Here is a 115,343-nt window from a genome sequence, read left to right as displayed (position 1 = left end):
TGCAAGCCTATCTGTCGCCTTGCATTCGATTGTTTATGTATTGTAATGAGCATTGCAAATATGGTGATTTATTTTGGAATAGCAAAGAATAGAAATGAAAAAGAGCAAACGTTTCACAACGATTGCTCTTCAACAACTCTAAAACTATTTATTAATCTAAATCATCACCGGTAGTTTCTCTACCTTCTACTTCAACCTCCAGGTTGATATTATAAGTATCCCTTATCATCCTATAATCAAAACACAATGCGATATCAGGAGTGGATGTCTTGCGGTATGTCACACCACCGGTACCCGTTTGCTCTGCCTTCTGTACCTCAACTCCATTCTGAATATTCTTAAACCGAACAGAATTCTTTTTGCCCATATACTCTTTGGAGTTCTCGAGATAGTAATTCAATGATCCTTCAGGAAGAACCGAGTCACCCACCTGTTTACCGAACTTCTTATACAACATGAAGATTCTGTTGCGCCTCATGAGCAGCACAGCTTTAGGTTCCGGATATTGCTGCTCAATCTTAATCAGATTACTCTTGAACTTATTCACATACTCTATACGGTAATCACCTTCAATAAAGATTTCGCCATCCTGTTGTAGGAATGACACAACATTCCAGAAATTGGCCAGTTCATTGTTACTCTTACATTCCGCATTCTGCCGGATGATACCATCCAATGTCACCTTACGTATATCCTGATATGAAAACGGCAGGTCAAGTACTCCCTCGAGAGTTCTGAAGGCAGCAAGTGGTATTATCCAGTTCCGAAGAATACGGTCTTCCACCTTCTCCGCCCCAAGCCCCTCGATGATATCCGACAGACAAGAATGATAATTACTCACGAATTGCTGCTCCACCTTTGCCCTATGTCGCAAAATCTGCAGTGTGAGGTGAGACAAACCACGCTTACGGATATCAACAAGTTCACTGTATCGTTTTTTCTCCGCATCGGTAAACTCCGATTTGGAGAAGGTTAGGAATACTAGGCGGCTGAAAAGTGCGATATCAGCAGTTGCCATTTCCTGACCGGAAAGGATTACACCAGAATCAACAGCTGTTATCTCACGTTTCTTGTCACGGTCCATATTAATACGGCTGCGTCCTGCCCCATCCCACAAACCTTTCAGATATTCCCGTTTGTCAATATCAATGTTATTTTTAAACTCGTCGATATGAACCAGCGCATTGGAACACTGTGCTACCAGTTCGGCCAATGCCGGGATAGTAGCATTCTGAATGTTGGGCGGTGTATTGTCGATGATAAACAATGACATCAGACTATGCCCGAGCTCTGACTTACCGGATCCTTTCGGTCCAAACAGATTCAAGATTGGAAAACTCTTGGTATATCCTGTAATGACATCACGAAACAAGGTGGCCAGCAGAAAGCATATACCAACCTTGGCATTGTCACCGAACACTCCTACGAGCTTTGTGAAATATTCTTTCATCGATATCCCGGAATAATTAAGATGAACGAATCTGCGTTCGAACTGAAACAGCTTATCATCATCCCGATATATCATACTTGATGCCGGCAAGTAATAGTTACCTTTATCACCAAGCCGAACAATACCGTATTCATCTACCGGATGCCATTCTGTATCAAAGACACCATTGCCGAACGCATAAAACCCTTTGCGCTGCCATCCAAGTTGTGTAATCTCCATGGCTGTTTCGGTCTGTTCATACAGATACATTTTCAATCTGGTCATCTCTTTTTCTGAAGCCAACCAGATATAGTTACCGAGACCTTCCACCTTTTGCTTGAATTTGGATAATGAAACAAGGTCTTCCTGCTTCATCTCCACAATCTCCTCCTGACGATTCTGATTCCTGATGCGATAAAGTCTCTTTGGGTTCAAAGAGTCTTTGATATGAAACATCGGCTGCATGACGAAGTTGGACCACTGGAACTCTTTTCCATCGTTTGTGCTGTAATAACAGTTGTTCGACTCAAAGAAACCATACTTGGCCAACAAATCACGATTAATAGTTTGCGTTTTGTCTGCCTTTGATTCAGAGATTTTCTTTTTCTCACGGTTGAGAGCAGTTATCCACAGATTCTTGTGATTATAAATTTTCTTGAGCTGTTCAAGATACATCTGCTCCTTGACTTCATCGCCCACCATAGCTACCATCTGGGAGATTTTAGCCACAGCTGCACTCTTGTCTTCGGTGGTACCGTCGGCTTTAAACGCATAACCGGCATACCAGGTGATAAAGTCAACTTCTTCCAGATCCTTGAATCTGGAACGGTTGGTACAATATGAATCCGGATCATTCTTGGTATTGCCTTCTCCAAGCGGGATCTCCTTGACCGAAACAGAAAATCCGCACTCCATGGCCAGCACACCAGACTTAATTACTGCCGCTATGCCGGTACCATATTGCTCGCCCGGTTTGATTACGTCTGCATCCGGAAGAAAACATATCGATGTGGCATATCTCTTGAGTTGATAAAACTGCTTCTTTGTCCAAGCAGCGCCCAGTGAGGCAATTGTATTATTGATACCAAGGCTTTGAAGTCTCATCACATCCGGTGCTCCCTCCACACAATAAAACTTTTCTTCCTTGGTCGCTTGTTTAATAGCATTATCAATACCGAAAATACTATCCGATTTATCGTATATCTCACTTTGGCATGAATTCAGATATTTAGGTGTACCATCCACCTCACTCATATCCCGAGCCGTCCACCCTATAATATGACGAAACCTGTCGCGAATCGGAATCATAATACGGTCTCGATAGAAGTCATAGTAACCGCCCTCTTTCCGCTGGCGGATCAATCCACACTCCACCATAAGCTCTGCCGAATACCCTGCCTTGACAGCTGCATCGGCCAACGATGACCAGGAAGGAAGTGCATATCCTATCCCCTGTTCCTGAGGATACTGCTCTCCCCACCTTTGCTTAATTTTAGCACGTGCCGCCTCTGCTTCCGGTTTTTCAAGATTAGATATAAAGAATTCAGATGCAAAAGTATTTATTGCAAACATCGATTCACGTTTACGAAGAGCCATGATTTCATCAGGACTTTTCTTCTCATCCTTATCCTCTATATCAATACCATACTTATCGGCCAACCATTTGCAAGCTTCGGGAAAGCTCATATTGTTTATCTTCTGCACGAACCTGATTACATTACCGCCTTCCTTGCAAGCACCAAAGCAGTACCACAACCCCCGTGCCTGGTCCACCATGAATGATGGAGTATCTTCTGAATGGAATGGACAACAAGCCTTATATCTGACACCAGCCCGCTGCAGCTGAACAAAATGCCCGACTACATCGACAATGTCCGCACGGTCGAGAATCTTTTCTATGTCTGAATTAGATATCATGTTTTAGAGTGTTTAGAGTACCGGCAAATATCAGGTATTTGCCAAGTATTAAAAATGACACTTCAGTCTATGAAGCGTATATCGTGATCACGCAGTCTGGTATTGTTATTGATGTTATAACATCGGCCAAAGCCATCCCATCGGACACGTTTTTGTCTGGCAGTGTTAGTCACTATGCCATTCACTAGTGTACGTTTGGTAATTATAATATAACCGGTCACTTTACGAACCAGCATATCTGAAGTATAATATACATGTTCTATCTGTTTGGTCGGGAAAATTCTCTCCCAGGCCTGCATTGTACGTAGTTTCATTGTACTCATAATTACTTATATCCGAATAAATCCACAAACGAAATATCTTCACCTAACAGAACGAGTTGAAACGGATCTCTATAAAAGACTGTTATAAAAACATAGTTTCTATCGTCACAATCCTCAGTATCTGCTATATATAAATCATCTGAATTATACATATCGGATATTCTCCGCTGCAGTGCATCTAATATTTTACGTTTTATGGGAATCTGAGTTTCATTCATAAATTCAAATTGTTATACCAGGTTATAATCTGGCTTGTATTTTTTAAGCCTAACTTTATTTTAATGGCTTGTAAGGTATTGTGAACGGTATGAATCGAAATAAATAGTTTATCTGAAATTTCCTGTGGTGTAAGTCCTTCAGCCAGTGCTGCAGCTATCTGCATTTGTCTAACACCAAGAACTGAAGTTCGTTTCGGATTACATATTATGTTTTCATATTCACAATCTTTTGTGCCTCTCAGAGGACAATGTACTTGTTCAAGATTAAGATTACCATCTATAAAATCTGTCTTCTGTGTATCAAACTCTCCGCAATTACATCGTATGAACCTATTCACCATTTTATAAGTCTTATACCGCGGATTCTTACTCGATGAAGCATAACATTGCTCAAGCGCATGGTAGGCATCCGAATAACACTCCCGTATCGTATCAAGGATATCATCAATCATATCACGGCTGGACTCTGACAGACGTGATATCTGATTGCCATCATCCACCATCACATAACCTGACGGAGTATTATAAAACTCAACTGGATTTCTCATTTTTCTTCTTGATATACCTTTCTATCGCTTCGCGCTCAAGTTTCGTCCAGGAGTCTTTCTTCATCTTGGTAAAGAAAGACGGATAAGAGATATCACACAATTCGATAACATCACTTATAAAACGACTCTTCTCCTTATAAGGTAGATTTGAATAATAGTTAGATATTACCATTTTTGCTACTTTTTAGATGATTGTATTATTTACTATTGATATAATTATTAATTTTATAGTGCAAACCTAAAGATTTATTTGATTATATCAAAGATTTCTTTGACATAAAACACAATAATTCTTGTAATTTAGATTGAATTAAAACAAATAAATTATGTTTAAACCCCAAAGAATACTTGAATTAATAGAAAATAACAAGCTGACTAAGAAAGCATTTTGTGATAAGGTCGAAATTTCTGAACAAACCTTAGCAAATGTTTTAAGAGGATCAGATATAGGTTCTAAGAAATTAGAACGAATAGCCATATTATTCGGAGTATCAATGGATTATTTTTTCGAAAATGAAATATCCACACATCCCAATATAGGTCATAGTATAAATGGGAATGGGAATAATATATCAGGAGACATAAGATTAAACGAATGTCAAAGAGAAATTGAACACCTAAAAGAATTATTGTCTGAAAAGGAACGTACAATACAAATTCTCTTAAAGAAGAATTAAACAAAATATGTTCAAAGGACATATCATAGAACAATTAATTCAAGATAAAAAAGTCAAGAAAGCTGATGTTTATCGTTTTGCCAACATTCAAAAAGCAACTCTTGACAATATCATAAAAGGAACTAACATACCTAATTGCAATACTTTAGAAAAGATTGCAGACTTTTTCAACGTATCTATAGATATCTTCTTTGAAAGAAATAAAAATGATAATACAATGTATAATGGCAATGTTATCAAACAATTATTGTTAGATAAGAAAGTTCCAAACAAAGAACTTTTAAGATACATCGGTACCGAAGCCAATGCTTCACTTGCACAAATTGTCAATGGCAATCCCACAGTAAAGCGTCTGGAGAAAGTTGCAGATTTCTTTGGAGTTTCAATGGATACTTTCTTTGAAAGAGAAAAGCCCTTCAGGCAGATATGCACTTCTAAGAGTGACGATACGGCCTACTATCTTGAAAAAATAGAACTTCTTGAAAAAATCATCAAAGAAAAAGATGAACGTATCAAGTTGTTAGAAAGTGTAAATCAGCTACTCACGCAACGAACCTAAGGGACCGATTTGGGACTTTAGACCTAAAAAATGAATTTAACAAACAAGCGTAATAAGCAGATAATCAGAAATAAAATTATGAGTAAAGTTGTCTTTAGAGTTCGAGCCTCTCTTCCCGTGCAAAACGAAAAAGCTGTAACTCTGAGAGTTGCAGCTTTTTTATTTTATACCCGGGACAAAATCGGGACACTTTATTTCTACTACTAAGGAATATTGATCAGTTTATGCGTTTGCAGACTAAGTCTCCATTGAGGATGTTGCAAGATATACCCGACCACCTCTTCTGTATTCCTGCAAGAACAAGGCTGCAAGAAAAAATGAGTAGCAGGTAACTGCAGATACGAAGATACATCCTGTCCCAAATAAACCACTTTCACCTCATCCATACGCTTCACTTTCAAGACAGTACCCTGTTTGGGAGAACAAGTCACCCAGTCAATCTGTTCAGGAAGTACACATGTACCGTTTGTTTCAATACATATATATTTACCCGCTTTGTGCAAAGCCTCAATCAATGCATCATCCACCCAAAGTCCGGGTTCTCCACCAGTCAGAATCACCATACGGGAAGGATAACGAAGCACCTCTTCCACAATCTCCTCATCGGTCATGTCTTTTCCCTCTTCGTGCCGTGTATCACAAAAGTCGCATTTCAGGTTACAACCGGAAAAACGGACAAATACAGCAGGAGTACCCGCATGAAAACCTTCTCCCTGCAGGCTGTAAAAAATCTCGTTAATCTTTCTCATAGATAACAGTATTACCTTCCGACTCTTGAACTTCTACCTTGAAACAACAGGGTATCTGATTACAAATCCAACAGGCAATATTTTCGGCAGTCGGATTCGCAGGAATCACATCATTCAGATTACGGTGATCCAGCTTTCCCATCACCGTTTCCTTAATGTGGGTAAAATCTACCACCATTCCATCTTCATTCAACACTTCCGAACGGCAATACACCGTAACGATCCAATTGTGACCATGCAAGTTCTCGCACTTGCTTTGATACGAAAGTTTCAGACTGTGCGAAGCCGAAACCTCCATTCTTTTTACCACAGTAAACATATTATACTCTGAATTAATATTTAATAAATTTACATTTACACCTAATGTCACCTCGGTGTCCGGCAAAGGTAAAAATAATTTCAAAAAACAGGAAAAAACAAACAAATCCATTTATCGCTCCGGATATTTCAGACATTTTTCCGAAAATATCCCCCAAATATTTTTGAGTTTATTTCCAATCCACTATATTTGTATAGAGTTTTGGTATAAAATGACGGAAGAAGACAAAAAGCTATTAAGTACTTTCGAAGGGAAATTGAGGCATTTCATGTATTTATACAAAGAATTAAAGAAAGAAAATGCCACCCTTAAACAACTTCTTTCTGAAAAAGAAGAAGAAATAGCCTGTATGGCTGATAGCCAAAAAGAATTAGAAGCCAGATATACCAACCTGAAAATGGCCCGGATGATCAGTATTAATGACAATGAACTCAGAGATACCAAACAAAGATTATCCAAGCTGGTGCGTGAAGTCGACAAGTGTATCGCTTTGCTGAATGAATAAAAACCGGTAAACCGAATCATGATGGACGACAAAATGAAAATACATCTACTGATTGACAACGAACGATACCCGTTGAACATACGCCGGGAAGACGAGCAACTGTATCGTGACGCTGCCAAACAGATTGACTATAAACTAAACAAATATCGGAATGCTTTCAGAGACTTCGGTCCCACAAAGCATTGGGCTATGGTAGCTTTGGAACTGGCTTTTGAGAATATGTATCTGAAAGACAGAAATGATACACAGCCTTATATGGAAAAAATAAAAGAACTGGAAGAAGAAGTGGACCAATGTCTGAACTTAAAAGACACGCCACAGCCATAGCTAATAAGGTTTATAGTACGGAACGTATAAAAGAGATTATCCACGCACAACTGGAGACGACGGAAGAAAGATCCGAGTCGAAAGTCGTGCGTTTTTTGTTTATATTTTAATTTAAAATTATAATGTTATCATTAGCAATATTGACGGTAGTAGCCTTTCTGGTAGGAGGGGCACTTTCATACGGCTTTTTCAAGTACGGCTTGAAAACACGGTATGAGAAAATTATAAAAGAGGCTGAAACAGAGGCCGAAGTTATCAAGAAAAACAAATTGCTGGAAGTAAAGGAGAAATTCCTGAACAAGAAAGCAGATTTGGAAAAGGAAGTTGCTATCCGCAATCAGAAGATACAGCAGGCCGAAAACAAACTGAAACAGCGCGAAATGGTGCTGAATCAGAAAAACGAAGAGTTGCAGCGTAAACGCAATGAAAACGAAGCTATTAAGGAAAACCTCGATGCGCAACTCGTTATCATCGAAAAGAAAAAGGAAGAACTCGATCATCTGCAATCACAAGAACGTGAAAAACTGGAAGCATTGTCTGGCCTTTCTGCAGAAGAAGCAAAGGAACGCCTGATAGAATCACTCAAGGAAGAAGCCAAGACACAGGCTCAGTCTTACATCAACGATATCATGGACGATGCAAAGCTGACTGCCAACCGCGAAGCAAAACGTATTGTGATTCAGTCTATCCAGCGTGTAGCCACTGAAACAGCTATTGAAAACTCAGTAACTGTATTCCATATCGAATCAGACGAAATCAAAGGACGTATCATCGGTCGTGAAGGACGTAATATCCGCGCACTTGAAGCTGCTACAGGAGTGGAAATCGTAGTAGACGATACTCCGGAAGCAATTGTACTTTCTGCATTCGACCCTGTACGCCGAGAAATTGCCCGTCTGGCTTTGCACCAGTTAGTAACCGACGGACGTATTCATCCGGCTCGTATCGAAGAAGTAGTTGCCAAAGTCCGCAAACAGGTAGAAGATGAAATCATCGAAACCGGTAAACGTACTACCATCGACTTGGGTATCCACGGTTTGCATCCTGAACTGATTCGTATCATCGGTAAGATGAAATACCGTTCTTCATACGGACAGAATCTGTTGCAGCACGCTCGTGAAACAGCCAACCTTTGTGCAGTAATGGCATCTGAACTGGGCTTGAACCCGAAAAAGGCAAAACGTGCCGGATTGTTACACGATATCGGTAAAGTACCCGATGAAGAACCGGAATTGCCACACGCATTGCTGGGTATGAAACTGGCAGAAAAATACAAGGAAAAACCGGATATCTGCAACGCCATCGGTGCACACCACGACGAAGTGGAAATGACCAGCTTGCTTGCTCCTATCGTACAGGTTTGTGATGCCATCTCTGGCGCTCGTCCGGGAGCACGCCGGGAAATTGTAGAAGCTTACATCAAGCGTTTGAACGATCTGGAACAATTGGCAATGTCTTATCCGGGTGTAACCAAGACATACGCTATTCAGGCCGGTCGTGAATTGCGCGTAATTGTAGGCGCCGACAAGATTGACGACAAACAGACTGAAAGTCTGTCTACTGAAATCGCAAAGAAGATTCAAGACGAAATGACTTACCCGGGACAGGTAAAGATTACTGTTATCCGCGAAACACGTGCAGTAAGCTTTGCAAAATAGGTAGAGTACAGATATATTTCAAATCTGCAAGCCTCATCCATCAGGATGACTTGCAGATTTTTTTTGCACTTCATCTCCTGCCTCTCTTTCTGCTGACAAAATGTAAATTTCTCCCATCTTTATTTCTCCCCTATCTGCCTTCTGACAAAACGTCAAATCAACCTCTTCTATATTGCGTTATTTACATCTGTATGCAGACGTTGTTCCAAAATCACTTATTTTCTGCCATCAGAAAAATTCAGAAAGAAAGCTAAAGTACAAAACAAGAACCACAATAGCTTATATTATTTCGGAACACTCTACACAAAGTTTATTCCCCATTGAGTTACATTCCGATTTATCATAATAAAATTCACAGTAAAAACACCTGCAAAAAAGAAGAAAATCAAGAAAACAGAAAGAGAAAATACGTCATTAGTCGCATCAGCTTACGCGACGAGTCACGTAAACCAACGTGATTAGTCACGAAAGCCCACATTACAAGTCACATTTCCCCCTACAACAGGTTCTATTTTCCCTCTATATAAATTTAAAAAACCTGCCATACAGCAGGTTTTAAAGATATTTTTCAACTAAAAAACTCTGTTTTACAAAGCGTGAACAAGGATTTTGCTTCAAATACGCGTTAGCGGAAATCCATTTTTCCCTTGTTTAAGTCAGAAGAATGTAATTATTCCTTTCATTTTGAAAAGTCATCAATTTCTATTCAAAAGACGAAAAAACCTTCTCGGCACAAGCATATCCTTCTTCGTAAAGTGCTGTAAGTTTTTTGATATCCCGTTCAATACGATTGACCACCACAGGACGTTCCGGACGAATTACTACGATACGTCCTTCATCTTCCATACGCTCCACCATTTCCAACTGTTGATTATACGCCTTGCATCGGTTACTCAGCACCACACGCAAACGGGGATACCGCTTGTAGACAAAACGGGGAACACGGATGTCTTTCTCATCTTTCCGATAACCACGATTACGGGTAAGTACTACTACATTCCGCTCATATCCCTGTGATATGGCCCGCTCTACCGGAATAGAATCTACAATACCACCATCCAGCATCGGCCTTCCGTCGACATAAGTAATCGGACAGACATAGGGCAGACTACTGGAAGCCTTAGCTATAGCCAGCAAACGGATTTTATCTTTTTTCTCTTCCAGATAGCAGGCTCTACCCGTCACACAATTGGTGGTGACCATTTCAAAACGAGCCGGATTGTTCCGATAGGCCTCATAATCGTAGGGTAAAATTTCTTCCGGAAACAATTCGTACAACAATTTCTGATCAAGAATGCTATGCTGATACCACAGATGTTTCAACCCGATGTAATGATACTTGTCCAACAATTCTATATTACTGTACCGTGCTCTTCCACGCTGATGCGACATGTACGACAAACCGTTGCAGGCACCGGCAGACACCCCTACTCCATACGGAAACTCTATTCCCTTATCCATGAAATAGTCGAGTACGCCACAAGTAAACACACCTCGCATGCCTCCTCCTTCGAGTACTAAGCCCATATTCTGTACATCTATTGCCATATTGACCTCCGCTTTCAAAATAATAAGACTCCAATTGCAAAGATATGTTTTTTAAAATAAGGCATAGAACAATATTCAATTTAATTTGCTACTTTTGCAACAATTAAAACAAATATTGAACTTAATACTTAACAATATGTTCGATTCATCTGTGTATAAACAACGTCGTCAGGCTTTAAGAGAAAAGGTCGGTCATGGGCTTATCCTTATCTTGGGAAACAACGAAGCTCCGGCCAATTATCCTGACAATACTTATAAATTCCGCCAAGACAGTTCGTTTCTTTATTTCTTCGGCCATTCTCATCCGGGCTATGCGGGTGTAATGGACATTGAAGCTGGAGAAGACTACTTCTTCGGAAATGATGTAACGATGGACGATATCATCTGGATGGGACCTCAGCCCAGTGTGAAAGATCTGGCTGCGCAGGTTGGTGTAGAAAAGAGTTTCCCGTTCGACAAACTCAAGGAGTTTATCGGAAAGGCTATTTCACAGCGCCGCCCTATCCACTTCCTTCCTCCTTATCGCTACGACAACATGTTGCTGCTGGAAGATCTGACAGGTATACGCGCTTCAATGACTAAACAGCATGCTTCCGTAGAACTCATCAAAGCGGTGGTTGCACTGCGTTCTGTTAAAGAGGCTTGCGAAATAGCAGAAATCGACAAGGCCTGCAACATTGGCTATGAAATGCATACAGCTGCCATGCGTCTCTGTAAGCCGGGTGTTTCCGAACAATATATCGCAGGTATCCTGGACGGTATTGCTTCTTCGTATGGCAACATGGTTTCGTTTGCTACTATCCTTACACAAAACGGACAGACGCTTCACAACCACGACCACAGCCATCTGTTGGAAGCTGGCAGACTGATGCTGACAGATGCCGGTGCGGAAAGTGTAACCAACTACTGCTCTGACCATACACGTACCATCCCGGTAGGAGGAAAATTCACTTCCAGACAGCGTGACGTATACAGCATCGTGCTGGACTGCCACGACAAGGCTCTGGAACTGGCACATCCGGGAGTAACCTACAAATCGGTTCACCTCGAGGTATGTAAAGTGTTGGCACAAGGGCTGAAAGATCTGGGACTCATGAAAGGGGATGTAAACGAAGCGGTAGCAGCTGGAGCACATGCTTTGTTCATGCCGCACGGACTGGGACACATGATGGGTATCGACGTACACGATATGGAAGACTTGGGTCAGTGCTATGTGGGTTATGACGACGAGATACGTCCTTCAGACCAGTTCGGTCTGGCTTCTCTGCGTATGGGCCGCCGTCTGCAGGAAGGTTTTGTCATTACCGACGAACCCGGATGTTATTTCATCCCTGCCCTGATAGACAAATGGAAAGCTGACAACATGCACAAAGACTTCCTCAACTACGAGGCAATAGAGAAGTTCAAAGACTTTGGAGGCATCCGTCTGGAAGACGATATCCTGATTATACCGGGCGGTTCACGCTTTACAGGAGAAAAGCATATACCTATTACCATCAGCGAGGTAGAACAAATCATGAACGAATAATCAAAAATAATTCAATAACCATTTAATAACTTAGAAAACAATGAACAAACTTATTGCTCTTTTAGCTTTGGGTGTTTGCTTCAGCAATGTATCTGCAAAAAGCCCGAAAAAGAACAAAACAGAAGAAGGTTTCGTATTCACTACTGTAAAAGAAAATCCTATTACCTCTATCAAAGACCAGAATCAGTCTAGTACTTGCTGGTCATTCTCTTCACTGGGCTTCTTCGAAGCAGAATTGCTTCGTCTGGGCAAGGGAGAATTCGACTTGTCTGAAATGTTCGTGGTACACAAAACCATGGAAGACCGTGCTGTAAACTACGTACGTTATCATGGAGATGCTTCATTCTCTCCGGGCGGTAGTTTCGAAGACATCGTAACCTGCTACGAAAAATACGGTATGGTACCACAGGAAGCAATGCCGGGTATCATGTATGGCGACTCTCTGCCTGTACACAACGAGCTGGATGCAGTAGCAGCAGGATATGTAAACGCAATTGCTAAAGGTAATCTGAAAAAACTGACTTCTGTATGGAAAAACGGTTTGTCAGCTATCTACGATACATACTTGGGAGTATGCCCGAAGGAATTTACTTACAAAGGCAAGACTTATACTCCGAGAACTTTTGCTGATGAAGCATTGGGATTGAACATGGACGATTACATCTCTCTGACTTCATTTACTCATCATCCGTTCTACACTCAGTTCAACGTAGAAGTACAGGACAACTGGCGTAACGCTATGTCTTACAACCTTCCTATCGATGAACTGATGGCTGTAATGGACAATGCAATCAACAACGGTTACACATTTGCATGGGGATCGGATGTCAGCGAACAAGGATTTACACGCGATGGTATCGCAGTATGCCCGGATGCAGAAAAAGGAGCAGAACTGACCGGTTCGGATATGGCTCGTTGGTTAGGAATGAGCCAGCAGGACAAACGCAAGGAACTTACAGCTAAACCGTTGCCGGAAATCACAGTCACTCAGGAAATGCGTCAGGAAGGTTTCGACAACTGGGAAACTACAGACGACCACGGTATGGTTATCTATGGTATAGCAAAAGACCAGAACGGAAAAGAATACTTCATGGTAAAGAACTCATGGGGTGAAGAAGGCAAATACAAAGGTATCTGGTATGCTTCAAAAGCATTCGTAGCTTATAAAACAATCAATATCCTTGTACACAAGGATGCTATCCCTGCTGAAATCGCAAAAAAATTGGGCCTATAAGATTTGTTAAATAGACTGATTTTAAATAAATAAACGGTTGATTCTGCAATTATTTGACAGAATCAACCGTTTTTTCTTTCTTTTTTTCTAACTTTACAAGTTGAATAAGTGTACAGATTGCTTGTATGATACACAAAAGAAAAGATGATCGTGAGATTGCTCTTACTGCTCCTTTTTTATTGGCCAGTAAAAACGCGTAAAGAAAATAAGACTACGCCCTCTCTATCTTCAACTAACATGAAACAGGCAAAAAGGTATTGTCAACCGAACGCCCAATGAAGTAAACAGTCTGCATCACTAAGTAAGAGAAAAAGAAAAAACATATATAAATGAATTACAAATGGAACTATCAACCTCCTACACCGGAACAAAGGGAAGCGGCAAGGGCTTTGGCTAAAGAAATAGGAATCAGTCCTATATTGTGCCGCCTGCTGCAGGAAAGAGGAATAACCTCTGCTGCAGAGGCCAAGCGTTTCTTCCGCCCGCAGCTTAGCGAACTGCACGATCCTTTCCTGATGAAGGATATGGATATAGCTGTAGATCGTCTGAACAAAGCAATGGGACGCAAAGAACGTATCCTTGTGTATGGAGATTATGATGTAGATGGCACAACTGCCGTCGCATTAGTATATAAGTTTCTCCAGCAATTCTACTCGAATATCGACTACTACATTCCCGACCGATACAACGAAGGATATGGGGTTTCGAGAAAAGGAGTAGACTATGCTTACGAAACTGGTGTCACGCTGATTATCGTATTAGACTGCGGCATAAAAGCCGTAGAAGAGATTTCGTATGCCAAAGAAAAAGGTATCGATTTCATCATCTGCGACCATCATGTACCCGATGAAGTACTTCCTCCTGCCGTGGCTATTCTTAATCCGAAACGGGAAGATTCTACTTATCCGTACGACCATCTGTCTGGATGTGGCGTAGGATTCAAATTCATGCAGGCTTTCACAATCAACAACGGCATCGAATTTCACCAGCTGACTCCGCTGCTGGATTTGGTTGCAGTAAGTATTGCATCCGATATTGTACCGATTATGGGAGAGAACCGTATTCTGGCTTATCACGGATTACGCCAACTCAACTCCAATCCTAGCGTGGGACTGAAGTCTATCATTGATGTGTGCGGACTGTCTGAACGGGAAATCAACATGAGTGATATTGTGTTTAAAATCGGACCGCGAATCAATGCTTCCGGACGTATTCAAAACGGAAAAGAGGCTGTGGATCTTCTTATCGAAAAGGATTATCAGGCAGCAAAAGAAAAGAGTAACCTGATAAACCAATACAATGAAACCCGAAAAGACCTCGACAAGAATATGACCGAAGAGGCCAATAAGATTGTAGACAATCTGGAGCATCTAGACGAACGCCGCTCTATTGTAATCTATAATGAAGACTGGCACAAGGGAGTAATTGGTATTGTGGCTTCACGACTCACGGAAATATATTATCGGCCGGCTGTAGTACTCACGCGTACCGACAACCTGGCAACTGGTTCGGCACGCTCCGTATCGGGATTCGATGTGTACAAAGCCATTGAATATTGCCGCGACCTCTTGGAGAATTTTGGAGGACATACGTATGCAGCAGGACTTTCTATGAAAATAGAAAACGTAGAAGAGTTCTCACGCAGATTCGAGGAATATGTCACTCAAAATATTCTTCCGGAACAGACCAGTGCTACCATTCAGATTGATGCTCATCTCGACTTCAGGGATATTACACCTAAATTCTTCTTCGACTTGAAGAAGTTCAATCCTTTCGGGCCGGACAATCATAAACCGATATTCGCTACCCTCAATGTATACGATTATGGTACAAGCAAGGTAGTAGGAAGAGATCAGGAACATATCAAACTGGAACTGGTGGACAACAAATCGAACAATGTAATGAACGGTATTGCTTTCGGGCAAAGCTCGCAAGCCCGTTACATCAAAACCAAGCAGTCGTTCAACATCTGTTACACCATCGAAGAAAATACACATCGGAGAGGAGAAATCCAACTTCAGATAGAAGACATAAAACCAAGCAGAAACAAAGCCTTATAACAGGCTACGGAGAAAGACAAGACACAGATGGACTACAAAAGCATTTTGAAACAATACTGGGGATACGATGACTTCCGCGGAATACAGGAAGACATCATCACCAGTATCGGCCAACAGCGGGATACGCTGGGACTAATGCCGACCGGAGGAGGTAAGTCCATCACGTTTCAAGTGCCGGCTCTTGCTCAAGAAGGGCTTTGCCTGGTCATCACGCCACTTATCGCATTGATGAAAGACCAGGTACGCAACCTGCGCGACCGGGGTATCAAGGCTATAGCTGTCTACTCGGGTATGACAAGAGAAGAAATTGTAGTCGCGCTTGAAAACTGTATCTTTGGCAACTATAAGTTTCTCTATATCTCTCCGGAACGACTGGATACAGAAATATTCCAGCAAAAGCTCCGCAGCATGAAGGTAAGCATGATTACGGTAGACGAATCGCACTGTATTTCTCAATGGGGATACGATTTTCGCCCTGCTTACCTCAAAATATCCGAAATACGAAAGCTGTTGCCCGGTGTTCCGGTACTGGCTCTGACAGCAACTGCTACCCCTGAAGTCGTAAAAGACATTCAGGCACGTCTTGCCTTTAAGGAAGAAAATGTATTCCGCATGAGTTTCGAGCGGAAGAACCTGGTTTACATTGTACGGAACACGGAAAACAAAGCAGAAGAATTGCTCCACATTCTGAATCATGTACCGGGTTCGGCTATTGTATACACACGAAACAGAAAAAAGACAAAGGAAATCTGCCAGTTTCTCAACCAACAGGGAATTACTGCCACATTTTACCATGCCGGACTTCAGAACGACATCAAAGACCAGCGGCAAAAGAGTTGGCTGACAGGAGAACATCGCGTGATGGTAGCTACCAATGCCTTCGGTATGGGCATAGACAAGCCGGATGTCCGACTGGTAGTACATGCCGACTTCCCGGATTCTCCCGAGGCGTATTTTCAGGAAGCAGGACGTGCCGGACGAGACGGAAACAAAGCATATGCCGTATTGCTCTATGCACAAAGCGACAAAGCCATTCTTCGCAAACGCATCTCCGATACTTTTCCTGAAAAAGAATACATACGCAAAGTATACGAAGATATCAACTTCTATTACCAGATGGCTCTTGGTGACGGATTGGGATGTACCTATGCATTCAACATCGATGAATTCTGTCACAACTTCAAGCACTTCCCCATTCAGGTAGACAGTGCCTTGAAGATACTGACCCGTGCCGGATACCTGGAGTATACCGACGAACAGGACAATGCTTCCCGCATCATCTTTACACTCCGGAGAGACGACTTATACCGTTTGCAGGAATACAATGCCGACACAGAAAAGCTGATTCATACCATTCTCCGTTCGTATACAGGTATATTCAGCGATTATGCTTATATCAGCGAAGATACATTGGCATTGCGAACCGGTTTGTCAAGACAACAAATCTACGAGACATTGGTCCTGCTCACCAGACAGCATATTCTGCATTACATTCCGGGAAAGAAAACCCCTTACATTATCTATACCTGCGAACGCCGCGATACTTCGCGTATTCATCTCAGTAAAGAAGTATACGAAGACCGCAAAGAAAGTTTCGAACGGCGCATACAAGCTATGCTGGAATATGCAGATGCCAAGGAACAATGCAGAAGCCGTATGCTGCTCCGGTATTTCGGAGAAAAGAATGAACACAATTGCGGACAATGTGATGTATGCCTGAAGAAACATCAAAGCGGATTGAAGCAGGGAGAATTCGACGACATTACCGAAGCGATAAACGCCGAACTGAAAGCACATCCCTTGTCAGCTCATGAACTGATGGGAAAATTGACTTACGATAAAGAAAAGGTTTCTTGCGTACTCCGGTATCTGATGGCAGAAGAAATCATTCAGGAAAGCGACGGAAAGCTCATCCTCACCAAGTCATAATCTCCTTAATGTTTCCACTTCACAAACAGAGAAAAGAAAGGTTTGCTTTTCGACTGAAGAAAAACACCAGCAGAATGCAGAAGCACTGAAAACAAAATCAGTCCCAAGCCTACATAAAAACTGGCATTCAGTTCTTTAGCCTCGTGAAAAAGAAACATCGCTGCTATAATACTATAAATAGGCTCAAGATTGTAAGTCAGATTAAAAGTAAAGGCCGATATTTTCTTCAACACCTGAATCTGTAAAATGTAAAGCAATACGGTGCAGACCGAAGCAAACAGAAGCAAGTAAACCAAATCGGTCAGTGAAGGAAGTATCGACGCAACGGGAAAGAAAGACAGATAAAGCGGAAGCAGACAGGATAACCCTAAAAAGCCTCCTCCCATCTCATACATCAGCATAGTACTCGAAGTATATCCCACAGATACTTTCTTATTGCAGATAGTGAAAAGGGAAGCCAGTGCCGACGAAAGGATTCCCATACCTATTCCCAGACGGTAACGGGTATCAAAATGGAAAATAAGAATAATCCCCAACACTCCTATCAGACTGCATGCTATCTCTCCCAGCGATATACGATGACGGTTGATAAGCGGTTCGAACAAAGCTGTAAAAAAACTCATCAAAGACAAACAAACCACTCCGATGGATACATTCGAAGCCTTGATACTTCCATAGAAAAACAGCCAGTGAATGGCAAGCAACATTCCTACAGAACCTATTTTACACACATCACGGAAAGATACTCTCTTCAGCTTGCCCAACATCCACAGCAAAAGAAAAAACATCACGGTAGCAAACAGCATCCGATACCACACCAACAATCCTTCATTCAAGGATATTAAACGCCCAAAGATACCGGTAGCTCCTGCAATCAACACCGACACATGAAGTTTGATAAATGCCTCTTTCATTCTTTTAGTTTCTTTTTACGAGGGTGCAAAGATACAATTTATTTACACGCACCCCTTCAATATCCCGCTTCATATTCTATATTCCTTCCGGTTTTGAAGAGTATAATATTTTCCATATTTTTGTCGGTACAAAGTAGAAGACAAATGAAAAACATACTCCATAAAATACAGTCGTTATATCCTCTCTCAGATGCTACCATTGAAGAGCTGAAGGCTTATGTTACCCCATGCCGGTTTCCCAAAAGGTATCAGATGATTAAAGCCGATATGTTCTGCAAATATGCCTATTTCATAGAAAAAGGAATGACACGCTCTTTCTGGCTGGTAGACGGAGAAGAAATTACAACCTCCTTTGCCTGGGAAGGAAGCATTGTATTCAGTATGGACGAACTGTACTATCAGAAGAAAAGCGAGGAATATGTAGAAGCACTGGAAGAAGTGGAAGCCTATCGCATTTCATTGACCGACCTGCGTCATCTGTTCGAAACCAATCTTGAATTATGCAACTGGGGCAGAATCATCCATCAGAACGAATATCGCCGTCTGCACCGCAGCCACAAGGAACGGCTTACGCTGCCGGCTAAAGAGCGGTATGAAGAGTTCAAGAAACAGTTTCCCGAAGTGTGTCAGCGGGTGAACTTAGGATTCATCGCTTCTTACCTTGGCATTACGTTGCCCACACTCAGCCGACTCAGGAGTGGAGAATAACAACATGCAGCAAATCATACATCCAAAAGATGAAATCTACCTATAAAGACCAAAAGGTTACACATTATTTATATATTTGCAATTTGTAAAAACTAATTATCTACTATGGATCGCACAAATAAAATAGGCGAAAAGATTCAATCGCTACGAACAATAAAAGAAATCAGCAGAGAAGAACTTGCTGACCGTACCGGACTCTCAATCGAACAGATTGCACGTATAGAAGAAAATATCGATATCCCTTCTTTGGCTCCCCTCATCAAAATAGCCAGAGCATTGGGAGTACGGCTGGGAACCTTCCTGGACGACCAACCGGAAGAAGCCGGAGCAATTATCTGCCGCAAAGGTGACGCAGATGATACCATCAGTTTTTCGAATAATGCCACAGATTCCCGCCTGCATATGCGCTATCATTCTTTGTCGCGCAACAAGACAGACCGCCACATGGAGCCTTTCATCATCGACATAGAAGCCAATGAAACAGCTCAGTTCAGTCTGTCGGCACACGAAGGCGAAGAGTTTATCATGGTTTTACAAGGAATGGTCGAAATCAATTACGGAAAGTTTACCTATCTTCTGGAAGAAGGAGATACCATTTATTACGACTCGATTGTGCCGCATCATGTACATGCTTTCGAAGGACAGGAAGCAAAAATCCTGGCAGTAATTTATACTCCTATCTAAAAAACCGGCAATACCATGAAACAGTTATCGGAAAAGACACTGGGAGACTGGCTGGAGCATTGGGCAAGTCACACTCCCAACAAAGAATATATTGTATACTCCGACCGTAACCTGCGTTTTACCTGGAAAACATTCAATCAGCGGGTAGACAACATGGCCAAGGGATTGCTTGCCATCGGTATCACCCACGGTACACATGTAGGTATCTGGGCAGGAAATGTACCCGACTGGCTTACCTTTCTTTATGCATGCGCAAAAATCGGTGCTGTAGCTGTTACGGTCAATACCAACTACAAGCAGGCCGAACTGGAATATCTCTGCGAGAATTCGGATATGCATACCCTCTGTATTGTCAACGGAGAAAAAGACAGCAACTTTGTAGAGATGACCTATGCCATGCTGCCCGAACTGAAAACATTCGAGCGAGGACACATGAAAAGCAAACGGTTTCCCTGCATGAGAAACGTCATTTACATCGGGCAGGAAAAATACCGGGGAATGTACAATACATCGGAAATCCTGCTGTTGGGCAACAACATAGACGATGAGGTTCTGGCAGAAGCCAAAAAGAAAGTCAACTGCCACGATACGGTGAACATGCAATACACTTCGGGAACAACCGGTTTTCCAAAAGGTGTCATGCTTACCCATTACAACATAGCCAACAATGGTTTCCTGACAGGCGAACACATGAAATTTACATCAGACGATAAACTGTGTGTCTGCGTTCCTCTTTTCCACTGCTTCGGCGTGGTTCTGGCTACCATGAACTGTCTGACTCACGGATGTACACAAGTCATGGTAGAGCGCTTTGACCCGCTGCTGGTACTGGCCTCCATACATAAGGAGCGATGTACTGCACTCTACGGGGTTCCGACCATGTTCATTGCCGAACTGCATCATCCGATGTTCGATATGTTCGACCTCTCCAGTCTGCGTACCGGTATCATGGCCGGCTCACTCTGTCCGGTAGAACTGATGAAGCAGGTAGAAGAAAAAATGTTTATGCGCGTCACCAGTGTATACGGTCTCACTGAAGCCTCACCCGGTATGACTCACAGCCGTATAGACGACCCGCAGGAAGTAAGATTCAATACCGTAGGACACGACTTTGAGTTTACAGAAGTACGGGTAATCGATCCGGAAACCGGCGAAGAATGTCCGGTAGGTGTACAAGGTGAAATGTGCAACCGCGGATACAATACCATGAAAGGATATTACAAGAATCCGCAGGCTACGGCAGAAGTCATCGATAAAAACGGTTTCCTGCATTCGGGAGACCTGGGTGTAAAAGATGAAAACGGAAACTACCGCATCACCGGACGCATCAAGGACATGATTATCCGGGGAGGAGAAAATATCTACCCCAGAGAAATAGAAGAATTCCTTTATCAGATGCCCGGTATCAAGGATGTGCAGGTAGCCGGTATTCCGTCGAAGAAATACGGAGAAGCAGTAGGAGCTTTCATCATTCTGCACGAAGGCTACAACATGAATGAGTTTGACGTACGCGACTTCTGTCAGGGAAAAATTGCCCGCTACAAGATTCCGAAATACATCTTCTTTGTGAAGGAGTTTCCGATGACAGGAAGTGGTAAAATACAGAAATTCAAATTAAAGGACATCGGTCTGGAACTCTGCAAGCAGCAAGGTATCGAAATTATTTAAGACATAAATACAACGATGGCGACACAATCTGCACTGATTATGTCGCCATTGTTGTATGACAGCAGTTTCATGCTGTATCCGACGTCGCCGTCCGTACAACCGGCGGCGTCGGCTATGAAATCAACGACGCTGTCCATAGAGCCGACGTCGCTGAATACACGCAACATCCATCACCAGACGGTTACGAAACAAGATCTTTTCTCAATTCTTCCGACAAGCCTCATATAAATCATAAACAGACAAACTCTTTTCAAAATCCCCCTGCGACAAAGCAGTACGAACCATCAGAGTAACCGGTTCCCCGGGAAGCAAATCGATATAATTATCGGAAAAAGTAGTTTCAAAATTATCACTGCACAAATATACCGCACGGGCAAAGCGGTTGCTCTGCAAGGTCACTTCAAAGCCTCCTTCTACCGGACGGATATCCTTCCGGATAGTTGCCGGAGCATAAGCCATCTCCTTCTGTGCAGCCAGAAAACAATTGTTGGCATAACATTTCCTGTCGTCTTCTTTCAGATATACATGTACCACCACATCCTGAGGAGAAGCTCCATCCAACAGTCTGTCCAACTGCTCTTCGAATACACAAGAAGACGTATTCGGATTTATTTGAATTTGCTTTTCCAATGCACTGACTTTTCCACCTTCCAATTTCCAAACCTCTACCGATAACACCGTCTGCAAAGGCTCCCGGCGGTCGGACACTGCATATACACGCAGATTGCCCTCTACTACAAGAGGAGACAAAAGTATATCGGAATAAGCCTTCCGTGCAAAATAATGCTGTGCTTTCCACCGGCCGTAATAATCCCGGCTCGACCACGATGCCACCGGCCAGCAATCGTTATGCTGCCAGAATAAAGAACCCATACAATACGGCATATCCCTGCGATGTGCTTCCATGGCTATCTTAATGGCATCGCCCTGCAAGACCTGAGTGAGATAAAGGAACGAACGGAAATCTTTAGGTTCGCGATGTTCTGCAAGCATATAAGTTTCTATCAACTTGTTGGCATGCTCTCCCCCACGCTGATGGGCCATCATCACTTCGGAAGTAATATTCCAGTCTTCGGAACCCGACGTATAGCGTTTCACCGTTTCAAAATCGGGGAACGACTGAAAGCCATACTCACTAAAAAAACGGCTTCTTTCCTTATTATACTGCGAAATTGGTTCCCTTCCACCCCATACTCTCCAATAATGGCGGTCCCCGTTACAGTCGTCGTTTACCTGTCCTTCGAGTCCGAAAGGTGAAGACGGCAGATAAAAACGGTCGGGATCTTCTTCGCTTACCACCAAAGGCAATGTTTCCAGATACTGTTTATCCATCTGCGCCTTAATCAGCCGGGCATATTCCGGATTCTGTTCGTTGTATTTTTTTGCCCAGCCCCATCCGTACCAGGCTTCATTGCACTCGTTGTTTCCACACCAGATGGCAATACAAGGATGATTACGCAAACGGCGTACATTATCGATTGCTTCCCGACGTACATTCTCCAGCCATTCGCCTTCTGCCGGATAGAGACTACATGCAAACATAAAGTCCTGCCATACCAGGATACCGTATTCATCGCAAAGGTCGTAGAAAATATCGTTTTCATAAATTCCTCCTCCCCACACACGAAGCATATTCATATGTACATCTGCTGCATCCTGAATGGTTTTCCGGTAACTCTCTTCCGTTACCCTCGGAAGGAAATTATCTTGTGGTATATAGTTTGCTCCTTTCATAAAAACAGGACGTCCGTTGAGTTCGAAGAAAAACGAAGTTCCATGCGCATCGGGTTTTCGTATCACCTTCAACGAACGAATCCCTACCCTATCCTGATGTGCATCGGCAGTCTGTTTACCCACAACAAGCGTTGTTTCAAACGTATACAGATGTGGATTGCCTAACCCGTTGCTCCACCACAGTTCAGGATTTTTCATGACAAAAGGCAATTCCACTTTATTTACTCCCTGCTTCAAGGAAGTCTTTACACGTGCCAGCACCTTTCCGTTATCGGTATCGGTCAGTACCACAGAAGCATCGGTCATCTCCTTGTCGGCCACCACCTCAACCTGTCCGGTCAGTACAGCCTTCTTTTCATTGACTTCATGCTGACGGATGAACACATTGCTGATACGTGCATCGTTCCATGCCTCCACATACACCGGACGCCAGATTCCCGAAGTCACCAGACGAGGTCCCCAATCCCATCCATAATGATAACCGGCCTTCCGGGCAAATACACTTACTTTCTTATTAAATACACCTCCATTCTCCGACTGGTCGTTTCCTGCAGAATAATGATATGGCAATGCATCCCATTTTGGGATATCCACTTTCAGAGGAGAATGAAAATAAATACGCAGGATATTTCCGGATGACTTGACCAGCGACTTGACTTCCACTCTCCATTCCCGAAACATATTGTCGGCCTTTAGAATCAAAGAATCATTCAGATACACATCGGCATACGTATCCAATCCCTTAAAAAGCAAATCAATATTCTGTCTGTTCATAAATTCATCGGAAAGTGAAAAAGACGACTCATATACCCAGTCTTCTTTATCAATCCACTGTACTCCCCGTTCATTCAAACGGTAGTAAGGGTCTTCTATTATTCCGTTATTCATCAAGTCGGTATGCACGACTCCAGGAACTGTAGCCGGATACCAGTTAGACAGTCTGGCCTGACGAAATTGCCATCCTTCATTCAGCTCCATCCGTAAAGGGGCTGCCGAAAGCCAGGTTCCACATCCTAAAGAAAAGGTTGTCAATGCTGTATAGCGTAATATTTGCGAAAAGTTTTTCATAGAATTATTTTTCATCACTTCAATTTTACAATCTTATCTTCTACAGGCAGACTGGCCAATAGGCCATATACCTCAAAAGGAAAGGGGATGAAAAGCGGTATCAACTCGTCTTTCATCTCCTTTCTACTATGCATTTGCCGATGCAAACCAATGCCTACGAGCACTTACATCAGTCTTTTCTGACAATCTTCACCAGCAATGTCTTTCCATTGGGTTTTCCCTTCATGTCATGCGATTCTGATTTCACCAATCCGACTCCTTTCGCATACCATTCGGTAATGCGTTCGGTTTCCGATTTTACCAGAATCTTAGTCCGTTTCAGATAGGAAATCTTGATACATTCAAATCTTCCGGCAGTAGTACCGATGGAATCTTTTCCCATATAAGCAGCTCCCGAGATTGTAACCTCGTTCTTCAGCATATTGGAAATTAAAGAATAAGAACGTTCAGGAATAGATTCTCCTCCCTCAGCTCCATCTTTTATGACAAATGAGTTATCTCCTTTAAATTTCAGTTTCTCCTCGAAAAGAGCATGCGCCTTTTCGTCGTATTTTTCCGGGTCAAGATCGGCTTCAACATAAGGACCATACATCAAATCCTGCTTGCAAACGGTATTCTGTCCGTCATAACTCCAGTCGTACAATGTATAGCTGGTATTATTTTTCGCCTTATTGGCCACAAGTTTCATATAATAAGTAGCTTTTGCCGCATTGCCATTCTCCTCAGCCTTGGTTACAGTTACTGTTCCGTTCGAAATACTTTGTCCAGCCTCATCGTAGCTTACATAATGAAGTTCAGTACCTTGCTTCGTACAAAAATATTGTGCCTGCATACTATGTACCATCAGCAATCCAAGCACAGTAAACATTAATTTTCTCATTGTTCTATTTGTTTAATTAATTTGTCATCTGTTAAGATGGGGCAAACTTACAAATTTATTTCCATCAAAAATGCTTTTTCGTTCTTTTTCAAAGAAAACAGCAGTGTCAGTTATCATTTTCTAACTATATTTAAAGAATATAGGATGCGGCTCGGCATTACCTTCGTTCAAAAGCAAGCTTTTGACTTGGTACTGCGCTCACCTTTAACTATATTTGCAACACTTAACGATTAAAACCAAATATATCATGGGCTTATTTACATCTTTGTTCGGCGGAAACAAGTCGAACGAATGTCAGGAAGACAAGCAGAAAAAGAAAAATTTTGAAATATTGAAATACGACGGTATCCGCGCCCGCAACATGCGCCAGCTGCCTTATGCCATTAAATGTTTTGAAGAAGCCATTGCACTGAATGAAGAAACAGAAACCATGCAATTGCTGGCTACCACCTACATACAGGCAGACCGCACAGAGGATGCACGCAATATACTGAACCGGCTTTGCGAAAAAGAACCGGAAAATGTAAATGCTTTACTTTCATTGGCCAACGTATGCCACATGCAACAAGATTACGACAGTATGGCTTCTGCATGTGAAAAAGCAATACAGATTGCTCCCGAAAATACTACAGCCCTTTATCTGGCTGGAAAAGCAGAACACTCCCGCCACAACGATTTACAGGCTATAGTAATGCTGACCAAAGCTATTACACAAAACGAAACCTTTACAGAAGCTTATCTGCTCCGTGCGGAGGTACTTTGGAGCATGAGACAGGCTAAAGATGCCTTGGAGGATATCGAGAAGGTTTTATCGCTCGATGCAAACGAAGAAAAAGCATTATTGATAAAGGGAGAAATTGAAGCGGCACTGGGACATACAGAACAAGCTTTCGAATGCTTTAATCAGGTAGCAGAACTGAATCCTTTCAACGAAAACTCTTATCTTCTGAAAGGAACTTTGCAGATAGAGCTGAAAAACTTCGACCAGGCTATCGAAACTTATGAAGAGGCTATCGAACTGATGCCCGACAATGCCAAACTGTATCAGGAACGCGGACGGGCACGCCTGCTGAAAGGAGATAAGGAAGGCTCGATGGCCGACTTGAAAAAAGCCATCGAACTGAATCCTGAAAATGAGAACCAGATAAACGGTCACTTCAAGAACTTTGAAGATACAGGAAAAGGTATCTTGTGGTAAGACTGCCCTGCAAGATAAAAACAACGTTCGGCAAGAAATCACCTGATGGATGTATCAGCATCCGTATTGGTAATTGTTCTTGCCGAACGTTTTATATATCTACTTTATAATAGAGATTGATTTTATCAGAACTGGAAAATAGCCGTCACAACCAGACGATGATTTAAGATAGAGTGTGAACTGATTACCTTTGCCTGGTTATCAAATTCGTCTCCATACCACGCACTACACAACGAATACTCTGCACCCAGTTTCCAATGATTGCGGTTGTAAGTGAGTTCTGCACTTCCTGTAACAAGCTGGTCGAGTGTTGTACCGGTGCCCAATACTCCTTGTACATCTTCTCCCGCACCCAAATTCTTCAGATAACCGAAGAACAAAGCCGGACGCCAGGTCTTCCCATATGCAATATTCAACCAGGTAGAGGAAGTACGCAGCGGAGTATACTCCTGCTTGCCATTATGAGTGTCTATCGAAGTAATGCCATATCCTCCTACCGTACTGGTCTGTGTCAAGTTGGAGCCTAATACAGTCTTAGCCGATACCAACAGCTGGTCGTATGTATATTTCACATGAGCCTCAGCCGATACTCCTGTAATACGCTCACTCACCTTGTAAGTTTCACCGTCTATCACAGAGTTGACACGTGGAACGATGGAAGACACGTGTACACCGGCTCCAGCCAACAGACCGGTCTGTTTATAGTCTACACCGGCATAGAATTCCGGGACACAACTGTTTTTCAAGAAGTTCTGGCTTTTCTGTGTAGCAGTGCTTCCAGCCACATTGGTAGAAGGTCCGACAGACAAATATTGCGACTGCCAGATAGCTGCTGCCGTAAGCATAAAGTGTTTGGCTGTATAACGGTAACGGATTTGAGGAGCACGGCTAAACGGCTGATAAGGTGCTCCCATATTCAAGTTCAGAATTTCAGGAGCTACATCTCCGTACAATGGATGCCAGGTCTGTCCGACGAGCAAGGCCGATTTTCCCCAGTCCAAGTTGAAATACACATGACGCAGGCGGAACATGGAATAGGAAGTACCCGATCCGCGAAAATCGACTTCTACTTTAGCCGAAGTCTTGACCTTTCCCCACATCGGTCCCTTTACATCCACTCCTAAACGAGTATATAAAGTATAAAAATTACCATTTGCAGCACTGTTCAAATCATTTCCATCCGGATCCAGTACTTCATCTTGCGGATACATGTAAAACAAACCATCTACCGTTTCAGAATTGGCACGGCTGTTATAAAACAAATCCGTACGTACCTGACCATAGAATTTATAGTCAAATCCTTTTTTCTGGGCAAAAGCAGTGGCAGACACTCCGAGCACTGCCGCCATAAAAAGACATCTCTTCTTCATTCTTAACATGATATTAAAAAAACACGGCTGCAAAGATACTGATTTTTATCATACCCATGCACATCAGAAATAAAAGCCAAAGCCAATCTTAAAACCTAACTTACTATACTCCGAACAGTTCATGAAACTCAAATCGTAATATACAGCAGGTTCTATGGTAACCGTTCCATTCAGAAAGAAGGCATATCCCAGCTCAGGAGTCATACAAACAATATTTTTCCGGTTGACAGAATTCGACAAATGTTTATAAGCAAATCCCAAACCGCCATATACTCCACAATTCGACAAATAATAACGTGCTCCTACCCCCAATGCAGTTTCATCCATTCCATTTTCTACATATTCGCCTTTGAAGTTGATCAGCACAGATAGATTATCTACCACAAAAGCTCCTCCCTCTACATTCAGTCCGAAGTTCGTTCCTTCATATTTACTGTGTGACAGGTTTAATCCGGTAAGAGAAGTATTGACAAAAAACGTCCCTTCTTCAAACTGTGCTTTAGCTTGTACGCACGCCATTAACAGTACACACACAATAGTGATTTTCTTCCACATAAATACATTCAGAATTAAATTGTTATTCTATTTCAATCAAAAAAAGACAGCAAACCATATATCTGCTGTTCGTGCACAAAAATAACAATTCCCCTGTTGAAGTACAAAATTTCATGTCTACAATACTTTTCTATCCTTCTGTAATATTAATCCGGTCTTCCAACCGTAATCGATAAAAACAAGAACAGCAACTTATATTGTAGTACTACAAAGCCATATCAATTTCACAAAAAAAAGAAGGAGATGGCTTTAAATAAAAAAGTCACACTATCTTTGCAAAAACAACAGATGTCTATGCGCTTATCCATTTTATTATTCTTGATGGGGTTGTTGAGCTACCTGCCTCTCTGCGCACAACCCAAAAACGAAATACGTGCTACGTGGCTTACTACTTTGGGAGGGCTGGATTTCCCTTCTTCCAAAGCCAGTTATGCGGCCGGTATCCAGCGACAAAAACAGGAATTATGCAAAATATTAGATGAACTGAAACAGGCTCATATCAATACAGTACTCTTTCAGACCCGTCTGAGAGGCGATGTGATTTATCCTTCTGCCATCGAAACTTTTGCAGAATCGCTTACCGGACATGAAGGACGGAATCCGGGCTATGACCTGCTGGAATTTGCAACAGCTGAATGTCATAAAAGAGGCATGGAACTTCATGCATGGATTGTGACCATACCGGTAGGTAACAACCGACAAGTGAAACTGTTGGGTAAGAACTCAGTCGTAAAGAAGTATCCTCAGCTCTGTAAACAATACAAAGGAAGCTGGTATCTGGATCCCGGACAACCGGGCACTGCCGATTACCTTGCTCGCCTGGTACGGGAAATTGTATCCCGATACGACATTGACGGCATCCATCTCGATTATATCCGCTATCCGGAACGTGCCCAACAGTTTCCGGACAATGCCACTTTCCGCAAATATGGAAAAGGACAAAACTTGGAACAATGGAGACGGGATAACATCACCCGCATCGTACGCAGAATCTATACGGAAGTAAAGACACTCAAGCCTTGGGTAAAGGTCAGCAGTTCGCCTGTAGGGAAATATGCCGACACGCAACGATACAGTTCGCACGGGTGGAATGCTTACGAAACAGTATATCAAGATGCTCAGGCATGGCTGAAAGAAGGTATACACGATGCACTCTTTCCCATGATGTATTTCCCCAACAATCATTTCTATCCTTTTGCTTTAGACTGGAAAGAGAACAAAAGCAACCGATGGGTAGTTCCGGGACTGGGTATTTATTTTCTTCATCCCAAAGAAAAGAATTGGGATGCAGCCGAAATAATCCGTCAGATTCATTTCATACGAAAAAGCGGACTGGACGGAGAAGCTTATTTCCGAAATCGTTTTCTGCTGGAAAATACAAAAGGGATATTAAGTACCTTAAAAAACAGGTTTTATCAAACACCTTCCTTCGTTCCTCCCATGACGTGGGCAGACAGCATTGCTCCATCGGTTCCCGATACTCCGGTTTTGCACGAAACAAAAGAAGGAATACACCTTTCATGGTCTCCTTCAACTGATAACAGTACGTTACCGGTACACTATCGTGTTTATGCATCCAATTTTTATCCAGTTGATATCACACAAGCTGAACATATCGTAGAAACACGGATAGACACAACTTGTTATACCACTTCGTCTTCCCAACTATATTGGGCTGTGACAGCAGTAGACCGATATGGCAACGAAAGTCAACCGCTCTACTTTAAGACAATATCAGAAGAAAGCCTTCCGATATGGAACCATTTACCCGACCTTCCTGCAGGCGGTATCCTGATAATATACGATGCCACGGGAACTGAACTTTTCCGTACCTCGGATATTCACTCCCAACAGATACAAAATCTGGCTCCGGGATTTTACAGAATCACGATTTTAACCGACAACGGGCAAAGCATAGCAACAGGAAGCATCGTAAGATAAGGTTTTATGTATAAATCGTATGGATATAAGCAAAATAATCCGTACTTTTGCATATTCAATTGAAGAAATAAAATAAACTTATTACTATATCTCATGAGCAATCAACGATACATGCAGCGCGGCGTATCCGCATCGAAAGAAGATGTACACAACGCCATCAAGAACATTGACAAAGGTATTTTCCCGAAAGCATTCTGCAAAATCATCCCAGATATCTTGGGAGGCGACCCGGAATATTGCAATATCATGCATGCCGACGGAGCCGGCACCAAATCATCACTGGCTTACCTGTACTGGAAAGAAACCGGTGACTTGTCTGTATGGAAAGGTATCGCACAGGATGCTTTGATTATGAACATCGATGACTTGTTGTGCGTAGGAGCAGTAGACAACATTCTGGTTTCTTCTACTATCGGACGAAACAAACTGCTTGTACCGGGAGAAGTAATTTCTGCCATTATCAATGGTACTGATGAGTTGTTGGCAGAACTCCGCGAAATGGGTGTAGGTGTATATGCTACTGGTGGTGAAACTGCCGATGTAGGCGACTTGGTTCGTACTATCATTGTAGACAGTACCGTGACTTGCCGTATGAAACGCAGTGATGTAATCGACAATGCCAACATCCGTCCGGGTGATGTAATTGTAGGTCTGGCTTCTTACGGACAGGCTACTTACGAAAAAGAATACAACGGTGGTATGGGAAGCAATGGTCTGACCAGTGCCCGTCACGATGTATTCAGCAAGTATTTGGCAGAGAAATATCCGGAAAGCTACGACAAGGCAGTACCTGAAGATTTGGTTTACAGTGGTAATTTGAAACTGACAGACAGTGTAGAAGGTTCTCCGCTGGACGCCGGTAAACTGGTACTTTCACCAACACGTACTTATGCACCGGTTGTGAAGAAGTTACTGGATGCACTTCGCCCGCAGATTCACGGTATGGTACATTGCTCAGGTGGTGCACAGACTAAAGTATTGCATTTCGTAGGCGATAACTGCCGTGTGATCAAAGACAACCTCTTCCCTGTTCCTCCTTTGTTCCGCACAATCAAAGAACAGAGTGGTACTGACTGGGACGAAATGTACAAAGTGTTCAACATGGGACATCGTCTGGAAGTTTACCTGTCACCGGAACATGCAGAACAGGTTATCGAAATCAGTAAATCGTTCAATATCGATGCACAAATTATAGGACGTATCGAAGAAAGTAACGGTACAAAAGAACTGATTATAAAGAGCGAATTCGGAGAATTCAAATACTAATAAAAAATGATACAGGATGAGGCAATGCATCCTGTACCATTTTATCAAAACAGCAGCCAATAAGAAATATGAAATATTCCTTACTCATATTTACAGCACTTGCCCTTGCGTTCGCTATTTGGCAAAATCGCGTTTACCAAAAAAGTATTATAGATAATCTAAGCAGACCTTATCGAAGATGCATAGCTATACTTATGTGGATAAGTTATATTGCTGCCGCATATTTTTTGATAAGTGAATTGATTCTTTATTGGAGCGAGCATGGGTTTAATTGGCGAGTTGTAATAAAAATCCTCGTCAGCGCAGGATGGATCACTATATTATATAGAAGTATTACATTGAAAAATACACTAGCAAAGAAACTGTGGAAATAAAGTGATATGGCAGAAAACAATACCATTTTAGAAAAGCTGGAAGGCTTGGTAGCCCGCTTCGAGGAAGTATCAACTTTGATTACAGACCCGAACGTAATTGGCGATCAGAAACGATACGTAAAACTGACCAAAGAATACAAGGAACTGGGAGACATCATGGCAGCCCGCAAAGAGTACCTGCAATGCCTGAACGGACTGGAAGAAGCCAAAATGATGATGTCTGAAAATGATCCGGAAATGAAAGAAATGGCTCGTGAAGAAGCTGCTGCCTGCGAAGCCCGTATTCCGGAATTGGAAGAGGAAATCAAATTATTATTGGTTCCTGCCGACCCACAAGACGACCGTAATGCAATTCTTGAAATCCGTGGTGGTACAGGAGGAGACGAAGCTGCAATCTTTGCCGGCGACTTGTTCCGTATGTATTCTAAATATTGCGAATCAAAAGGTTGGAAACTGGAAGTATCAAGTGCCAACGAAGGAGCAGCCGGCGGTTTCAAGGAAATCATCTGTTCTGTAACCGGAGACAAGGTATATGGAACTTTAAAATACGAATCGGGTGTACACCGTGTACAGCGTGTACCCGCTACTGAAACACAAGGACGTGTGCATACCTCAGCTGCATCGGTTGCCGTACTTCCCGAAGCCGAACCTTTTGATGTAGAAATCAACGAAGGAGAAATCAAATGGGATACATTCCGAAGCGGTGGTGCAGGAGGACAGAACGTAAACAAGGTAGAATCTGGAGTTCGTTTGCGTTATAACTGGAAGAACCCGAATACCGGAGTGGTAGAGGAAATCCTTATCGAGTGTACCGAAACTCGAGACCAGCCGAAGAACAAGGAACGTGCACTCTCACGTCTGCGTACCTTTATCTACGATAAGGAACATCAGAAATACATCGATGATATTGCTTCCAAGCGTAAAACAATGGTAAGCACCGGCGACCGTTCGGCCAAGATCCGTACATACAATTATCCACAAGGACGTATCACCGATCATCGTATCAACTATACCATTTATAATCTGGCTGCATTCATGGATGGAGACATTCAAGACTGTATCGACCATCTGATTGTAGCAGAAAATGCAGAACGTCTGAAAGAAAGTGAATTGTAAACAAATAAAAACAACCAGAATATGAATAAGCAAGAATTATTTGAGAACATCAAACGTAAACAGTCTTTCCTGTGTGTAGGATTGGATACCGATATAAAGAAAATCCCAGAACATTTACTGAAAGAAGAAGACCCTATCTTTGCTTTCAACAAAGCCATTATTGACGCTACAGCACCTTACTGTATCGCTTACAAACCCAATTTGGCTTTCTACGAGAGTATGGGTGTAAAAGGATGGATTGCTTTTGAAAAAACAGTAGAATACATCAAAACAAACTATCCGGATCAGTTTATCATTGCAGATGCCAAACGTGGAGATATCGGTAATACTTCGGCCATGTATGCCCGCACATTCTTCGAAGAACTGAATATCGACTCTGTAACTGTAGCACCTTACATGGGCGAAGACAGCGTGACTCCATTCCTTACTTATGAGGGAAAATGGGTGATTCTGCTGGCGTTGACATCAAACAAGGGCTCACACGACTTCCAGTTGACTGCAGATACAGAAGGAGAACGCCTGTTTGAAAAAGTTTTACGCAAATCTCAGGAGTGGGCAAACGACCAAAACATGATGTATGTAGTAGGCGCAACTCAGGGACGTATGTTTGAAGACATCCGCAAAATCGCTCCAAACCACTTCCTGTTGGTTCCCGGCATCGGAGCTCAAGGTGGTTCTTTGGAAGAAGTTTGTAAATACGGTATGACCAAAGAATGCGGCCTGATTGTTAACTCCAGCCGTGCAATCATCTACGCTGACAAGAGTGAGAACTTTGCTCAAGTAGCCGGAGAAGAAGCACATAAGGTACAGCAGCAAATGGCAGAACAATTGAAGATTCATCAGATCTAATTCAATCATCTGATTTTACATCATAAAAAGGGATGAAATAGTTTTTAAAAGCTATTTCATTCCTTTTTTCTATCTAATATGAGCAAGAATTAAGTATAGGAAAGAGAAATAATTAGCATTTTGTACGGATATATAAAAAAAAAATACGTAATTTGCATAATTAACAATGTATATGTCCTTACCAAGACTGTACAAAGAAACTATTTTACACGTATATAAAGAACAAAAAAATTAAGTTATGGAGTTCTCAGCCAAACAGATTGCAGAATATATCCAAGGAGTTATAATCGGAGATGAAGAAGCAACTGTGCATACTTTCGCAAAAATTGAAGAAGGTATTCCAGGAGCACTGTCATTTCTTTCGAATCCCAAATATACACATTACATATACGACACAAAATCGTCTATTGTATTAGTTAACAAAGATTTCCAACCCGAACGCGATATACAGGCAACTCTGATTAAAGTTGACAATGCTTACGAAAGCCTTGCCAAACTGATGACTCTATACGAAATGAGTAAACCGAAAAAAAGCGGTATTGATCCTTTGGCTTCCGTTGCAGCCTCAGCTAAAATAGGTAAAAATGTATATATCGGAGCCTTTGCATGCATAGAGGAAGGGGCTGAAATTGGAGATAATGCTTACATTCACCCACATGTAACTGTAGGCTGTAATGCAAAAGTAGGAGAAAATACAATTTTATATCCTCAGGTAACTATTTATCACGACTGCCGTGTAGGAAACCAATGTATAATTCATGCAGGAGCGGTTATCGGAGCCGATGGTTTCGGCTTTGCTCCCAGTGCTGAAGGTTATGAAAAGATCCCTCAAATCGGTATTGCAATCATAGAAGATAACGTGGAAATAGGCGCCAATACTTGTATTGACCGTTCTACTATGGGAGCTACCATCGTACACAAAGGAGTAAAACTAGACAATTTAATTCAAGTAGCCCACAATGTAGAAGTAGGCAGCCATACAGTAATGGCTTCGCAAGTAGGTATTGCCGGTTCTACCAAGATAGGCGAATGGTGCATGTTTGGCGGACAAGTAGGAGTAGCCGGACATATACAAATAGGCGACCATGTGAATGTAGGAGCCCAATCCGGTATTCCAGGAAACACCAAGTCAGGCAGCAGTTTGATGGGATATCCTGCTATCGAGCCCAAACAGTTTGCACGTTCATCGGCTGTATTCAAGAAATTACCGGATATGTATAGCGAACTGGGACGCCTGCAAAGAGAAATAGAAGAACTAAAAAAACAACTTAATAAATAAGCCCATGTTGAAACAACAAACATTAAAAGGCAGTTTTTCACTGAATGGTAAAGGACTCCATACTGGAGTTAAACTGACTGTCACATTTAATCCTGCCCCAGAACATCACGGGTATAAAATTCAGCGAATTGATTTAGACGACCAGCCTATCATCGATGCTGTAGCTGAAAATGTAGTTGACACCACTCGCGGTACTGTTCTGGAAAAGAACGGAGTAAAAGTCAGTACCGTAGAACATGCACTGGCAGCTCTTTATGCAGCCGGTATAGATAACTGTCTGATTCAGGTAAACGGTCCGGAATTTCCAATTTTGGACGGTAGTGCCAAAGCATATGTAGAATGCATCAAGCGTGTAGGAATAGAAGAACAAGCTGCTCCTAAAGATTTTTATATTATCAAATCAAAAATTGAATTCAGAGACGAAGCTACCGGTTCTTCCATCATCGTTCTTCCCGATGATAAGTTCAGTGTAAACACACTGATTTCATACGACTCGAAGATTTTAACCAATCAGTACGCCACTTTGGAAAATATGGCAGACTTCCCTACTGAAATTGCTTCAGCACGTACATTTGTATTCGTACGCGAAATCGAGCCATTGTTGAACGCCGGTCTGATCAAAGGAGGTGATCTAGACAATGCAATCGTTATTTACGAGAAGCAAATGACTCAGGAAAACTTCGACAAACTGGCTGATGTCATGGGAGTTCCTCACATGGATGCTGCTCAATTAGGATATATCAACCATATACCTTTAGTATGGCCTAACGAACCTGCACGCCACAAATTACTGGACATTATCGGCGATTTGGCTTTGATCGGTAAACCTATCAAGGGACGCATCATCGCTACCCGCCCAGGACACACCATCAACAACAAGTTTGCACGTCAGATCCGCAAAGAAATTCGTCTGCACGAAATACAAGCTCCGGTATACAACTGCAATGAAGCACCAATCATGGATGTAAACCGCATCCGCGAACTGTTGCCTCACCGCTACCCGTTCCAGCTGGTAGACAAGGTAATTGCTATTGGAGCAAATCACATTGTGGGAGTAAAGAATGTAACTTCAAACGAGCCATTCTTCCAGGGACACTTCCCTCAGGAACCAGTCATGCCGGGAGTACTGCAGATAGAAGCAATGGCACAGGTCGGTGGTCTGTTGGTTTTAAACTCACTGGATGACCCGGAAAAATACTCTACATACTTCCTGAAAATAGACAATGTAAAATTCCGTCAGAAGGTTGTTCCTGGAGATACACTGATTTTCCGTGTAGAACTGATGGCTCCAATCCGTCGTGGAGTTTCTACCATGAAAGGTTATATATTCGTAGGCGAAAAAATTGTCTGCGAAGCTGAGTTCATGGCACAAATAGTAAAAAATAAATAATAAACGATTCACTCAGATATATGATAAGCCCGTTAGCATACATACACCCTGAAGCTCAAATCGGAGAAAACGTAGAGATTGGTCCTTTTGTTTTTATCGATAAAAATGTAGTCATTGGCGATAATAATATCATCATGCCCAATGCCAACATTATGTATGGTTCACGCATAGGAAACAATAACCGCATTTTCCCGGGAGCTGTCATAGGAGCTGTTCCTCAGGATTTAAAATTCCGTGGAGAAGAAACAACTGCAGAAATAGGAGACAACAATACAATTCGCGAAAATGTCACCATCAACCGTGGAACAGCAGCGAAAGGCAAAACTGTAGTAGGAAGCAATAATCTTCTGATGGAAGGAGTTCATGTAGCTCATGACACCATCGTAGGCAGCAACTGTATCATTGGAAACTCTACAAAAATGGCAGGTGAAGTCATTATCGACGACAATGCCATTGTAAGCGCCAATGTCTTAATGCACCAATTTTGCCGGGTAGGAGGATATGTCATGATCCAAGGCGGATGCCGCTTCAGCAAAGACATTCCCCCATATATCATTGCGGGAAGAGAACCCATTGCTTACAGTGGAATCAATATAATCGGATTACGCCGCAGAGGATTTTCAAATGAAGTGATTGAAAATATCCACAATGCATACCGCATTATTTACAACAGTGGAAAGAATGTGAGTGATGCATTGGTACAGATACGGGAAGAAATACCTTCTACTCCCGAAATAGAATATATCATTTCATTCATTGAAAATTCGGAAAGAGGAATTATCCGATAAAAAGATTTTTATATCTTTACTACATCAAACAAAGTAAAAAAGATGGTATATAAATTTAGAATCATATCCGATGAAGTTGATGATTTCTTAAGAGAAATCAAAATCGACTCTGATGCTTCATTTTACGAACTGCATGAAGCTATTCTGAAATGTACTGGTTACAAAGACGACCAGATGACTTCTTTCTTTGTCTGTGATGATGACTGGGAAAAACAAACAGAAATTACACTGGAAGACATGGGAGGAGGAAGTTCGGAAGAAGACACTTATATCATGCGTGAAACTCGTTTGAGCGAACTCCTGGAAGAAGAAAAGCAGAAAATGCTGTATGTATTCGATCCGCTGTCCGAACGTGTATTCTTTATCGAATTGTCCGAAATTATCACAGGAAAGGACTTGGATAAGGCTGTTTGCTCCAGAAAAGAAGGAATGCCTCCTGCACAGACAATCGACTTCGACCAGCAGATGAACACCAATGCTGCACTCGATTTGGATGAAAACTTCTACGGCGATCAGGAATTTGATATGGAAGATTTCGACCCGGAAGGTTTTGATATGGGAGGAGGAGGAAATCCTTACGACGAAGACAGATATTAAGAAACAACCGTCTTACCTATAAAGTCGGATATATTCATCTAATACATTCCGGCTTAATCAAGCGAATAGTCTTGTAAACACCTTTAGAGGATTTATTACAAGATTATTCGCTTTATTTGAATCAATTCCAATACCCTTTTTCAGATGAATAAACCTACTCTCATTGTAATTATCGGCCCTACAGGAATTGGAAAGACAGAACTCAGCCTTTCTATTGCCGAAGCATATCATACCTCCATCATTTCGGCAGACTCCCGTCAACTTTATGCTGATTTAAAGATTGGTACTGCCGCCCCTACTCCGGAACAATTGAAGCGTGTTCCCCACTATTTCGTCGGAACACTGAAACTGACCGACTATTACAGTGCAGCACAATATGAAACAGAAGTGCTGAAAACACTGGAACACCTTTTCCAAACCAATCCGGTAGTGGTAATGACCGGAGGTTCTATGATGTACGTAGATGCCGTATGCAAAGGAATAGACGACATTCCGACCGTAGACAAAGAGACACGTGAACTAATGATTCAGCGGTACGAAACCGAAGGACTGGAAAGGCTTTGTGCAGAATTGAAGCTGCTGGATCCGGAATACTACAACATCGTAGATTTAAAGAATCCCAAGCGAGTGATCCATGCCCTCGAAATATGTTATATGACCGGAAAGACATATACCTCCTTCCGTACACGTACCACAAAAGAACGTCCATTCCGCATCATAAAAATAGGATTGAAACGAGACAGAGAAGAACTGTACGAGCGAATCAATAAGCGCGTAGACATAATGATGGAAGAAGGGTTACTGGAAGAAGCGCGTAGCGTATACCCCTACCGACAATTAAATTCGCTTAACACCGTAGGATACAAAGAATTATTCAACTATCTGGACGGACAATGGGAATTGCCCTTTGCTATCGAAAAAATAAAACAGAATTCGCGTATTTACTCGCGCAAACAGGTAACGTGGTTTAAAAGAGACGAAGAAATAACCTGGTTCCATCCCAATCAGCAAGAAGAAATTCTAAAATATATTTCAGAGTGTTTGAAAAAAGAATAAAACCCACCTTGATAACCATCACAAAAAAGGCTGCCCGGTTATTGTGAAAACAATAATCGGGCAGCTCTTTATACAGTAAGCCCTTATGCCAGCACACGGAGAATATAAATAACATAAAGAAACATTTTACAGCATATAAAATACATATCAACACAAATTTATCATATAAAACATCAAATCATACATAAAATATTGGTTTAATATAATTATTTGTTATTTTTACAACCCAAGAATACACATAATATCTTTTCAATATGGTAGAGTTGTTTAAAGAGATCAGTTCATTGGTATGGGGATGGCCAATGATTATCATGCTGCTGGGTACACATTTATTTTTAACGATAAAATTAAGATTTCCGCAACTGTATTTATTGAAGGCAATAAAACTATCCTTCAACAGTGATAAAAATGCAAGCGGAGACGTCAGCCAGTTTGGTGCACTGGCCACATCGCTGGCGGCCACCATAGGAACCGGCAATATCATTGGTGTAGCCACAGCTGTAGCTTTAGGCGGTCCGGGTGCCGTATTCTGGTGCTGGCTTACGGGAATACTGGGTATATCGACCAAATATGCCGAAGCTTTGATTGCCGTAAAATACAGAACGAAGAATGCTTCAGGAGAAATGATTGGAGGACCTATGTATGCACTTGAAAAAGGATTAGGACTGAAATGGATGGGAATTATCTTTTGTATTTTTACATCTCTTGCAGCCTTTGGTATTGGCAATACGGTACAGGCTAATTCCATATCCCTGCTACTAAACGAATCGTACGGTATCTCTCCCCATCTAAGCGGAATAGTAATGAGCCTCCTCACGGCTCTGGTTGTAATCGGAGGAGTGAAAAGTATAGCCAGAGTATGTACAGCTTTGGTTCCTTTTATGGCTGTACTATACGTATTAGGATGCTTCTACATATTATTCATCAACAGAGCTTATGTAGCCGATGCCGTCAGTCTGATATTCAACTCAGCTTTTTCTACTCAAGCGGCAGGGAGCGGCTTTGTAGGAAGTACCATCATGATAGCAGCACGCTACGGCATAGCACGTGGCCTGTTTTCCAATGAATCAGGATTAGGCTCTGCACCTATTGTAGCTGCCGCTGCCCAAACCAGAAATCCGGTACGGCAGGCCTTAGTTTCATCGACCGGTACCTTTTGGGATACAGTTGTAATCTGTGCACTGACGGGTATAGTACTTGTAAGCAGTATATTGGCACACCCAGATATAGACAGTTCTTGTGATGCGGCTCTTACAAAAATGGCTTTCTCCAAGATTCCATATATCGGCACCCCAATTTTATCTTTTGGTATCGTCACTTTTGCTTTCAGTACAATATTAGGTTGGTCATACTATTCACAAAAGGCCATAGAATATCTTGGAGGTAGAAAAACAATGATTGCATATAGGCTGGTATGGATTATTATGATTTATGCAGGAAGTGTATTGAATCTCTCTTTGGTATGGAACTTTGCCGATATCGTCAATGCCTTAATGGCTCTACCTAACCTGATTTCATTGTTACTTCTTTCGGGAATTGCTGTAAAGGAAACCAGAAAATACCTGTGGAATAATAGACTGGACGAATATGCCGAAGATTAACACAAGCTCAAAAGATTGCATATTATAACAATAAGACCGTCTCAAATTCTTTTTGAGGCGGTCTTCCGTTTTTATTTCAGCTTAAATAACCAGAGTTTATTCTCACTCCACTCACGATAAAATAACATTCCTGCTACCAAAGATATAAATTTACGATTCTATTCGTTCATTCAAACCGACGACGTCGGCTGCACGTTCGTCAACGTTGGCCGCACAGCCGACAATGACGGCTATACAATCAACGACGACAATTTATATTTATCAATGTCTGACTGGAATAAGACGATATAACATCTTACGTGTCATTACATGATAATTCAAGAACTTAACAATATAGCCTGTGATACAGGCAGCAATAACAGAACCCTCACGAACCCCTTCTATGCGCATTGTAAATGCTAAAGAAATAAGAACGGCCATGCACACCAACGACACATCTACATAAACTTTTATATTCCCAAAATCTTTATGACAACGACGGGCTATGTATTTCACAAGTCCTTCTGCACTCATCATGGCCACTCTTGGCTTGATTTCCAATACAACTCCTACCGATTGAATCAAACAACCAACAAGCAATATTCCCATTGCCATTCCATAATTGACAGGAACCAAATCCTGAATGAACCACATGTTCAAATCAATAAAAGCAGAGAATATAAATGAAAAAGGAATCTGCAACAAGATTTCTATTGTATCTTTTCGTGTACCATACCGCCCTTGAGTAAGCCATAGCTGAATAAGAATCATTATCAGATTCACAACAAAAGTCCAAGTTCCCAACGAAAAGGAAGTATTAATACTTAATACATAATTCATACTCGAGATAGGGGTCGTTCCAAGAGTAGAGTGAACAATTAGTGTGATTCCCAATGCCAGAAAATATAAACCTACAATAAAAATTAAATATCTTTTCAAAAGACTTTCTTTCTCCATATCGCTATATAAATTTTCTCGCACAAAATTACATTATTTTTTCTATTTGACCTTTACGGTCTTTCCTTTTTAAACTCCTTTAAACTTAGTGAAAATTACTGAGCCTCAACTGTTTCATTTTTTCGAACGTGAAAGTACAGTTTCTCTAAATTCCAGTGGAGACATAGCGGAATTGCGCTTGAAAAACTTACTGAATGAAGCCTGATCAGCAAAATTAAGCAAACCGGCAATTTGTTGAATACTGAAATCTGTAGAACTGAGTAAGTTTCTTGCTTCGCTGTATATCAGTTCGAAAATAAAAGCACGTACCGTTTTTCCAGTTTTGCTTTTTACAATTTTGGTCAGATACTGTGGAGTAATATGCAATGCATCTGCATAAAATGCCACATTGTGTTGAGTTTTAAAATAACTCATCAGCAGTACAATGAATTCCTGCAACTTCAGTTGGTTTTGTGTAATAGAAATATTCATTCCGTCTGTATCAGGAGCTTTTGTCCTGTCGAGTATATTGTCCAGCTCCAGATAAAACCGGACCAATGAGTTCTGAATCAGTTCCAGATGATAGAGATGCCCCTCTCTCTGTATCTGAGCCCCTACATTCATCATACATTCTCTCAAAATAATGGCATCGCAAGACTGGAGAAACAACACCGGATTTGTGTGCATACTGATACCTTTTACAATACGCTGTTCTAAATTGAGCATCCCGATTTTATCTATAAAATCCTTGTGCGAACACAAAAATATGCATTCAAAATCGTCTGATATATCAAAGAATGAAGTCAGATGTAACGGAGACAGTACACAGAGTGTATCAGACGATAAACGATATATCGTTTCATCTATCGACACACAAGCGTTCCCCTTACTCACCAATGCATACGAAAAAGCATTGACGTAAACAGGAGAATCATTAGATAGAGAAAAGTTTTTTGCATCTTTTGAAACAAATACACCAATCTCGCCTTTATATACGGTTCCTTCTTTTCGGAGAAGGATTTCTTGTATATTAACTATTTGATAATGTTCCATTACAGTTCTTTTTTATTCTATTACAAAGATAAAAAACTTCGGTTCTCTATCGGAAAACAAAAAGAGATATTTTCATTTCAGACAAATATCTGCTTATTTCAGACATGCTTCCAATGAGTAAAAAGAGTGAACTTTGCAGCGATAATCAAGACCGCAATTTTATGATAAGAAAACTATTATTTACCGGGGTGATAGGGTGCATAAATCTGATTCCCATCATAGCCCAGCAACAGCAAATGCTTACTATTGATGAAATATTCAATCTGGCAGATGCCAACAGCAAAAGCCTGAAAGTACACGATCTGGCAGTAGCAGAAGCAACACAAGCTGTAAAAGTAGCTCAAAGTGACAAGTTGCCTTCTATCGAAGCCAATCTTTCACTCAGTTACATAGGAAACGGATGGATGTGCGACCGTGATTTTTCAAATGGAATAAAAGCTCCTATGCCGCACTTTGGTAATAATTTTGCCCTCAAGGCTACTCAGGCTATTTATACAGGTGGAGCAATTTCTACCGGCATCAAGATGAGCGAACTCCAGAAAAAAGTGGCAGAAGCTGAACTGGAAAATGACAAACAGAATATTCGCTTTATGCTGGCCGGACATTACCTGGATTTGTTTCAGTTGCATAATCAGAAAAGGGTTTACCAGAAAAACATTGAGCAGACCAAAATGCTTATTGAGGAAATCAAATCGGCGTTCGAACAAGGTACGGCTTTGAAAAGTGACATCACCCGATACGAACTTCAATTGGAAAATCTGGAACTGGCTTTAACCAATGTATCCAATCGAATCAAAATAAGTAACCGACAACTTGTAACAACCATAGGACTGGATACAGATATCGAAATTCTTCCTGATACTACCTTGTTGTCTGTAGGTATAGACAAAAGAAATGAACTCTACTGGCAAGACGAAAGAGAGAATGCCCCAGTTATGCAAATGGCCAATCTGGGAGTAAAACTGAGTAAAAAACAGCAAGACTTGATTCGTGCCGAAAGAAGACCAACCATCGGACTAATGGCAGCAGCCAACTTCGACGGCCCGATACTAATAGAAGTTCCACCTATAGACAAGAACTTTGCTTATTGGTTCGTTGGAGTAAACGTAACCTACAAGTTTGATGCTTTATTCAAAAAGAATAAAAAACTGAAACAGGCTAAGCTTACCTCACTGAAAGCACAGGAGCAGAGAAGACTGGCAGACGAACAACTATCTAACGGAATCAATACTGCTTACATACAACTGGAAAAAGCCAATACACGCCTTCGTTCGAAAGAAAAAAGTGTCCAGCTGGCACATGAAAACTACGACATTGTACATAGCAGATACTTGAACGGGCTTTCACTTGTTACTGATATGCTCGACGCCAGCAACATACAGCTGAGCAGCGAACTGGAACTTGCCAATGCACAAATCGGCATTTTATACCAGTACTTTATGCTGAAAAAGACAGTGGGAAAACTATAACAAACAGAAAATAATCTTATCAAACTTATTATCAGTATGGCTAATATTAAACGAAACAAACAGATATCAAACATAGTTCTGACAATTGTAATTCTGGCAGGTATATGCTGGGTATGTAGTCATTTTTTCCATCTTGGAAATGTAGAATATACAGACAATGCACAGGTAAAGCAACATATCACTCCTATCAATACCCGTGTACCTGGTTTTATCAAGAAAATTTATTTCGAAGAATACCAGAAAGTAAAAAAAGGAGATACACTGCTGGTGATAGAAGATTCCGAATTCCGGCTCAGACTGGCTCAGGCGGAAGCCAACTATCTGAACTCTCTGGTAGGAAAGGATGCAATGCACACTACTATCAGCACCACTCAAAACAATATTCTCGTAACCGATGCCAGCATAAAGGAGGCAGCTGTACGACTGAAAAATGCTGAAGCCGATTTCAAAAGATATTCTGAAATGATAAAGAAAAATGCAGTCACAGCACAACAATACGACAGAGTAAAAACCGAGTTTGAAGCAGCAAAGGCAAGATATGAACAAGTGACACGGCAAAAGCAGTCTACTTCGCTGGTAAAACATGAGCAAACACAACGTCTACAGCAAAACGAAGCAGCTATTAAATTGGCTGAAGCCGAACTGAACCTTGCCAAACTCAATCTTTCGTATACCGTAATTGTAGCAACAGCCGATGGAATGACTGGCAGAAAAAACATACACGAAGGACAGCTGGTGCAACCCGGACAGACAATGGTGACTTTAATAGATAATGCTGAAAAATGGGTTATCGCCAACTATAAGGAAACTCAAACTTCTGTAATGAAAAACGGACAGCCGGTAGAAATAAAGGTAGATGCTGTATCTGGTGTAAAATTCAAGGGAGTAGTATCTTCTATATCGGACGCTACAGGGTCTTCCATGTCTCTCATGCCACAAGACAATTCAGCCGGAAACTTTGTAAAAGTAGAACAACGAATTCCTGTACGCATAGAGTTTACTTCCGATAACAAAAAAGAGGATATGGAACGTCTGCGCGCCGGAATGAATGTAGAATGTAAAATAAAATACTGATAATATGTCTGGGCCTCAATTTCCTACACGTGTAATGATGTTCCGGGACTTTGTCCCGGATAAACTACGCGTATTTCTATGCCTGTTCTTTGCTGTTGTATTCCAGTTCAGTGGAGGGATTTATTTATCTTCCGTATCGCACATGGTAGGTTCGCTGGCTTTGATGCAAGAAGATATTATGATGGCCGGATACGCCTCGTTTGTGGGTATGACTGTCGTATTTCCCATTTTGTTCCGACTGAAGTTCCGGTTTACTACACGCAGTATCCTGTTGGTAATATGTCCGGCTTTGATATTGTGCAACGTGGTGACGATGCATACAGACAATCTTCCTATAATGGTCTTTTTCTGTTTCATCGTCGGTATTCTCCGAATGTGGGGTACATTCGAAGCCCTATCTAATGTCCAGCTAAGTATTACTCCAACACGTAACTTTGCCGTCTTTTTTCCTGTAGTATATCTCATTGTCTTGGGAAACATACAACTTTCGGGATTGACCACGGTGTACTTGGGATATTGGGCAAACTGGCACTACATGCATTGGTTCATCATTGGTTTATTATTTGTGGTATGGGGACTTACAGCAGGGTTTACACGCCATTTCCGCTTCATGAAACCCATGCCCCTATTCGGGATAGACTGGCTGGGAGGTGTTTTATGGGCTATATTCCTGTTAGCTACGATATTTGTATTTGAATATGGAAAATTTTATGATTGGTACGACTCAATACAAATTGTTACAGGAACTGTCATTGCTATCATCGCACTTGCCCTGAGTGTTCATCGAATGATGGTAAGAAGACATCCTTACATCTCGCTGGAAGCTTTCAGATACAAGAATCTGACCTCATTATTATTTCTGTTTCTGATGCTTTGTTTCTTTCTGGCTTCTCCCAATGTACTGCAGAATATATTTACCGGAAGTATTTTAAAATACGATGTACTGAACGCGGTTTCTCTGAACTGGTGGAATCTGGCAGGAACAATTATTGGAGGAGCAGTCACTTACCTATGGCATGCGCGTTACCATGGAGGATATAAGGTTCCGGTATTCTTGGGATTTGCTCTGATAATCGGCTATCAATGCTATATGTATTTTCTGATAGATCCTAATCTGAATATAGAATGCCTGTATCTGCCTACAATGATGCGTGGCACCGGTTATATCATGCTTTATATATCCCTTACAGTATATGTAACATCGATTGTACCCTTCCAGCACTTTTTCCAGGTATTAGCTATTTTAGGATTTGTGCGGACAGGATTTGGCTCTGTATTAGGAAGTGCAATATACAGCCGGATAATGCAATACCTTATACCCGAGAATTTCCAGACTATTTCCATGGAACTAGATGTGGTGAACACGGCTATTAACGAACACGTATTTACCGGAATATATGCAGAAGCAGCCAAACAAGCTATTCTTGTAAGTCTGAAAGAAATGTACGGATGGGTATGTATTATCGGTATTGTTTTTCTATGTCTGATTTTATGCGAGAAGTTCTTGAACAGGAATATCGTAGGAAGGCTTCCCCGTATCCGACGCATCAAGCAGATTATGCAACGTGAAAGAGTTTAATAACTTTCTCTGTATGAAATAAAAAACAACTGGTTGTTCTCAACAGGAGAAATTACAACCAGTTGTTTTTCTTATGCCTACAACAGCATTCTTTGTCTTTATAAACTTAATAGCAGATCTATTTAACAATAAAAATATTACAATTCAGAGAAAAATTTCTTCCCCTTTAGCTTCGACTGCCATAAAATACTGAATATACGGCGCTCTGGGATATTCTTTACGACAGTCTTATTCAAGTTTTCACAACGATCTGCTTCAAACTGAGGACGCATCTTCATGAAATCTTTTCTGGCCTGCATCACTGCTTTTGCATTTTTCCAGTCTCTTTTCAACAGGAAAAATATCATTGCCAAATAATCCAAGCACATACGAACGCGCATCACCGAATCCAGTTCGGATACAGGAAGATTCTTATAGAGCATCAGCAGATTATTGCGGAAATTAAGATAAGTTTTACGCGGATTTTCTTTCTTTAAGGTAGCTCCACCTACATGGTATACCGTACTGGATGGAATACAGAAAATCTGATACCCCCGACTACGTAAACGCCAACATAAATCTATTTCTTCCATATGGGCAAAGAAACGTCCGTCAAGCCCTCCTACTTCACGATAAACAGATAAACGGATAAACAAAGCTGCACCAGTAGCCCAGAAAACAGGAGAAACCGAATCATACTGTCCTCTATCCTCTTCTACTTCATCGAAAATACGGCCACGACAAAACGGGTATCCATATTTATCGAGAAATCCTCCCGAGGCACCTGCATATTCAAACTTTTTCTTTTCTCTGAAACTCAAAATTTTAGGTTGGCAGGCTGCTACATCGGGATGTGCATCAAGATAGTTTACAAGAGGAGATAGCCAATCTGGAGTTACTTCCACATCGCTGTTTAAAAGTACTGCATAGCAGGCTTCTATCTGCGACAAAGCTTTATTATATCCATCGGCAAAACCATAATTGCGATCCAGACGAATAAGATGTACACTAGAGAATTCTTCTTCTATCACACGACATGAATCATCGGTGGAAGCATTATCAGCCACATAAATCTCCACTCCTTCTGCTTGAGAACCACTTATCACAGAAGGCAAAAAACGACGGAGCATTTCGGCTCCATTCCAATTTAATATGACTACTGCAACTTTTGTCATAGGATTGTTCCCTTCAAAGATGTTCCATCTTCATTGAATTCGCCCAAACGAACACGAACGAGATGATTGTCCAACGCATCATCGTGTTCCAACTCTACTCTGATATAATTATCTGTAAAGCCATGCATTGGAGCCCCGGCTTTCGACTTTTCCATCAACACTGTAGCTTCACGACCAATATGACGGGCATAAAAAGCATGAGTCTTTTCTTCCGACAAGGACAAAAGACGCTGGCTACGTGCATGCTTATCTTCCGGAGATACCACATAGTCTATCTTCAAAGCCTGTGTTCCAGGACGCTCCGAATAGCTAAACACATGCAACTGAGTGACATCCAATCCTTTTATAAATTCATAGGCCTGTTCAAAATATTCAGGAAGTTCACCTCTTGTTCCTACGATGACATCTACTCCAATAAAAGCATCCGGCATCAGCGACTTGATTTTTGCTATCTTCGACGCAAACAAAGCTGTATCGTAACGACGGCGCATCAATTTCAAGACTTCGTCCGACCCCGACTGCAAAGGAATATGGAAATGTGGCATAAAACGACGGGAACGCGATACATATTCAATAATTTCATCCGTCAGCAAGTTAGGCTCAATGGACGAAATACGATAACGTTCAATTCCTTCTACCTCATCCAATGCTTTCACCAAATCGAAGAAAGTCTCTCCCGTAGATTTTCCAAAATCACCAATATTGACACCAGTCAATACAATTTCCTTCCCTCCTTCGGCTGCTACCTGACGAGCCTGTTCTACCAAATCTGCAATTTTACCATTGCGGCTTCTTCCACGCGCAAAAGGAATTGTACAATACGAACAGAAGTAATCACAACCATCTTGTACTTTCAGGAAATAACGTGTACGGTCTCCTCTTGAACAGGAAGGTGCAAAAGTACGAATATCTTTGGTAGCTGTAGTCACAGCTGTTCCATGTTCATGTTTAGTCAAATCGCCAAGATAATCCATTAAATTACCTTTCTGTTCTGCTCCCAACACCAGATCCACACCTTCTATATCGGCTACTTGTCCTGGTTTCAATTGTGCATAGCAACCAGTTACCACCACAAAAGCATTAGGGTGTTCCTTTGTCAGGCGGTGAATAGCCTGGCGACATTTCTTATCAGCCATCTCTGTCACCGAACAAGTATTGATTACGCAAATATCTGCTTTCTCTCCTTTACGTACGGTACGTACTCCGGCTTCTTTTAAAGCTTTTCCGATAGAAGATGTTTCAGCAAAATTCAATTTGCAGCCTAAAGTATAATAGACTGCTTTTTTATCCTGAAATATAGTTGTATCAATCATTTTTTTAAACTCCGTTATAGATATACATTGAGTATACAAAGTTACTCATTATTCTTTGAACAGAAGCCCCCAAAGTGGGGTTACAACATAAAAACATATTTTAAAACATATTTTTTTGAAAAAAAGTTGCATGTTGGAGAACAACGTATCAGAAAAGTCTATATCTTTGCATCGTTTTAAGAAAACAACTAAGTATTACAGATTAAAAAAGCAAAGAAAATGAAAAAATTAGTATTCTTGTTCGTAGCATTCGTTGCTGTATCTTTCGCATCTTGCGGTGGTAACCAGAAAGCAAACTCTGAAGCAGCTGATTCTTCAGCAGTTGTAGTAGAAGAAACTGTAGTAGCTGACACTGTTGCTGCTGTTGCTGACACTGTTGCTACTGACTCAGTAGTTGCTGAATAATTTACGAACAGTAGAGAGAATTGAAAGTCTGAGTGCTTAGCACACAGACTTTTTTTATGTCCATACGTAAGCTTCTAACAACTTTCTCTTTATTTTTCTTTCTCCAATATTCATTAATTTTACTTTACTTGAAAAACTGTTTTCAAGAATTTCTTTTTCTACCAGACTGATATTTTCATCATTTCGTATACAGCCATAAAATGGTCATGCGAAAATTCTATATACTCCAAAGAATTCAGGATTATCTACTTTTTTCACTTTTATCTTTGAATATACAGCTTTTAAAATTTTCAAGACACAACTATATATAAAAAAGAACCCCGAACAGATTACTCTATTCGGGGCTTTTATCAAGTATTTACAGATAGCAAAATTAAGCTTCTTCTGCAACAACTTCGAAAGGAATTTCTACAGAAACTTCCTTGTGAAGTTTAACAACTGCTTTGTAGTGGCCAACTTCTTTCACAGCTTCTTTTACAACGATAATCTTACGATCGATGTTGTGACCCAATTTAGCCAATTCTTCAGCAATCTGAATGTTACCTACAGAACCGTAGATAGCACCAGTAGCGCTAACTTTAGTAGCAATTTTCAAAGAAACATCTTTCAATGATTCTGCTACAGCTTCAGCATCTTTCTTAATCTTTTCCAGTTTGTGAGCACGCTGTTTCAATTCTTCAGCCAACATTTTCTTTGCAGCTGGAGAAGCGATTACAGCTTTGCCAGTCGGAATAAGATAGTTACGACCATAACCTGATTTAACGGTTACAATATCATTCTTGTAGCCCAAGTTAACTACGTCTTCTTTCAAAATCAATTCCATATTCTTACTCCTCCTTTATTATTTCATCATATCAGTTACGAAAGGCAGCAAAGCCAAATGACGAGCTCTCTTCACAGCCTGTGCAATACGGCGCTGGAACTTCAATGAAGTACCTGTGATACGGCGTGGAAGGATTTTACCCTGTTCGTTCAAGAATTTCTTCAAGAATTCAGGATCTTTGTAGTCGATATACTTAATACCACTCTTTTTGAAACGGCAGTATTTTTTCTTCTTAACGTCTACTGAAGGCGGAGTTAAATATCTGATTTCTGATTGTTGCTGTGCCATGATTAGTTTTCCTCCTTTTTAGTTGATTTAACATTTCTTCTCTTAGCAGCATATTCTGCAGCGTATTTATCCATCTTGAATGTCAAGAAACGGATAACACGTTCGTCACGACGGTAGTTTACTTCCAATTTTTCGATTACCGACGGTTCTGCTTTAAATTCAATCAGCTGATAAAAACCAGTAGATTTTTTCTGAATTGGGTAAGCCAATTTCTTCAATCCCCAGTTTTCTTCGTTGATGATCTCCGCACCTTCCTGAGTCAGGATAGCTTTGAACTTCTCTACCGCTTCCTTCATCTGAACATCAGACAAAACGGGAGTTAAAATGAAAACGGTTTCGTATTGATTCATACTATTCGTTAATTAAATTATTAATAAATAAATTTTTCAATTGCGGTGCAAAGGTAGAACTTTTTTCTCTTATATACAACACCTTATTGCTTTTTATCCAAAATTAATATCTGTCTACAAGCATCTTTTTTCATATTTTTTATTCACAACTATATCATATCAAGTAAAATCCTCCAATAAAAAGTTCAAAAGAGGGCTAAGAAGCTATATATAAGAGAGCTTAAATTTTCATTTTACTCTTCTATATTTCATAAAACTGTCGTATCTTTGCATAGTTGCTTAAACAATAATTAGATGATAGAACAATTTAATTTTGATATTCAACTTATTTTTGCCATCCTAAACGGAAAAGTATCCGCAGCAATCAATAGAAAGCTAAGCCGAAATTTTCGGCAGAACGGAATGGACATCACTCCCGAACAATGGACAGTATTGCTTTTCTTATGGGAAAAGGATGGAGTAACACAACAGGAGTTATGCAATGCAACGTTTAAAGATAAGCCTAGTATGACTCGACTGATAGACAACATGGAAAAACAACATCTGGTAGTACGTATCTCGGATAAAAAGGATCGCCGTACCAACTTGATACATCTTACCAAGACGGGAAAAGAACTGGAAGACATGGCACGCTTCATTGCAAACAAAACCCTGAAAGAAGCATTACACGGTCTGACACTGGAAGAATTGCGTATAAGTCAGGATGTTTTAAGGAAAATATTTACAAATACAAAAGATTAAGTTACAATTATCTGTAACCTGCGAAAGATATTTGATTTTGACCTCATTTTTTCTTTAAAATAATTTTCTTGATACAAGAATTATGCTTTTCTTTGTAACCAAGAATAATAAACCATTAAAACAGAAGACACACATGAAAAGCTTATTAAAGAACTTAGGAGTGATATTGGTCATCATTGGTGCTGTGATTCTGATTGCTTCTTATGCAACCGGTAATGTGAACAACAACACTATTTTGGGAGGCTCTTTGGCACTCACTATTATCGGACTTATTACTTATATCATTTGCAACAAACGTATTGTTGACTGATATTTCTTCAAAATCAAAAGAAATAAAAAAGCCTGAATCAAACAATTTGATTCAGGCTTTTTTATATTTCATCACTCATCTCTTATTCCTGTTCCGGAGTAATCAGTTTATATCCCTTTCCATGAATATTGATGATTTCAATTGAATCATCTTCCTTCAAATGCTTACGCAATTTAGTAATGTATACATCCATACTTCTTGCGTTGAAGTAGTTGTCATCAATCCAAATTGTTTTCAATGCAAAATCACGCTGCAGAATTTCATTGGCATGGGCACATAACAAGCCTAACAGTTCTGATTCTTTTGTAGTCAATTTAGTCTGTTTTCCATCAATTGCCAAAATCTGCTTCTGTGTATCGAAAGTAAAACGACCAATCTTATAAATATTACTTTCCTTATTACGTTTACCACGTACACGACGCAAAATTGCTTCAATACGGAAAGTCAATTCTTCCATACTGAAAGGTTTGGTAATATAATCATCTGCTCCAATCTTAAATCCTTCCAATATATCTTCTTTCAGTGTCTTTGCAGTCAGGAAAATAATAGGAATTTCAGCATTTGCCTGACGAATTTCCTGTGCCAAAGTAAATCCATCCTTCTTAGGCATCATTACATCCAACACACATAAGTCATACTTATTTTTCAAAAAAGCTTTGTAGCCAGCTTCACCATCCGGACAAAGTTCTGCAGAATAGCCCTTTGCCTGCAAATATTCTCTTAAAAGCATGCCAAGATTCTCATCATCTTCGCACAGCAAAATACGCAATTTTTCGTCCATATTATTCGTCTTTAAATAAAGGTAATACAATAATAAATTTAGTTCCTACATTCAGTTCACTCTCAGCACGTATTGTTCCCTTGTGATCGGTTATGATTTTCTTCACATAGGCCAGTCCTAAACCAAAACCTTTCACATCATGTAAGTTGCCGGTATGAACCCGATAGAACTTTTCAAATATCTTCTTTAAGTTTTCTTTCTTAATACCAATACCATTATCCTCTATAGAGATATGCAATTTACCAGATTCATTCCATGTCCGAACCTTGAGATGTATATTCACATCTGCTTTCTTATATTTCAAAGCATTATCCAACAAATTGAATATCACATTTGTAAAATGCATTTCATCTACAAAGATAAATGGATCATCTGCATCCAGCGCCACATCTAAGGTTCCATTACAATTCTCTACTTTCAGTCGGAAGGTATTAGTAACACCGTAAATCAGTTCATTGGCGTCTACTTCCTTCTTTTTCAAGGTTGCCTTCTGGCGTTCAAACATAGACATCTGCAATACCTTTTCAACCTGGAAACGCAAGCGCTTTGTTTCATCATTAATAACACCTGATATATGCTTAAACATAGCAGGTGACTTACCTACAGCAGGATCGTTCAACATCTGCGCAGCCAGTGATATGGTAGATATCGGAGTCTTAAACTCATGCGTCATGTTATTAATGAAATCATTCTTTATCTCTGTCAGTTTCTTCTGCCGGAAAATGATATAAATGGTAAAGATAAAGGTCACCAGCAATACCAATGTAAAGATAAGGGAGGGAATCATAAATCTTACCGAACTGAAGATATAGCTATTGATAGTAGGGAAGAACACATTTACAAATCCCATTTTTGCTGGAGGATCTTTCTCAAAGAGCAGACGCGAATAGATTTTCTCATTATCGTACACATAGTCAGAACAACGGTACACCTCTTTACCATTACGGTCAGTCACAGAAAAATGATAAGGAATATCTATTCCATTGTTTAACAGCTCTGCTTTCAGAAAATGATTCAACTGATTAAAATTCACACGTTCTCTTAAAGGCTTATCACTTGCTGTATAAAGAATGTTATAAACTACCTCATCAAGCAAAGCACGCTGATAAATATAACGCTCCTTTAAGATTTCCTGCAATGCACGAGAAGTTTGAGGAATATTCTTTCCTGTTGAAATTACCACTTTAGGAACACTGGAAGGACGATTGGTAATCGCTTTCAATTCAAAAGTAGAATACATAGTCGTACCATCAGGAGCTGTAATCTTATAACGATGCTGCTCTACTAAATTATCTGTCTGATCCAACACTCGTCCTACAGGCGATAACTGTCCGGCACGTCCGGTAGCTGCAATATCTTTTTCAAGATACTTCTTTGTTTCTACCAACTCTAAATTATGAACAGCCTGAGCAAGACTTCGTCCTACATTCTCTTCGAACTGTTCCTTGCGCATCTTGACCATCTCTTCGATATAGCTTACCTGCAAATAAAGCAAACTAAGAAAAGAAAGGCCCATCACAATACCTAATATCCAAATAGTTGACTTTTTCATAGGGGCAAATTTAACAGCCTAACTATTACAAAATATTCAGCTTAACATGTTTTAAACCAGAATTTCTTTTATATTAACAGAATTCATCATTCAAGTTATCTTTTTCTACACTACAAACTGGTTTTCGACTCCTATTAATGCAAAAATAATAAAACTTTAAATTAACAACAAATAAAACTACCTAATTGTTTAAGTTTAGTTAAATAAAAAAGGCCGTATTTTTAAGAAATACGACCTTTTTACCTATAAAAACAACAACTTGAGAATTACGCGTCCTCTTTTTCCTGTTCTTCGAATTCTTTCATCAACTTATTCTGTACATCAGTTGGTACCAATTCGTAACTTGCAAACTTCATAATAAACGAAGCACGACCACCTGTCAGTGAACTCAACGCTGTAGAATAATTAGACATTTCTTTCAAAGGTACTTTTGCAGCCAGTTTTTCATATCCTTTTTCACTGCTCATACCCATAATCATACCTCTACGTCCTTGCATATCGCTCATTACATCACCTAATTTATCGCTTGGAACAAAGACTTCTACATCATAAATAGGCTCAAGAATCTTCGGACCTGCATTTTTAAAGGCTTCACTAAAGGCCTGACGTCCGGCAAGCATAAATGAAATTTCATTTGAATCTACCGGATGCATCTTTCCGTCATAAACAATGACACGTACATCGCGTGCATAAGAACCAGTCAACGGACCTTGTTCCATACGACTCATAATACCTTTCAAAATAGCAGGCATAAAACGAGCATCAATTGCTCCACCTACTACACTATTTACAAACACCAGTTTACCACCCCATTCCAAATCGATGGTTTCAGTGCCTTTCACATTCATTTTGAATTCTTGTCCATTGAACTTATAGAGTTCGGGGGCAGGCATACCTTCATAATATGGTTCTACAATCAGATGCACTTCACCAAACTGTCCTGCACCACCCGATTGCTTCTTATGACGATAATCTGCACGTGCAGCTTTAGTAATTGTTTCACGATATGGAATCTTAGGTTCAAAGAATTGTACCTGAAGTTTTTCATTATTTTCCAAACGCCATTTCAAAGTACGTAAATGGAACTCACCCTGACCATGCACTAAAATCTGCTTCAACTCTTTAGATTGCTCTACTACCCATGTCGGATCTTCTTCACGCATACGATTCAAAACAGCCATCATCTTTTCTGTATCAGCTTCATTTACCGGTTTGATAGCACGTGTATATTTAGGATTCGGATATTTAATAAAGTTAAAGCGATTCTCACAATCCTTTCCGTTTAGGGTATTTCCTGTTTTCACATCTTTCAGTTTCACAGTACATCCAATGTCTCCAGCCCGTAATTCGTCTACCTTTTCACGGTTAGCACCTGCACATACATACAACTGAGCCATACGTTCTTTCGAGCCTCTATCCGCATTACTCAAATCATCACCCTCATGCACAACACCACTCATTACTTTAAAGTACTGCACATCACCAATATGAGGTTCTACTGCAGTCTTAAAGAAATACAAAGAAGTTGGAGCATCAGCCTTAGGTTCTACTGGTACTCCACGGGTATTGTGTACTGTAGGCATTTCATCTACAAACGGCACCACATTACCAAGGAATTCCATCAGTCGGCGTACACCCATATCTTTACCGGCACATACGCAGAATACAGGGAACATACCTCTTGCCGCCAATCCTTTGCGGATACCTTCACGCATTTCATCTTCGGTCAAAGACTCTGATTCGAAGAATTTTTCCATTAATGTTTCATCGTGTTCGGCAGCAGCTTCTACCAATGCTTTATGCCATTCCATCGCCTTTTCCATTTCCTCTTCGGGAACCGGTTCGATGGTTGGAGCTCCTCCTTCAGGACCCCAAGAATATTTTTTCATTAAAAGTACATCAATCAACGAATTGAAGTCGGGTCCTGTACTTAACGGATACTGAACCGGAACTACTTTAGAGCCATAATTCTCTTTCAACTGTTCCAATACACGGTCAAAATCACATTTTTCATTATCAAGCTGGTTTACCAGGAAGATTACCGGTTTACCCAGTTTTTCCGTATAGCGGAAGTGATTCTGCGTTCCAACTTCGGGACCATACTGACCATTCAACAAAAGAATTGCAGTATCAGTTACATTCAATGCCGTAATAGCAGCTCCTACAAAGTCGTCACTTCCCGGACAGTCGATGATATTCAGCTTTTTACCATTCCACTCTACATGATAGACAGTAGAAAACACCGAGTAGCCATACTCTTGTTCTACCGGAAAATAATCGCTCACTGTGTTTTTGGCAGTAATTCTGCCACGACGTTTTATAATACCACTCTCATAGAGCAAAGCTTCTGTGAGGGTGGTTTTACCTGAGCCATCATTGCCAAGGAGGGCAATGTTTTTAATTTCGTTGGTCTGATATACTTTCATGGTATTTCAAGATTTAATTAGTAAACAAAAGGATATGCTTTTCATATCTCTTAAAGTGATGCGCAAATTAGAAAAATAGAATCAGAAAAGCAACAATTCAATTCATGTTACTAAACTATGTTATTAGACACACATATACATTTATAATACTTTTCCTCTTACATTTCACCATCTTTTCATAAGTATAAAATATCGTTCTACATCACTTTCACTCAAAAGCTTGCTTTTGACTTGGTACTGCCTCACCTTTGCTTATCCTTGAATAGGATAAGAGGCGCTTGGTATAGTTCAAACTTGAAAACCATATTTTCGTTTGCCTCTACTCTCACCTTTCGCTATCTTTGCCGAAGAAATAAAAATCCACAACTATGGCAGGTATTTATCTTCACATTCCGTTTTGTAAGAAACGATGCATCTATTGTGATTTCTTTTCTTCAACAAGAAGTGAAAAGAAAGCTGCTTATATTGATGCACTGTGTCAGGAATTGGAATTACGACGTGATTATCTCGACGAAGAAAGAATAGAAACCATTTATTTCGGAGGAGGAACTCCATCACAACTTGCCAAAGAGGATTTTGAACGTATTTTTTCATCCTTATATAAAATATATCCTATCAGTCCAGAAGCAGAAATTACATTGGAAGCTAATCCTGATGATTTAAGTCCGGAATACATACACATGTTGCGTACCTTGCCTTTCAACCGGCTTAGCATAGGGATACAGACATTCAACGAAAATACACTGAAACTGCTTCAACGACGTCATACGGCTCAGCAGGCCATTGAGGCCTTCATTCGGTGCCGGGAAGCCGGTTTCCACAATATCAGTATTGACCTGATGTATGGCCTTCCAGGAGAAACCATGGAAAGTTGGGAGAAAGACCTGCAACAGGCTCTTGAAATGAAACCCGAACATATTTCAGCCTATCATCTGATTTACGAAGAAGGTACCCCTTTGTGGAAACTGCGACAACAACATCAAGTAGAAGAGGTAGAAGAAGATCTCAGCGTTTCTCTCTTTACCACACTCATACACCGACTGAAAGAACATGGATACCAGCATTATGAAATCTCCAATTTTAGCCTTCCCGGCTTCCATTCACGTCACAACTCCAGTTACTGGACGGGAAAAAAATATTTAGGATGTGGCGCCTCTGCCCATTCCTATAATGGCCATTCCCGCCAATGGAACGTAGCTTCTATTGAGAAATACATTCAAGGTATTGAACAAAAAAAACCGGAGTACGAGATAGAAGAACTCGATCTGTACACCCGGTATAATGATTTTGTGATTACTACCATCCGCACCTCTTGGGGAATGCCCCTATCCAAGTTAAAGTCCGATTTCGGTGATTCTCTCTACCAATACTGCTTGCGGATGGCTCAGCCTCACTTAAAACAAGGGAAGTTAGAGATAACCAATCATGTCCTGCGCCTGACCGAATCGGGTATCTTTGTATCCGACGGAATCATGAGTGATATGCTTTGGGTAGAAGACTAGCGTTTTCGGTAATATTTCACCCAATCCACCCACATCTCTACCGGAAGATCTTTCGGGTCGACCTGTCCTACCCATGAGCCTCCAAGTTGCATATCAATCAACAGATAGTAAGGACAATAGAAGGGAAACTGTCCAGGTTCATCAGTTTCAATACGAGGATAAGTAAAAGTATGACTACCGTTGACTGCAAAGACCAAACTATCTGGATAAATATCTACAGAATAAATATTATAATCCTGAGGATTGATGGCATGTGTTCCAAAATGAGGTGGAATGGTATCGTTACCATTTCCTTTCAGCGTATAAGAAGAATGTACGGTCTGGTAAGCAATTGTATCATAATTCAAACGTTCCATGATATCAATTTCTCCTCCATCAGGCCATTTGATATTTTCAGGAAGCATCCATATCGCCGGCCAGACTCCACGTCCCGCCTGTAACTTGGCTCTTATTTCCATTCTTCCACCTGTAAACATTTGTTTTCCTTGTGTATAAAGTCCTCCGGTGAGATATTGAGCCGTATCATTCTTTTGAGTATAATTCACAATACCCCTCAAGACCAGATTACCGTCACGCAAAGCATAGCATGAATCAAAATCAGACATATAATTATCCCAGTCGGATGTTCCCCGAGGTATTTTGCTCCAGCACATTGTATCAATTACCTCTCCGTCAAACTCATCCGACCATACCAACTCCCATTCATTCGTGTTTTTCGTACAAGCAGTAAGCATGCAAAGTAAAGCAGCTACCGATAAAAGTGTCTTTCTCATATAGTATTTGTTTCTTGATAAAATGATGGCAAATGTAACAAAAAGAAATACCCCAACAAACAAAGATTTCTGTCTGATGGGGCTATATCACTCAAAAAAATTATTCTTACTTAGCCAGGCTGTACACAATATCCATAATCTGTTTACCCAACTCATCGGCCGCCTCCATAGTAGCAGCTTCCGAATAGACACGGATAATAGGCTCTGTATTACTCTTACGCAAATGTACCCATTTATCCGGAAAATCAATCTTCACACCATCAATATCGTTTATCTCTTCATTTTTGTAGAGTTCTTTCACTTTTGCAAGGATAGCATCTACATCTGTTTCCGGTGTCAGATCGATACGGTTCTTAGCAATAAAATAGTTAGGATATCCGGCACGCAATTCACTCACCTTCTTGCCTTCATGTGCCAGATGACTAAGGAAAAGAGCAATACCTACCAAAGCATCACGTCCGTAGTGAGATTCAGGATAAATTACACCACCATTTCCTTCACCTCCAATTACAGCATGAGTATCTTTCATCTTGGTCACTACATTTACCTCACCTACTGCCGACGCATTATATTCAGCACCGTATTTACGGGTCACATCGCGTAAAGCACGAGTAGAACTCAAGTTAGATACAGTATTACCTGGAGTATGTTTCAATACATAATCAGCCACAGTAACCAATGTATATTCCTCGCCATACATTGTTCCGTCTTCGCAAATCATAGCCAGACGGTCAACATCCGGGTCTACCACAAAAGCCACATCAGCCTTTCCTCCCTTCATCAGGTTCATGATATCACCCAAGTTCTTTTCAAGAGGTTCCGGATTATGCTGAAAATCACCGGTCGGTTCACAATACAATTTTTCTACATGCTGTACTCCCAGGCGCTCCAACAACTGAGGAAGAATAATTCCTCCCACCGAATTCACACAATCGATAGCGACACGGAAATCAGCCTTGCGGATAGCTTCCACATCCACTAACTTCAAAGCCAATACACTATCAATATGTTTCTGATTATATGTATTATCTTCAGTATACTTGCCAATATGATCAATATCCGCAAAATCAAATGCTTCGGCTTCTGCAATGCGCAACACTTCATTTCCTTCTTCAGCATTCAGGAATTCTCCATGCTCATTCAGCAGTTTCAATGCATTCCATTGTTTCGGATTATGGCTGGCAGTAAGAATGATACCACCGCAAGCACCTTCCATTGTTACAGCGAGCTCTGTGGTCGGTGTAGAAGCCAGACCGATGTTTACCACATCAAATCCCATCCCCATCAAAGTTCCACATACTACGTTCTTCACCATCTCTCCAGAGATACGTGCATCACGTCCAACTACAATCTTATTACTTTTTACAGTAGTTGTTTTACGAATCAGCGTAGCATAAGCCGAAGTAAACTTTACAATATCAAGCGGATTCAGTCCTTCTCCGGCTTTTCCCCCGATGGTTCCGCGAATACCGGAAATAGATTTAATCAGTGTCATGACAATTATTTTCCTAAATTATAAGTAAGTTCATAGAAACAAGGATATACATACTTGGAAGCCGTAGAGGAACCCTGACCATGAGGAACAATCAAACGTACTCGTGTAACCTGTTCACTTGAGGTAGTTCGGAAAGGCTTCACATACTTCAACGGAATCAACCATCCGGTAGGAACCGCAGTACTGCCATACTGATTATACATCAGCGAGCGTCCCTGAAAAGTAGCCGAATAAGAAGTACCGTCTATTGTAACCTTAAATTCCTCATCATAGATATAATAGTCGGGGTTAAGAACTCCCATATTAGCCAGTAAAGTATCACCCACAGCCATGCCCAAATCAGAACGTTCCTGCATAGCAACCTCCACAAAGCGAGAAAGTATTTCCTGTGAGCCATCTCCCAGTACCTTTCCTTTATATTCGCCTGCATGTTCTCCTTCGGTATATTTCGGACCTTTCTGAATAATATTCATGTATACACCGCTTTCTTCAAACAGAACATACTGGTTTTCTGTTGTCATTGTATCCTGCGCATAGAAGTCTTTTTCGCTGATTACATTAATGTTGTTACGGCTAATCCATGCATTAATAGCATCTGCTTCTTCTTCTTTCATCTCCGCATACGTTTTGCCATTGTTACAACTCTGTAAACAAAAAGCCAACGCACATACTATGGTAAATACAAAATTTATCTTTTTCATTTTTATTCGTTTTATCACGACAAAAGTAATAAAATGGTTAATATACACCTTCCTTTTTTATCGTATTATGAATTATTTAACGTTCAAGGGAGATTTCTTTCATTCGTTTTTCAACAACAAGTCCTCATATTTTACCAAAGCCTGCTTAAACAGTCCTATAGCTTCTTCCATCGTGCCATAAAACTCTCCACCCGAGGCATTCAGATGTCCGCCTCCATTGAAGAACTCTGCCGCAACCTTGTTGCAAGGGAAATTACCTACAGAACGAAGTGAAACTTTAATCATATTCTTCTCTGTATCTTCACGCAGGAATACAGAGAAACAAATTCCTTTCATCTGCAAGGGAATATTGACAAAACCCTCTGTATCTCCTTTCACATACTGGAACTTACCTTGTTCTTCACGGGTAAGCCAAATCAGTGAAGAGCGGAATTGAGGGAATACTTCCATTTTATCGTACAGCACATAACCCATCAAACGCAAACGGCCTTCGGAATAAGTATTGAAGACTTTTCGGTAAATCGCATCCTTATCGATTCCTTTCGACAGAAGCTCGCTGATAATAAAGTAGATTTCACGATTATTGGAGTTGTAGCTGAAACCTCCTGTATCGGTCATCATTCCGGTATAAATACACTCAGCTCCTTCGCGGGTAATATCACTAAAATATCCCAAACGGCAAATCAAACGAAAAATCAACTCAGAAGTTGATGATATTTCCGGATGAGAAATCGTTACTTTACAGAATGGTTCCGGATTCAGATGATGGTCAATCATCACTTTACGTCCTTCTGCTTTTGCAACTGATGCTGCTACAGCGTCAATGCGCGAGAGAGCATTGAAATCCAAACAGCAGATTACATCAGCTTCTGCAATCAACTGATCGGCAAATTCAGCATATTTATCATATCGGATAATATCTTTTGCTCCAGGCATCCAACGAAGAAAGTCGGGAAAAGCATTAGGTACTATAACGTGAACATTCTTTTCCTGTCCTTCCAAAAAGTGGTATAGTCCCAGTGAAGATCCCAAAGCATCTCCATCGGGAGACACATGTGTAACAATTACTATTTTGTCTGCTCGGTCAAAGTATTTCTCTACTTTATCAATATTGGCCTGAAGTATTACTTTTGATAACATATATGTATAAATTTTTGAAGCAGCAAAAATACAAATTTTATTCTGATTCTACCTGGAGTTATCTACAAAATCAGCCGATTACATACAGGTAAAGTTTGAAGTTTTTATTCTTTCCAGGAATGACAATTACTCATTGGCCGATTTTGCACAATGCGAGTTATATTCCACTGTTAGGATTCCAGTGCAATCAGCATTCCTTCTTCCGCCACCTCTGCATAAGAAAGACCTCTTTCACGGCATTCGTCTTTCAAACGTTCCTTGTAACGAACATTGAGTGATGAATCGAACAAAATCTGACGAGGAGAAAAGACGCTGGTCAGATCGGACAGACTACCTTTGAATCCCCTACATACATATATATAATCCAACTCCAATGGAAAAGCCGATTGTTTTTCTCTCCACCGGCCATCATCTATCAGTCCCACAGACAATGAACCGACTTGATAGATACCGGAAGAATTATCCAATAGCGTAAGTTCTCTCCCATGCTTAATATATACAGAAGAACGGGCTACACAGAGATAATGCTGCTCCGGAAATAACTTATCGGAAAGGAACGTCCCCAACCAGACATTCAGTACAATCAAAAAAGGCAATAAACGACGAAAAGTCCACTTTCTGTAGCAAGAATAAAAGAAAGCTATCAGTAAAAAAGAAAGCACAACCTGAGTTTCCGAATAATAAATGGATGTAAACTGTGAGGAAGACAGACCTTGTACCCATGCCATGGTTTCATTAAGAGCAATTACTCCTCCCTTCAAACAAGCGACAATCAGACTGCTTACCCCTACCCCAGCCGAGATGTCTAAACACAATGCCAATAGAGCAGTACCTAATATACAAACCGCAAGCGGAGTTACTACCAAATTGGACAACAGAAAATAAGTGGGAAAAGCTCCAAAATAATACAATATCAAAGGTAAGGTACCCAGCTGAGCTGCCAGTGATACAGCCATCGTGTTCCATACATATTTTAAAGGTTTATTGCGAACTGGCTTAGACGAAAATATCGGATAAAACAGAATTATTGACAAGACAGCAATAAACGACAATTGGAAACTGACGTCAAACAAATAAAGAGGTTGATACAACAACATCAGAAAAGCAGCTAATACCAACGCATGTCCACCCGAGAAACGATCTTCCACAAAAAGTGAAGCTATTATATATAAGGAGAACATAGTCACAGCACGAACTACAGAAGGACTCAGTCCTGTCATAAAAGCAAATCCCCACAACAGACTGACTATCAACAGAGCAATCCCTGTCTTTCCGCCTCTCAAATAGCGTAACGGATACAGAATACCACCAAGAATCATCGCCAAAATACCTATATGAAGTCCCGACAATGCCAAAATATGACTTACCCCTGCTGCACTATAAGTCGCTTTCAGCTCCGGTGTCAAATCGCTCTTGTCTCCCACAGTAAGAGCCGATACCACAGCCAGTACTTCACCAGTCAGCCCCCACTCACTGTACTTCTGCACAATAGACTCTCTCAGCAGAAGTGCCCGCTGTCTGAATGTGAGCTCCGCTTCCCGTTTCAACAACTTCCAGTCTCCCCGAAAAGCTACCGCAGTTCCACTCACGCCCTGTACCTCCAAATATCTGCCATAGTCAAAGCCGGTAAGCAAAGCGGCCGAAGCAGGACGACGAATACATGCCTGAAAACAAATACGGTCTCCTATGGCAGGAGTATCCTGCAAGGAATCGGGCATCCAATACAACAATACAGACCGGTCTACCGGTATCCAGCAGTTCTGCAGCGTATCTTGCCGTGCCATTACCCGTACCTTGGCCTGCAGGGTTTTCTTTTTAGGCTGTGGTATATCTTCTACAATTGCTGTATAGACACCCTCTTCTTCCAGCCAGTCATAGCGCACCTGTTCCACCCGAAGGGTAGAAAGCAACATACCAAGTATAATAAAACAAAGGGAAATTATTCCACCAAAGAAAAAACGGAAACGATACTTTCCTATAAAAAACACTCCTGCTGCCAACGCAGCACCGGCAAGCAAACATCCCCAAAGAAAAGACACAGAAAGATATCCGGAAAACAATCGTTCCGATAAAAAGATTCCGGTTGCCAGCGCAAGGGTCAACCGGAATATAGGATAAGCTGTCAATGTGGATACAGCTGCCACACTTTACTTCTTCAACTGTTTCAACTGATGAATCATATCAATCATATCGGGAGCCTTAAATACAGCATTACCTGCCACCAGAACATCAGCTCCGGCATCGGCCAATAAAGCACCAGTTTCCAGATTTACTCCACCATCGACTTCAATCAATGCATGTGAGCCTGTACGCGCAATCAGTTCACGCAATTCTTTTACTTTATTCAGTGTATGTGGAATGAACTTCTGACCACCAAATCCAGGGTTTACACTCATCAGCAATACCATATCTACTTCGGTAATAATATCAGCCAGCATAGACACAGGTGTAGACGGATTCAATGTAACTCCTGCCTTCATTCCTGCCTCCTTGATTTGCTGTACAACGCGATGCAGATGCGGACAAGTTTCAAAATGCACATTCATCATCATCGTGCCCAAATCTTTCACTTCCTTGATGAACTTTTCGGGCTGTACAATCATCAGATGCACATCAAGCGGTTTCTGACACAGTTCTGCCACGTATTTCAATACCGGAAATCCGAAAGAGATATTAGGAACAAATACCCCATCCATAATGTCGATATGCAGCCAGTCGGCCTCACTTTGGTTAATCTTATCCAAGTCTGCTTTCAAATTTCCAAAGTCTGCCGACAGCAGCGATGGAGATATCTTCAATTCATTTGCCATATCAATACAGTCTATTTAGTTTTATCAATTTTTCTGGGTAACGTTTCATACTGGAAAGGAGGAGCCACTTCATAATTACCTTTATCGTCCGTCCAACGACAATGTGCTATGCCCACCTTATTTCCTTTTATTTTAAGTACAGCAAACGATCCGTTTCCATCCTCATCGGGCCACGCATTGTTCACTTGATAAATAGGATACCCCCGATAATGCTGTACGGAAGGTTCATGAGTATGTCCAACCAGGAATGCAGCTACGTTATAACGGTCCAGAATGTCGAACAAACGTTCTCTGGCACTTTCAGGCCACCATTTAATCGCCCAATCATCCACGCCATAGTGCTGTATATATACCACCGGATTACCTTTTGAGGCATATTTTTCCAAGTCATCTTCCAGCCATTTCCAATTCGCTTCGCCCAATACGGTATCTCCCGAGAAGCGTTGAGCCTGCACAAAATGCACATGACCGATATTCCATGAATAACTGCGGCTTGACGGATGTACGTTCAAGATCTCTTTATGCTGCAATTTCTCCAACAGCAAAGAATCCAAATAATACAGATTGAAAGCCCTTCCCGTCAGATTAGCCATAGAGTCTCCGGATATAGGGTCGATATCATGGTTCCCGAATCCGGGATATACAGGATAATTCACACTTTTATCCCCTTCTTTTCTTTCATAACGCTGACGATATAAATCCAGTATATCGGGATGAGGTTTATCAAACATATCTCCTGCTACAATAACTCCATCCAGTTTGCCGACTGTAGTTCCTGCTATTCCCTGAGGGGCATCTTGTGGAAAGCAGAATTTACCTTCTATATTATTAATTGCACGTACATGATAGTACTGATCCGTTTCGGGAGGTAAATCAAAATGTAAATCACCGGCAACAACTACTGTTACCTCGTCTGCTGTTTGCGATTTATCCGAACACCCGCACAAACAGCATACCCCCAATACGCTCCATAGATAAAAAAAAGATTTTCTTGCCATATTAAATCAGAATCAATTCATTACTTCTTCCCATCCAACAGCTTTATACCAGGCAATAGATGAAGTATAATATGTATTCCATGTTCCATTATTTACATTACAAGGATCGTACATTCCCATACCACAAAAACGGCTATCATCTATTACAAGTCCATTAAAATTATATCTGGCACCCGATAAACAATTCTTAGCAACCACTACCTGCGACATGGCATCCCGTATGGCATCGGGAGTCGTTCCTCCGTTTACTTTTGTGAGATAATCCACCAAATCGAAAGAGAAGTATTTATACGAAAACACACCGTACTGTTGTACCTTCGTATAATCAAAATTCTTCACTGTTTCCTTGTTTCGAGTCAGTTCCGCCTTCACCACTTCTGCCAATTCTTCCATTTTTGTACAGTCGAAGGCTGCATAGGTTCCCCATGCACGTTCGGCATCTTCTGCATTAAAACTGACGATAATATCGCAAACGCTTTGCCAATTTACCTCATCTTCATACAGCAAATCGAATATACGATCATAAGGCATTCCGATTCTCGGTGTTTCCATTACCGACGCAAAACAATACCGTGTAGCATTACGAAGTTCGTATGCCACCTCTGCAGTGCCCATCATGCAGGCATCAAACATTACGAAATCGAGATTGTCATCAGGAAAACTTCTTTCCAATGTCTGTGCCAATTCCGGAATATTAATAGCATTCTTACTACTTCCGTCTTGCCCAAAAGAACGGCCGGAATATGTAGTTGAAACCGGCAACCATCCTGTTGCATGTGAACCGAAAATCAATCCGTAGCTTTTAGAAGGAGCTATGCTTTGCATCGTCTTCAAGATATCCTCCATCACATACGGATCGGTAGCAAGTCCCTCTCTCGCCTGATGAATTTTCGCATATTGCAACATCTTGCTGATGGTAATGTCACCCCAGTCTATCACCGGGATTCCGTTTATATTGCCATAACCGTCAGTCCGAAATTCCAGAATCTGAGGAACATCAATATTATCATTCGAAGAAGTTGGCTTATAATAAACCAATAATGTACAACTATCCGGAGAAGCAACCAGATTTTCGTACATCCATAACACATTCTTCATAATATCTCCATCCAGATTATTATTGGCGACCAAATAGGCCAGCATGGTACGATTCTTTTTTACCGAAAGATGATAGTCCGGCAATTCATTGGAACACGATACCAACAACAGGATAGAAAACAGGCATAACAAAAGTTTCTTCATGTCAAATTAATACAATTCGGCTTTTTCGAACTTAAATTCCGGATTTACATCCTTTATAATCAATGATTTTCCCTTCTGGTAACGTTGTCTAATCTTATTGACTTCCTTATTCAGTTTTTTCTTGCTTTTATTGAAATAGATAAAACAAGTACGGTTTTTTCCATTCTCCTTGCTTTCCAGATACTCTTTCAACTGGATACTATACTGTGCTCTTCCATCCAGAAGTCCTTTTTCTCCCAATGAAGCACTATCTACATACTGCACATTGGTAAAATAGACTAAAGAATCTGTAAACGAAGCAGATACTCCAGCTATATACACACCATACTCTTTATCCTTAGACTTCTTTCCCCACATAGGAAAAGCAAGAGAAGCTATCAACAAGAAACAAACAAATTTCAGATACCGCATAATAAATCATTTTATATATAATGTGACAAAAGTAAACATTTATAGGCAAACTAAAAAAGGTAAATAATAAATTAATAAGAAAAACCAATAAAAAATGCGAAGCCCGTTCTTTCCGGACTTCGCATCTTTAATCTCTTTTTAGATTCGAAAATCAAGCCTTATCTTATTACCCCAAATAAGATTTGAGCAACTTACTACGAGAATTTTGTCTTAATCTTCTGATAGCTTTTTCCTTAATCTGGCGGACACGCTCACGAGTGAGCCCAAATTTGTCCCCGATTTCTTCCAACGTCATTTCCTGCGTATTAATACCGAAAAACATCTGGATAATATCCTTTTCTCTTTCGGTCAGCGTAGAAAGTGCTCTGTCGATTTCCTTCGAAAGTGATTCATTAACCAGCGAACGGTCTGCCATTGGCGAATCGTCATTCACCAATACATCCAGCAAACTATTATCTTCTCCTTCGACAAACGGTGCATCCACCGAGATATGACGTCCGGAAACCTTCAAGGTATCGGAAATCTTATCTACCGGGATTTCCAACTCGTCAGCCAATTCTTCCGGTGAAGGACGACGCTCGTTTTCCTGCTCAAATTTAGAGAAGGCTTTGCTGATTTTATTCAGCGAACCTACCTGGTTCAAGGGCAAACGTACAATTCGAGACTGTTCTGCCAAAGCCTGCAAAATAGACTGACGAATCCACCATACAGCGTAACTGATGAATTTGAAACCACGGGTTTCATCAAACTTTTCGGCAGCCTTGATCAAACCAAGGTTTCCCTCATTAATCAAGTCCGGCAAGCTTAATCCCTGATTCTGATACTGCTTAGCTACAGACACTACAAATCGCAAGTTCGCACGCGTAAGCTTCTCTAATGCTATACGGTCCCCTTTACGAATGCGCTGAGCGAGTTCTACTTCTTCTTCTACAGTAATCAGGTCTTCACGACCTATTTCCTGCAAGTATTTGTCCAAAGAAGCGCTCTCTCGGTTAGTGATACTTTTGGTAATCTTTAATTGTCTCATTATTATAAACCGATTTGGTAGGCAAAGTTACTAAAAAATAATCAAAGATGAAGTCTTTCTTTAAGAAAGATTAAGTATTAAATTTTGTCAATATTACTTACACAAACTTTACTCCTTATCTTTTCAACTGATTCTTTTTATAAACACTTCTCACACAAAAAGGTTCTGAGGGTATTTTACAAGAAAAACAAAATAACATTAAAAAAGGAATTACACTATACAAATTCAAGAAATCAGCACTTTTCGATAACACGCATTTGAAGAAAAATCTTCATTTACAAAAAGAAAAAGAGACAAAAACAGAGTAAAATACATGTTTTACAACAGAATTGCACTGCATTAAACAAGAAGGTTTTTCAATTGAACCGACAGTTTACGATACTTGTATTGACAGGAAACGATACAAGTACCGTCGGATAATGCGACTAATCGCATCTGCCAACGCAACCAAACATAGATTTTACAGCAACTTTTCATCTCCTTTTCTTTGTTTTTCACAAGCAAAGCAAGACAAATTCCGTATTACCAAATTACATATTTATAAAACATTACCAGACAAATAAACAGAAGAAATACGGTAAATACAGAACTTATTATATAAATAGCGCGGCAAATACTATCTTTTTGCACTTTATCAACCTTCAAAAAATGCCCTTTTTCCCCGGCACTTTCCTACCGAAGTCCAAATACGCCATTCCACAAAGGGGTAAATTATCATTTTGTCAGAAATGACAATTTGTTATTTTTCAAATTCCAACTCCAGTTGTACCCACTCCGGAACACGCTCTTGCTGTTCATCCTTTGGATTAGATACAGACAATCCTAACAAACGGATAGGATGTTGCTCATAGTCCACTTCACTCAACAACTGCTTGGCCATAGGGAGTATATCCTCCAGTTTATACAACAAGCGGGAAGAAGTGCGACTCCGGGTAATCTGGGAAAAATCATGGAATTTCACCTTCAGTGTCAAAGTCATCCCCTTGAACTCTTTCCGTTCCAAGCGTACTACCAGTTCACGGGCTACATGGTAAAGTTCGATAATTACTGACGATTTCAGTGTAATATCTTTCTCCAAGGTATGCTCGCAACCTATCGACTTACGTATACGCTCAGCTTCTACGGGACGCAAATCTATTCCCCGGGCAAAATCGTAATACAACTGACCGGTTTTACCAAACTGCCGTATCAACATCTCAAGCGAACAGGCCCGCAAGTCTTTCCCTGTGTGTATTCCCAACAGATGCATTTTCCTGGCCGTCACACTCCCAACTCCCCAGAACGATTCGATGGGAAGGGTACTGATAAACTCTTCAGCCCGCTCGGGATGAATGGTGCACAGTCCGTCTGGCTTACGATAATCGGAGGCTACTTTTGCCAGAAACTTATTGTAAGAAACACCGGCCGAAGCCACCAGATTCAGTTCCGAGCGGATACGTTGCTTGATTTCCCGTGCAATATCCACAGCCAGTTCAATGTGCTTCTTATTCTCTGAAACATCAAGAAAAGCCTCATCCAGTGAAATCGGTTCAACGATATCCGTATAATCGTGAAAGATTTCATGAATACGAGCCGATACGCCTTTGTAGACTTCCATCCGCCCTTCTACGAAAATCAATTCGGGGCAGAGTTTCTTTGCCTTTACCGACGACATAGCCGAACGTACCCCATACCGGCGTGCCTCGTAACTGGCCGCAGCCACTACACCACGCAAATCGGCATGCCCCACTGCCACCGGTTTCCCCTTCAGTTCCGGATGGTCGCGTTGCTCAATAGAAGCATAAAAGGCATCCATGTCGATATGAATAATCTTACGTCCGTCTGACATACATTTCCTCTCTTTCCCGCAAATTTAGCGAAAGTTTTTTGCGTCCTCGTAAAATCATTTGTACTTTTGCTTGTTAGTGTTTAAAATAGAAAACTTATGATGAAAGACGAAATAAAAAAAGCCTGCGAAGTGATGCAGAAGGGTGGAGTTATTTTATATCCAACCGATACAGTGTGGGGAATAGGCTGTGATGCAACCAACGAAGAAGCTGTAAAAAGAGTATACGAAATCAAACACCGTGCGGACAGCAAGGCAATGCTCGTATTGGTAGACAGTCCGGTGAAGGTAGATTTTTATGTACGTGACGTTCCTTCGGTAGCTTGGGACTTAATTGAACTGACTACAAAACCTCTGACTATTATTTATGATAATGCACGCAATCTGGCTCCCAACTTAATAGCAGAAGACGGCAGTGTAGGCATCCGTGTAACCGAAGAAGAGTTCTCCAAACAGCTTTGTTTCCGTTTCCGAAAAGCAATCGTCTCGACATCTGCCAACATCAGCGGACAACCGGCACCGGCTGTATTCAGTGAAATTACAGAAGAAATCAAACAAGCCGTAGACTATGTAGTGGACTTCCGACGTGAAGAAACCGGACACCCCAAACCTTCAAGCATCATCAAACTGGGCAAGGGAGGAGAAATCAAAATTATCCGGGAATAAAAGACAAGAGTATGGAATCCATTCAAGAAAAAAAGACATTACTTCAGCGATTTATTGTCTGGAGAAGCAAACATATCAAAGATAAACAGTTCATTTTAATCCTGAGCTTTCTGGTGGGTATCTTCACCGCTTTTGCTGCTTATGTTTTGAAATTCCTGGTAGAGTACATCAAAGAGTTTCTGACAGAAAATTTCGACTCAACAGGAGTAAACTGGTTGTATCTTGTATATCCGGTAGTCGGTATTTTTCTGACGAGTCTTTTTATCCGTAAAGTGGTACGCGATGACATCAGTCATGGGGTGACCAAAATTCTTTATGCCATCTCACGAAAACAGAGTCGTATCAAACGCCATAACATCTGGTCGTCTGTATGCGCATCAGCCATCACCATCGGATGTGGTGGTTCGGTCGGTGCCGAAGCTCCGATTGTACTGACAGGCTCAGCCATCGGTTCCAATCTGGGTAGTATCTTCCGTATGGATCACCGTACACTGATGCTACTTGTAGGATGTGGTGCGGCAGGTGCTGTATCGGGCATCTTCAAAGCTCCTATTGCAGGATTGGTCTTCACCCTCGAAGTACTGATGATTGACCTTACCATGGCCTCGCTGCTTCCACTGCTGATTACCAGTGTCACAGCTGCATCGGTTTCCTATCTGCTCACCGGTACGGAAGCAATGTTCCAGTTTCATCTGGATTATCCTTTTGCACTGGAACGTATTCCTTATGCTATTGCCTTAGGTATATTCTGCGGATTGGTAGCCTGGTATTTCACCCGCTCCATGAACTGGATAGAAAACATTTTCCGCCGTTACAGCAATCCTTATATCAAGTTCTTGATAGGTGGTGCAATGCTGAGTGTATTGATTTTCCTGTTTCCTCCACTATACGGTGAAGGATACGATACCATTTCACTCCTGCTGAACGGAACCACAAATGCTGAATGGGAAACCGTAATGAACAACTCACTGTTCTACGGCAGCAGCAGTTTGTTGGTTTTATACCTTATACTTATCATCCTGTTCAAAGTATTTGCCTCCAGTGCGACCAATGGAGGTGGCGGATGCGGTGGTATCTTTGCACCAAGTTTGTTTTTAGGCTGTATTGCCGGGTTTGTCTTTTCACATGTATGTAATGAGTTCCATATAGGCAATGTGTTCATTCCCGAAAAGAACTTTGCACTGATGGGAATGGCAGGACTGATGTCAGGAGTCATGCATGCACCACTGACCGGAATCTTCCTGATTGCCGAACTCACCGGAGGATATCAGCTCTTCCTCCCGCTGATGATTGTATCAGTCAGTGCCTATCTTACCATCATTGTTTTTGAGCCTCACAGTATCTACTCCATGCGTCTGGCTAAAAAAGGAGAACTGATTACACATCATAAAGACAAAGCGGTACTGACTTTGATGAATATAGAAAGTATCGTAGAAACAGACTTTCTGAAAGTTCATCCTAACATGGACTTGGGAGAAATGGTAAAAGTGATTTCAAAATCAAATCGTAACCTATTCCCCGTTGTCGATACTCAGGATCATTTGATTGGTATTGTAGTATTGGATGATATCCGAAACATCATGTTCCGACAAGAATTATACCATCGCTTTTATGTAGAACGTTTCATGAATCTTCCACCGGCACGTATTATCAATACAGACTCCATGGAAGTAATCATGAAAAAGTTCGATGATACTCAAGCATGGAACTTACCGGTAGTAGATGAAGAAGACAAGTACATTGGTTTCGTTTCGAAATCGAAAATGCTGAACACATACCGTCAGGTCTTGGTAGATTTTTCAACTGAATAAATACAAAAGACATACATATGAATAAGAAAGACTTAAGAATTGTATACATGGGTACTCCCGAATTTGCCGTAGAGAGTTTGAAGCGGCTGGTAGAAGGAGGATATAATATAGTAGGAGTTATCACCATGCCCGACAAACCAATGGGACGTCATGGCAGTGTGCTCCAGCCTAGTCCGGTAAAACAGTATGCCGTATCACAAGGTTTGAAAGTGCTTCAACCGGAAAAGCTGAAAGACGAACAGTTCTTAGCCGAGCTTCGTGAACTGAAAGCCGACTTGCAGATTGTGGTGGCATTCCGTATGCTGCCCGAAGTAGTCTGGAATATGCCTCCTATGGGAACTTTCAATCTTCATGCTTCTCTATTACCACAATACAGAGGAGCTGCTCCCATCAACTGGGCGGTCATCAACGGAGATACAGAAACAGGAATTACAACATTTTTCCTGAAGCATGAAATTGATACAGGTGAAATCATCGATCAGGTACGGGTACCTATAGCAGATACAGATAACGTAGAAATTGTATACAACCGCCTGATGATGTTAGGAGGAGATTTGGTACTAAAGACTGTAGATGCCATTCTGGACGGTAACGTAAAGACAACTCCGCAAGAAGAACTGGCTCAAATAGAAGAACTGCGTCCGGCTCCTAAAATATTTAAAGAGACCTGTCGCATAGACTGGACGCAAGGAGTAAAGAAGGTATACGATTTCGTACGAGGATTGTCTCCCTACCCTGCTGCATGGACAGAGCTTCACCAAGGAGAACAAGCACCGGTAATGCTGAAGATATTCGAAACAGAAAAACAATATTGCTCACACAACTATCAACCGGGCAGTATCGATACAGATAAAAAAACTTACTTCCGTATTGCTACTACAGACGGATATCTGAATATACGTTCCTTACAGTTAGCAGGAAAAAAACGAATGGAAGTTACCGACTTCTTGCGAGGATATCGCTTCGACGATTCTACTTATGTAAAATAAACACTCTTCTATAAAAACAAAGACCCGGTAGTGACGGACAACCAATGTCGGTCCTACCGGGATTTTCATTAATATATAATTTTAAAAAGAGTGCATTACAGAAGAAACGGTCAAAGGTTTTATAATCATTCTATCCATCGCTTGCCGTTTCACTATACATTGTGCATGCGAACCAGATTCGTCATAATATAGAATCTTAAATCCTTTAATTTCCGTATCAGGGTATTTTTCATCTATACTCGCTAAAGTATACGAAGCAATTCCCCAGCCTCTGGTATCCCAATCAGGCAAATCTCCTTCAGCATTATGACGGAACTCTACCGGAAGTATTCCATTTTCATCAGGTACACTTTCTTCCGTCAGTACCAGACTGATGCGATGCGGCTTTCCCGATGTAGAAGATGCGAGCGTAAACTGAATATTCAGATGCTCTTTAGTCACAGAAGCTACAGCAATATGCACAGGGTCATCTCCATATATATCTTCTTCACCATTTCTTATATCATCTACGTTTTTAGTCAGAACCTTATAGAGTTCTACTATCTGAACAGAAGCAGGAGTACTTTCGTTATTTCGTTTCTCACCTTCATAAAACTGAACTCCAGCCAATACACGTTGCCCGACTGAGTCTGCTTTTTCAACAATAAACCAGTTCGGATTAGTAGGCTTTAACAAGCCGTAAGAGTCCGATTCAAAAGTCAGATTAGTGCCCACTTCCGTAACTGTACCCAACGTAGAATAAAATCCTTCCGGCTCATCATCATTCAAACAAGATGAAAGGAAAATACTCCCTAATACAAGGGACATGCAATGCATTTGTTTTAGAAGTTTCATTATACACTTTCTTTTTTAGTTTCATCTCTTAAATACAAGAAAAGAAAGTTCACTGCATGCCTGTTTGTTAAAATACATTAATAAAAAAAAGTAATGAATCAGATGCAGTAAATTTACCTCATCTTCATTTTAAAAATAAAAACAGAGAATAAAACCGGATATGACAGAAGAAGAGTTGGCGTTACAATGTAAGCGAGCAGATAACAAAGCCCGCAAGCTTCTTTATGAGCGTTACGGCGGTCAGCTGATGGCTATTTGTCTCCGTTATTCCGGCGATAGAGAAAGTGCAGAAGATATTCTGCACGACGGATTTTTACGCATCTTTCAATCAATTGGACAATTTACCTATCAAGGCGAAGGCTCCTTAAAGGCCTGGCTATCCAAAGTAATGGTAAATGAAGCACTGGGGTTTCTCAGGAAACGCAATACCCAGATGCAGCAAGAGGTATTGATGGAAGAAGTACCCGATCAGGAAACCAATGAAAACGAAAATTCAATAAACGAAATTCCTCCCTCTGTTCTCATGAAATTTATCAGAGAATTACCGGAAGGATACCGAATGGTATTAAACTTATATATTTTCGAGAACAAGAGTCACAAAGAAATAGCTTCTTTATTAGGCATTGCAGAACATACCTCATCGTCACAGTTCTACCGTGCCAAAAGTTTATTGCAAAAAAGAATTAACGAATATAGAAAACAAATAGCACAATGAAGAAAGAGGACAAATGGATTCAGGATATACGTAAAAGCTTGGAAGACTATTCCGAACCGCTTCCCTCTCATCTATGGGAAGAGCTGGAAAAAGAATTGCCTGCTCCCAAGGTTATTCCAATGTGGCGCAGATGGCAAACAACAGCTGCAGCAGCAGTACTGGTACTGGCTGTTTCTTCATTGACAGTTTGGTTCTGGTCTTCTCCTTCGGCACAATATATACAACAGATACCTGTCGCATCACAGGAAGTACAACCTCATACCGTAAATGAAAGTTCACTTCCTCAGGTCACGGTAAAAGAAGTTACACCTTCCGAAGCGCATGAGTACCTTGCTCAAGGACAAATAAAGAAAACAACAGACGAAGTATCACCACAAACCTATGCTACTTTGCCGGTTGAAGAAAAAGTTCCGGCACCTGCTATCATAAAAGAAGAAAGTGAAAAAACAGAAGAAAATAACATCACGAAAGCAGAAAAGGAAAATACAGAAGACACCAAGCAACTTCGCCAGCAGCGTATGGAAGCTGATAAAAGGCAAATGCAGAGAAATCAATATCTGGCATACGCACAATCCAAGGCTTCCAATAAACAGAAATGGTCTGTGGGTGTAACTGCAGGGAATACTCCTTATTCTACCTCTTCCTCTTTCGGAGGCTTTGGACGTTTGGATACACGGGCCATGTCGCTCGAAACACTCAATCCAACCAACCGGGTAGAAGCTGCTTATAGTCAGGTTTTATTGAATAACAGAGAACAAGTCACTCAAACCGATATACGTCATCGCACTCCTGTCACAATAGGAGCTTCTGTAAAATGGAATCTGAATGACGACTGGGCCATTGAAAGTGGATTGAATTATACTTTACTGTCTTCCGAACTTCATTCGGGATCCCAATCGTACGTAGAAGAAGAACAAAAACTACATTATATTGGTATCCCTCTGAAAATACACCGTACCATCTGGCAAAACAAGCTGTTCTACTTCTATGCTTCTGCAGGAGGAATGATGGAGAAATGCGTATCGGGGAAACAGGAAGTTATTTATGCATACGATACCAACAGCATAGAAAAAGAGACGAGATCGCTGGATATATCTCCTCTGCAATGGTCGGTAATGGCTGCTGTAGGAGCACAGGTAAACATAGTCAAACGATTCGGTATCTACATTGAACCTGGTATGGCTTATTACTTTGATGATGGAAGCGATGTAGAAACTATACGCAAGCAACACCCGTTCAACTTCAACCTGCAATTCGGATTGCGCTTCAGTTTATCGAAATAAAGCTGCTCTTTTAGATTCGTTTATATACAAATTCTCCCTTTATCTTCTGGCTACATCAGCCAATAGCATAAAGGGAGAATTCATTTCCGACAGAATGTACAATGTACATTCTGTCCGGTTAATATATCATCTTAACGGTCGGCTTTCAAGCGCTCTGCCATTGCTCTAGCCAATTCTTTAGCCTTCTGGCAGCTATCCGCCTTCATACTCTGCTTCATTTCTACAGGTTCACCCACCAATTCGAAATTCAATTTCTGACTGCATTCACACAACTTCTTCACTGCAGCACTAGCCCATGTAAACGAGCCGAAATATCCCATATAACGGTTCTTCATCTCACGTGCAGCTACCTTACTCAACAAAGCTTCCATCTCAGGATAAAGATTCATATTGTATGTAGTACAGCCTACAATCAATCCTTTATACTTGAAGATATCCGACAGAATAAACGAATGATGTGTATGTGACACATTATACATCACAATATTACGGATGCCCTGTGCGCTCAGTTCTTCGGCAATGGTCTCAGCCATTTCTTCTGTATTACCATACATAGTACCGTAAGCAATCACTACTCCTTCTTCTGCTTCATAGCGGCTCATCTTATCGTACATGTCTACTACCTTGGCAATATTTTCTTCCCATACCGGACCGTGAGTAGAACAAATCATCTTGATATCAAGACCGCTACATTTCTGCAAAGCCTTCTGTACCGGATTTCCGAATTTACCCACAATGTTTGAGTAGTAACGACGCATTTCGTTCCAATAAATATCTGTATTGATATCCTTATCGATACATCCGCCGTTCAATGCTCCAAAGCAGCCAAAGGCATCACCTGCAAACAAGATTCCTTCAGTAGAATCGAATGTAACCATTGTTTCCGGCCAGTGCACCATCGGAATCAGATAGAAGTTCAGTTTATGATGTCCTACGTTCAAAGAATCCCCGTCGGCTACCACCAAACGCTCACCGGTTACCCCATAGTAACCTTCCACCATATCGAAAGTTTTCTTGTTACCTACCAATATAATATCGGGATAATGCTGCTTGATCAAAGCCAAAGAACCCGAATGATCCGGTTCCATGTGATTAATAATCAGGTAATCAATCTTTCTGTCTCCAATCACATTGCGGATTTTCTTCAGATACAGTTCAAAATAACAAACGTCTACCGTATCTACCAGAACCACTTTTTCTTCGTCTGCAATCAAATAAGAGTTATAAGATACGCCATAGGGCAACGGCCACAGATTTTCAAACAAATGTTTGTTACGGTCGTTTACACCAACATAATGTACATTACCTTTCAGTTTCATTGTTTTTTACTTACTAAATTAATACGTTATATTATTTTTACTACAAAACTTTCCCTGCCATGCATCGCGTTCCACCAAACGCTTCTTTACTTTATTTGTAAATTCATGATTCTTCAATCCCCAGTCTGGTGCGATAAGCAACTCTTTGGGCGACTGCGATACAAAGCGTTCCAGCACTATATCGGAGCGTAAATGCTCAATATAGTCGATTACCAAATCGATGTACTCGTCTGCCGAATACAGATGAAATGAATCAGGCTCTTTGGCATATTCCAGCGCCATCCGCGTTCCCCGTATTAATTGAAGCTGATGCAACTTCAGGGTAGTAAGCGGAAGCTCCGACAAAGCCTCAGCCTGTGCCATCAGCTCTTCTTTACCTTCTCCGGGAAGTCCCAATATGACATGCCCTCCTGTCAATATCCCTCTCGAAGCCGTACGACGTACCGCATCGGCTGTACAGGCAAAATCGTGTCCTCTATTGATGCGACGTAATGTTTCATCATTCGTACTTTCGATGCCATATTCCACCAACAGAAAGGTCCGCTTATTCAGTTCAACCAGATAATCAAGCAAAGAATCGGGCATACAATCCGGACGAGTACCAATCACAATACCCACTACTCCTTCTACAGACAAAGCCTCTTCGTACATACGTTTCAACTCCTCCAGTTCGGCATAAGTATTGGTGTACGCCTGAAAATAAGCAAGATATTTCATCTCCGGATACTTGCGTGCAAAGAATGCTTTCCCCTCCTCCAACTGCTGTGATACGCTTTTCTCCGTACGGCAATAAGCCGGATTAAAAGTCTGGTTATTACAATAGGAACACCCGCCATATCCTTTCGAGCCATCTCTATTGGGACAGGTAAAACCGGCATTTACAGAAATCTTCTGTACCTTGAAAGGAAACATACGAGCCAAGAAGCCGGAAAAATCATTATATCGCCATTTCTTATCCATCCTATTGTATTTGCACCGCAAAGATAACATTTTTTGGTGGATACCAGATAATCAGACCATAGCGAATCATATAAAAAGTTATCCATACAGGCAGAGTAAGATAACCGGCGACGTTGTTCCCACAACCAACGACATCGAATACACAATCGACGACGCTGTTTGTATATACGACGTCGCCGATTACAGAGTAAAACAAAATGTAAGTAATAAGAGAGTTATAATACTATCACATCAAGATTTGAAGCAACTGCTTCATTCTCTATATAACCTTATTTGTTTTTCTTAGCCCTTGCCACTTCAATCAGAAATGACACAATCAGTCCGGCACCTCCACCCAACAAGACACAAGCTCCGTAAATAATCGATACGGTCTCACCTACACGCGAAGAATAAGAATCGGAGAAATACTCCGGCTGAGTACCGACAACCAAAGCATAACCTGCCAATAAGCCTAAGCCAAGTCCTGCCAGCAAACATCCCAAACGTAATCCGGAACTAGAAGCTGGCAAATGAAAAGCCGGCAACTTTCCTTCTTTCAACGATTCGGCGTCCAACTTATCTGCCAGTTTTTCAATCATCAGAATGCGTTCACGACGTCCTGCAAACAATTCAAACAATTTATAAATTACTCCAAATACAATTGCCACATTGGCTACTACCATCAATTCTTCCATAATATCATATTTTAGTTCTACATTTTTTTTGTTTCTTTGCCCCTTTAGACGCAAAAAACAGAAAGAGGTTACAAGATAAAAATATTTTCTTCCGCTTGTAACCTTTTATTTTGTTTCTGCGTCTAAAAAGACAAATGAAAACAGACGAACTACATATTATTACCCAAATACTGGCAGGAAAGACAGGAGAGTTTGCCTATTTCCTCGATACCTACGGCACGCAGGTCTTTTCCCTCATAGTCCGCATGGTAGGTTCGGAGGAAGATGCAGAAGAGCTGACTCAGGATACTTTCATGAAGGCTTTCGAGCATCTGTCTTCGTTCAATGGAAACAGCAGCTTCTCCACCTGGATTTATCGCATAGCCTACAACACAGCACTGTCTGCCTTAAGAAAAAAGCAGACGGAGGTACTGACTTTCGACGATAAATTATGGAATACCGTTTCGGAAACAGAAATAGACGAGGCCTTGGACGATGAGACAGAAGAGAATCTGGAGAAATTACGGAATATACTGGAACTGCTTCCTCCCGATGAAAGAGCTTTATTGACTTTATTCTATGAAGAAGAAAAAACCATTGCGGAGATTGCACATATACTGAATCAAAGCGAAGGAAACATTAAAGTCAAACTACATCGCTTGCGAAAAAAACTATATGTATTAATGAAAACAAAAGACTAAGAGATATGACTGAAAAAGACAAAGGAATAAAAAAAGCTTTGCAGCAACAACCTACTTACCGGCTGTCCAGCAATTTTACATACCGTATGATGCTACGGATAGAGGAAGAGGCCCGCTTAAAAGAGAAACGGATGGAACTCCGAATGCGGATAGCATTAATACTGACGGTGATAGCGGCAATCGGCTGTATCGGATGGCTTTATGGAAAAACCATGCTGAATGCACTGCGTACTTCCACCTCGCATCTTTGGGGACACATCTCACTGGACTTCTACCTTCCCATAGCCGGTGCATTGGTATTGCTCTTCTTCTTCAACCGATGGTTACGCAAAAAATACGGTCATCTACTGACATAAAGGTCTTATTCTAAAATACATCTAAAACGGAATCACCCTTATCACAGTTTTCTGCGGTAAGGGTGATTCCGTTTTAATATAAAGACAATTGTATCTGTCTGGTATAAGAATTATTCCTGAGCAAAACGTTTTACCTGTTCTTCAATCAAAGCTGCATCATCAAAATAATTGATTTTCATAGCCTGACGTACTTCACTCATAGTTTGTGCTGCAGCTTCACGCGCTACTTCACAACCTTTCTTCAGCATATCGTACACAGCAGGAATATCTTTTGCAAACTCTTTACGGCGTTCGCGTATCGGAGTCAACTCTTCCTGCATGATGGCAGCCAGGAATTTCTTCACCTTCATGTCACCCAAACCACCACGAGTATAGTGCGCCTTGAGTTCATCCAAGTCAGGATATTCCGGCAAGTAACGGCCGAAATGTTCCGGACGACAGAATGCATCCAGATAAGTAAACACACAGTTTCCTTCCAGTTTACCCGGATCGCTTACCTTGATGTGTGTAGGATCGGTATACATGCTCTTTACTTTCTTTTCTACTTCATCGGCAGTATCCGAAAGATAAATACAGTTGCCAAGCGATTTACTCATCTTTGCCTTACCGTCTGTACCCGGCAAACGCAAGCAGGCTGCATTATCGGGCAATAAGATTTCCGGTTCTACGAGTGTTTCTCCATAAATATGATTGAAACGGCGTACAATTTCACGGGTCTGTTCAATCATCGGTTCCTGGTCTTCGCCTACCGGTACGGTAGTAGCCTTGAAAGCTGCAATATCGGCTGCCTGACTGATTGGATAAGTAAAGAAACCTACCGGAATACTGGTTTCGAAGTTACGCATCTGTATTTCAGTCTTCACTGTCGGATTGCGCTGAAGACGAGACACGGTAACCAAGTCCATGAAATAAAAGCTCAATTCATACAACTCCGGTATCTGAGACTGGATAAAGATAGTAGACTTCTGAGGATCCAATCCTACAGCCAGATAGTCGAGCGCCACTTCTATTACATTCTGACGCACCTTCTCCGGGTTATCAATGTTATCTGTCAAAGCCTGACCGTCGGCTTCGAATATAAATATCTTGTCGTAAAGACCTGAGTTCTGCAACTCAACACGACGACGCAACGAACCTACATAATGTCCGATATGCAGTTTTCCAGTCGGACGGTCTCCTGTCAATATAATTTTCTCTTTCTTCATTATCTGCTAAATGTTTGATTTATCAATCCTATCTTTCTTTAATTACCGCAAAGATACGTAAATACTTTGTTTTCTTCAAAATAAATTGTTTCTTTGCAAATACTGACGAGATAAATAGCAGAAACGAAACAACCCATAAATCTATATAAACACAATGAAGAAAGAACTTAAAAAAGTACTCGTCTTAGGATCTGGAGCACTTAAAATCGGACAAGCAGGAGAATTCGACTACTCCGGTTCACAAGCATTAAAAGCCTTAAGAGAAGAAGGCATACGTTCGGTATTGGTAAATCCAAACATCGCTACCATACAGACTTCGGAAGGTATTGCAGACCAAGTATACTTCCTTCCGGTAACTCCTTACTTCGTAGAAGAGATTATTAAAAAAGAACGCCCGGACGGCATTCTGTTGGCCTTTGGAGGACAAACTGCATTGAACTGCGGTACTGAACTTTATCAAAAAGGATTACTCGACAAATATGGTGTACAGGTATTGGGAACTTCGGTAGAAGCTATTATGTATACCGAAGACCGTGACCTTTTTGTCAAAAAGCTCGATGAAATTGAAATGAAGACTCCCGTGAGCCAGGCAGTAGAAAACATGGAAGATGCACTGCAGGCTGCACGCAAGATAGGTTATCCGGTGATGATCCGTTCGGCTTATGCCTTAGGAGGATTGGGAAGTGGTATCTGTCCGAATGAAGAGAAATTCATTGAACTGGCAGAAAGTGCCTTTACTTTCTCTCCACAGATTCTGGTAGAAGAATCGCTGAAAGGCTGGAAAGAAATCGAATTCGAAGTGATTCGCGATGCCAACGACCATTGCTTTACTGTAGCCAGCATGGAAAACTTCGACCCGCTGGGTATCCATACAGGTGAGTCTATCGTAGTGGCTCCAACCTGCTCGCTGACCGAAGCTCAGGTTGAAATGTTGCAGGAATTGTCAAAGAAATGTATCCGCCATTTGGGTATTGTGGGCGAATGTAACATTCAGTATGCATTCAATGCCGACACAAACGACTACCGTGTAATTGAAGTAAACGCTCGTCTGAGCCGTTCTTCTGCACTGGCATCGAAAGCAACCGGTTATCCATTGGCTTTCGTTGCTGCTAAAATCGGTTTAGGATATACCCTTGACGAAATCGGTGAAATGGGTACACCCAACTCTGCTTATGTAGCTCCTTCACTGGACTATCTCATCTGTAAAATACCTCGTTGGGATTTGACAAAATTTGCCGGTGTATCTCGCCGCATCGGTTCAAGCATGAAATCGGTAGGTGAAATCATGTCTATCGGACGCTCGTTCGAAGAAATCATCCAGAAAGGCTTACGTATGATTGGTCAAGGCATGCACGGTTTTGTAGGCAACGACCATACTCGCTTCGAAAACCTTGACGATGAACTGGCTAACCCAACCGACCTCCGTATCTTTGCCATTGCACAGGCTTTGGAAGAAGGATACAGCATTGACCGTATCTTCGAACTGACAAAGATTGACCCATGGTTTATCGGTAAGCTGAAAAACATTGTTGATTACAAGAGCAAATTATTGTCGTACAATTCTTTGGAAGAACTTCCTGCAGAAGTATTGCGTGAAGCCAAAGTGTTGGGATTCTCTGATTTCCAGATTGCCCGTTTCGTACTGAAACCAAAGAGTGGCAACATGGAAAAAGAAAATCTGGCCGTTCGTGAATACCGTAAAAAACTGGGTATCTTGCCGGCTGTAAAACGCATCAACACCGTTGCTTCCGAGCATCCGGAACTGACCAACTATCTGTACATGACTTATGCAGTAGAAGGTTACGATGTAAATTATTACAAGAATGAAAAATCGGTTGTCGTACTTGGTTCAGGAGCTTATCGTATCGGTTCCTCTGTTGAATTCGACTGGTGTTCAGTAAATGCAATACAGACAGCACGTAAGCTGGGATACAAATCTATCATGATTAACTACAATCCTGAAACTGTATCTACCGACTACGACATGTGCGACCGCCTGTACTTTGACGAACTTTCATTCGAACGTGTACTCGATGTCATCGACCTTGAACAACCACGTGGTGTGATTGTTTCTGTGGGAGGACAGATTCCGAATAATCTTGCCATGAAGTTATACCGCCAGTCTGTTCCTATTCTGGGTACTTCACCAATCTCTATCGACCGTGCCGAAAACCGCAACAAGTTCTCTGCAATGCTCGACCAGCTTGGAATTGACCAGCCTGCTTGGCAAGAACTGACCAGTCTGGACGATGTAAAAGCATTTGTGGCTAAAGTGGGTTATCCAGTATTGGTTCGTCCGTCTTACGTACTGAGTGGTGCTGCCATGAACGTATGCTACGACGAAGAAGAACTACAACGCTTCCTGCAAATGGCCAGCGAAGTATCGAAGGAATATCCGGTTGTGGTATCACAATTCATGCAGAATACCAAAGAAATAGAGTTCGACGCAGTAGCCCAGAACGGAGAAGTGGTAGAATATGCTATCTCAGAACATATTGAATATGCAGGTGTTCATTCAGGTGATGCTACACTGGTCTTCCCGGCACAGCAGATTTATTTCTCTACTGCACGCCAAATCAAGAGAATCAGTCGTCAGATTGCAAAAGAGTTGAACATCTCCGGTCCGTTCAACATCCAGTTCCTTGCCCGCAAGAATGAGGTTAAAGTAATAGAATGTAATTTACGCGCTTCACGCAGCTTCCCGTTCGTATCGAAAGTTCTGAAACGCAACTTCATTGAAACTGCTACCCGCATCATGCTGGACGCTCCGTACAGTCAGCCGGATAAATCGGCTTTCGACATCGACCGTATTGGTGTAAAAGCTTCTCAATTCTCGTTTGCCCGTCTGCAGAATGCCGACCCGGTATTGGGCGTAGACATGTCGTCTACCGGAGAAGTAGGTTGCTTGGGCGATGACTTCAACGAAGCCTTGCTGAATGCATTAATTGCGACAGGCTACAAGATTCCAAACCAATCAGTTCTTCTGTCTTCCGGAGCTACTAAGTCGAAGGTAGATTTGCTGGATGCCAGCCACATGCTAAGCAAGAAAGGATATCACATCTACGCTACAGCAGGTACTGCTACCTTCCTCAATGCACACGGTATACCTACTACACCAGTGTTCTGGCCCGATGAGCGTCCGAATGCAGAAAACAACGTAATGAAGATGATATCTGAACATAAATTCGACCTCATTGTGAATATTCCGAAAAACCACACCAAACGTGAGCTGACCAACGGTTACCGCATCCGCCGTGGTGCCATCGACCATAATATTCCGTTGATGACCAACGCCCGTCTGGCAAAAGCCTTCATCGAAGCGTTCTGCCAAATGAAACAGGAAGATATCCAGATTAAGAGCTGGCAGGAATATAAATAATTCTTACAGCCTTCCATAATAAAGCCGGCTGCATCGATACACTTCCGATGCAGCCGGCTCTTTTTATATAAAGTATCCAAAGAAAAAACTGACATTACACCTTATTTACTATCTTTGTTTTATACCAAAGATACAAATACATATGATGACTTTTATTTCATGTGCCAAGACCATGACCGGAAAAAGCAAACAGCAGGTTCCGTTTACTACACATCCTGCTTTCGAAAACCATGCCAACGAAAATGCCATGCACTTGTCACAGTTTACGGTAGAAGAACTGGAGCGCTTGTTGAAAATCAATCACAAGCTTGCCTCAGAAAACTACCTGAGATACCAGAATTTCCATTCTGCCGACAACAAGCCGCTGCCTGCATTGCTGTCGTATACCGGTATTGTGTTCAAGCGTATTAATCCCAAGGACTTCACACTTGAGGAATTAGCCTATGCACAAGAGCATCTTCGCATTACCTCGTTTCTCTACGGACTGCTCCGTCCTCTGGATACAATCAAGAATTACCGTTTGGAAGGTGACGTACGTCTGCCGGAAAATGGAAACCTTTCGATGTTCGACTATTGGAAACCATTACTGACCGAACATTTTATCAAGGAAATAAAAAAAGAACAGGGAACATTAGTCAATCTGGCAAGTGCCGAGATGAAAGACCTTTTCGACTGGAAACGAGTCTGCCAGGAAGTACGGGTTGTCACTCCCGAATTTCTTGTACACAAAAACGGCAAACTGACTACTGTAGTCATATACGCCAAGATGTGCCGGGGAGAAATGACAAGATACATTCTGAAAAACCGTATTGAAAATCCTGAAGACTTAAAAGGATTCGAATGGGAAGGATTCACCTACAACGAACAGGAAAGTACGCCAGAACGTATGGTATTTACACTTTAAAGTAAAATAAAGAAGCGGTATAAAAATGATGGCCGAACATCATCTTCATACCGCTTCTTCTATTTCTGACTGTTTCAGCTATCTTTATTTACGCTTTCCAAACGTAATGTTGAAGCCCAGACTCACATTAGTATTTGCATTTCCTACCGGAATGTACTGCGGAGTCACTTTTGTCAGTGTATGATCCATACCTACGAAGAAGTTGAATCCACAAGGATGGAAGTTCAGAATCCATCCGAAAGAAGAGCCAAAAGTAGAAAGGCCATAGTTTACTCCTGCATCAAACCATTTCACCGGTGATACATTAGCCGACAAACGGCCTTCACTCCAGGAATAAGGTCCATTGATACGGGTAGAAGACAAGAATCCAAAATGTAATTTATCATATAACGGGAACGCATAGTCTGCACCGATATTCAATGTAGCTCCCAACATTTTGGTTGCCTTTCCCCCTGTTTCTGTGCGATGAAAGCTGGCATAGTTTTCCACATCCTTACCCAAATCTTCCAACTGATCCTCCAACGGTTTATCTCCATTAGGATCATCAGATCCCATTGCTATATTATGAAAACCGTCGAACAACCATGGTTCGTTACTGGTAGCACCCTTAATGGTATTGCTCCATGAGATGAATCCCAGGTCGAGCAATGCAGCAGACAAAGTCAGATTATCAAGCAATTTATAAGTAGCTCCCAAATCCACGGCCATACCATATCCACTCAATCCCGGAGAATCAATATCCATATTACCCCAATCAATCAAAGTTGCTTCCGACGGATTGTTCAATGTTTTTCCACTCTCTCCTTTTGTAGGTAATGTCAAGCCCTTTACAGAAGCATTCAATTCTCCGTTTGCCTGTACCATCCACTGATTCTCTGCCATCTGTACTTTCATATCAGTCATCTTAATGCTGGCATTACCCAGACCCAGCAAAGCTTTAACCTTAGCACCGATACGTAATCTTTCATTAATCTGATGAGAATGTCCCAAAGCAATTTCGGCATAGTTGTTCGATGAAATACCCAGTCCATCCATTTCGTACACCGGATTAGTACCATCCATACCTACCTTCATGAACTCGAACAATCCACGCGGTAAGTTCAAAGAAGTACTAGAACGTAAACTGACATCAAACGTATTGAAACCTCCCCATGCACGGAAACCTACCGACAGCAAGGTCAGGTTCATATTCATATTAATACGGTTATTATCTTTCAGTTTTCCCAAAAACTCATCACTGCTGACAGCGCTGTTCATAAAAGTTGTAAGCTTTCCATTTCCATACGGGTAAAGGAATGTATTCAATCCCACATTACTCTGTGTACCCATATTGATATTACCGATTCCCGGTATAGATACATAGTTACGTTCCGGTTCAAACGCAGGATTCATCAGATGACGGTATGTATACCCTTCAAGAAAATAGCCGGAATGCAATGCCTGCGCCGAAGCTGTACCACAAAAGAAGATTCCTGCCGCTGCAATAAAATATGCCAATATATTGTTTCTCTTCATATATAAATACTTGTTGAATAAGTTAAAGCCTCCGTTAATTCAAATCCACTGTTACACCACCTTTTACCTTGATAACCATTTTATCCAAACGGAGGTGCTGCTCTTTGTTCAATACCTGTCCTGCTGTTTGTGCAGAAGAGTGTGCTGATACTGAGTATTTCAAACCGTCCAGTTTCTGGAAAGCTTCCGGATTAGAAGTCTTCAGTGTAATATTCAGTGAAGTTACAACCGGATTTTCAGGTGTACCTGCCTGAATATTCTCAGATACAACGGCTGTTACATCATCCAACACCTGTCCTTCTGTATCTACAGCATCCACTGCCATCTGCATTTCCAAAGGAATGGTATTGGTAGCATCCATACTTACCACAAGTTCTTTTATATAAATATCCTTCAAATCTCCCTGCCATCCGTCAAACGAATCATTGTACACAATAGTCGTTCCTTCGTTGAACTGCAGCGGAGCATTGATTTCATAATCTGTTTTTACAGTATATTCCTCACCCAGATTCAGCACGATTTCCTCTTGTACAGCACGGGCTTCAATGCTCTCCATACGAATTTCATCCGGAATCACCTGAATCAAATCATTCAGATTGACAACAGTTATGCTTTCATCTGCACCATTTACATTACCCTGCTGTCTATGCAGACAAATCACATAATTTTCCTTACCCGCAGGAATTTTTATTGGAGAAGAAGTACCTCCAATCACAACAGAAGCAATATTGGAACCTCCTTTATATGACTTTAATACTGCACTGAAATCAACACTAACCGGTGAATTATTGCTCACAGTCAGGAAGATTCTCGGATCTGTCATATCAATTCTCACAGTTTCATCCTTCAGGAAATCGGGTAAATTCTCAATTTTAACAGGAGCAATAGTCACGTTGATATCCGGATCGACCATACCTGTTACCTGCAACAGTTCGATGCGTTCTACACGGTATTCGGTAGTAATACCTACCGATACAGCCTCTCCTCCTTCTATCAAGGCAGTACCCTTTATTATCACATCGTCTTCAATGACCAAATGGCCAGGAGCAAGCAATCCTTCCCCTTTTTCCATATCTGCAAATCTGACCTCTGTTATATTCAGACGAATAGTCAAAGGATTCTGCTTGGAGAACTGAACATCCTGATTAAACACAATCTGGCTCTTTCCATTCAAGATACAACGAGAATCATCTGTGGAAACAGTATAATAAGAAGGAAAAGTAAGAGTAGCTCCCTTCTTCAACACAACAGGCTTATCATAGATTACACCTATACTTATCCAAGCAGGCATATTTATCTTGGCAGAAGATAAAGATACCACCTCTTGAGTCAAATCGGTTTTATTTAAGCTTACTGTATTATTTGTTTCTATTTCTGCCTGCAACATATCCGGAGCACTGACACTGAAGTTAATCCATTTTTCCTGAGCCTCAGCACTAATTTCACTTCCATCTATCACTACTTTTTCGATAGATACCTTTGTATCCGATCCTTCTCCGTGCTGCAAAAGAGAGTAGTTGCCTTCAGAATCAGCCTGAACGGCACTTCCTTCTTCCAAATCGAAGATTTTTTCGAGTGTAATGTCTTTTGTATCACTGGCTGGAATTGTCAAATCATTTCCCCCAACAGTTACACTCATATCAATATCCTTACTCAAATCGTAATCATTGTCCACACACGAAACCATACCGAACAATGACAAAGCCCATAGGCCAAACAACACTTTGTTTGTTGATAATCTGTTCATAAAAATAATTTAATTAATACCTATTTTAACCCAAAACCCTAACGCAAAATATTGCATTTTTGTTTTTATCGCACGCAAAAATACAATTTATTTAACATAATGCAATATTACCACTTTCCCAATTCTGTCTGTTTAATATTAATAATCAACATAGACTATACTTATTACACTTTTCCTACAATTTATTATTTCAGACAATAAAAAAATCGTTTACTTTGCATCAATCTTATACACAACCACTATGAAATATTTATTTTTAGGACTCTTTCTGCTTCTTTCCGTTTGTCTTAAAGCACAGGAAACACGCTTTCATTCAGGCTATATTATCACGGCAAGCAAGGATACCATTCAAGGAGAAATCATGCTCCGAACCGATGAACAGAACAGCAAGAGCTGTATCTTCCGGGAAAATCCACAGAGTGAAGAACAGCACTTTTCTCCTGCCGAACTTCATTCCTACCATTTCATCAACGGAAAACACTATTACTCCCAGCAAGTAACACTCGATCAGGAACCTAAACTGCTATTCCTTGAATGTCTTGTAAAAGGAAGACTTACACTCTACTACTATCCCACGACTTTCGTACAATATTATTTCTTCTACGATGAAGAAACGGGTACCCTGACTGCCATCAATAACCAAAAGGTGAAAGTAAGCGGGAAAAATACCAATTATGAAGGTACCGACCTCCGATATAAGGGAATTACACGCTACGTGATGCGCCAATGGGATGAAGCCGAGAAGAGAAGCGAAAATCTACAATTCAACCATAAGGACATGATCAGAGCAGTAGTCGACTACAACAATGCCGTCTGTACCGACCAAAACTGTGTGACTTACGAAGTAAACGACCCGTCTCCTACACGCAAGCAATGGGGAGTCTTCGGAGGATATGCAGGAAACATTGTCCACGACTATAGCAAGTACCTCAGCGGATACGAAATAGGTATACAGTTTTCTTTCATTTCTCCCCGCCTCTCTCCTTCACTCGCTTTTTTGGGAGAAGTAGTCTATGCAGGTTCCGGACAGTCCTATGCAAACAGTCCGGATGCCCTCGTATACGGTGACTTCAAAGCTCAATGCATCGCTTTCAAACTGGGTGGACGATATATCTTCGGACAACAAGCCTTACGCCCCTTTGTACAAGTGGATGCACAGTTTGCATTCGAAATAGGAGAAGCCAGTGACACTGGGGCTTCTGCACTGGCAGGAGCAGGACTGCTGTACCGGGTATTCAAAAAGCACGACATCTTTGTACAAGGTTACTGGAATGCACGCTATACTGAACGATGGGGAATACGCGCAGGCTTCTTGTTTTAAAAACATTTCAAGACCTTCCGTTCTGCTCTGCTGAAACCGGAGAATGAAAATATCATATTTCTTTCAAAACAAGATTTTTACTTTCTCTATTTGCAAAAATCGCACGTACAGATAACTCACTCTTTGTATAAAATCTCTCTTCACGATGTACAGAAGAGAGATTTTATACTCTAAAAAAAGGAATATTTATGCTGTACAACACAATTCCGACATCAGTCACATAGGCAAATGATACAAGTAAAAACACCTGATGATTCAAGTATCGATGGCAAACGGTCCTTGTATCATTGGGCAACGCAACCAATCACGCAAGAAAAGACTCCCTGATTCACTTTTTTCCTGTCCTTGAATCTCATTTTTATACATTTATTCACATTTACCACTACAAACCCTATCCCGTAAAGCTTCAACATCCAAATGTCAAAAAAGAGAATTTATCACAAAGATTACATCATAAAGAAAGAAACAATGAATTGTTCATCATCCTTTAACAAGGAATAGGACTATTTCCTATCTTTTCCACTTTCTATACCCTTCAAAAAACAGGCTTCTTTTCTGTCCGTCCTCTACCGGAGTACAAACAAAAGCATACAGAAGCCTCTGATTTGACATTTTGCCACTTTGCTTTTTCCACCTCCGATTTCAAAAAGGGATTGACATTTTGTCAAGGCATAAAAAAAGCGTACAGACCACTACATCGGCCTGTACGCCCTGCGTATTATCAGATTAATCAAGCTGCAAGATTATAAAGAAGCCAGTCCGTCGAAAAGACTATATACACTGCTGCATATACCTAACAACACCACTCCAGCCAGGCAGACCAGCAGGCTGACACGCATCAACGGACTACTTTTAAAGGTAGCTACCGGTGTTTCGCTCGGAGTAATATACATGGCTTTTACTATCAGCAGATAATAATACAGAGAAATAATGGTATTGACCAAAGCCAGGAAAACTACCAGCCAATGTCCTGCATGGAATGCAGATGCAAACACAAAGAACTTGGAGAAGAATCCGGCAAACGGCGGAATACCAGCCAATGAGAAAAGCGCCAGTGTCATGACAAAACTCAAACGGGGATTAGTACGGTAGAAACCGTTGTATGTATCACGTGCGGTTTCCCCTCCGGTCTGTTGTTCTACTGCACTGATGACACCGAACACAGCCAGATTGGCTACTACATACACAGCGATATAGTAAACCAGTGAAGCCATACCTTGTGCAGAACCAGCCAGTACCGCCAGTACGATGTATCCGGCCTGAGAAATACTACTGTAGGCCATGAATCGTTTCAAGTCACTCTGAAGGATAGCAAACAAGTTAGCTACAGTAATTGTAAGCACAATCACCACGCTAAGCATCAGACTCCAGTCTTTTACCATCGGACCGAATACCTTCATCAGGATAGTCATCAAAGAGAATGCTGCTGCTCCTTTTGAAACTACAGACAGATAAGCACTGACCGGAGTCGGCGCTCCCTGATAAGTATCGGGAGTCCACATGTGGAAAGGAACAAGACTTAACTTGAATCCTAAACCGGCGAAGAAAAAGACCATTGCCGCAACCTGAAGCGGAGTACCGCCCAATGCAGAAACCATATCGGTAAAATACACTGTACCGCATGTTCCATACAACAAAGAAATACCATAAAGCATAATACCCGAAGAGAACATGGCATTCAGAATAAACTTGGCACCGGCTTCAGCACTGTGATGGCGATATTTATCGAAAGCCACCAGACAAGCCATCGGAATACTGGCAAGTTCCAGACCGATGTAGAACATCAGGAAGTTTCCGGCACTTATCATATAAAACATACCCAACAGTGTGCTCAAGGTAAGCAAGTAAAACTCTCCTGCCTTAAAACGGGTATCTTCACGTTCCAGCCAGCGTTCGGCTTGCATAAAGACCAAAAGCGTAGCAGCAGTAAGAATAGTCTTTACTACCGATGCCATGGGAGTACTCTGATACATTCCGCCAAATGCTTCGGCACCCGACGGAACAATGTTTACCAACAACTGAATAGCAGTCAATCCGCAAGCCAGTGCCTGCAAAGCTTTATGATTGGGGGCTTTGATAATCAAATCTGCCAGTAGCATAATGACAATTACCAATACCAGACTCAATTCAGCCTGCATAGAAAATATAGCTGTTATATCCATAATCAATGTATTAACTGTGAAATAATCGGTTCAACACTGCCACTAATGACATGACTTACCCAATATGGAGCCAGTCCTAAACCGGCTACAGCCAGAATCAGACAGATGACAGCAAAACGTTCATCCCAAGTAGCGTCTGTCAGTTTCAGATGTTCCGGATTGGTACAAGTTCCATACAGAATCTTGCCAACCACACGCAATATATAGACTGCAGTAATGACAATACTCATTGTAGCTATTATGGTGCAAACACGATGGAACAAATCGGCATGTTGGAACGAACCCACAAAGACAGTCATTTCGGCTACAAAACCGCTCAATCCGGGCAATCCCAAATTGGCCAGACCAGCAATGACATACCCTACAGCCAGGAACGGCATAATCTTCATCAAGCCGGAAAGCTGGCGAATATCGCGTGTATGAGTACGTCCGTAAATCATACCAATCAATGCGAAAAACAGTGCTGTCATCAATCCGTGACTCAACATCTGAAGAATGGCTCCCGTTGCACTGACTTTTGTCATCATCAGCAAGGCAAACAATACCAATCCGCAATGGCTTACAGAAGAATAGGCATTGATGTATTTCAAGTCGGTCTGTACAACTGCACTGAAAGCTCCGTATACCACAGAAATGGTTGTCAGTATCAGGAAGAAGTCACCCCAGATTGCTGCTCCGGTAGGCATCAGATACATGGCGATACGGAAACATCCGTAACCTCCCAGCTTCATCAATACGCCGGCATGAAGCATACTAACTGCCGTCGGAGCAGAAGCATGACCATCAGGACTCCATGTATGGAAAGGGAACAAGGCTCCCAATACTCCGAATCCCAGGAAAACCATCGGGAAGAAGATACGCTGCATTTCGGTAGGGATTTGCAGTTTTACGATTTCAAGAATATTCATAGTCTCTCCTCCGGCTCCGTAGAAAATACCTAAAATACCGATCAGAAGGAAAGCAGAACCTCCCATCAGCATCAAGGTCAGCTTCATGGCGGCATATTCTTTCTTACCACTTCCCCAGACACCAATCAGAAGATACATCGGAATCAGAGCTACCTCGTAGAACATGAACATGGTAAACAAATCGGTAGAAATGAAGAATCCGAATACTCCGGTGCTCAATAAGGTAAACCAAAGGAAATATTCTTTGGTCATAGGTTTCAGTTTCCACGATGCAAAAGTTCCGGTAAATACAATGATGGCACTCAAAAGCAACATTACTACCGAAATACCATCTACTCCTACCGAATAACAGATGTGTAAAGGTGCATACCATGAAATACTGTCGGTAAACAGCATCTCTTCTGTAGCTCCACCATTACGTAATCCGATATAGGATACGGTAAGATAAGCAGCCAAAGCCAGCAACATACTGGATCCTACTACCATTACTCCCCTTACCTGATTGACATTGCGGGCTATCCAAAGTCCCAGCAACATCAGCAAAGGAATCAATACAAAAAGACTTAATATATTCATTTGTTCAACTCTCCTAACCGATTAATAAGACAAGTGTTAATACAATCACTCCAATCAGGAACCACATGGTGTAGCTCTGAATCTTGCCGCTCTGTATGGGCTGTAATTCTTCGCCGGAAGCTTGTGCTCCCCATGCCATAAAATTCATGAATTGGTCGATGACGTGACGGTCGAACCAAGCAAGTGGAGTAGAAATACAACGGAAAATGATTTTCTTTGTCACAAACAGCCAGAGTTCATCCATATAGAAACGGCGGTAAGCAGCACGATGCAGGGTTGCAAAACGACATGCCAGCGCATCGGCCACCGGTTGTTTTTCACGCGCATACATCCAGGTAGCCAAGGCTATGGACAATACCGCTACAACAATGCTGGTAGCAGCTACACTCCAATCGAGATGGATATCATACAACTCTCCATTGGAAGAAACAAAATGTCCGAAAGGTATAAAGCCGGCAACCAAAGTTACTGCAGCCAGAAACATCAGTGGGAAAGTCATGGCAAGCGGACTTTCATGAGGTACATGTGCAGCATGAAGTTCCTTGTTTTCTTTTCCCCAGAAAATACAATAATACAGACGGAACATATAAAAGGCTGTCATTCCTGCAATCACAGTCATCACCCAACCTATTGCCGGACTAAACTGGAAACAGGCTGTCAGAATTTCATCTTTCGAGAAGAATCCGGAAAAAGGAGGAATACCTGCAATGGCCAGACAAGCTATCAGGAAAGTGATATGCGTAATGGGCATGTATTTTCGCAAACCGCCCATTACCGACATTTCGTTGCTGTGTACGGCATGAATAATGCATCCAGCTCCCAGGAACAGCAAGGCCTTAAACATGGCATGAGTAAACAAATGGAACATGCTGGCCATATATCCCAATCCTCCTTCGTGAGGATGAGCAGCTGTACATACTCCAAGTGCAACCATCATAAAACCAATTTGAGAAATGGTAGAAAAAGCCAGCACACGTTTGATATCGCTCTGAGCACAGGCAACGGAAGCTGCATAGAAAGCTGTAAAGGCTCCTACCCACGCTATAAGATGTAACACGTTGGGGGCAAAACCGATAAACAGAGGGAACATGCGAGCTACCAGATATACACCAGCTACTACCATGGTAGCGGCATGAATCAAGGCACTGACAGGGGTAGGACCTTCCATTGCATCGGGAAGCCAGATGTGCAAGGGAAACATAGCACTTTTTCCAGCTCCACCTACAAACATCAGTCCCAATGCCCAAGGCAATACCATTCCGGCCTTCATCAACTGCTCCTGTCCCGGAGTGAATGTAAAGGTCTGCATATAATAACCGTAAATCAGGATACCAATCAAGAATCCCAAATCGGCGAAACGGGTTACGATGAAAGCTTTCTTACTGGCTGCAATGGCTTCCGGCTTGGTATAATAAAAACCGATGAGCAAATAAGAAGAAACACCAACCAATTCCCAGAACACATACATCTGGAAGATATTAGTAGCGACTACCAACCCGAGCATGGAGAATGTAAACAAGCTCAGAAAAGCGTAATAACGCTGAAAGCCTCTCTCTCCTTTCATATAACCGAATGAGTAGATATGCACCATCAGACTGACAGTACTGATGACAACCAGCATCATCACAGAGATCGGATCGAGCAAAATACCCATATCAATATGCAGCGAACCGGTGAACGGCAACCATTCTATATTATAAGGAGTAAGCGTCGGGAATACGCCTTCGGCAGTACGTCCTGCAGTAAAATAATTCCAGGCAGTGAGATAACTGAGAAAAGTAACTCCTGCCAGCGATGCCGTACCAATCAGTCCGGCTACCCGATGCTTCATGTACATACCAGTCAGCCCCAATATCAGGAAGCTCAGTACCGGCAGTAAAAGAATCAACACTGTATATTCCATATTCATCTATATTATCCTTTTAAATCGGTGATATCATCGGTCAGTATCTGACGGATATTCCGATATACATTAATAATAATAGCAATTGCTACAGCAGTTTCAGCGGCAGCAATCGCAACACCGAACAATGCAAAAAAATGCCCTTCCAGTTGTCCCGGGAAAAGATATCGGTTGAACACGGCAAAGTTGATATTTGTCGCATTCAGCATCAGCTCTACAGAGATAAGCAATGCCAGAAGGTTTTTACGGGTAAAAAATCCGTAAATACCACAAAACATCATAATAGTGCTGATAACCAGATAATGTATGACATGTACTTCTAATTCCATAATAAAATCCTCCTTCATTTAATGTTTACGTGCAATCAGAATACCGCCAATCATGCAGGCCAACAATAGTATACTGGTTACTTCGAAAGGTAATACATACTGATATTTATCTGTACCAATCAGAGCCAAGCCTATTTCACGGACAGGTAATTCCACTCCTTGTGGTATCATATTCAATGCAAATCCATTGGTAAAGACCAAGAAGAGTACCAATCCGGCTCCGACAATACAAGTCAGCAACATACTCCACAACTTAGGACGACTGATTTTGTATTTCATATCCTTATCCGAACGGGTTAGCAGGATGGAGAATACATACAGTACCACAATACCTCCGGCATACACCATCAATTGTACGGCACCCAGAAAAGTATATCCAAGAATGCCGTAAATACCCGCAGTTCCGAATAAGACAAACAGCAAGTAAGTGGCTGCACGGAGAATCTTACCTGTAGTAACAGCCAGTACCGAACATGCGGCAATCATAACTGCTACCGTATAGAAAACTATTTCTTGTAGTGTTATTCCCATAATTTCTTCTATTTAGTGACTTATCATTTTTTAGGAGCAAGCGAAGAACCTTCATTGTTCAATGTCAGAAGCAGTTTATCTTTCTCGAATACGGCATTCTCGAAATCATTGGTAAACTTGATTGCTCCGTGCGGACAAGCATTGACACACAGTTCGCAAAACATACACGAACCTAAATTGTATTCGTACTTAACCAGCACTTTCTTTTTCTTTCCTTCTTCATCTTCACGTGTTTCGGAAATCACTTTAATGGTTCCGTTCGGACATGCCATCTGACAAAGTCCACATGCTACACAGTGATGATGATTCTCTTCATCATGTACCATCACCAGTTTTGCACGATGACGCTCTGGTATGTGAAGAGTGGTATGACGATTTTCCGGATATTGCTCTGTGACATTCGGCTGAAGAAAAACCTTCATAGAGGTACGCATACCAATCAACAGACTTTTTATACCCGAAGCATATCCTTTTATATATTTGCTAAAACTATTCATACATCACTTCTTTAAAAAACTAAACCAAAAACCTTACATACAGCCATAAGTAATAATACTACCAAGGATAAAGGCATGAGATATTTCCATTCCAGTGTAAGTACCTGGTCGATACGCAAACGTGGAAATGTCCAGCGGATCCACATCAGCAGGAAGACTATTACGAAAGTCTTGCCCACAAACCATATCACACCCGGAATATAATCCATAACAGCATTGAATCCATCTAAACCTGCAATATGCAACGGCATCCATCCACCTAAAAACAAGGTAGTAGCAATACCGGCTGTAATAAACAGATTCAGGTATTCTGCCAGATAGAAGAATCCGAAGTGCATACCGGAGTATTCGGTATGATAACCGGCAGTCAGCTCCTGCTCTGCCTCAGCAAGGTCGAACGGAGCACGATTGGCTTCTGCATTACCGGCAATGAGATAAATAATAAAGGCTGCAAAAGCTGGAATGTGTCCTTTAAAAAGATTCCATCCGTCTTCCTGCCCACTTACAATGCCTTGAATATCCATTGTACCGCTCATCAAAACCATTGTCAGTACAGTGATACCGATAGAGAGTTCGTAACTGATAATCATCGCTCCGCTTCGTACCGCACCGATAATGGTATATTTACTGTTACTACTCCATCCGGCAAGCAATATACCCAACACTCCAATGGAAGAAGCTGCCAATACGAAGAAGATACCAATATTCATATGAAGAATTTCTCCTCCTTTATTCCAAGGCAAGCATGAAAAAGTAAGGATAGAAGCCAGTATTACCAGAAACGGTGCCAAGTTATATAGCAAATGGTCTGAATTCTTCAGTTCAATAATTTCCTTGGTCAGAATCTTGAATACATCTGCAGGCACTTGGAGCAAACCACCACGACCTCCCACACGGTTAGGGCCAATACGACATTGAAAAGCAGCACAAACCTTGCGCTCCATATAGATAAGAATAATAGCAAGTACAGCATACAGCAACAAAATTACTACACCAACTACCAATCCTTCCAGAAAAATAGCCAAACCTTCGGGCATCACGCTGCACAAAGCAGAATGGATTGCCATAAAAAGTGGCTGAAGATTATAATAATCTAAAAATGACTGATTCATATTATATTCTATATTACCTCTATATTTATTATCTGTCAATATCCGGAATTACATAGTCTAATGTACCCCCGATTGCAATCAAGTCGGCAATTTTGTTACCCCGACATACGGTATCAAGTGCATGTACCAATGGAAGACCTGTACTGCGGTAATGCAAACGATAAGGACTCTTATCACCGTGGCTTTCCAGGAATACATCAAACTCTCCACGACTGGTTTCTACAGAAGCAGAATAGTTTCCTTCCGGCAACTTGATAATAGGTTTTGTCTTGACCCGGAATTCTCCTTCAGGAATATTATCAATAAGTTGTTCGATAATATGGCAAGATTCCATGATTTCATCCATACGAACCATATACCGAGCAAAGCTATCGCCTTCGGTATAAAGAATTTCCTTAAAGTCTACCTTATCATACATCGCATAAGGATGATGCTTACGCACATCGTTTGCCCATCCGGAAGCACGTCCGGTACCTCCTGTAGCTCCCAAAGAAATAGCATCTTCCTTACTTAGCAATCCGACTCCTTTTAAACGGGTAGTAGCAATTACATTACCGGTAAAGATATCATGATAGTCTTTGATTACACTTCTCAGATGAACGATAAACTCTTTTACCTTCTTTTGGAAATCAGGGTGCAAATCGGCCTGTACTCCACCAATCACGTTGTAGTTTTGTATCAGACGTCCTCCTGTGGTTTCCTCGAAGATATCCAGAATCATTTCTCTCTCGCGAAACCCATAGAAGAATGGAGTCAATCCTCCCATATCCATTACCAGACAAGAGTAAAACAACAAGTGAGAATCGATACGTTGAAGCTCATCCATAATGGTACGGATATATTGTACACGTTCCGGAATCTCCAATCCCATTGCCTGTTCAATACACATACACAGAGCATGACGGTTTTGGTGAGCGCTCAAATAATCCAAGCGGTCTGTCAATGCCAAAGTCTGAGGGTAAGTCAGACTTTCATTCATTTTCTCAATACCACGGTGGATATATCCGCAAATAGGGTCTACTTTACTGATTGTTTCTCCCTCCAAAGAAGTTCTTAGACGTAATACTCCATGAGTAGAAGGGTGTTGAGGACCGATATTCACCACGAAATCCTTCTGATCGAATACAATATTTTTACGACCGCAAATCGTTCCATCGGGCTTCAGAAAATACTCATCGGTTACATCTGCATTCTCCTCGTTCTCCATATTCAACGGATTGGAGTTCATATCATAATCTTTCCGAAGCGGATATCCCTTCCAGTCTTCACGTAAGAACAAACGGCGCATATCCGGATTGTTCAGAAAACGAATACCAAAAAAGTCGAACACTTCACGTTCTTTGATTTCCGCAGTCTTCCATAAGTCACAAACAGAAGGAAGGAATGCATTTTCTCTGTCAAGAGTAGATATTTTCAATGCTACCCGTTCATATGTCTGGCTCGATTCCAAATAATACAATGCCCCCAAGCCTTTTTCTCCCCAATCCATCCCCACTATATCGCGAAGATAATCCATTGGCGCTTCCTTATCTGCACGCAGCATCTCTGCTACTCGTCGAAAGTCATCAACTTTCAATGTAATCACCGCCTCACCGGTCTCACTACATACAGCTTCAGGAGCTATGGCTTTAATTTTATCTATTAATTCCATAATCTTTTTTAATGAAAAAATAATACCTACCAAAGAAGAGCTTTATATTCTACTCTTCTTTCTTTTCTTTTCGGTTTACTCCACCCAAAAACTTTTCCACTTTTATTTTACGCTGCAACTGCATCATTCCATAATAGAAAGCTTCCGGACGAGGAGGACATCCTGGTATAAAAACATCTACCGGGATAATTTTATCGATTCCATTTACCACATGATAAGATTTGACAAAAGGTCCTCCACTGATAGTACAACCTCCAACAGCCACTACATATTTTGGTTCTGCCATCTGATCATACAAACGCTTCAATACCGGAGCCATCTTATAGGTTATAGTTCCCAGCACCATAATCATATCAGCCTGGCGAGGAGAGTTACGGGTTACCTCAAAGCCAAAACGAGCCATATCATACCGGGCAGCACCCAAAGCCATAAATTCAATCGCACAACAGCTTGTACCAAAAGTCAATGACCACAAAGAATTACTTCGTCCCCAGTTTATCAGTTCATCCAAAGTTCCAACAACGACTCCTGCTCCATTACGGTTCAATTCATCTACCAAACGCTCCAAATAATCGTTGTTTTTAAATTCTTCATACTTCATAGACCGGATAGCGGGTTTCTTTACTTCCATTCAAGTGCTCCTTTCCGCCAAGCATACGCCAAGCCTAAAATTAAAATCAACAAAAAGAATATCACACTCACAAGGGCATAAACCCCAACCTCGTGTACGACTACCGCCCACGGAAACAAGAATACCGTTTCGATGTCGAACATCAAAAACAAAATAGCGAACAAATAATATCCTACCTTAAACTGTACCCAAGACTGTCCGCGAGTAGGAATACCACATTCATAAGGTTCGCCTTTCTGCGGATTGAACGAACGAGGTGCAATAAGTTTGGCAGTAGTCATAGCCAACACCACGAGTGCAATAGCCGTCAGAATAACGACAATTAAAAATGTAAAAAACATATATCTAAGATTTTAAATGATACGATACAAAATATTTTTCTACAAAACGCCTTTGCAGAAAAACATAAAGAGAAGTCTTAGATAGTATTTAGATCAGGATTCGTTCCAGTGTATAGATATAATAATCAATACTTCCACCCATATACGGATGAGTAGAATGAGTCAACTTATATAATTTATTGAATAGAGAGTCTGTCTGCCTGAAAAGAAGTACATTTATACTACGCAGCAAAAACTTAAAATCGTTAGTACTACCAGAATGATATACAGATGAATGCTGCAACAAATCGGCATATCGAGAAGAAAGAAGATAATTGATACAAGACTGAATATCGTGCGATGTATCTTGTGCAACCACCTGTTCTTGAGATACAACAGGTTCTTTTACAAGTTCCATACTACCAGCATCCTGATTCATACACGACATAGTATTCCCTATCACACATATGGTCAAGGTCCATAGACATAATACGAATACTTTCATCCACTTTCTCATGATTTCATCTTTTAAAAGTGAAGCAAAGATAAGAATTTATTTCGAGTAGAGTTAATTACATCCTATAAAATATGTTTTCGAACACATTTTCACAAAAATCTTCCAAAACAATTCTACCTTATCTTCATTCATCTTTTAAAACACAGCACCATGACACATTACGAGAAAGATAAAGAAAGATTTTTCATTCTCTTTCATATGAAAAAGAATGAAAAACCAATTAATTAAAGAATTTCTCCAGTTTCTTAATCATCATTCCCAAACAGAACACCACTACATGGTCATTCTCCTGAATGTTTGTATTACCAGTTACCAGAATACCTTCGCCGTTACGAATCAATCCACCGATTGTTGCGCCTTTCGGTAAACCGGCATCCTTTACTTGTACTTTTGTAATACGCGCTCCTGGTTTCACCACAAACTCTGCTACATCGGCATTGGCAAATGTCAGACACTTTACATTCGAGACATCGGCATCCAACATCATCTGATAAATATGGCTGGCAGCAATAAATTTCTTATTAATCACCGTACCGATATCCAAGCTTTCTGCCATGCTGATATAATCCACATTTTCCACTTCTGCTACAGTCTTGGTTACTCCCATCCGTTTAGCAGCCAGACAAGCCAAAATATTGGTTTCCGAGTTTCCAGTCAGTGCAACAAATGCTTCTGTATTCCCGATACCCTCTTCCAAAAGCAATTCCATATCACGTCCGTCCCCGTTGATAATCATCACTTTATCATCCACAAGTTCAGTCAGACGATTACAACGGTTCAAGTCACTTTCTATAATCTTCGTCCGCATATATTCCGGCATATATTGCACTGTGCGCACCGCAATACGGCTTCCTCCCATAATCATTACATTACGGATATCCGCATAATGTTCCTTACCGGCTATTTTACGGATATACGGAATATATTTCTTTGTTGTAGTAAAATATACCACATCATTCAGCATAATCACATCATCACCTCGCGGGATAATTGTCTCTCCTCCTCTTTTAATGGCTACGATGTGAAAAGGAATATTTCTACCTCCGAGTTCGTGCAACGATACATTAAGAATTTCGGCAGTTTCACGCATCTTAGTACCAATCAAGACTAAAGCCCCTCCGGCAAATTCCCACCACTGGCGTATCCAGCTCATCTTGACTGCATCCACAATGTCCTTTGCTGCCAACATTTCCGGATAAATCAAAGAATGTACCCCTAATTTAGCAAAAAACTCCTTGTGCTTAGGTAAAAGATACTCATAGTTATCTATACGTGCTACTGTTTTCTTGGCTCCCAAACTGGTAGCCAACATACAGGCAGTCATATTCTGACTTTCATTAGGTGTTACAGCAATAAACAAATCGGCACCCGCTACTCCCGCCTCTTTCAAGCCGGAGATAGAAGTCGGGGACAAGTCTACAGTCATCAGGTCCAGATTACTTCCTACCTTACTCAACTTTTCCTCATCCTCATCCATCAGAATAATGTCTTGCTTTTCCCCTGACAAAAGTTTGGCCAAATGTGTGCCTACTGCTCCTGCCCCAGCAATGATAATTTTCATAAGTTCAGCGTTTGAATTAATGTATTATATATTCCCGTCTGGTCAATACCGCAAATTGCATACAGTTCTTTCACTGCACCATGCTGTATAAACGTATCTTCAATACCCAAACGTTTCACCGTTGGTGTATAACCATTATCAGACATAAACTCCAGTACGGCACTTCCCATGCCTCCTTTCAAGACTCCGTCTTCCACTGTCACAACCTTTTTAAAGCGTCGGCCCACCTCGTGCAACATTTCTTCATCTATCGGTTTCAGGAATCGCAAATCATAATGTGCTATCGAACAATTATTATTCTTCTCGGCTTCTTCTATTGCCTTGGCAGCCACATTACCTACCGGACCAATGGTGATCACAGCCATATCGGTTCCATCTTTCATCTTACGTCCCTTACCTATTTCAACAGCTTCAAGTGGACATTTCCAATCGGTCAGTACCCCTCTTCCACGCGGATAGCGGATTACAAAAGGTCCTTGATTAGGCAACTGAGCTGTGTACATCAGTCTTCTCAATTCCTTTTCATCATAAGGAGAAGAAATTATCAAATTAGGTATAGGACGAAGGTAGGCCATATCGAACACACCATGATGCGTAGCTCCATCCTCTCCTACCAATCCGGCACGATCCAGACACAACACTACATTCAGTTTCTGGATAGCCACATCATGAATCACATTATCGTAGGCACGTTGCATAAACGACGAGTAAATATTGCAGAAAGGCAATAATCCCTCCTCTGCCATTCCTCCGGAAAACGTAACAGCATGACCTTCGGCTATGCCTACATCGAAAGCACGGTCCGGCATCGCTTTCATCAATACATTCATGGAACATCCAGTCGGCATCGCCGGCGTTACTCCTATAATCTTGTCATTCTGCTGAGCCAGTTCCAGTAAAGTCTGTCCAAATACATCCTGAAACAAGGGTGGCATTCCTGTAGTATCCATCACAATACGCTCACCGGTTTCTTTATCAAAGATACCAGGAGCATGCCACAATGTAGCAGCTTCTTCGGCCGGTTTAAAACCTTTGCCTTTTACAGTATGTACATGCAACAGTTTAGGGCCTTTCATTTCCTTTATTTCGCGCAATACTTTTATTAAAGCCTGCACATCGTGTCCGTCTACCGGGCCGAAATAACGGATGTTCATTCCCTCAAAAATATTCTGCTGCTGGGTTATCACCGACTTCAAGCTATTGTTGAAACGTATGAGACTTTTTCTGCGCTCCTCATTCAAGATTCCCCAATGATGAAACATCCGTGAAACGTTGTAGCGCAACCGGTTATACCCTTCCGAAGTCTGAAGATTCAACAAATACTGTTTCATACCACCCACACTCCGGTCGATGGCCATATTATTGTCGTTGAGGATTATCAATAAATTATTAGGAGTACTTGAAGCGTTATTCAATCCCTCAAAAGCCAGCCCTCCACTCATCGAACCATCTCCAATGACAGCTACCACTTTACGGGAATCTTCTCCCTTTCTGGCAGCAGCAACAGCCATTCCCAAAGCTGCCGAAATAGAGTTCGAAGCATGACCACAGGTAAAAGTATCATACTCACTTTCCGAAGGAGAAGGAAAAGGACACAATCCGTTCAACTTACGGTTTGTATAAAATCGGTCCCGCCGTCCAGTCAGTATTTTATGTCCATAAGCCTGATGCCCTACATCCCATACAATACGGTCATAAGGTGTATTAAACACATAATGTAAGGCCACAGTCAGTTCTACAACTCCAAGACTGGAACCGAAATGTCCGGGATTGCGAGACAACTCGTCGATAATCTTCTGACGAAGCTCACCACAAACCTCTGGCAAAACCTCGGCAGGCAATTGTCTCAAATCGTTCGGACTATCGATTTTATTTAATAATTCGTAAGAAGTGGGTGATTCCATCCTATTTTATTATTCAATTAATCGTACAAAAATAGTATAAATATATGTATTGTGCTTACATTTGCAAGTCTTTTTTAGAACACAGGAATAAATCTTGAAGTTATGGAGTTTAGAACAAAAGTTGAATTACCAGCCGGTCAATGGGAAATACGCCACTCAGACAAGCTCATGCTGTGGGGCTCCTGTTTCGTACAAAACATTGGTAAGCAATTGTCCGATAACAAATTTACCTGCGACATTAATCCTTTCGGCATTTTGTATAATCCCATGTCGATAGCAAAAGGACTCGAAGAGATTGCTACAGGGAAAACATATACAGAGACAAATTTACGTTTCGACAAAGGCATGTGGTATAGTCTGATGCATCATGGTTCTTTCTCCAGTTCAGAAAAAGAAACTTGCCTGTCAAAAATCAACGAACGGATAAGACAAGGAGCCGCTCATCTTCGTCAATCCGACTGGCTGATAATGACTTGGGGAACCGCTCGGGTATATCAATGGAAAGAAGATGGAAGCATTGTAGGCAATTGCCACAAATTACCGGAAAAACTATTCGAACGCCGTTTACTCCATGTAGAGGAAATTGTAGAGCAGTACCGAATATTACTTCCTCATCTCCGTTCATTGAATCCCAATCTACAAATAATATTCACAGTCAGTCCCATCCGCCATGCCAAAGACGGCCTTCATGGCAACCAGCTCAATAAAGCCGTATTGCTTATCGCAATTGAAAAATTGTGCAATCTCTTTTCTTATTGCCATTACTTCCCTTCTTATGAAATCATGATGGACGAACTGAGGGATTACCGCTTTTATGCAGACGATATGCTGCACCCCTCTTCTTTGGCTATAGAATATATATGGGAGTGTTTTACACAAACCTATTTCAGTCAGAATACTTTACATATAATAAAAGAATGGGATGCAATACGTAAAGGATTGGAACATCGCCCATTCAATGAGGATTCAGAAGCATATCATATTTTTTTAAGTCAAATTCTGTTAAAGATAGAAAGGTTAAAAGAAAAATTACCGTACTTAGATGTACAAAATGAAATCGCATTATGTCAAACTCGATTGAAGAAATAGCTTCTGTTATAGGAGCCAAACGCATAGGAAACCATCCAGCACATATAGACTGGATTCTGACAGACAGCCGGTCGCTTTGCTTTCCGGAAGAAACGCTGTTCTTTGCACTAAAGACAAAAAGAAACGACGGACATAAATATATAGCCGACTTGTACGAACGTGGAGTAAGAAACTTTGTTGTCGGAACCTTGACTACAGAACCGGAATCTTACCCCGATGCCAACTTTCTGGTAGTGGGAAGTCCGCTCAAAGCTCTGCAACGCCTGGCCAGCCGCCATCGTGAACAATTTCAGGTACCCGTAGTGGGAATTACCGGAAGTAACGGTAAAACCATCGTAAAAGAATGGCTTTATCAGATACTCAGTCCGGAACGTATCATTACCCGTTCGCCACGCAGTTACAACTCACAGATTGGAGTGCCTCTTTCTGTATGGATGATGAACGAACACACAGAATTAGGTATATTCGAGGCCGGCATCTCTGAAATGGGAGAAATGGAAGCCTTGAAACCTATCATCCAACCTACCATTGGAGTTCTGACCAACATCGGAGGTGCACATCAGGAAAACTTTACTTCACTGCAAGACAAATGCATGGAGAAACTGCAACTGTTCAAAGACTGTGATGTCATTGTATACAATGGCGACAACGAGTTAATAAGCAGTTGTGTATCAAAGTCACTGTTCACTGCACGAGAAATTGCCTGGTCTACCAAAGACAATGAACGTCCGCTGTTTATAGAAAGCATACAGAAAGATGATACCGGTACCACCATTAAATACCGCTATTTAGGATTTTTCAAAGAATACCGCATCCCGTTTATCGACGATGCTTCCATTGAGAACTCCTTGCACTGTCTGGCTGTAGCATTATACCTTATGGTATCTCCCGAAGACATTGCCGAACGTATGCTTCATCTGGAACCTATCGCCATGCGACTGGAAGTAAAAGAAGGCAAGAACGGGTGTATCCTCATCAATGATAGTTATAACTCCGATTTTGCTTCGCTCGACATTGCTCTCGACTTTATGGCACGCCGTACCGAAGACAAAGAACGCAAACGTACACTGATACTTTCCGATATACTGGAAACCGGACAGTCCGGCAAGCTGCTTTACCGACAAGTGGCTGAACTTGTACACAGCCGGGGAGTAAACCGTATTATTGGAGTAGGCGAAGAAATTTCAGCTTCGGCTTCACGGTTTGAAATCGAAAAAAATTTCTTCCGTTCCACTTCCGAACTAATTGAATCGGGTATTCTTTCTACACTAAAAAATGAAGTGGTACTGATCAAAGGAGCCCGTATGTTCCACTTCGACCAGATAACAGACTTACTGGAACTGAAAGTACACGAAACCATTCTGGAAATCAACCTGAATGCGCTGACAGACAACCTCAACTTTTACCGTAATAAGTTGAAGCCGGAAACAAAAATGGTGTGTATGGTAAAAGCATCTGCATACGGGGCAGGTTCGTTTGAGATTGCCAAAACACTGGAAGACCATCGTGTAGATTATCTGGCAGTAGCCGTAGCCGATGAGGGAGCTGATCTGCGAAAAGCCGGTATAGGAAGTTCCATTATTATCATGAACCCAGAAGTCACCGCATTCAAAACCATGTTCGACTACCGGCTGGAGCCTGAAGTGTATAGTTTCCACTTGTTGGAAGAACTCATAAAGGCAGCCGAACGTGAAGGGGCAACCAATTGTCCTATCCATATCAAGATCGATACTGGTATGCACCGTTTGGGATTTGACCCAGCTGATATGCCGCGGCTTATCGAACGATTGAAAAGACAGTCTGCCGTCATTCCCCGTTCCGTATTTTCACATTTAGTAGGCAGTGACGCCGAGCGTTTCGATGCATTTACACGCCACCAGATTGAAACATTCGAACAGGCTGCAGCCGAACTACAGGCAGGTTTCAGCCATAAGATTCTGCGTCATATCTGCAATACGGCAGGTATCCAGCGTTATCCGGGAGCTCAGTTCGATATGGTTCGTTTGGGTATCGGATTATACGGTATTGATCCATTCACAAACCAGATGTTGCACAACGTTACCACACTCAAAACCACAATTCTGCAAATACATGATGTGCCAGCCGATGAAACCGTGGGATACAGCCGCAAAGGAGTATTAAACCGCAATTCACGTATTGCCGCCCTGCCGATAGGTTATGCCGACGGACTGAACCGACACTTGGGCAACGGAAAAGGCTATTGTCTGGTAAACGGTCAGAAAGCTCCTTATGTAGGCAATATTTGTATGGATGTATGTATGATTGATGTGACTGACATCGACTGCAAAGAGGGAGATAAGGCAATTATCTTTGGCGATGAATTACCTGTCACTGTACTTTCCGACATACTCGATACTATTCCATACGAAATTCTGACCAGCGTATCGGAACGAGTAAAACGAGTGTATTACCAAGACTAATTCCTTAAAATCATAAACAAACCAGAGATATTGTCTCAAAATAAAAAATAGAGGTCGGCTTATATAAGCTGCAATATAAAAATCTCCTGCTTTAGTCCTTGTTTATTTTAATTGTAGGACTGAAAGCAGGAGATTTTTATTTTTACGATTCTATCATAAAAACTGTTTCTTCTTCCGAAACATATTTGTGCATAAAGAAATCATAGACTCTATAATCTGAACCTCAAATCTATTTATTTACTTTAATCTTAATAGTAGGCGTATAAATTATTTGATACTCAGGAACGGTCATTGTTCCATCTTCGATGTAAAAAATCTCAGTATCCACATCATTTATATAAATTTTATCCAGTGGATATTTCCCATTAAAAATGGTTTGAGAAGTATTCCACATTGTTTTTATATGCAAAGGTTCCGGAAATAAATCCTTGCATATCAGATCGAAAGAAAATGTATTTTTAAAGTTCTCTCCAACTCCAATAACATCCAGCCCAGACAAAGAAAGATAACCATGACCTTCTTTTTCCGGAATGCATTCTAATGTAAGAGCGTCAAATTCCACGTATTTCGAAGACTCCGGATTAACCCATTTAAGTTCCATTTTATCAGTTATCGAGTTTAAGTCGTCTGGGTTGCTGATAAGTGGAGCTCCGTTTTCATCTACCAGTTCGATGTAAAATAAATAGTTATGGTATACTACATCACCATTGTTTTTATCACAACTATTTATTGTGATAAAAAGTAATAAGACCACTGAACTTAAAATAAACTTTTTCATAAAATTATGAGTTTAATAGGATGGTATTATAACTAATTGTTTTTGAATCATTGGGAAATATGTCTGGAAAATAAAAGTTTTAAGGTTACTATTAAGTTTATAATTATCCACTAAAGTATCAAGACGATATTCGATGCAAGTCCCAGAAAGGATGAAATATATTAATAGTCTTTTATTTTCGTAAATATAAGAAAAACATGAAAATAATCAAAATTTTCACTATATTTTTATTGTCTTTAATATAAAATTAGGCCTGTACTTGTGTCGCTGTACGAAAAAGAGGCTGTCCTTTTATTTCCGACCGAAAAATCTGAATTCTGACATCCTTATTTAGTAGAAAAAGTACTTACTATTATAGATATAAATTCATAGTTTCATTCACACATTATAGCCAACGACGTCGGTTGTGTAGCCGACGTCGTTGGCTATACATTCAACAACGGCGTTTTTACATTCAACGACGCCGGTTTTAAAACAATACCTTTCGCAATCTTTCAATAAGACAGAATGCAGCTCGGGATAGCCAAACTGAAAAACTCTGTTTTTCGTTTGTCTCTCCACTCGCCTTTGCGTATCTTTGCATATTACAATTTATAGCATTCTATTAGTATGTCCGACAGTAAATATATATCCATCAAAGGAGCTAAGGTAAACAACCTGAAAAACATTGATGTAGACATTCCAAGAAATAAGCTGGTAGTCATTACAGGACTGTCCGGTTCCGGTAAGTCTTCTCTTGCTTTCGATACTCTGTATGCCGAAGGCCAGCGTCGCTATGTAGAAAGCTTGTCTTCGTATGCCCGCCAGTTCTTGGGACGAATGAGCAAACCGGAATGTGACTTCATCAAAGGGATTCCGCCTGCTATTGCCATCGAACAAAAGGTTATCAGCCGCAATCCCCGTTCAACCGTCGGTACATCGACTGAAATATACGAATACCTGCGCCTGCTTTTTGCCCGCGTAGGGCATACTTTCTCGCCTGTAAGCGGACAGGAAGTCAAGAAAGACAGCCCGGAGGATATTGTCAATTGCATGTTATCATACCCTAAAGGTACACGATACACAGTACTGACTCCTATTTGTCCGAGAGAAGGACGTACGATAGCCGAACAGATTGAAATTGACATGAAGCAGGGATTCACCCGACTGGAAGTCAATGGCGAAATGATTCGTATCGACGAATATCAATACAAAGAGGAAGATACTGTATATCTGCTGGTAGACCGCATGAGTTGCGACGACAGCAAAGATGCCGTGAGCCGACTGACCGATTCTGCAGAAACTGCTATGTTCGAAGGTAATGGTGCATGTATGCTACGCTTCTATCCGGCCGGAGAGGAATCCCGTCTGCACCGTTTCAGCACCAAGTTTGAAGCAGATGGTATTACTTTCGAAGAACCCACCGACCAGATGTTCTCGTTCAACTCACCTGTTGGTGCCTGCCCTACCTGCGAAGGATTCGGAAAAGTTATTGGTATAGATGAGCATCTTGTCATCCCCAATCGTGCACTGAGTGTATACGATGGTGCGGTGATGTGCTGGAGAGGAGAAAAAATGGGAGAATGGCTGACAGAGTTTCTACGCGAAGCGCCTGCACACGATTTCCCGATATTTACTCCATACTACGAACTTACTAAAGAGCAGAAAGACTATCTGTGGCATGGTCCGAGAGAGAAAGTTTGTATCGACTCTTTCTTCCGTATGCTGGAAGAAAATCAATATAAAATCCAGTATCGTGTAATGCTGGCACGCTATAGAGGAAAAACAGTTTGCCCCGAATGTCAGGGAAGCCGGTTGAAAAAAGAAGCTTTTTATGTAAAAGTAGGCGGACGCTCCATTGCCGAACTGGTAGAGATGCCTATCTACGACTTGAAAGAGTTCTTCCGCACCCTACAGTTGAACGAGCACGATGCAGCTATCGCCCGTCGTCTTCTGAATGAAATAAACAACCGTATCAACTTCCTGCTCGATGTAGGATTAGGCTATCTGACACTGAACCGTCTGAGTAACTCACTTTCGGGTGGAGAAAGCCAGCGTATCAACTTGGCTACTTCATTGGGAAGCAGTCTGGTAGGTTCGCTATATATCTTAGACGAACCCAGTATCGGTCTGCACAGCCGTGACACAGACCGTCTGGTGAAAGTATTGCGTCAGCTACAGGAATTAGGTAATACGGTAGTAGTGGTAGAGCACGATGAAGAAATTATCCGTGCTGCAGACTATATCATCGACATCGGTCCGAAAGCCGGACGCCTGGGAGGTGAAATCGTATACCAGGGTGATATGAAAGACTTGCAGAAAGGAAGTAACAGTTATACTGTAAAGTACTTACTGGGAGAAGAAACCATCGACCGTCCGCTTACACACCGCTCATGGAATAATTACATCGAAATAAAAGGAGCCCGCGAAAACAATCTGAAAGGCATTGATGTACGCTTTCCGCTGAACGTGATGACTGTAGTTACCGGAGTAAGCGGCTCGGGTAAAAGTACACTGGTACGCGATATTTTCTACAAGGCACTGAAAAGAGAGTTCAGCGAAGCCACAGACCGCCCGGGAGAATTTGTTTCCATGGAAGGCGACCTGTCGATGATAAAGGATATTGAGTTTGTCGACCAGAACCCCATCGGAAAATCTTCGCGCAGTAATCCCGTAACCTATATCAAAGCTTACGATGAAATACGTAAACTGTTTGCCGAACAGCCTCTTTCCAAACAAATGGGATATTCAGCCGGTTATTTTTCTTTCAACACCGAAGGCGGACGCTGTGAAGAGTGTAAGGGAGAAGGTACCGTTACTGTAGAAATGCAGTTTATGGCCGACCTTGTACTGGAATGCGAATCGTGCCATGGAAAACGGTTCAAAAACGAAACCCTGGAAGTGTGTTATGAAGGCAAAAACATTTATGATATATTGGAAATGACTGTAAACCAGGCCATCGAGTTCTTTACAGAGCATAAACAGAAAAAAATCGTAAAGAAACTCCTTCCATTACAAGAAGTGGGATTAGGTTACATCAAGCTGGGACAGTCATCGTCTACCCTATCAGGGGGAGAGAATCAGCGCGTAAAACTGGCTTATTTCCTCAGTATAGAAAAGGCTCAACCAACTATTTTCGTATTCGATGAACCCACAACTGGACTTCATTTCCATGACATCAAGAAGTTGCTGGAAGCTTTCGATTCGCTAATCAGCCGGGGACATACGGTAGTGATTATCGAGCATAATATGGATGTTATTAAATGTGCTGACTACATTATAGATTTAGGTCCGGAAGGAGGAGACAAGGGAGGTAATCTGGTAATTGCCGGTACACCAGAAGAAGTAGCACAATGTGGCGCCTCCTATACCGGCCAGTATCTGGCAGAGAAAATGTAAAACAGAATAAGCAAGCAGACCTGATGGAGAGAGAAGTTAATCTTCTGTCGGGTCTGTTTTTTTTATGCAATTATCACATATACCTTTTATCATATAATTGACACTTTGCATACGGAAATTTTCGGGAAGGCTGATTAATGGAATCTGGATATTCTTAAAACAGAAGGTACGATGACACCGTTCGCAATAAAAATGGACATGCATATCTTCGATACTACAAGAATCTTCATTCTCGCATACCTCATATTTGGACGAACCGCTTCCATCTTCCATCTCGTGTACCAGATGATGCGCCAAAAACAAATTTAATGTACGGAAAATAGTCGACTTATCTACAGTAACCAGCTGTTCTTCCAACTCAGACAAAGACAAGGCATACGAACTCTCCATCAGCGTACGCAGCACCAAAATACGCACAGCAGTAGGCTTAATCTGCTTTTTTTCCAAGCGTTGTATATAAAAAGAAACTTCGTTCATCTGACTGACTCTTTTTGCAAAGATAAGGAATATACTGTGCAATTCAGTTGCAAACCTGATGGCATAAAAAAAGAGAGGCTTAATAACCTCTCCGAATCAGATTCATAAACTCTTCACGCGTCTTGGCCTGATTGAAAGCTCCGGTAAAATCAGAAGTAGTAGTTACAGAATTCTGCTTTTCTACTCCACGCATCTGCATACACATATGCTTTGCTTCTACCACTACCATCACTCCCAAAGGGTTCAAGGTTTCCTGTATACATTCCTTTATCTGCAATGTCATACGTTCTTGTACCTGCAGGCGATGCGAAAAGATATCTACCACACGAGCAATCTTGCTTAATCCGGTAATATATCCGTTTGGAATATAAGCTACATGAGCTTTTCCATAGAAAGGAAGCATATGATGCTCGCACATTGAAAAGAAATCAATGTCCTTTACAATTACCATCTGGCGATATTCTTCCTTAAATTTGGCTGCACTCAATACAGCTTTCGGATCAACTTCATATCCTCGAGTCAAAGTCAGCATGGCCTTAGCAACTCGTTCGGGTGTTTTCAACAATCCTTCACGTTCAGGATCTTCTCCCAACAAGGCTAGAATCTCCTTATAATGTGCCATCAGCTTCTGTACCTTTTCCTCAGGAAAACTCAGTAAATTCGTATCAATCATTATTCTAACGAGATATTAATTATTTCCTGCACTATTGCAGCTTCTTTAAACTCTCCACTTGCTTTTAGTTTGCGCATTGCCACATGCGCTTCTTCTATACTTTTAAAATCGCCAACCCGGCAAAGCCAGCGGGGAGACTGAAAATATGTATATACCGGCATATCCGGAAATAATTCTTTCATCTTTTCCGCTACCGCATGTGCTTCATTACGTGCTATACGCGAATTGTTTCCAGCATACACCTGTACACGGAATCCACGTGTTTTCAAAGCCTTCTGAGTACCTGCAGCAGTAGAAGGAACATAACGTAACCCTATCAAAGCCTTAATCTGCGCACTCTGATGAATAGTTACCGTACCTTCTCCGGGACGCTTCTGTTCAAGGCTTTCTACAATAGTCTGAGCACTCAACATGCCTGCCCAAAGAAAGGATATAAAGAATAAGATGTATCTCATCATTACCGGTTTTGTAGATAGTTAATAAAAATCCTCCTTCTTCCTCTTCCCAAAAGAGGAAGAAGGAGGGAAAAAGATTCGGTTAATTATTTAAATGCATCGATAATGCCTTTGAAGTCTTCTACTTTCAAAGCAGCACCACCAATCAAACCACCGTCAACATCTGGATTAGCAAACAATTCTTTTGCATTTGAAGGTTTGCAGCTACCACCGTACAAGATAGAAGTATTTTCAGCAACTTCCTGGCCATATTTAGCAGCAACCAAAGAACGGATGTGAGCGTGGATTTCCTGAGCCTGAGCAGGAGTAGCAGTCTTACCTGTACCGATAGCCCAAACTGGTTCGTAAGCCAAGATTACTTTACCGAAATC

102 protein-coding genes (1 of these 102 only partly in view) are annotated in these 115,343 nt (G+C 41.3%); 44 read left to right on the top strand and 58 right to left on the bottom strand.

The genetic code is table 11. The features are described from left to right. Positions 1-151: 151 nt before the first annotated feature. The 4 genes from dnaG to O6P32_RS03985 all read right to left on the bottom strand — a co-directional run bounded on the left by dnaG (position 152) and on the right by O6P32_RS03985 (position 4,607). The gene (dnaG, locus tag O6P32_RS04000) at positions 152-3,346 is read right to left on the bottom strand and encodes a DNA primase (RefSeq protein WP_269876926.1); all 3,195 of its coding nucleotides are present in this window, start codon (positions 3,344-3,346) and stop codon (positions 152-154) included. 62 nt (positions 3,347-3,408) lie between these two features. Beyond that, a complete protein-coding gene (locus O6P32_RS03995) occupies positions 3,409-3,669 on the bottom strand; it encodes a hypothetical protein (protein ID WP_269876925.1) in 261 nt (86 codons plus the stop codon). Positions 3,670-3,883: 214 nt separating this feature from the next. After that, positions 3,884-4,435 (bottom strand): response regulator transcription factor, encoded by a 552-nt coding sequence (locus O6P32_RS03990; RefSeq protein WP_269876924.1) that lies wholly within the window; start codon positions 4,433-4,435, stop codon positions 3,884-3,886. After that, a complete protein-coding gene (locus tag O6P32_RS03985; RefSeq protein WP_269876923.1) occupies positions 4,419-4,607 on the bottom strand; it encodes a hypothetical protein in 189 nt (62 codons plus the stop codon). The genes O6P32_RS03990 and O6P32_RS03985 overlap by 17 nt, the downstream gene beginning before the upstream one ends. A gap of 154 nt (positions 4,608-4,761) precedes the next feature. Between O6P32_RS03985 and O6P32_RS03980 the strand changes: the two genes are divergently transcribed. Together O6P32_RS03980 and O6P32_RS03975 are read left to right on the top strand one after the other, a co-directional pair. Next, positions 4,762-5,112 carry a helix-turn-helix domain-containing protein gene (locus tag O6P32_RS03980; RefSeq protein ID WP_269876922.1) on the top strand — a complete coding sequence of 117 codons (351 nt, stop codon included), beginning with the start codon at positions 4,762-4,764 and terminating at the stop codon, positions 5,110-5,112. A 7-nt stretch (positions 5,113-5,119) separates the two neighbouring features. After that, positions 5,120-5,671 (top strand): helix-turn-helix transcriptional regulator, encoded by a 552-nt coding sequence (locus O6P32_RS03975; protein ID WP_269876921.1) that lies wholly within the window; start codon positions 5,120-5,122, stop codon positions 5,669-5,671. A 203-nt stretch (positions 5,672-5,874) separates the two neighbouring features. Here the strand turns inward: O6P32_RS03975 and O6P32_RS03970 are convergent, their stop codons facing one another. Then, a complete protein-coding gene (locus tag O6P32_RS03970; protein WP_178266933.1) occupies positions 5,875-6,420 on the bottom strand; it encodes a 7-carboxy-7-deazaguanine synthase QueE in 546 nt (181 codons plus the stop codon). Continuing rightward, on the bottom strand, positions 6,407-6,739 hold the full coding sequence (locus O6P32_RS03965) for a 6-pyruvoyl trahydropterin synthase family protein (RefSeq protein ID WP_178266934.1): 333 nt from the start codon (positions 6,737-6,739) through the stop codon (positions 6,407-6,409). The genes O6P32_RS03970 and O6P32_RS03965 overlap by 14 nt, the downstream gene beginning before the upstream one ends. Before the next feature lie 211 nt (positions 6,740-6,950). Here O6P32_RS03965 and O6P32_RS03960 point away from each other — a divergent pair, with 211 nt between their 5' ends. From O6P32_RS03960 to rny, 3 genes are all read left to right on the top strand, one after another. Beyond that, complete coding sequence (locus O6P32_RS03960) at positions 6,951-7,244, top strand: hypothetical protein (RefSeq protein ID WP_269877048.1); 294 nt, start codon at positions 6,951-6,953, stop codon at positions 7,242-7,244. Between the two features lie 21 nt (positions 7,245-7,265). Next, the gene (locus tag O6P32_RS03955; protein WP_269877047.1) at positions 7,266-7,571 is read left to right on the top strand and encodes a cell division protein ZapA; all 306 of its coding nucleotides are present in this window, start codon (positions 7,266-7,268) and stop codon (positions 7,569-7,571) included. A 122-nt stretch (positions 7,572-7,693) separates the two neighbouring features. Beyond that, positions 7,694-9,229, top strand: coding sequence for a ribonuclease Y (gene rny, locus O6P32_RS03950; RefSeq protein WP_178266935.1), 1,536 nt, complete (start codon positions 7,694-7,696; stop codon positions 9,227-9,229). A 702-nt stretch (positions 9,230-9,931) separates the two neighbouring features. Here rny and O6P32_RS03945 read toward each other — a convergent pair. Then, positions 9,932-10,777, bottom strand: a complete 846-nt coding sequence (locus O6P32_RS03945) for a patatin-like phospholipase family protein (RefSeq protein WP_269876920.1) — start codon at positions 10,775-10,777, stop codon at positions 9,932-9,934. A gap of 136 nt (positions 10,778-10,913) precedes the next feature. Here O6P32_RS03945 and O6P32_RS03940 point away from each other — a divergent pair, with 136 nt between their 5' ends. The 4 genes from O6P32_RS03940 (at position 10,914) to O6P32_RS03925 (ending at position 17,528) form a co-directional block, all read left to right on the top strand. Next, positions 10,914-12,305 (top strand): aminopeptidase P family protein, encoded by a 1,392-nt coding sequence (locus O6P32_RS03940; protein ID WP_269876919.1) that lies wholly within the window; start codon positions 10,914-10,916, stop codon positions 12,303-12,305. Between the two features lie 40 nt (positions 12,306-12,345). Continuing rightward, positions 12,346-13,539, top strand: a complete 1,194-nt coding sequence (locus O6P32_RS03935) for a C1 family peptidase (RefSeq protein ID WP_269876918.1) — start codon at positions 12,346-12,348, stop codon at positions 13,537-13,539. 329 nt (positions 13,540-13,868) lie between these two features. Then, the gene (recJ, locus tag O6P32_RS03930) at positions 13,869-15,599 is read left to right on the top strand and encodes a single-stranded-DNA-specific exonuclease RecJ (RefSeq protein ID WP_269876917.1); all 1,731 of its coding nucleotides are present in this window, start codon (positions 13,869-13,871) and stop codon (positions 15,597-15,599) included. Positions 15,600-15,626: 27 nt separating this feature from the next. Then, positions 15,627-17,528: a RecQ family ATP-dependent DNA helicase gene (locus tag O6P32_RS03925; protein WP_269876916.1), complete on the top strand. Its 1,902-nt coding sequence runs from the start codon at positions 15,627-15,629 to the stop codon at positions 17,526-17,528. Positions 17,529-17,533: 5 nt separating this feature from the next. Here the strand turns inward: O6P32_RS03925 and O6P32_RS03920 are convergent, their stop codons facing one another. Then, complete coding sequence (locus tag O6P32_RS03920; protein ID WP_269876915.1) at positions 17,534-18,442, bottom strand: DMT family transporter; 909 nt, start codon at positions 18,440-18,442, stop codon at positions 17,534-17,536. A 144-nt stretch (positions 18,443-18,586) separates the two neighbouring features. On the opposite strand from O6P32_RS03920, the gene O6P32_RS03915 reads away from it, so the two are divergent. The 3 genes from O6P32_RS03915 (at position 18,587) to O6P32_RS03905 (ending at position 21,502) form a co-directional block, all read left to right on the top strand. Further along, positions 18,587-19,150: a Crp/Fnr family transcriptional regulator gene (locus O6P32_RS03915; protein ID WP_178266942.1), complete on the top strand. Its 564-nt coding sequence runs from the start codon at positions 18,587-18,589 to the stop codon at positions 19,148-19,150. Between the two features lie 105 nt (positions 19,151-19,255). After that, the gene (locus tag O6P32_RS03910) at positions 19,256-19,834 is read left to right on the top strand and encodes a helix-turn-helix domain-containing protein (protein ID WP_269876914.1); all 579 of its coding nucleotides are present in this window, start codon (positions 19,256-19,258) and stop codon (positions 19,832-19,834) included. Positions 19,835-19,849: 15 nt separating this feature from the next. Continuing rightward, the gene (locus tag O6P32_RS03905; protein WP_269876913.1) at positions 19,850-21,502 is read left to right on the top strand and encodes an AMP-binding protein; all 1,653 of its coding nucleotides are present in this window, start codon (positions 19,850-19,852) and stop codon (positions 21,500-21,502) included. 201 nt (positions 21,503-21,703) lie between these two features. Here O6P32_RS03905 and O6P32_RS03900 read toward each other — a convergent pair whose 3' ends face one another. Next, positions 21,704-24,304 (bottom strand): beta-mannosidase, encoded by a 2,601-nt coding sequence (locus O6P32_RS03900; RefSeq protein ID WP_408636041.1) that lies wholly within the window; start codon positions 24,302-24,304, stop codon positions 21,704-21,706. Between the two features lie 169 nt (positions 24,305-24,473). Next, the gene (locus tag O6P32_RS03895) at positions 24,474-25,184 is read right to left on the bottom strand and encodes a TapB family protein (protein ID WP_269876912.1); all 711 of its coding nucleotides are present in this window, start codon (positions 25,182-25,184) and stop codon (positions 24,474-24,476) included. Between the two features lie 247 nt (positions 25,185-25,431). Here O6P32_RS03895 and O6P32_RS03890 point away from each other — a divergent pair, with 247 nt between their 5' ends. Next, a complete protein-coding gene (locus O6P32_RS03890; protein WP_178266517.1) occupies positions 25,432-26,382 on the top strand; it encodes a tetratricopeptide repeat protein in 951 nt (316 codons plus the stop codon). A gap of 125 nt (positions 26,383-26,507) precedes the next feature. Here the strand turns inward: O6P32_RS03890 and O6P32_RS03885 are convergent, their stop codons facing one another. Next, entirely contained in the window at positions 26,508-27,752 is a 1,245-nt protein-coding gene (locus O6P32_RS03885; protein ID WP_269876911.1) for a hypothetical protein, read from the bottom strand. 63 nt (positions 27,753-27,815) lie between these two features. Further along, positions 27,816-28,307 carry a hypothetical protein gene (locus O6P32_RS03880; protein WP_269876909.1) on the bottom strand — a complete coding sequence of 164 codons (492 nt, stop codon included), beginning with the start codon at positions 28,305-28,307 and terminating at the stop codon, positions 27,816-27,818. Between the two features lie 294 nt (positions 28,308-28,601). On the opposite strand from O6P32_RS03880, the gene O6P32_RS03875 reads away from it, so the two are divergent. The 10 genes from O6P32_RS03875 to O6P32_RS03830 all read left to right on the top strand — a co-directional run bounded on the left by O6P32_RS03875 (position 28,602) and on the right by O6P32_RS03830 (position 40,564). After that, positions 28,602-30,248: a family 10 glycosylhydrolase gene (locus O6P32_RS03875; RefSeq protein ID WP_269877044.1), complete on the top strand. Its 1,647-nt coding sequence runs from the start codon at positions 28,602-28,604 to the stop codon at positions 30,246-30,248. A 93-nt stretch (positions 30,249-30,341) separates the two neighbouring features. After that, complete coding sequence (locus O6P32_RS03870; RefSeq protein ID WP_178266520.1) at positions 30,342-31,514, top strand: AIR synthase related protein; 1,173 nt, start codon at positions 30,342-30,344, stop codon at positions 31,512-31,514. A 380-nt stretch (positions 31,515-31,894) separates the two neighbouring features. Next, positions 31,895-33,004: a peptide chain release factor 1 gene (prfA, locus tag O6P32_RS03865; protein ID WP_178266521.1), complete on the top strand. Its 1,110-nt coding sequence runs from the start codon at positions 31,895-31,897 to the stop codon at positions 33,002-33,004. A gap of 21 nt (positions 33,005-33,025) precedes the next feature. Then, the gene (gene pyrF / locus O6P32_RS03860) at positions 33,026-33,853 is read left to right on the top strand and encodes an orotidine-5'-phosphate decarboxylase (protein WP_178266522.1); all 828 of its coding nucleotides are present in this window, start codon (positions 33,026-33,028) and stop codon (positions 33,851-33,853) included. 238 nt (positions 33,854-34,091) lie between these two features. Next, positions 34,092-35,132 (top strand): UDP-3-O-(3-hydroxymyristoyl)glucosamine N-acyltransferase, encoded by a 1,041-nt coding sequence (gene lpxD, locus O6P32_RS03855; RefSeq protein ID WP_269876907.1) that lies wholly within the window; start codon positions 34,092-34,094, stop codon positions 35,130-35,132. Positions 35,133-35,136: 4 nt separating this feature from the next. Then, a complete protein-coding gene (locus O6P32_RS03850; protein WP_178266524.1) occupies positions 35,137-36,522 on the top strand; it encodes a bifunctional UDP-3-O-[3-hydroxymyristoyl] N-acetylglucosamine deacetylase/3-hydroxyacyl-ACP dehydratase in 1,386 nt (461 codons plus the stop codon). 20 nt (positions 36,523-36,542) lie between these two features. Continuing rightward, complete coding sequence (gene lpxA / locus O6P32_RS03845) at positions 36,543-37,310, top strand: acyl-ACP--UDP-N-acetylglucosamine O-acyltransferase (RefSeq protein ID WP_178266525.1); 768 nt, start codon at positions 36,543-36,545, stop codon at positions 37,308-37,310. 42 nt (positions 37,311-37,352) lie between these two features. Then, on the top strand, positions 37,353-37,907 hold the full coding sequence (locus tag O6P32_RS03840) for an IS1096 element passenger TnpR family protein (RefSeq protein WP_178266526.1): 555 nt from the start codon (positions 37,353-37,355) through the stop codon (positions 37,905-37,907). Positions 37,908-38,051: 144 nt separating this feature from the next. After that, on the top strand, positions 38,052-38,963 hold the full coding sequence (gene miaA, locus O6P32_RS03835; protein ID WP_269876904.1) for a tRNA (adenosine(37)-N6)-dimethylallyltransferase MiaA: 912 nt from the start codon (positions 38,052-38,054) through the stop codon (positions 38,961-38,963). Positions 38,964-39,217: 254 nt separating this feature from the next. Continuing rightward, positions 39,218-40,564, top strand: coding sequence for an alanine/glycine:cation symporter family protein (locus tag O6P32_RS03830; RefSeq protein ID WP_269876903.1), 1,347 nt, complete (start codon positions 39,218-39,220; stop codon positions 40,562-40,564). A gap of 261 nt (positions 40,565-40,825) precedes the next feature. On the opposite strand, the gene O6P32_RS03825 is transcribed toward O6P32_RS03830, so the two are convergent. Further along, on the bottom strand, positions 40,826-41,500 hold the full coding sequence (locus O6P32_RS03825) for a YczE/YyaS/YitT family protein (RefSeq protein WP_269876902.1): 675 nt from the start codon (positions 41,498-41,500) through the stop codon (positions 40,826-40,828). 114 nt (positions 41,501-41,614) lie between these two features. Continuing rightward, positions 41,615-42,205: a helix-turn-helix domain-containing protein gene (locus O6P32_RS03820; RefSeq protein WP_269876901.1), complete on the bottom strand. Its 591-nt coding sequence runs from the start codon at positions 42,203-42,205 to the stop codon at positions 41,615-41,617. 40 nt (positions 42,206-42,245) lie between these two features. On the opposite strand from O6P32_RS03820, the gene O6P32_RS03815 reads away from it, so the two are divergent. From O6P32_RS03815 to O6P32_RS03800, 4 genes are all read left to right on the top strand, one after another. Further along, on the top strand, positions 42,246-42,401 hold the full coding sequence (locus O6P32_RS03815) for a hypothetical protein (protein WP_269876900.1): 156 nt from the start codon (positions 42,246-42,248) through the stop codon (positions 42,399-42,401). Positions 42,402-42,693: 292 nt separating this feature from the next. Continuing rightward, positions 42,694-44,001, top strand: coding sequence for a TolC family protein (locus O6P32_RS03810; protein ID WP_269876899.1), 1,308 nt, complete (start codon positions 42,694-42,696; stop codon positions 43,999-44,001). Positions 44,002-44,037: 36 nt separating this feature from the next. Then, the gene (locus O6P32_RS03805) at positions 44,038-45,075 is read left to right on the top strand and encodes an HlyD family secretion protein (protein WP_269876898.1); all 1,038 of its coding nucleotides are present in this window, start codon (positions 44,038-44,040) and stop codon (positions 45,073-45,075) included. A gap of 4 nt (positions 45,076-45,079) precedes the next feature. After that, positions 45,080-46,654, top strand: coding sequence for an efflux MFS transporter permease (locus O6P32_RS03800; RefSeq protein ID WP_269876897.1), 1,575 nt, complete (start codon positions 45,080-45,082; stop codon positions 46,652-46,654). A 137-nt stretch (positions 46,655-46,791) separates the two neighbouring features. On the opposite strand, the gene O6P32_RS03795 is transcribed toward O6P32_RS03800, so the two are convergent. Both O6P32_RS03795 and mtaB read right to left on the bottom strand, forming a co-directional pair. Next, positions 46,792-47,808: a glycosyltransferase family 2 protein gene (locus O6P32_RS03795; protein ID WP_269876896.1), complete on the bottom strand. Its 1,017-nt coding sequence runs from the start codon at positions 47,806-47,808 to the stop codon at positions 46,792-46,794. Continuing rightward, the gene (mtaB, locus tag O6P32_RS03790; protein ID WP_269876894.1) at positions 47,805-49,121 is read right to left on the bottom strand and encodes a tRNA (N(6)-L-threonylcarbamoyladenosine(37)-C(2))-methylthiotransferase MtaB; all 1,317 of its coding nucleotides are present in this window, start codon (positions 49,119-49,121) and stop codon (positions 47,805-47,807) included. The genes O6P32_RS03795 and mtaB overlap by 4 nt, the downstream gene beginning before the upstream one ends. A 219-nt stretch (positions 49,122-49,340) precedes the next feature. Between mtaB and O6P32_RS03785 the strand changes: the two genes are divergently transcribed. After that, positions 49,341-49,526: a PG1828 family lipoprotein gene (locus tag O6P32_RS03785; RefSeq protein WP_178266537.1), complete on the top strand. Its 186-nt coding sequence runs from the start codon at positions 49,341-49,343 to the stop codon at positions 49,524-49,526. A gap of 373 nt (positions 49,527-49,899) precedes the next feature. On the opposite strand, the gene rplI is transcribed toward O6P32_RS03785, so the two are convergent. Genes rplI through rpsF form a run of 3 tightly spaced genes read right to left on the bottom strand, consistent with a single transcriptional unit; the run spans position 49,900 to position 50,987 of the window. Beyond that, positions 49,900-50,349, bottom strand: a complete 450-nt coding sequence (gene rplI, locus O6P32_RS03780) for a 50S ribosomal protein L9 (protein WP_178266538.1) — start codon at positions 50,347-50,349, stop codon at positions 49,900-49,902. Between the two features lie 18 nt (positions 50,350-50,367). Continuing rightward, positions 50,368-50,637 carry a 30S ribosomal protein S18 gene (gene rpsR / locus O6P32_RS03775; RefSeq protein WP_005841178.1) on the bottom strand — a complete coding sequence of 90 codons (270 nt, stop codon included), beginning with the start codon at positions 50,635-50,637 and terminating at the stop codon, positions 50,368-50,370. A 2-nt stretch (positions 50,638-50,639) separates the two neighbouring features. Continuing rightward, positions 50,640-50,987 (bottom strand): 30S ribosomal protein S6, encoded by a 348-nt coding sequence (gene rpsF, locus O6P32_RS03770; RefSeq protein ID WP_007563184.1) that lies wholly within the window; start codon positions 50,985-50,987, stop codon positions 50,640-50,642. Positions 50,988-51,281: 294 nt separating this feature from the next. On the opposite strand from rpsF, the gene O6P32_RS03765 reads away from it, so the two are divergent. Both O6P32_RS03765 and O6P32_RS03760 read left to right on the top strand, forming a co-directional pair. Next, positions 51,282-51,728, top strand: coding sequence for a MarR family winged helix-turn-helix transcriptional regulator (locus tag O6P32_RS03765; protein ID WP_178266539.1), 447 nt, complete (start codon positions 51,282-51,284; stop codon positions 51,726-51,728). A gap of 133 nt (positions 51,729-51,861) precedes the next feature. After that, positions 51,862-52,038, top strand: a complete 177-nt coding sequence (locus tag O6P32_RS03760; RefSeq protein WP_178266540.1) for a hypothetical protein — start codon at positions 51,862-51,864, stop codon at positions 52,036-52,038. Between the two features lie 82 nt (positions 52,039-52,120). On the opposite strand, the gene rprY is transcribed toward O6P32_RS03760, so the two are convergent. From rprY to O6P32_RS03745, 3 genes are all read right to left on the bottom strand, one after another. Further along, positions 52,121-52,819, bottom strand: a complete 699-nt coding sequence (gene rprY / locus O6P32_RS03755; RefSeq protein ID WP_178266541.1) for a response regulator transcription factor RprY — start codon at positions 52,817-52,819, stop codon at positions 52,121-52,123. A gap of 1 nt (position 52,820) precedes the next feature. Next, positions 52,821-54,371: a sensor histidine kinase gene (locus O6P32_RS03750; protein WP_178266542.1), complete on the bottom strand. Its 1,551-nt coding sequence runs from the start codon at positions 54,369-54,371 to the stop codon at positions 52,821-52,823. Positions 54,372-54,637: 266 nt separating this feature from the next. After that, a complete protein-coding gene (locus O6P32_RS03745) occupies positions 54,638-56,797 on the bottom strand; it encodes an elongation factor G (RefSeq protein WP_178266543.1) in 2,160 nt (719 codons plus the stop codon). Between the two features lie 368 nt (positions 56,798-57,165). Between O6P32_RS03745 and hemW the strand changes: the two genes are divergently transcribed. Continuing rightward, positions 57,166-58,299 carry a radical SAM family heme chaperone HemW gene (gene hemW, locus O6P32_RS03740; protein ID WP_269876880.1) on the top strand — a complete coding sequence of 378 codons (1,134 nt, stop codon included), beginning with the start codon at positions 57,166-57,168 and terminating at the stop codon, positions 58,297-58,299. On the opposite strand, the gene O6P32_RS03735 is transcribed toward hemW, so the two are convergent. The 11 genes from O6P32_RS03735 to dinB all read right to left on the bottom strand — a co-directional run bounded on the left by O6P32_RS03735 (position 58,296) and on the right by dinB (position 70,724). Next, positions 58,296-59,072 carry a glycoside hydrolase family 16 protein gene (locus tag O6P32_RS03735; protein ID WP_269876878.1) on the bottom strand — a complete coding sequence of 259 codons (777 nt, stop codon included), beginning with the start codon at positions 59,070-59,072 and terminating at the stop codon, positions 58,296-58,298. The two genes, hemW and O6P32_RS03735, sit on opposite strands and share 4 nt — an antisense overlap. A gap of 106 nt (positions 59,073-59,178) precedes the next feature. Then, a complete protein-coding gene (gene glmM, locus O6P32_RS03730) occupies positions 59,179-60,567 on the bottom strand; it encodes a phosphoglucosamine mutase (protein WP_178266546.1) in 1,389 nt (462 codons plus the stop codon). Positions 60,568-60,572: 5 nt separating this feature from the next. Continuing rightward, positions 60,573-61,268 (bottom strand): DUF4827 domain-containing protein, encoded by a 696-nt coding sequence (locus O6P32_RS03725; RefSeq protein ID WP_269876877.1) that lies wholly within the window; start codon positions 61,266-61,268, stop codon positions 60,573-60,575. Between the two features lie 99 nt (positions 61,269-61,367). Continuing rightward, a complete protein-coding gene (locus O6P32_RS03720; protein WP_178266548.1) occupies positions 61,368-62,408 on the bottom strand; it encodes a DHH family phosphoesterase in 1,041 nt (346 codons plus the stop codon). Between the two features lie 170 nt (positions 62,409-62,578). Next, positions 62,579-64,552, bottom strand: coding sequence for a ComEC/Rec2 family competence protein (locus O6P32_RS03715; protein ID WP_269876876.1), 1,974 nt, complete (start codon positions 64,550-64,552; stop codon positions 62,579-62,581). Between the two features lie 3 nt (positions 64,553-64,555). Continuing rightward, positions 64,556-65,218 (bottom strand): ribulose-phosphate 3-epimerase, encoded by a 663-nt coding sequence (gene rpe / locus O6P32_RS03710; RefSeq protein ID WP_269876874.1) that lies wholly within the window; start codon positions 65,216-65,218, stop codon positions 64,556-64,558. An 11-nt stretch (positions 65,219-65,229) separates the two neighbouring features. Next, positions 65,230-66,216, bottom strand: a complete 987-nt coding sequence (locus O6P32_RS03705; protein WP_178266551.1) for a metallophosphoesterase — start codon at positions 66,214-66,216, stop codon at positions 65,230-65,232. Between the two features lie 12 nt (positions 66,217-66,228). Beyond that, the gene (locus O6P32_RS03700) at positions 66,229-67,458 is read right to left on the bottom strand and encodes a clostripain-related cysteine peptidase (RefSeq protein WP_269876872.1); all 1,230 of its coding nucleotides are present in this window, start codon (positions 67,456-67,458) and stop codon (positions 66,229-66,231) included. Between the two features lie 6 nt (positions 67,459-67,464). After that, the gene (locus O6P32_RS03695; RefSeq protein ID WP_269876870.1) at positions 67,465-67,869 is read right to left on the bottom strand and encodes a hypothetical protein; all 405 of its coding nucleotides are present in this window, start codon (positions 67,867-67,869) and stop codon (positions 67,465-67,467) included. 166 nt (positions 67,870-68,035) lie between these two features. Next, positions 68,036-68,896, bottom strand: a complete 861-nt coding sequence (locus tag O6P32_RS03690; RefSeq protein ID WP_178266111.1) for a sigma-70 family RNA polymerase sigma factor — start codon at positions 68,894-68,896, stop codon at positions 68,036-68,038. Positions 68,897-69,635: 739 nt separating this feature from the next. Next, positions 69,636-70,724 (bottom strand): DNA polymerase IV, encoded by a 1,089-nt coding sequence (gene dinB / locus O6P32_RS03685; RefSeq protein ID WP_269876869.1) that lies wholly within the window; start codon positions 70,722-70,724, stop codon positions 69,636-69,638. 99 nt (positions 70,725-70,823) lie between these two features. On the opposite strand from dinB, the gene O6P32_RS03680 reads away from it, so the two are divergent. From O6P32_RS03680 to fmt, 3 genes are read left to right on the top strand one after another with little or no spacing between them, the layout of a single operon-like run. Further along, positions 70,824-71,387, top strand: coding sequence for an L-threonylcarbamoyladenylate synthase (locus O6P32_RS03680; protein WP_269877042.1), 564 nt, complete (start codon positions 70,824-70,826; stop codon positions 71,385-71,387). Between the two features lie 11 nt (positions 71,388-71,398). Beyond that, on the top strand, positions 71,399-73,198 hold the full coding sequence (locus O6P32_RS03675) for a chloride channel protein (RefSeq protein ID WP_178266109.1): 1,800 nt from the start codon (positions 71,399-71,401) through the stop codon (positions 73,196-73,198). A 17-nt stretch (positions 73,199-73,215) separates the two neighbouring features. Beyond that, positions 73,216-74,187: a methionyl-tRNA formyltransferase gene (fmt, locus tag O6P32_RS03670; RefSeq protein ID WP_269876866.1), complete on the top strand. Its 972-nt coding sequence runs from the start codon at positions 73,216-73,218 to the stop codon at positions 74,185-74,187. Positions 74,188-74,268: 81 nt separating this feature from the next. Here fmt and O6P32_RS03665 read toward each other — a convergent pair whose 3' ends face one another. Further along, the gene (locus O6P32_RS03665) at positions 74,269-75,003 is read right to left on the bottom strand and encodes a NigD1/NigD2 family lipoprotein (protein ID WP_456299575.1); all 735 of its coding nucleotides are present in this window, start codon (positions 75,001-75,003) and stop codon (positions 74,269-74,271) included. A 178-nt stretch (positions 75,004-75,181) separates the two neighbouring features. Here O6P32_RS03665 and O6P32_RS03660 point away from each other — a divergent pair, with 178 nt between their 5' ends. Beyond that, complete coding sequence (locus tag O6P32_RS03660) at positions 75,182-75,736, top strand: RNA polymerase sigma factor (RefSeq protein WP_269876863.1); 555 nt, start codon at positions 75,182-75,184, stop codon at positions 75,734-75,736. After that, positions 75,733-77,019, top strand: a complete 1,287-nt coding sequence (locus O6P32_RS03655) for a porin family protein (protein ID WP_269876861.1) — start codon at positions 75,733-75,735, stop codon at positions 77,017-77,019. Before O6P32_RS03660 ends, O6P32_RS03655 begins: the two co-directional genes overlap by 4 nt. A 131-nt stretch (positions 77,020-77,150) precedes the next feature. Here O6P32_RS03655 and O6P32_RS03650 read toward each other — a convergent pair whose 3' ends face one another. The 3 genes from O6P32_RS03650 to O6P32_RS03640 form a co-directional block, all read right to left on the bottom strand. Next, on the bottom strand, positions 77,151-78,338 hold the full coding sequence (locus O6P32_RS03650) for an FprA family A-type flavoprotein (RefSeq protein WP_269876859.1): 1,188 nt from the start codon (positions 78,336-78,338) through the stop codon (positions 77,151-77,153). An 18-nt stretch (positions 78,339-78,356) separates the two neighbouring features. Further along, a complete protein-coding gene (locus tag O6P32_RS03645) occupies positions 78,357-79,298 on the bottom strand; it encodes a TIGR01212 family radical SAM protein (RefSeq protein WP_269876857.1) in 942 nt (313 codons plus the stop codon). Between the two features lie 269 nt (positions 79,299-79,567). Then, positions 79,568-79,972: a DUF6249 domain-containing protein gene (locus tag O6P32_RS03640; RefSeq protein ID WP_269876856.1), complete on the bottom strand. Its 405-nt coding sequence runs from the start codon at positions 79,970-79,972 to the stop codon at positions 79,568-79,570. 134 nt (positions 79,973-80,106) lie between these two features. Here O6P32_RS03640 and O6P32_RS03635 point away from each other — a divergent pair, with 134 nt between their 5' ends. Then, positions 80,107-80,652, top strand: a complete 546-nt coding sequence (locus O6P32_RS03635) for an RNA polymerase sigma factor (protein WP_178266100.1) — start codon at positions 80,107-80,109, stop codon at positions 80,650-80,652. A gap of 5 nt (positions 80,653-80,657) precedes the next feature. After that, positions 80,658-81,008, top strand: coding sequence for a hypothetical protein (locus tag O6P32_RS03630; RefSeq protein WP_178266099.1), 351 nt, complete (start codon positions 80,658-80,660; stop codon positions 81,006-81,008). A gap of 110 nt (positions 81,009-81,118) precedes the next feature. On the opposite strand, the gene trpS is transcribed toward O6P32_RS03630, so the two are convergent. Then, positions 81,119-82,213, bottom strand: coding sequence for a tryptophan--tRNA ligase (gene trpS / locus O6P32_RS03625; RefSeq protein WP_269876855.1), 1,095 nt, complete (start codon positions 82,211-82,213; stop codon positions 81,119-81,121). A gap of 154 nt (positions 82,214-82,367) precedes the next feature. Between trpS and carB the strand changes: the two genes are divergently transcribed. Continuing rightward, positions 82,368-85,592: a carbamoyl-phosphate synthase (glutamine-hydrolyzing) large subunit gene (gene carB, locus O6P32_RS03620; RefSeq protein WP_269876854.1), complete on the top strand. Its 3,225-nt coding sequence runs from the start codon at positions 82,368-82,370 to the stop codon at positions 85,590-85,592. A 142-nt stretch (positions 85,593-85,734) separates the two neighbouring features. Further along, positions 85,735-86,496, top strand: coding sequence for a peroxide stress protein YaaA (gene yaaA, locus O6P32_RS03615; RefSeq protein ID WP_269876853.1), 762 nt, complete (start codon positions 85,735-85,737; stop codon positions 86,494-86,496). An 84-nt stretch (positions 86,497-86,580) separates the two neighbouring features. Here yaaA and O6P32_RS03610 read toward each other — a convergent pair whose 3' ends face one another. Continuing rightward, positions 86,581-88,011 (bottom strand): DUF5723 family protein, encoded by a 1,431-nt coding sequence (locus tag O6P32_RS03610; protein WP_269876852.1) that lies wholly within the window; start codon positions 88,009-88,011, stop codon positions 86,581-86,583. Between the two features lie 34 nt (positions 88,012-88,045). Further along, positions 88,046-89,758 carry a hypothetical protein gene (locus O6P32_RS03605; RefSeq protein ID WP_269876850.1) on the bottom strand — a complete coding sequence of 571 codons (1,713 nt, stop codon included), beginning with the start codon at positions 89,756-89,758 and terminating at the stop codon, positions 88,046-88,048. 241 nt (positions 89,759-89,999) lie between these two features. On the opposite strand from O6P32_RS03605, the gene O6P32_RS03600 reads away from it, so the two are divergent. Beyond that, positions 90,000-91,079, top strand: coding sequence for a hypothetical protein (locus O6P32_RS03600; RefSeq protein WP_269876849.1), 1,080 nt, complete (start codon positions 90,000-90,002; stop codon positions 91,077-91,079). Between the two features lie 743 nt (positions 91,080-91,822). Here O6P32_RS03600 and O6P32_RS03595 read toward each other — a convergent pair. From O6P32_RS03595 to dxs, 13 genes are all read right to left on the bottom strand, one after another. Continuing rightward, complete coding sequence (locus O6P32_RS03595; RefSeq protein WP_269877041.1) at positions 91,823-93,244, bottom strand: NADH-quinone oxidoreductase subunit N; 1,422 nt, start codon at positions 93,242-93,244, stop codon at positions 91,823-91,825. Beyond that, on the bottom strand, positions 93,244-94,725 hold the full coding sequence (locus O6P32_RS03590) for a complex I subunit 4 family protein (RefSeq protein ID WP_178266091.1): 1,482 nt from the start codon (positions 94,723-94,725) through the stop codon (positions 93,244-93,246). The genes O6P32_RS03595 and O6P32_RS03590 overlap by 1 nt, the downstream gene beginning before the upstream one ends. Positions 94,726-94,738: 13 nt before the next feature. After that, on the bottom strand, positions 94,739-96,628 hold the full coding sequence (nuoL, locus tag O6P32_RS03585; protein WP_269877040.1) for an NADH-quinone oxidoreductase subunit L: 1,890 nt from the start codon (positions 96,626-96,628) through the stop codon (positions 94,739-94,741). 11 nt (positions 96,629-96,639) lie between these two features. Further along, complete coding sequence (gene nuoK, locus O6P32_RS03580; RefSeq protein WP_178266090.1) at positions 96,640-96,957, bottom strand: NADH-quinone oxidoreductase subunit NuoK; 318 nt, start codon at positions 96,955-96,957, stop codon at positions 96,640-96,642. Between the two features lie 18 nt (positions 96,958-96,975). Beyond that, positions 96,976-97,488, bottom strand: a complete 513-nt coding sequence (locus tag O6P32_RS03575; protein ID WP_178266089.1) for an NADH-quinone oxidoreductase subunit J family protein — start codon at positions 97,486-97,488, stop codon at positions 96,976-96,978. A 23-nt stretch (positions 97,489-97,511) separates the two neighbouring features. Beyond that, positions 97,512-97,985, bottom strand: coding sequence for a 4Fe-4S binding protein (locus O6P32_RS03570; protein WP_269876848.1), 474 nt, complete (start codon positions 97,983-97,985; stop codon positions 97,512-97,514). Between the two features lie 11 nt (positions 97,986-97,996). Continuing rightward, on the bottom strand, positions 97,997-99,097 hold the full coding sequence (gene nuoH / locus O6P32_RS03565) for an NADH-quinone oxidoreductase subunit NuoH (protein ID WP_405371293.1): 1,101 nt from the start codon (positions 99,095-99,097) through the stop codon (positions 97,997-97,999). A 28-nt stretch (positions 99,098-99,125) separates the two neighbouring features. After that, on the bottom strand, positions 99,126-100,640 hold the full coding sequence (locus O6P32_RS03560) for an NADH-quinone oxidoreductase subunit D-related protein (RefSeq protein WP_456299574.1): 1,515 nt from the start codon (positions 100,638-100,640) through the stop codon (positions 99,126-99,128). Between the two features lie 157 nt (positions 100,641-100,797). Continuing rightward, positions 100,798-101,379 (bottom strand): NADH-quinone oxidoreductase subunit B, encoded by a 582-nt coding sequence (locus O6P32_RS03555; RefSeq protein ID WP_178266086.1) that lies wholly within the window; start codon positions 101,377-101,379, stop codon positions 100,798-100,800. Then, complete coding sequence (locus tag O6P32_RS03550) at positions 101,370-101,720, bottom strand: NADH-quinone oxidoreductase subunit A (protein WP_269876845.1); 351 nt, start codon at positions 101,718-101,720, stop codon at positions 101,370-101,372. Before O6P32_RS03550 ends, O6P32_RS03555 begins: the two co-directional genes overlap by 10 nt. A gap of 88 nt (positions 101,721-101,808) precedes the next feature. Beyond that, positions 101,809-102,216, bottom strand: coding sequence for a hypothetical protein (locus tag O6P32_RS03545; protein ID WP_269876844.1), 408 nt, complete (start codon positions 102,214-102,216; stop codon positions 101,809-101,811). Positions 102,217-102,436: 220 nt separating this feature from the next. After that, complete coding sequence (gene trkA, locus O6P32_RS03540) at positions 102,437-103,777, bottom strand: Trk system potassium transporter TrkA (RefSeq protein ID WP_269876842.1); 1,341 nt, start codon at positions 103,775-103,777, stop codon at positions 102,437-102,439. Beyond that, positions 103,774-105,681, bottom strand: coding sequence for a 1-deoxy-D-xylulose-5-phosphate synthase (dxs, locus tag O6P32_RS03535; protein WP_269876840.1), 1,908 nt, complete (start codon positions 105,679-105,681; stop codon positions 103,774-103,776). The genes trkA and dxs overlap by 4 nt, the downstream gene beginning before the upstream one ends. Positions 105,682-105,783: 102 nt before the next feature. Here dxs and O6P32_RS03530 point away from each other — a divergent pair, with 102 nt between their 5' ends. Together O6P32_RS03530 and O6P32_RS03525 are read left to right on the top strand one after the other, a co-directional pair. Further along, positions 105,784-106,770, top strand: coding sequence for a GSCFA domain-containing protein (locus O6P32_RS03530; RefSeq protein ID WP_269876838.1), 987 nt, complete (start codon positions 105,784-105,786; stop codon positions 106,768-106,770). Beyond that, positions 106,746-109,211, top strand: coding sequence for a bifunctional UDP-N-acetylmuramoyl-tripeptide:D-alanyl-D-alanine ligase/alanine racemase (locus O6P32_RS03525; protein WP_269876836.1), 2,466 nt, complete (start codon positions 106,746-106,748; stop codon positions 109,209-109,211). The genes O6P32_RS03530 and O6P32_RS03525 overlap by 25 nt, the downstream gene beginning before the upstream one ends. A gap of 229 nt (positions 109,212-109,440) precedes the next feature. On the opposite strand, the gene O6P32_RS03520 is transcribed toward O6P32_RS03525, so the two are convergent. Continuing rightward, positions 109,441-109,989 carry a hypothetical protein gene (locus O6P32_RS03520; RefSeq protein WP_269876834.1) on the bottom strand — a complete coding sequence of 183 codons (549 nt, stop codon included), beginning with the start codon at positions 109,987-109,989 and terminating at the stop codon, positions 109,441-109,443. 609 nt (positions 109,990-110,598) lie between these two features. Here O6P32_RS03520 and uvrA point away from each other — a divergent pair. Then, a complete protein-coding gene (uvrA, locus tag O6P32_RS03515; protein ID WP_269876832.1) occupies positions 110,599-113,367 on the top strand; it encodes an excinuclease ABC subunit UvrA in 2,769 nt (922 codons plus the stop codon). Positions 113,368-113,403: 36 nt separating this feature from the next. Here the strand turns inward: uvrA and O6P32_RS03510 are convergent, their stop codons facing one another. The 4 genes from O6P32_RS03510 to tpiA form a co-directional block, all read right to left on the bottom strand. Next, entirely contained in the window at positions 113,404-113,844 is a 441-nt protein-coding gene (locus tag O6P32_RS03510; protein WP_269876831.1) for a Fur family transcriptional regulator, read from the bottom strand. Between the two features lie 79 nt (positions 113,845-113,923). Next, positions 113,924-114,517, bottom strand: coding sequence for a GTP cyclohydrolase I FolE (gene folE / locus O6P32_RS03505; protein ID WP_178266077.1), 594 nt, complete (start codon positions 114,515-114,517; stop codon positions 113,924-113,926). Continuing rightward, positions 114,517-114,972 carry an SPOR domain-containing protein gene (locus O6P32_RS03500; RefSeq protein WP_178266076.1) on the bottom strand — a complete coding sequence of 152 codons (456 nt, stop codon included), beginning with the start codon at positions 114,970-114,972 and terminating at the stop codon, positions 114,517-114,519. The genes folE and O6P32_RS03500 overlap by 1 nt, the downstream gene beginning before the upstream one ends. 86 nt (positions 114,973-115,058) lie before the next feature. Further along, positions 115,059-115,343, bottom strand: the final stretch of a protein-coding gene (gene tpiA / locus O6P32_RS03495; RefSeq protein ID WP_269876830.1) for a triose-phosphate isomerase. 471 nt of this gene lie beyond the right edge of the window; the window shows 285 of its 756 coding nt (coding positions 472-756); the start codon falls outside the window, past its right edge; it ends in the stop codon at positions 115,059-115,061.

It is taken from the genome of Phocaeicola acetigenes, assembly GCF_027529745.1.
GTDB classification, from domain to species: domain Bacteria; phylum Bacteroidota; class Bacteroidia; order Bacteroidales; family Bacteroidaceae; genus Phocaeicola; species Phocaeicola acetigenes.
Note: the sequence above shows the minus strand (reverse complement) of the source record. Positions and strands in the feature narration are given on the sequence as shown.

What these genes read in the sequence shown, in the direction of transcription:
- O6P32_RS03765 (WP_178266539.1), top strand. Translation starts at nt 51,282, where the DNA reads ATGATAGAACAATTTAATTTTGATATTCAACTTATTTTTGCCATCCTA.
- dnaG (WP_269876926.1), bottom strand. Translation starts at nt 3,346, where the DNA reads ATGATATCTAATTCAGACATAGAAAAGATTCTCGACCGTGCGGACATT.
- O6P32_RS03665 (WP_456299575.1), bottom strand. Translation starts at nt 75,003, where the DNA reads ATGCATTGCATGTCCCTTGTATTAGGGAGTATTTTCCTTTCATCTTGT.
- O6P32_RS03655 (WP_269876861.1), top strand. Translation starts at nt 75,733, where the DNA reads ATGAAGAAAGAGGACAAATGGATTCAGGATATACGTAAAAGCTTGGAA.
- O6P32_RS03605 (WP_269876850.1), bottom strand. Translation starts at nt 89,758, where the DNA reads ATGAACAGATTATCAACAAACAAAGTGTTGTTTGGCCTATGGGCTTTG.
- uvrA (WP_269876832.1), top strand. Translation starts at nt 110,599, where the DNA reads ATGTCCGACAGTAAATATATATCCATCAAAGGAGCTAAGGTAAACAAC.
- carB (WP_269876854.1), top strand. Translation starts at nt 82,368, where the DNA reads ATGAAGAAAGAACTTAAAAAAGTACTCGTCTTAGGATCTGGAGCACTT.
- O6P32_RS03885 (WP_269876911.1), bottom strand. Translation starts at nt 27,752, where the DNA reads ATGAAGAAGAGATGTCTTTTTATGGCGGCAGTGCTCGGAGTGTCTGCC.
- lpxD (WP_269876907.1), top strand. Translation starts at nt 34,092, where the DNA reads ATGGAGTTCTCAGCCAAACAGATTGCAGAATATATCCAAGGAGTTATA.
- O6P32_RS03550 (WP_269876845.1), bottom strand. Translation starts at nt 101,720, where the DNA reads ATGTTTTTTACATTTTTAATTGTCGTTATTCTGACGGCTATTGCACTC.
- O6P32_RS03590 (WP_178266091.1), bottom strand. Translation starts at nt 94,725, where the DNA reads ATGAATATATTAAGTCTTTTTGTATTGATTCCTTTGCTGATGTTGCTG.
- O6P32_RS03555 (WP_178266086.1), bottom strand. Translation starts at nt 101,379, where the DNA reads ATGGAAGTAAAGAAACCCGCTATCCGGTCTATGAAGTATGAAGAATTT.
- O6P32_RS03975 (WP_269876921.1), top strand. Translation starts at nt 5,120, where the DNA reads ATGTTCAAAGGACATATCATAGAACAATTAATTCAAGATAAAAAAGTC.
- O6P32_RS03660 (WP_269876863.1), top strand. Translation starts at nt 75,182, where the DNA reads ATGACAGAAGAAGAGTTGGCGTTACAATGTAAGCGAGCAGATAACAAA.
- dinB (WP_269876869.1), bottom strand. Translation starts at nt 70,724, where the DNA reads ATGTCAGACGGACGTAAGATTATTCATATCGACATGGATGCCTTTTAT.
- recJ (WP_269876917.1), top strand. Translation starts at nt 13,869, where the DNA reads ATGAATTACAAATGGAACTATCAACCTCCTACACCGGAACAAAGGGAA.
- O6P32_RS03965 (WP_178266934.1), bottom strand. Translation starts at nt 6,739, where the DNA reads ATGTTTACTGTGGTAAAAAGAATGGAGGTTTCGGCTTCGCACAGTCTG.
- O6P32_RS03530 (WP_269876838.1), top strand. Translation starts at nt 105,784, where the DNA reads ATGGAGTTTAGAACAAAAGTTGAATTACCAGCCGGTCAATGGGAAATA.
- O6P32_RS03510 (WP_269876831.1), bottom strand. Translation starts at nt 113,844, where the DNA reads ATGAACGAAGTTTCTTTTTATATACAACGCTTGGAAAAAAAGCAGATT.
- O6P32_RS03600 (WP_269876849.1), top strand. Translation starts at nt 90,000, where the DNA reads ATGAAATATTTATTTTTAGGACTCTTTCTGCTTCTTTCCGTTTGTCTT.
- O6P32_RS03525 (WP_269876836.1), top strand. Translation starts at nt 106,746, where the DNA reads ATGTCAAACTCGATTGAAGAAATAGCTTCTGTTATAGGAGCCAAACGC.
- O6P32_RS03875 (WP_269877044.1), top strand. Translation starts at nt 28,602, where the DNA reads ATGCGCTTATCCATTTTATTATTCTTGATGGGGTTGTTGAGCTACCTG.
- O6P32_RS03920 (WP_269876915.1), bottom strand. Translation starts at nt 18,442, where the DNA reads ATGAAAGAGGCATTTATCAAACTTCATGTGTCGGTGTTGATTGCAGGA.
- O6P32_RS03910 (WP_269876914.1), top strand. Translation starts at nt 19,256, where the DNA reads ATGGATCGCACAAATAAAATAGGCGAAAAGATTCAATCGCTACGAACA.
- O6P32_RS03805 (WP_269876898.1), top strand. Translation starts at nt 44,038, where the DNA reads ATGGCTAATATTAAACGAAACAAACAGATATCAAACATAGTTCTGACA.
- O6P32_RS03645 (WP_269876857.1), bottom strand. Translation starts at nt 79,298, where the DNA reads ATGGATAAGAAATGGCGATATAATGATTTTTCCGGCTTCTTGGCTCGT.
- O6P32_RS03700 (WP_269876872.1), bottom strand. Translation starts at nt 67,458, where the DNA reads ATGAAGAAACTTTTGTTATGCCTGTTTTCTATCCTGTTGTTGGTATCG.
- O6P32_RS03925 (WP_269876916.1), top strand. Translation starts at nt 15,627, where the DNA reads ATGGACTACAAAAGCATTTTGAAACAATACTGGGGATACGATGACTTC.
- O6P32_RS03850 (WP_178266524.1), top strand. Translation starts at nt 35,137, where the DNA reads ATGTTGAAACAACAAACATTAAAAGGCAGTTTTTCACTGAATGGTAAA.
- O6P32_RS03995 (WP_269876925.1), bottom strand. Translation starts at nt 3,669, where the DNA reads ATGAGTACAATGAAACTACGTACAATGCAGGCCTGGGAGAGAATTTTC.
- hemW (WP_269876880.1), top strand. Translation starts at nt 57,166, where the DNA reads ATGGCAGGTATTTATCTTCACATTCCGTTTTGTAAGAAACGATGCATC.
- O6P32_RS03785 (WP_178266537.1), top strand. Translation starts at nt 49,341, where the DNA reads ATGAAAAAATTAGTATTCTTGTTCGTAGCATTCGTTGCTGTATCTTTC.
- O6P32_RS03815 (WP_269876900.1), top strand. Translation starts at nt 42,246, where the DNA reads ATGCATTCAAAATCGTCTGATATATCAAAGAATGAAGTCAGATGTAAC.
- rprY (WP_178266541.1), bottom strand. Translation starts at nt 52,819, where the DNA reads ATGGACGAAAAATTGCGTATTTTGCTGTGCGAAGATGATGAGAATCTT.
- O6P32_RS03725 (WP_269876877.1), bottom strand. Translation starts at nt 61,268, where the DNA reads ATGAAAAAGATAAATTTTGTATTTACCATAGTATGTGCGTTGGCTTTT.
- O6P32_RS03810 (WP_269876899.1), top strand. Translation starts at nt 42,694, where the DNA reads ATGATAAGAAAACTATTATTTACCGGGGTGATAGGGTGCATAAATCTG.
- rplI (WP_178266538.1), bottom strand. Translation starts at nt 50,349, where the DNA reads ATGGAATTGATTTTGAAAGAAGACGTAGTTAACTTGGGCTACAAGAAT.
- glmM (WP_178266546.1), bottom strand. Translation starts at nt 60,567, where the DNA reads ATGACACTGATTAAATCTATTTCCGGTATTCGCGGAACCATCGGGGGA.
- yaaA (WP_269876853.1), top strand. Translation starts at nt 85,735, where the DNA reads ATGATGACTTTTATTTCATGTGCCAAGACCATGACCGGAAAAAGCAAA.
- prfA (WP_178266521.1), top strand. Translation starts at nt 31,895, where the DNA reads ATGGCAGAAAACAATACCATTTTAGAAAAGCTGGAAGGCTTGGTAGCC.
- folE (WP_178266077.1), bottom strand. Translation starts at nt 114,517, where the DNA reads ATGATTGATACGAATTTACTGAGTTTTCCTGAGGAAAAGGTACAGAAG.
- O6P32_RS03820 (WP_269876901.1), bottom strand. Translation starts at nt 42,205, where the DNA reads ATGCTCAATTTAGAACAGCGTATTGTAAAAGGTATCAGTATGCACACA.
- O6P32_RS03680 (WP_269877042.1), top strand. Translation starts at nt 70,824, where the DNA reads ATGAAAGACGAAATAAAAAAAGCCTGCGAAGTGATGCAGAAGGGTGGA.
- O6P32_RS03630 (WP_178266099.1), top strand. Translation starts at nt 80,658, where the DNA reads ATGACTGAAAAAGACAAAGGAATAAAAAAAGCTTTGCAGCAACAACCT.
- O6P32_RS03800 (WP_269876897.1), top strand. Translation starts at nt 45,080, where the DNA reads ATGTCTGGGCCTCAATTTCCTACACGTGTAATGATGTTCCGGGACTTT.
- O6P32_RS03695 (WP_269876870.1), bottom strand. Translation starts at nt 67,869, where the DNA reads ATGCGGTATCTGAAATTTGTTTGTTTCTTGTTGATAGCTTCTCTTGCT.
- O6P32_RS03690 (WP_178266111.1), bottom strand. Translation starts at nt 68,896, where the DNA reads ATGAGACAATTAAAGATTACCAAAAGTATCACTAACCGAGAGAGCGCT.
- O6P32_RS03575 (WP_178266089.1), bottom strand. Translation starts at nt 97,488, where the DNA reads ATGGGAATAACACTACAAGAAATAGTTTTCTATACGGTAGCAGTTATG.
- O6P32_RS03640 (WP_269876856.1), bottom strand. Translation starts at nt 79,972, where the DNA reads ATGGAAGAATTGATGGTAGTAGCCAATGTGGCAATTGTATTTGGAGTA.
- O6P32_RS03890 (WP_178266517.1), top strand. Translation starts at nt 25,432, where the DNA reads ATGGGCTTATTTACATCTTTGTTCGGCGGAAACAAGTCGAACGAATGT.
- O6P32_RS03545 (WP_269876844.1), bottom strand. Translation starts at nt 102,216, where the DNA reads ATGAGAAAGTGGATGAAAGTATTCGTATTATGTCTATGGACCTTGACC.
- nuoL (WP_269877040.1), bottom strand. Translation starts at nt 96,628, where the DNA reads ATGGAATATACAGTGTTGATTCTTTTACTGCCGGTACTGAGCTTCCTG.
- nuoH (WP_405371293.1), bottom strand. Translation starts at nt 99,097, where the DNA reads ATGAATCAGTCATTTTTAGATTATTATAATCTTCAGCCACTTTTTATG.
- O6P32_RS03760 (WP_178266540.1), top strand. Translation starts at nt 51,862, where the DNA reads ATGAAAAGCTTATTAAAGAACTTAGGAGTGATATTGGTCATCATTGGT.
- O6P32_RS03970 (WP_178266933.1), bottom strand. Translation starts at nt 6,420, where the DNA reads ATGAGAAAGATTAACGAGATTTTTTACAGCCTGCAGGGAGAAGGTTTT.
- O6P32_RS03900 (WP_408636041.1), bottom strand. Translation starts at nt 24,304, where the DNA reads ATGAAAAACTTTTCGCAAATATTACGCTATACAGCATTGACAACCTTT.
- O6P32_RS03750 (WP_178266542.1), bottom strand. Translation starts at nt 54,371, where the DNA reads ATGAAAAAGTCAACTATTTGGATATTAGGTATTGTGATGGGCCTTTCT.
- pyrF (WP_178266522.1), top strand. Translation starts at nt 33,026, where the DNA reads ATGAATAAGCAAGAATTATTTGAGAACATCAAACGTAAACAGTCTTTC.
- O6P32_RS03840 (WP_178266526.1), top strand. Translation starts at nt 37,353, where the DNA reads ATGGTATATAAATTTAGAATCATATCCGATGAAGTTGATGATTTCTTA.
- O6P32_RS03825 (WP_269876902.1), bottom strand. Translation starts at nt 41,500, where the DNA reads ATGGAGAAAGAAAGTCTTTTGAAAAGATATTTAATTTTTATTGTAGGT.
- O6P32_RS03985 (WP_269876923.1), bottom strand. Translation starts at nt 4,607, where the DNA reads ATGGTAATATCTAACTATTATTCAAATCTACCTTATAAGGAGAAGAGT.
- O6P32_RS03940 (WP_269876919.1), top strand. Translation starts at nt 10,914, where the DNA reads ATGTTCGATTCATCTGTGTATAAACAACGTCGTCAGGCTTTAAGAGAA.
- lpxA (WP_178266525.1), top strand. Translation starts at nt 36,543, where the DNA reads ATGATAAGCCCGTTAGCATACATACACCCTGAAGCTCAAATCGGAGAA.
- O6P32_RS03610 (WP_269876852.1), bottom strand. Translation starts at nt 88,011, where the DNA reads ATGAAGAGAAACAATATATTGGCATATTTTATTGCAGCGGCAGGAATC.
- O6P32_RS03720 (WP_178266548.1), bottom strand. Translation starts at nt 62,408, where the DNA reads ATGTTATCAAAAGTAATACTTCAGGCCAATATTGATAAAGTAGAGAAA.
- O6P32_RS03935 (WP_269876918.1), top strand. Translation starts at nt 12,346, where the DNA reads ATGAACAAACTTATTGCTCTTTTAGCTTTGGGTGTTTGCTTCAGCAAT.
- O6P32_RS03795 (WP_269876896.1), bottom strand. Translation starts at nt 47,808, where the DNA reads ATGACAAAAGTTGCAGTAGTCATATTAAATTGGAATGGAGCCGAAATG.
- rny (WP_178266935.1), top strand. Translation starts at nt 7,694, where the DNA reads ATGTTATCATTAGCAATATTGACGGTAGTAGCCTTTCTGGTAGGAGGG.
- O6P32_RS03990 (WP_269876924.1), bottom strand. Translation starts at nt 4,435, where the DNA reads ATGAGAAATCCAGTTGAGTTTTATAATACTCCGTCAGGTTATGTGATG.
- O6P32_RS03830 (WP_269876903.1), top strand. Translation starts at nt 39,218, where the DNA reads ATGGTAGAGTTGTTTAAAGAGATCAGTTCATTGGTATGGGGATGGCCA.
- O6P32_RS03635 (WP_178266100.1), top strand. Translation starts at nt 80,107, where the DNA reads ATGAAAACAGACGAACTACATATTATTACCCAAATACTGGCAGGAAAG.
- O6P32_RS03960 (WP_269877048.1), top strand. Translation starts at nt 6,951, where the DNA reads ATGACGGAAGAAGACAAAAAGCTATTAAGTACTTTCGAAGGGAAATTG.
- trpS (WP_269876855.1), bottom strand. Translation starts at nt 82,213, where the DNA reads ATGAAGAAAGAGAAAATTATATTGACAGGAGACCGTCCGACTGGAAAA.
- O6P32_RS03870 (WP_178266520.1), top strand. Translation starts at nt 30,342, where the DNA reads ATGAGCAATCAACGATACATGCAGCGCGGCGTATCCGCATCGAAAGAA.
- O6P32_RS03915 (WP_178266942.1), top strand. Translation starts at nt 18,587, where the DNA reads ATGAAAAACATACTCCATAAAATACAGTCGTTATATCCTCTCTCAGAT.
- mtaB (WP_269876894.1), bottom strand. Translation starts at nt 49,121, where the DNA reads ATGATTGATACAACTATATTTCAGGATAAAAAAGCAGTCTATTATACT.
- O6P32_RS03735 (WP_269876878.1), bottom strand. Translation starts at nt 59,072, where the DNA reads ATGAGAAAGACACTTTTATCGGTAGCTGCTTTACTTTGCATGCTTACT.
- O6P32_RS03745 (WP_178266543.1), bottom strand. Translation starts at nt 56,797, where the DNA reads ATGAAAGTATATCAGACCAACGAAATTAAAAACATTGCCCTCCTTGGC.
- O6P32_RS03880 (WP_269876909.1), bottom strand. Translation starts at nt 28,307, where the DNA reads ATGTGGAAGAAAATCACTATTGTGTGTGTACTGTTAATGGCGTGCGTA.
- O6P32_RS03895 (WP_269876912.1), bottom strand. Translation starts at nt 25,184, where the DNA reads ATGAGAAAATTAATGTTTACTGTGCTTGGATTGCTGATGGTACATAGT.
- O6P32_RS03955 (WP_269877047.1), top strand. Translation starts at nt 7,266, where the DNA reads ATGGACGACAAAATGAAAATACATCTACTGATTGACAACGAACGATAC.
- O6P32_RS03560 (WP_456299574.1), bottom strand. Translation starts at nt 100,640, where the DNA reads ATGCTGCGTGCAGATAAGGAAGCGCCAATGGATTATCTTCGCGATATA.
- fmt (WP_269876866.1), top strand. Translation starts at nt 73,216, where the DNA reads ATGAATAAGAAAGACTTAAGAATTGTATACATGGGTACTCCCGAATTT.
- O6P32_RS03675 (WP_178266109.1), top strand. Translation starts at nt 71,399, where the DNA reads ATGGAATCCATTCAAGAAAAAAAGACATTACTTCAGCGATTTATTGTC.
- O6P32_RS03945 (WP_269876920.1), bottom strand. Translation starts at nt 10,777, where the DNA reads ATGGCAATAGATGTACAGAATATGGGCTTAGTACTCGAAGGAGGAGGC.
- O6P32_RS03650 (WP_269876859.1), bottom strand. Translation starts at nt 78,338, where the DNA reads ATGAAACTGAAAGGTAATGTACATTATGTTGGTGTAAACGACCGTAAC.
- O6P32_RS03980 (WP_269876922.1), top strand. Translation starts at nt 4,762, where the DNA reads ATGTTTAAACCCCAAAGAATACTTGAATTAATAGAAAATAACAAGCTG.
- rpsR (WP_005841178.1), bottom strand. Translation starts at nt 50,637, where the DNA reads ATGGCACAGCAACAATCAGAAATCAGATATTTAACTCCGCCTTCAGTA.
- nuoK (WP_178266090.1), bottom strand. Translation starts at nt 96,957, where the DNA reads ATGGAATTAGAAGTACATGTCATACATTATCTGGTTATCAGCACTATT.
- O6P32_RS03705 (WP_178266551.1), bottom strand. Translation starts at nt 66,216, where the DNA reads ATGGCAAGAAAATCTTTTTTTTATCTATGGAGCGTATTGGGGGTATGC.
- trkA (WP_269876842.1), bottom strand. Translation starts at nt 103,777, where the DNA reads ATGAAAATTATCATTGCTGGGGCAGGAGCAGTAGGCACACATTTGGCC.
- dxs (WP_269876840.1), bottom strand. Translation starts at nt 105,681, where the DNA reads ATGGAATCACCCACTTCTTACGAATTATTAAATAAAATCGATAGTCCG.
- O6P32_RS03500 (WP_178266076.1), bottom strand. Translation starts at nt 114,972, where the DNA reads ATGAGATACATCTTATTCTTTATATCCTTTCTTTGGGCAGGCATGTTG.
- rpe (WP_269876874.1), bottom strand. Translation starts at nt 65,218, where the DNA reads ATGGCAAATGAATTGAAGATATCTCCATCGCTGCTGTCGGCAGACTTT.
- O6P32_RS03570 (WP_269876848.1), bottom strand. Translation starts at nt 97,985, where the DNA reads ATGAATAGTTTTAGCAAATATATAAAAGGATATGCTTCGGGTATAAAA.
- O6P32_RS03520 (WP_269876834.1), bottom strand. Translation starts at nt 109,989, where the DNA reads ATGAAAAAGTTTATTTTAAGTTCAGTGGTCTTATTACTTTTTATCACA.
- rpsF (WP_007563184.1), bottom strand. Translation starts at nt 50,987, where the DNA reads ATGAATCAATACGAAACCGTTTTCATTTTAACTCCCGTTTTGTCTGAT.
- O6P32_RS03905 (WP_269876913.1), top strand. Translation starts at nt 19,850, where the DNA reads ATGAAACAGTTATCGGAAAAGACACTGGGAGACTGGCTGGAGCATTGG.
- miaA (WP_269876904.1), top strand. Translation starts at nt 38,052, where the DNA reads ATGAATAAACCTACTCTCATTGTAATTATCGGCCCTACAGGAATTGGA.